Source organism: Streptomyces sp. NPDC043853 (assembly GCF_056436025.1).
Map to the genome: position 1 here is coordinate 171083 of NZ_JBWKDJ010000012.1, position 89173 is coordinate 260255.

The following is an 89173-nucleotide window of genomic DNA, read 5'->3' on the forward strand; positions in this document are numbered from 1 at the left end:
GGCGCCAGCCGGCGGTGGAGCGGCGGGGGGCCGGGACGGCGGTCGGGGTGGCGGCGGCGCGGGCCAGCAGGATCGCGGTGATCGCGGCCAGCTCCTCCGGCTCGGCGTGGCCCTTCTCGACGCGCAGCATGGTGTCGGTGCTCATCGTTGGCTTCGTCTCCTTCGCGTTACTGCGGCGGGTTGCCGTGCTTGCGGGACGGCAGGTCGGCGTGCTTGTTGCGGAGCATCGCGAGGGCGCTGATCAGCGTCTCGCGGGTCTCGGCGGGGTCGATGACGTCGTCGACGAGGCCGCGTTCGGCCGCGTAGTACGGGTGCATCAGCTCGGCCTTGTACTCCTTGACCATGCGGGCGCGCATGGCTTCGGGGTCCTCGGCATCGGCGATCTGCTTGCGGAAGATGACGTTGGCGGCGCCCTCCGCGCCCATCACCGCGATCTCGTTGGTGGGCCAGGCGTAGGTGAGGTCGGCGCCGATGGACTGGGAGTCCATGACGATGTACGCCCCGCCGTAGGCCTTGCGCAGGATCAGGGAGATCCGGGGCACGGTGGCGTTGCAGTACGCGTACAGCAGCTTCGCGCCGTGGCGGATGATGCCGCCGTGCTCCTGGGAGACGCCGGGCAGGAAGCCGGGGACGTCCAGGAAGGTCAGGATCGGGATGTTGAAGGCGTCGCACATCTGGACGAAGCGCGCGCCCTTTTCGGAGGCCTCGATGTCCAGGACGCCGGCGAGGTGGCCGGGCTGGTTGGCGACGATGCCGACGACCTGGCCGTCCATCCGCGCCAGCGCGCAGATCAGGTTGCGGGCCCAGCGCTCGTGGATCTCCAGCACCTCGCCGTCGTCGACGAGCTCCTCGATGACCTTGAGCATGTCGTACGGGCGGTTGCCGTCGGCGGGGACGAGGTCCAGCAGGACGTCGGAGCGGCGGTCGGCCGGGTCGTCGGTCTGGTGCGTCGGGGGGTTCTCGCGGTTGTTGGAGGGCAGCATCGAGATGAGGTACCGGACCTCGGCGATGCAGGTCTCCTCGTCGTCGTAGGCGAAGTGCGCCACGCCCGAGGTCTCGGCGTGCACGTCCGCGCCGCCCAGGCCGTTCTGGGTGATCTCCTCGCCGGTCACCGCGCGGACCACGTCCGGGCCGGTGATGAACATCTGCGAGGTGTCCCGGACCATGAACACGAAGTCCGTCAGGGCCGGGGAGTACGCGGCGCCGCCCGCGCACGGGCCCAGCATCACCGAGATCTGCGGGATGACACCCGAGGCACGGGTGTTGCGCTGGAAGATGCCGCCGTAGCCGGCCAGGGCGGAGACGCCCTCCTGGATGCGGGCGCCCGCGCCGTCGTTGAGGGAGACCAGCGGGGCACCGGCCGCGATGGCCATGTCCATGATCTTGTGGATCTTCGCCGCGTGGGCCTCGCCCAGCGCACCGCCGAAGATCCGGAAGTCGTGGGCGTAGACGAAGACCGTACGGCCCTCGACCGTGCCCCAGCCGGTGATGACACCGTCGGTGTAGGGCTTGCGGGCCTCCAGACCGAAACCGGTCGCCCGGTGCCGGCGCAGCTGCTCGACCTCCTTGAAGGAGCCCTCGTCGAGGAGGAGCGCGATGCGCTCGCGGGCGGTCAGCTTGCCCTTGGCGTGCTGGGCCTCGGTCGCGCGGTCACTGGGGCCACGCCGCGCCTGCTCACGCAGGTCGTGCAGCTCGGCCACGCGGCCGCGAGCGTCCGTCGGCTCGCCCGGAGTCTGGTCCACAACGGTCATGTATCGACCTTACGAACCGGGCATCCGGAAACCCTCCGTAGAGACTGCACAGTCTCGGGCCCGATCCGCTGTGAAGCCCACACAGAACCGGGTGAGCACGCAAGGACATCACCAGCAGGGGCGTTCGTCCTTTGTGGGCTTGCCACAAAACCGGCGCGTTAAGTTGAAAGTTGAACGGAATGCCTCTAGGGTTGTTTTCGTTGAACTTTCAACAACACCCCCACGACCGAGGAGCACATCATGGGCCTCTTCACCCGCCGCACCCGGGAAACCGCCACCGCGACCACCCCGGCCGCCGCCACCTCCGCCACCTCCGCCGTCGCCGTCCTCGACGCCGACCCGGCCCTGGCCGCCCTCACCGGCGACTACACGATCGACCCCGCCCACAGCAGCATCGGCTTCACCGTGCGCCACGCGATGGTGACCAACGTCCGCGGCGCCTTCACCGACCACGAGGGGACCCTCCACCTGGACGGGTCGGACCCGTCCCGGTCCACCGCCGTCGTCGAGATCAGGACCGCTTCCGTCGACACCGGCATCGCCGACCGCGACGCCCACCTGCGCGGCGGGGACTTCTTCGACGCCGAGGCCTTCCCGCTGATGACCTTCCGGTCCACGGCGGCCGCCCGGACCGGCGCCGACACCTACCGCCTCACCGGCGAGCTCACCATCAAGGACGTCACCCGCCCGCTCTCCCTCGACCTGGAGTTCAACGGCGCGGCCACCGACCCCTACGGCAACGAGCGCGTGGGCTTCGAGGGCAAGGCCGAGATCCTGCGCTCCGAGTGGGGTCTGACCTGGAACGCCGCACTGGAGGCCGGCGGCGTGATGGTCAGCGACAAGGTGAAGCTGACCTTCGACATCTCGGCGATCCGCCAGGCGGCCTGAGCCGGCCGGCCCCCGCCACCCCGCCCGCGGGGACCGTGGGTCAGAAGCCGCCGCCGTCGAAGCCGCCGCCACCGCCCCAGTCCCCGCCGCCGCCGAAGCCGCCCCCGCCGAAGTCGGAGGCGTCGAAGTCGGCACCGGAGTAGTCGCCGCCCTCGAACCCGCCGCCGTATCCGGCGCCGCCCCAGTCGGCGCCGTACGCCGGGCTGGACATCATCGAGCCGAGCATCGTGCCCACCAGGAGGCCGGGCAGCATCCCGCCGCCGAAGTAGCCGCCGGCCCACGGCCCGTACGCCGGTCCGGCCTCGTAGTAGGGCCGCGGACCGTAGTCGGTGTCCACCGTGCGGACCATCGGGTCCTGGCCCTCGCGCAGCCGGACCGCGTCCGCGGCGCACACCGGGACCGTGCGGAGCGCGCCGGACGGTGGCGGCGCCCAGGAGGCGTCCTCGGTGCTGGGCCCGTGCCGCGGGTCGAAGAAGCAGGGTGCGCGGCGTTCGGGCAACGGCCGCCCCTCCCGGCGGGCGGCGAGCGCGGTCAGCGCGAACCGGCCGTCCTCCAGGGCCTGGGTGACCCCCTTGACCTCCTCCGGGTGCTGCACGGAGCCCATGATCTGCTTGGCCCTGTCGTACGAGTCCAGCGCCCGCTCGTAGTCCTGGCGCATGGCGTCGTCGGCGCCCGGCTCGCCGGGGTGGAAGTCCAGCCGTTCGAGTTCCTCGCCGAAGGCGGTGATGTCCTCGTCGACCACCACCCGGAGCCTCTCCACGGCCTCCCGCTCGGCCGCCTCCTTGCGCGTGCGGTTCCGGCGGACCAGGGCGTACGCGCCCCCGCCTCCGAGGGCCACGACCACGCCGAGGCCGACCAGGGTGCTCGCGTCCACGCCTCCGCCGCCGGTTCCGCCGGCGTCCCAGGAGGCCGGGGCGCCGCCCCGCATCTGCGGCAGGGCCTGGTCGACGAAGTTGTTCAGCTGGGTGGCCGCGTCCACCGGGCCGCCGGCCTTGACCGCGTCGGAGAGGTTCTTGACGGCGTTGGGGCGCATGACGACCTTGTCCGCCTTGGCGCCGAAGTCGTCGCCGAGCCGGACCGCGTAGAGGCCGGTGACGCCGGTCATGGCCCGCACGCTCTCGAAGACGCTCTCCGGCGGGAACTCCGTGGAGTTCGGCAGCACGGCGACGAACAGCGGCTTGTCGGCGTCCTTGATCTTCCGGGCGAGGGCATCCGCCTGGTCCTTCGACAGCTGCGACTGCGCGCGCGGGTCGACGTAGACCGGGCTCTCCTTCAGGGCCTCGGCCACAGCGGCCGGGCCGGTCGCGGCGGACGCCTGCGGGGCGACCGCGAGGGCGGTCGCCGACAGGCCCAGCAGCAGGCCGGAGAGTACGGCGGGTATCAGCCTGGTCCTCATGTCTACGACGCTACCCGAACAGGGGTTTTCCTGTGTAAGTCGGACATAAGGCCCAGGCCTACGGCCCGGCGGCGGCTCGGACCCGGCAGCTCAGACCCGGGGCCGCACCGGACGGCCGGGGGCGCCCGGCGAGGTGTGGGCCGGGGGCTTGAGCATCATCCGGAACGCCGGTTCCGCGCCCGCGTGCAGCAGCCCGTAGGTGAAGGCGTCCTCCAGGGCCTGCCAGGAGGCGGCGATCACGTTCGGGGCCACGCCGACCGTGTTCCACTCCTTGTTGCCGTCGGTGGTGGTGATCAGCACCCGGGTGGTCGACTCGGTGCCGTGCGTGCCCTCCAGGGTGCGCACCTTGTAGTCCACCAGCTCGAACTTGGCCAGCTGCGGGTAGAACCCCTCCAGCGCCTCGCGCAGCGCCCGGTCCAGGGCGTGCACCGGGCCGTTGCCCTCGGCCGTGGCGATGATCCGCTCGCCCTTGATCCACAGCTTGACCGTGGCCTCGTTGGCGTGGGTGCCGTCGGGGCGGTCCTCGCTGATCGCGCGCCAGGACTCCACCTTGAAGAAGCGGAGGGCCCGGCCCTCCGCCTCGGCGCGCAGCAGCAGTTCGAAGGAGGCGTCGGCCGCCTCGTACGTGTAGCCCTGGAGCTCCCGCTCCTTGACCCGCTCCACGACCCGGCCGATCAGCTCGCGGTCGCCCTTCAGGTCGACGCCGAGTTCCTTGCCCTTGAGCTCGATGGAGGCGCGGCCGGCCATGTCGGAGACCAGCATGCGCATGGTGTTGCCGACCCGCTCGGGGTCGATGTGCTGGTACAGGTCGGGGTCGACCTTGATGGCGGAGGCGTGCAGGCCGGCCTTGTGCGCGAAGGCGGAGACACCGACGTACGGCTGGTGCGTGGAGGGGGTCAGGTTGACCACCTCGGCGATGGCATGGGAGATCCGGGTCATCTCGGCGAGCGCGCCCTCGGGGAGGACGGTGCGGCCGTACTTGATCTCCAGAGCGGCGACCACCGGGAACAGGTTGGCGTTGCCGACCCGCTCGCCGTATCCGTTGGCGGTGCACTGCACGTGGGTGGCGCCGGCGTCCACGGCGGCCAGGGTGTTGGCCACGGCGCAGCCGGTGTCGTCCTGGGCGTGGATGCCGAGGCGGGCGCCGGTGTCGGCGAGCACGGTGGAGACCACGGCGGTGATCTGGGCGGGGAGCATGCCGCCGTTGGTGTCGCAGAGGACGACCACGTCCGCGCCGGCCTCGTGGGCGGTACGGACCACGGACTTGGCGTACTCCGGGTTCGCACGGTAGCCGTCGAAGAAGTGCTCGCAGTCCACGAACACCCGGCGGCCCTGCTCGCGCAGGTAGGAGACGGTGTCGCGGACCATCTCCAGGTTCTCGTCCAGGGTGGTGCGCAGGGCCAGCTCGACGTGCCGGTCGTGGGACTTGGCCACCAGGGTGATCACCGGGGCGCCGGACTTCAGGAGGGCGCGGACCTGCGGGTCCTCGGCGGCGGAGCCACCGGCGCGGCGGGTGGCGCCGAAGGCGACCAGCCGGGCGTTCCGGAACTCGATCTCGGCCTGCGCGCGGGCGAAGAACTCCGTGTCACGGGGGTTGGCGCCCGGCCAGCCCCCCTCGATGAATCCGACGCCGAACTCGTCCAGGTGCCGGGCGATCGTCAGCTTGTCCGCGACCGTGAGGTTGATGCCCTCGCGCTGCGCGCCGTCGCGCAGGGTCGTGTCGAAGACGTGGAAGCTGTCGTCCAGGACGGCTTTCGCCTCTGTCGTCCCTGTTGGCGTCATGGTGATCTGGACTCCTGTCGGATGAGTGGCTCCGGAAACCGGGATCCACTGCCCCCATCATCGCGCGCGGGGCGCTCCCGGCATTTCGTGTGCCGGGAAACAAAAAACCTCTCGCTGGTGCGAGAGGTCTGCGCGCGGGTCTGAGGCACGGTGGCGCTGCCCGCGGAGGTCTTCCACGGTTCAGCGGTCACTGCGGACCGGCGCGCTGCTGCCGATAATCATGGGCTGAGCAAGCACGTTCGCAGTCTGCCATAGGCTTCCCGGCGGGTGGACGCCGATCTCACGATGCGGGACCGGCTGTCCCGCCACCGGCCGTGCCGGCCCCGGCCGTGGGTGCCCGCGGCCGGATGCCGCCGGCCATGCGGCCGGATGCCGCCGGCCATGCGGCCGGATGCCGCCGGCCATGCGGACAGCCGTGCCGGCCCCGGCCGTGGGGCAGGCCGCGTGGGCAGTCGTGCGGCCCCGGCCATGGGGGGCAGGCGGCCGGATTCCGCCGGCCGTGTGGGCAGTCGTGCCGCTGGGGCGGCACGGGTGGGCACACGGCACCCCGGTCCTGCGAGGGCTCGCGCAGCCTCCCCGCACCCCGGCCCCGCTGCGGTCCGGACCCCGTCCGGGCGGAGCTCCGCTCCCGGCGTGCCGGGCCCGGCGAAGCCACCGCCCTGGCCGGGCCGGGCGGCGCTGCGGCGAAGCGCGCCATGGCTTCGGTGGGGCGGGAGCGCTGCCCGCTGGGCGGCGTTCCGGTGTGCCCACCCGTTCCGCCCTGCGGAACGCCTGCCCACACCTCCGGCGAAGGTGCCCGCCCACACCTCGACGGAGCCGCCCCACCGGTACGGGAGGGCACAGCCCAGCGGAACGCCTGCCCACACCTCAGCAGAGCTGCCCGCCCACACCTCGGCGGAGCCGCCCCACCGGTACGGGAGGGCCGAGCCCAGCGGAACGCCTGCCCACACCTCAGCAGAGCTGCCCGCCCACACCTCGGCGGAGCCGCCCCACCGGTACGGGAGGGCACAGCCCAGCGGAACGCCTGTCCACACCTCAGCAGAGCTGCCCGCCCACACCTCGGCGGGGGCCGCCCACACCTTCGCGGGGCGCGTGCCCATGGCTTGGCGGACCGGGCTGCTAGCGCAGCGTCAAGGCTTCGGTGAGGAACTCGCGGACATGGGAGAGGATCTCCCCCCGGTCCACCGTGGGCAGGCCCACGGCCAGCTGGATGCTGAAGCCGTCCAGGAGGGCGCGGGCGCGGGCCGCCACGCGTTCGGCGTCGACCGGGCGGAACTCGCCGCGGGAGATGCCCTCGGCGATCAGGGCGACGAGGTCGCGGTGCCAGGCGCCCTCGATCGCGGCCTGGCGTTCCCGTTCCTCCGGTCCCGCGTTCTGGGAGCGGTTCCAGACCTCCAGCCAGAGCGTCCAGTGCGGGTCGCGGGCGTACTCGGGGACGTACAGGTCGACGTACGCGGCGAGCCGGTCGGCGACCGCGCCGCGCCGGGAGAGCAGGGCGCGGCGTTCGAGGCCGAGGGCGGCCTCGCTCCATTCCAGGGTCTGCAGCAGGAGCTCGTCCTTGCTGCGGAAGTAGTAGAGGAGGTGCCCGCTGCTCATGCCGACCTGGCGGCCCAGGCCGGCCATGGTGAGGCCGTCCAGGCCGCGCTCGGCGATGGTGGCCATGGCGGCGGCGAGGACGTCCTCGCGCGGTGGCGCGTTCTTCCGCGCGCGTACCCCACCCGCCACCATGGCCACTTCCTCTCGCGTACGGTCCCCGGGACTCGGGAGAGTCCTCAGACCTTGGGCTGCTGCTGGGTGATGCAGTGGATACCGCCACCCCCGGCGAAAATCGTACGTGCGTCAACCAGCGTCACGGTCCGCTCCGGGAACAGTCCGCGGAAGATCTCGGCCGCTTCCTCGTCCCGCGGGTCGTCGAAGGCGCACAGCACGACACCGTCGTTGCACAGGTAGTGGTTGATGTACGAGTAGTCGACCCACTCGCCGTCCTCCTCCAGCGCGGTCGGCGCCGGGATCTCGACGACCTCCAGCCGGCGCCCCTGGGCGTCGGTGGCGGAGCGCAGCAGGGCCGCGATGAGCTTGCAACGCTCGTGGTCCGGGTGCGCCGGGTCGGGCTGGGTGTGCACCATCACCACGCCGGGGCGGGCGAAGGCGGCGACGATGTCCACGTGGCCCTGGGTGCCGTAGGTGCCGTAGTCGCCGGCCAGGCCGTACGGCAGCCAGATGGCCTTGGTGGTGCCGAGGTGGGCGTGGATCTCCTGCTCGACCTGCTCGCGGGTCCAGCCGGGGTTGCGTCCCTCGCCGAGCTGCACGGTGTCGGTCAGCAGGACGGTGCCCTCGCCGTCGACGTGGATGGCGCCGCCCTCGTTGACCAGCGGGGTGCTGAACGTCCGCGTCCCCACGAGGTCGGAGATGTGCCGGGCGATCTTGGAGTCGTTGTCCCAGCGGGCCCACTCCTGGGCGCCCCAGCCGTTGAAGGTCCAGTCGACGGCGGCGAGCTCGCCCTGGGGGTTGGTGACGAAGGTGGGGCCGATGTCCCGCATCCAGGCGTCGTCGAGCTCGTGCTCCACCAGGTCGATGGGGTGCTTGTCGCCGGCGCCGACCACGGCGCGGGCACCGTCGGCGTCACCGGGCGAGACGACCAGGGTGACGGGCTCGTACGCGCTGACGGCGCGGGCGACCGCGCCCCAGGCCCGGCGGGCCTCGGCGAGCTCCTCGTCGTTGGTGAAGGTCGGGTTGGGGCTGGGCCAGGCCATCCAGGTGCGCTCGTGCGGGGCCCACTCGGGGGGCATGCGGTGGCCGGCGTCGACGGGCTTGTTCATGGGGGTGGTCCTTGCTCTTACAGGAAGTACAGGCGGTTGAGGGCGACCGAATCGGCGGCTTCGGAGCGCAGCGGTTCCCCGTCGAGGGAGACGAGTCCGCTGCGCGCGTCCACATCGACCGCGCCCACCCGGGAGTTGAGGAGCATGTCCTTGGGGCCGATGCCGCGCGTCCCGCGGACGGCGACCCGGCGGCGGCGGGTCGGCATGGCGTCGCCGCCGAGGGCCGCGGCCGCGGCCGAGACGAAGGCGACCGAGATGTCCGCGGCGGTGGCGCCGTAGGAGCCGAACTGCGGGCCGAGGACGAGGGGTTCGCAGGTGTCGGTGGCGGCGTTGGGGTCGCCGGTGACGCCGTAGGCGGGGAAGCCGGACTTGAGGACCAGCTGGGGCTTGGCGCCGAAGAACTGGGGGCGCCACAGGACGATGTCGGCGAGCTTGCCGACCTCGATGGAGCCGATCTCGTGGGCCAGGCCGTGGGCGATGGCCGGGTTGATGGTCAGCTTGGCCATGTAGCGCAGCACGCGGGCGTTGTCGTCGGCCTCGCCGTCGCCGGCCTCCCCGTCACGGGGACGAAGGGGCCCGAGCTCGGCCTTCATCTTGGCGGCCATGGCGAAGGTGCGGCGTACGGTCTCACCGGCGCGGCCCATGCCCTGGGCGTCGGATGAGGTGATGCCGATGGCGCCCAGGTCGTGCAGGACGTCCTCGGCTCCCATCGTCCCGGCGCGGATGCGGTCGCGGGCCATGGCGGCGTCGCCGGGCAGGTCCGGCTTGAGGTCGTGGACGGAGACGATCATGCCGTAGTGCTCGGCGACCGCGTCCCGGCCGAAGGGCAGGGTGGGGTTGGTGGAGGAGCCGATGACGTTCGGCACGCCCGCCATCTTCAGCACGTTCGGGACGTGCCCGCCGCCGCAGCCCTCGATGTGGAAGGCGTGGATCGTCCGGCCCTCCAGCACGCGCAGGGTGTCCTCGACGGAGAGGCACTCGTTCAGGCCGTCCGAGTGGAGGGCGACCTGGACGTCGTGCTCCTCGGCCACCCGCAGCGCGGTGTCCAGGGCGCGGGTGTGGGCACCCATGTCCTCGTGCACCTTGAAGCCGGAGGCGCCGCCCTCGGCCAGGGCCTCGACGAGCGGGGCGGCGTCCGAGGAGGAGCCGCGGGCCAGGAAGCCGATGTTGACCGGCCAGGCGTCGAAGGCGTTGAAGGCGTGCTTGAGCGCCCACGGGGAGTTGACGCCGACGCCCCAGACCGGGCCGAACTCCTGGCCGATGACGGTGGTGACACCAGCGGCCAGCGAGGCTTCCATGATCCGCGGGGAGAGCAGGTGGACGTGGGTGTCCACGGCTCCGGCGGTGGCGATCAGGCCCTCGCCGGAGACGATCGAGGTTCCGGTGCCGACGACCACGTCGACCCCGTCGAGGGTGTCGGGGTTGCCGGCCCGGCCGATGGCGTGGATCCGGCCCTCACGGATGCCGATGGACACCTTGCGGATGCCCAGCACCGCGTCGATCACCAGCACGTTGCTGATCACCACGTCGCAGGTGTCCCGGACCGCCGCGGCCTTCAGGTGCAGTCCGTCGCGGGCGGTCTTGCCGAAGCCGGCCAGGAACTCCTCCCCCGGCTTCTGGGCGTCGGACTCCACCCGCACGGTCAGGCCGGAGTCGCCCAGGCGGACCCGGTCGCCGGCCCGGGGGCCGAAGACGGAGGCGTACTCGTGCGGGTCGATGTGCCGGCTGCCGGGGGCGCAGTGGTCACTGTGCTTGGTGGGCCTGCTCATCGCGTTCCTTCCTCCACTCCCAGGTAGCCGCACGCGGCGGCACGGCGCAGGGCTTCTTCCCTGGCGCCGGGGGCGTCCAGCGGCCCGTCCACCAGGCCGGCGAAGCCGATGGCGATCCGGTCGCCGCCGATGGGCACCAGGCCCACCTCGAACTCGCCGCCGGCGTCGAAGCGGACCGAGGAGCCGGCCGGTACGCACAGGCGCATGCCGTAGGCGGCGGCCCGGTCGAAGTCCAGCCGCGGGTTGGCCTCGAAGAAGTGGAAGTGCGAGGTCACGCTGACCGGCACAGCCGCGGTGTTCCGGACGGTCAGCGTGACCTCCGGTTCCGGCGCCGGGCTCTGCGGGCCCGGGACGACGGCGCCCGGGGCGTCCTCGCCCAGCGGGACGGCGCCCTTGATCGGCGAGGACACCACGGCGAGGCGGGATCCGTCGTCGAAGACCGCCTCCACGTGCACCTCGGTGACCACGTCGGCGACGCCCGGCAGGACGTCCCCGGGGCCGAGCACGCTGCGGGCGGCCTCGATGGCCTCGGCGAGCCGCTTCCCGTCGCGGGCGGCCTCACAGACCGTGTCCGCGATCAGCGCGGTCGCCTCCGGGACATTCAGCTTCAGTCCGCGCGCACGCCGGGCGCGCGCCAGTTCCGCCGCGCTGAAGAGCAGCAGCCTGTCGCGCTCCGTTGGGGTCAGCCGCACGACGTCCACCTCCCAGGTCCAGAGTTTAGAACGCCACTCTAACTCTTCAAAAGCTTGCAAGGAACCATTGACCTGCGACATGGGCTTGAGTCACATTGAGTGTCGCTCTAAACAAATCCCCATCCCCACGCGTGTCCCATCAGTCCTCTGCTCGGGAGTCCCCCCATGCCCATCGAACAGCGCGGAGTCGACACCATCCCGGAGGCGGAGCGCACCAGCTCCCCCCGTGACCTCATGGCGATCCTGCTCGGCTCGAACCTCTGTCTCGGCGTGATCGTCTTCGGCTGGCTGCCGCCCTCCTTCGGCCTCGGTTGGTGGCCCTCCGTAACCGCCATCGTGGCCGGGACCGTCATCGGGATCGCGTTCACCGCGCCGCTCGCGCTGGTCTCCCTGCGCACCGGAACCAATCTGTCCACCTCCAGCGGCGCCCACTTCGGCGTACGCGGCCGCCTCGTCGGCTCGGTGGTGGGCCTGCTGCTCGCGCTCGGCTACACGGCGCTCACGCTGTGGATCGGCGGCGACGTGATGGTGGGCGTACTGTCCCGGCTCACCGGACTGCCGGACAGCGGGCCGTCCAAGGCGCTGATGTACGGCGTCCTGGCCGCCTGCACCGTCGTCGGGGCCGTCTTCGGCTACCGGCTGCTGCTGCGGATGAGCAAGCTGCTGTCCGTGCTGATGGTGGCCCTGCTGGCGGTCGGCGTGTTCGCGTACGCCGGCGACTTCACCACCGCCGCCCCGCCGGACACCCCGTACCTGCTGGGCTCCTTCTGGCCGACCTGGCTGCTCGCCGCCGTCGCCGCCGGGCTCAGCGGCCCGGTCGCCTTCATCACCCTGCTCGGCGACTACACCCGCTACATCTCCCCCGTGCGCCACGGCTCCCGCAAGGTGCTGGGGGCCACCGGACTGGGGCTGCTGGCGGGGCTGCTCGTACCCCAGCTGTTCGGTGTGTACACGGCGCTGGCCGCCCGGGCCGGCCTCGACTACGCCGGGCCGCTGGTGGCCGCCTCGCCGGTCTGGTACCTGGTCCCGCTCCTGGTGGCCGCCGCGGCCGGTTCGGTGGGCAACGCCGGGCTGATGCTCTACTCCATGGGCCTGGACCTCGACGCGATCGTGCCGCGGGCCACCCGGGGCAAGGCCACCCTGGTGGCCGCCGCCGTCGCCACCGTGTTCGTCTTCCTGGGCTCCTTCGCGTGGAACGCGCAGTCCGCGATGACCTCCTTCGTACTGCTGCTGACCGCCATCGGCACCCCGTGGGCGGTCATCACCCTGATCGGCTTCGTGCGCTGCCGCGGCGGGTACGACGCCGACGCCCTCCAGGTGTTCAACCGCCGGGCCCGCGGCGGCGTCTACTGGTACAGCGCCGGGTGGAACCTCCGCGCCACCGCCTCCTGGGCGGCGGGTGCGGCGGTGGGCCTGGCCGCCGTGTCCACACCGCTGTACGAGGCGCCGCTGCTGGCGCTGACCGGCGGGGTGGACTGCAGCTTCGTCCTGTCGGGGCTGGTCGGCGGCCTGGTGTACGCGGCGCTGACGTTCCGGGCCGAGCCGGTCGGGACCATGGCCGTGGCCGCTGCCGCCGCGGACTAGGACGAGCACGAAGGACGAGGGGAAGCGCCGTGGAAGAGCTCGTGGAAGTGGTGGGCAAGGTCGCCCGGGGAGTCGCGGGCCTGGCGTACGCCTTCGGGGACAGCGTCATGGCGCTGGGGGGCCCGCCGGAGGGCGGCTCCGCGGCCAAGGCGAAGGACGAGGAGACGAAGGACGGGGAGACGAAGGACGGTTCCGGGGACGGGGCCGGTTCCGGCGGCTGACCGCGCCGGAACGGCCGCACCCGCAGCACACGGGGACGACCCAAGGGGAGGGCCCCCGCCGGATCTTTCGGATCCGGCGGGGCCCTCCCCTTGGTACGCCGTTCGGTGCGTCGTGCGGGTGCCCGCGCGGGATCAGCCCAGCGGGTGCATCCAGCCGTGCGAGTCCTCGGCGTGGCCGGTCTGCAGGGCGAGCAGCGCCTTGCGCAGCCGCATGGTGACCTCGCCGGGAGTGCCGTCGCCCTGGGTCCAGTTGGCGTTGTGGGACTTCACCGAGCCGACCGGGGTGATGACGGCGGCGGTGCCGCAGGCGAACACCTCGGTGAGGGTGCCGTTCTCGGTGTCCCGCTTCCAGTCGTCGGTGGAGATCTTGCCCTCTTCGGCGGTGTAGCCGAGGTCGCGGGCGATGGTGAGGAGCGAGTCGCGGGTGATGCCCGGCAGCAGCGAGCCGGTGAGCTCGGGGGTGACGATGCGGGCGGTGCCGTCGGGGTTCCCGTACACGAAGTACAGGTTCATGCCGCCCATCTCCTCGACCCAGCGGTGCTCCTTGGCGTCCAGCCAGACCACCTGGTCGCAGCCGTGCCCGGCCGCCTCGGCCTGCGCGACCAGGGAGGCCGCGTAGTTCCCGCCGGTCTTGGCCGCGCCCGTGCCGCCCTTGACCGCGCGGACGTACTCCTCGGACAGCCAGACCGAGACCGGCTTGACGCCGCCGGCGAAGTAGGCGCCGGCCGGGGAGGCGATGACCATGAAGAGGAACTCGTTGGCCGGGCGCACCCCGAGGCCGACCTCGGTGGCGAACATGAACGGCCGGAGGTAGAGCGAGGCCTCACCGGAGTCCGGGACCCAGGCGCGGTCCTGCTGGATCAGGGCGTCGCAGGCGGCGATGAACAGCTCGGTGGGCAGCTCCGGCATGGCCATGCGGCGGGCGGAGGCCTGGAAGCGCTCGGCGTTGGCCTCGGGACGGAAGGTGGCGACGGTGCCGTCGGGCTGCTGGTACGCCTTCAGACCCTCGAAGATCGTCTGCGCGTAGTGCAGGGTCATGTTCGCCGGGTCGATGGAGAGCGGCGCGTAGGGGACCAGCTCCGCGTCGTGCCAGCCACGGCCCTCGGTCCACTTGATCGTCACCATGTGGTCGGTGAAGTGGCGGCCGAATCCGGGGCTGGCCAGGACCGCCTCGCGCTCCGCGTCGGACAGCGGGTTCGAGGAGGGCTTGAGCTCGATCGTGGGCGTCGTCATGAGTGCTTGTCCTTCACCGGTTGTGTATGGCGGACCGCGCTCACGGCGTACCAGGACGTCCGAGCTTCCCCGTATTCCGCGGCCTCGCGTTCGATTATCGCGCGGGGACGGTCTTCGGAGAAACGGGGTGATGCGGCCCAGAGGAGATGGTGGCACCCGGGGACGCACAGGGAAAGCCGCCGGGTGCGGGGATGCGCCCGGCGGCTTCTCGCTTGGGTGGAGCTTGAGCTGCTGCGCCGGGTCAGCCGGCTACGCGGGCGGCGAGGGCGTCGCCGATCCGGTCGGTGGACCGGAAGGTGCCGTCGCGCTCGGCGAGGTCGGCGGATACGGCGTCCTCGATGCGGACGGCCTGGGCCTCGTAGCCGAGGTGGCGCAGCAGGAGGGCGACGGACAGGATCGTCGCGGTCGGGTCGGCCTTGCCGGTGCCGGCGATGTCCGGGGCGGAGCCGTGGACCGGCTCGAACATGGACGGGAAGGCGCCGGTCGGGTTGATGTTCCCGGAGGCGGCCAGGCCGATCCCGCCGGTGACGGCGGCGGCCAGGTCGGTGAGGATGTCACCGAAGAGGTTGTCCGTGACGATCACGTCGAAGCGCTCGGGCTGGGTGACGAAGAAGATCGTCGCCGCGTCGACGTGCAGGTAGTCGGTGGTGACCTCGGGGTACTCCTGGCCCACCTTGTCGAAGATGTTCTTCCACATGTGGCCGGCGTACACGAGGACGTTGTTCTTGTGGACCAGCGTCAGCTTCTTGCGGGGGCGGGAGTTGGCCCGCTCGTAGGCGTCGCGGACGACGCGCTCGACACCGTACGCGGTGTTGATGCTGACCTCGGTGGCCACCTCGGCCGGCGTGCCGGTGCGCAGCGAGCCGCCGTTGCCGGTGTACGGGCCCTCGGTGCCCTCGCGGACCACGACGAAGTCGATGTCCGGACGGCCGGCGAGGGGGGTGGCGGTGTTCGGGAAGAGCTTCGACGGGCGCAGGTTGATGAAGTGGTCGAAGGCGAAGCGGAGCTTCAGCAGCAGACCGCGCTCCAGCACGCCGGACGGGACCGAGGGGTCGCCGATGGCGCCCAGCAGGATCGCGTCGTGGTGCTTGAGTGACTCCAGTTCGGCGTCCGGCAGGGTCTCGCCGGTGCGGTGCCAGCGCTGGGCGCCGAGGTCGTATTCCTTGGTCTCCAGCTTCACATCCTGAGGCAGGACCGCGGTAAGGACCTTGAGGCCCTGAGCCACGACTTCCTGGCCGATGCCATCACCGGGGATCACTGCGAGATTGATGCTGGTCGACATGTCGGCACCGTACTCCTCGTCCAGCCTTCAGACACGTTACGTCCACCATGTGGACGCAAACGCGTCGTCGGCGGTGGGGGCCGAGCGGAGGTCCCGGGCGCCCCGGCAAGGGGATCGGCGACGCCCGGGAAGGGGCTCAGTGGCCGGTGGCGCCGCCGTTGTCCCGGCGGTCCAGGGAGCGCTGCAGGGCGGCGGCGGCGTTGCGGCGGTCGGCGTCGGCGGAGCCGGGACGGCGGACGCGGCGGGCGGCGGAGCGGGTGGTGTTGGCGGTGGTGTGCATGGCGATCGACTCCTTGAGAGCGGGGTGTGGCGGGGCCACGGGTGAGGGGTTCTTTCAAGGCGCCGGAAAGGGGCGGGGAGCTGGGCGCCGCAGGGGTTGCCTGCGCGGGGCGCGCGCTCACGACCGCCATTCGCCCGGTCGGCGATGCGTTCGGCTTCTACAAAGCTAGGACAGCTCGCGCTGTATGTCTCGGCAGTTACTCGGACTTCCTAGTATCTGAGACAGGAATATTCGGGCGATATGCGGGGGGCGGCGGGGTGATGCGCCGCCGATACCCGGGAAATGCGGGACGGATAGCGGACGGAGGGGTTCCTGCCCGGGCGGGGCGGACGGGCTCCGGACGGCCCCGGACGGGTGCGGCAGGGCATCCGGCCGGGCGTGTCGGGGCATCCGACCGGGCGTGTCGGGGGGGCGGTTCGGCCGCCGCGTTCGGGGCTGCTCAGCCGCCGGCCGTGCGGCGGCCCGCGCGGAGCTCCCGGATCAGGGCCTGGACGGCCGGGGTGCCGGCCAGCTCCCGGGTGGTCACGTAGCCGACCGAGCGGGTGGGCCGCTCCGGACCGAGATCGGTGATCCGTACGGTGTCCGGTGCTCCCGTCAGGGACAGCGCGGGCATGATCGCCATGCCGAGGCCGCGCTCCACCATGGTCAGCACCATGCCGTCGTCCTCGGCCTTCACCGTGGCCCGCGGGATCCAGTCCTGGGCCCGCCACCACTCCCGGGTGTACGAGCCGCAGTTCTCGTCCCAGTCCAGCAGCGGCAGCGCCTTGGGGTCGGCGTGCCCGGCCGGATGCACCAGGGCGTACGGCTCCTCGGCCAGCAGCCCGGTCAGCAGCCCGGCCGGTACGCCGCCGGAGCCGCCCAGGGTGGCGATGCCGAGGTCGGCCCGGCCGGCCGCCACCTCCCCCGCCGTGCCCGCGCCCAGCTCCCGGACCACGCGCACCTCCGGCCGGATGCCGGGGTGGCGGGCGGTGAGCCGCTCCAGCGCGGGCGGCAGCAGGTGCAGGGCCGCGCTGCGGAACGCGGCGATCCTGAGGGTGCCCTCGACGGCGCCCGGCCCGGAGCCCCGCCCGGCGCCGCGCACCTCCGCGCCCAGCAGCTCGTACAGCCGGAGGATCCGGCGGCCCAGTCCCACCGCCCGCTCACCCGCCGGGGTGGGCCGGGCCCCGGAGCGGCCGCGCTCGAAGAGCACCGCTCCCAGTTTGGTCTCGGCGGCCCGCACCGCGTGCGACACGGCGGACTGGGTGATCCCCAGGGCGGCTCCGGCCGGCGAGAAGCCGCCGGCCTCGGCGACGGCCACCAGGATCCGAAGCTCCTGCGGGGTGAGCAGGTCCTGCACGGCGGGCGGTTGCCGCACGGCGGGCGGTTCCTGCGGTGCGGGCACGGCCACGGGCCTCCCACCTCGTTCCATCAACGGTCTTCATGGATGTGTGCGTTCCATGACCCCAACCACCTGCCCGGCCCGCGGATTCCTTCCTAGCGTCACTGCCATGAACGACACCGCACGCGCCGTCCACCAGACCGCCCGCCCGACCGGCTTCCCCTCCGCCTCCGACTTCACCCTCGTCGAGACCCCCGTCCCCGCACCCGCCCCCGGCACGGCGCTCGTCGAGAACCTGCTGCTCTCGGTGGACCCGTACCACCGGGGCCTAATGGACGGCGGCGAGGGAGGCTTCGAGCTGCACGCCCCGCTGGAGGGCCGCTCGGTCGGCCGGGTCCTCGCCTCCCGCGACCCGGGGCTGCGCGAGGGCGACCTGGTCTTCCACCGGGCGGGCTGGCGGACCCACGCGCTGGTCACCCCCGGCGTGGACGGCACGCGCAGGCTCCGCGCGTACGAGGGGGTCCCGCTGGAGGCGCACCTGTCGGTCCTCGGTGGCACCGGTCTCACCGCGTACGCGGCGCTGACCCGGACGGCGGCCCTGCGGGAGGGCGAGGACGTGTACATCTCCTCGGCCGCCGGCGGGGTCGGCACCGCCGCCGGTCACATCGCCCGCCTGCTGGGGGCCCGCCGGGTCGTCGGCAGCGCCGGCTCCCCGGAGAAGGTGCGGCACCTCACCGAGCGGCTCGGTTTCGACGCCGCCTTCGACTACCACGACGGGCCGGTCGGCGAACTCCTCGCGGAGGCCGCGCCGGACGGGATCGACGTGTACGTCGACAACGTGGGCGGCGACCACCTGGCGGGCGCGATCGACGTGCTGCGCGAGTACGGGCGGATCGCCTGGGTCGGCGCCATCTCCCTCTACAACGGCGACCGTTCACCGGCCGCGCCGCGCAACCTCTTCGAGATCGTCCACAAGTCACTTCGGCTGGAAGGAGTATTGGTTCGCAACCACACCAATCTCCAGGAGGAGCTGGAGGATCTGCTGGTGCCGCACCTGCGGAGCGGGCGGGTGGGCACCGACACCACCGTTGTCCAGGGCTTCGACCGTACGGTGGAGGCGTTCCTGGGCATGCTGCGCGGGGAGAACACGGGCAAGATGCTGGTCCGTACGGGGGTCTGATCCCGGCCACCACCTGTTCACCGATTCCTTACTGCACGGATGTAGACCTTTGATGCCGCCGCCGTCACTCTTGCGCTCGACGTGCCGACCGGGCACCGGAGTTGACGAGTCGAAGGCGAGTGACCAGTGACACCGATCAGCCGTAGAGGGTTCGTGGGGATCGGCGCCGGTCTCGTGGCGGGCGCGGCGGGGGCGGCCGTACCGGCCGCGGCCGCGGCGGCCGGACCGCTCTCGGCGGTCGCGGCCGCCGCGACCGGCACCCTCACCGACGTGAAGCACGTGGTGGTCCTGATGCAGGAGAACCGCAGCTTCGACCACTACTTCGGCAAGCTGAAGGGCGTCCGCGGGTTCGGCGACCGGGCGGCCGGCAACCTGCCCGGCGGATGGGGCATGTTCAACCAGCCCAACTGGGGCGGCCGCCAGTACCCGTGGAAGCTGTCCGCCACCCCGGCGGCCGGCGGCGCGGACGGCGAGACCCTCGCCCAGTGCACCGGCGACCTCCCGCACAGCTGGACCTCGCAGCACGCCGCCTGGAACAAGGGCCGGATGGACAACTGGGTCGCCGGCGTCGGCAAGACCCACACCCTCGGCCACCTGGACCGGGGCGACATCCCCTTCCACTACGCCCTCGCCGACGCCTACACCCTCTGCGACGCGTACTTCTGCTCGGCGCTCAGCGCCACCGGCCCCAACCGCACCTTCCTGTGGAGCGGGAAGATCGACGCCTCCAGCAAGGACGGCGGCGACGAGTCGGGGCTGACCTGGGAGACGTACGCGGAGGCGCTGGAGCGGGCCGGGATCTCCTGGCGGGTCTACCAGAACGCCCAGGACAACTACGGGGACAACGGCCTGGCGTACTTCAGGAAGTTCACGGACGCGGCGCCGGGCACCCCGTGGCACGACAAGGGCATGTCCTCCGTCCCCCGTGTCACCGGCTCCACCCCGGACGACATCGCGGCCGCCATCCGGGCCGACGTCGTCGCCGGCACCCTCCCCCAGGTCTCCTGGGTGGTCGCGAACGAGGCCTTCTCCGAGCACCCGTACGCCCCGCCGGGCGACGGCGCCCACTTCGTGGACCTGGTCTACCGGGCGCTGGCGGCGAACCCGGAGGTCTTCGACTCCACCGTGCTCTTCCTGAACTACGACGAGAACGACGGCTTCTTCGACCACGTGCCGCCGCCCGTCGCCCCGCCCGGCACCCCCGGCGAGTACCTCGACGGGCTGCCGATCGGCCTCGGCTTCCGCGTCCCGATGCTGGTGATGTCGCCGTGGACCCGGGGCGGCTGGGTCAGCTCGGAGGTCTTCGACCACACCTCCGTGCTCCGCTTCCTGGAGACCTGGACCACGGCGCTGGGCCGGCCCGCCCTCTGCCCGAACATCAGCGCCTGGCGGCGCAAGGTGACCGGCGACCTCACCGGCGTCTTCGACTTCGCCCGCCCGGTGTACGGGGTCCCGGCCGGGCTCCCGTCCACGGCGAAGGTCATCGGCCAGGCGACCTGCGCTCCGCTGCCCAACCCGGTCCCGCAGGACAACGCGCTGCCCGCGCAGGAGCCGGGCACCCGCCCCGCGCGGGCCCTCCCCTACCAGGTGAACGGCAATCTGGACCGGTTCGAATTCGGCGCCGCCGGCCAGATCACGGCCTGGTTCTCGATGTCCAACCAGGGCGCGCAGGCCACCCGCCCGGCGCACTTCTCGATCCACCCGCACCAGCACCGGGACACGGCGGCCTGGCAGTACACGGTGGACGCCGGCAGCACGGCCACGGACTACTTCCACATCGGTCTGGGCCACGGCTCCGGCAAGTACGACATCTCCATGCACGGCCCGAACCGCTTCCTGCGGCGCTTCATCGGCGACGCCACCAAGCCGGGCAAGGACCTGGAGGTCGCGGCCCGCTATGCCGTCGAGTCCGGCACCGGCAAGATGGCGGTCTGGTTCAAGATGACGAACGCCTCGGCCTCCCCGGTCACCTTCACGATCCGCTCCAACGCCTACCGCACGGACGGCCCGTGGACGTACACCGTCCCGGCGCGCTCCTCCCGCGAGGACTACTTCAACGCGGTGGCGTACAGCAAGGGCTGGTACGACTTCACGGTCCTGGCGAACTCCGACGGCACCTGGTCCCGCCGCTACACCGGCCACATCGAGACGGGCGCGCCGAGCGTCTCGGGCTCGTAGCGCACGGGGCACGTCAGCCGAAACAGACCCGGCCGCCCTCGGCCGGGCTGCCCGGCGTCAGGCAGAACCGGGCGCCGGCGGGGCCCCGCTCCGCCGGTGCCATGGGTGTCGCCACGTACCGGCCGACGTCCTGGCCGCTCGCCCGGAACACCTGCGGTTCCGGGCCGCCCGGCACGGACACCTCGATCCGGTCCCCGGCCTTCAGCCCCGCCGCCCGCACCCACACCGCCCGGCACAACTCACCGTGGCGCAGTTCGAGTTGCCGCCCGCCGGGGACGGTTCCGGTGCGGACGGTGGTCACCATGCCCGCGCCCCCGCAGCCCATCCGCAGCGGGTCCTTCCCCGCACAGCCCGCCGCCGCACAGCCCGGATTCCGGATCGGCTTCTCCGGCTCGCCCGCCGGGGGCGGCTCCGGACCGGACCCCCGGACCAGGAGCAGCGCCCCGGCCACGGCGAGCGCGGCACCGCAGAGTGCGACACCGCAGAGTGCGGCGACCGCGACGGCCGTCCGCCGGCCTGCCGGGACGGCGGCCGGTCCGGGGGCCGGTCCGGGGACCGGTCCGGGGGCCGGTCCGGGGACCGGTCCGAGGACCGGTTCGGGGGCCGGTCCGGGGACCGGCTCGGCAGCGGGCTCAGACCCTTCGGCCCGGGCCCGGGCGCTCCAGGCGGCGTCGGCGAACTCCCAGAGGGCGAGCAGGCGGCCCGGGGGCTCGTCCGCGACCCCGCACAGGGCCTCGACGGCCTGCCGGGGCGGCGGCTGCTTGCCGTTGAGGTAGCGCTCCCACGAGGACTTGCTGTACGGGGTACGCCGACCGAGGGCCGCGAGGCTCAGCCCCGTCCGCTCGCGCAGCCGGCTCAGTTCGGCGGCGAGCCGCGTGCACTCCGCCGGACGCGTCACCCGCGCAGCTCTCCCCAGGTCTTCGGCCCGACGATGCCGTCCGCGACCAGGCCGCGCGCCGCCTGGAACCGGGTGGCGGCGTCCTTCGTGCCCTGGCCGTAGAGCCCGTCGGTCGAGCCCGGGTCGAAGCCGTGCTCCCGCAGCAGGCACTGGACCTCGACGACGTCGAAACCGGTGCTGTTGATGTCGAGCAGGATCTCGCGGTTCGTGCTGTGGCCCGCACGCAGCTCTCCGTCCCGGCGGCGGACGTCGCAGTCGTACGCCACCCCGCGCCGGTAGCCGGACTTGCCGGTGTCGGCGGCGGCCGGCTCGTCGTCGCCCATGGCGCCGCCGGCCAGCAGTCCGGCGGTGAAGGCCAGGGCCACGGCGACTGCGACGCCGACGAGGAAGCCGCGCAGCGAGACGGTGCGCGGGACGGGCCCGCCCGGGACAGCGCCCGGGACGGTACCCGGGTCGGGGTCGGAGGCCGCCTCCGGGACCTGGCCCGGGACCGCCTCCGGGACCTGGCCCGGGACCGCCTCCGGGACCGCCTCCGGAACGTCCGCCGCCCGGCCGTGGGCGTCCCGCCGCGCCTGGACGGCGACCTCGTGGAGCACCACCAGGCGCGTCGGATCCTGGCCGCACACCTGCGCGAGCTCCACGACGGCCTCGCGGGGCACGGGCTGCTTTCCGTTGAGGTACCGCTCCCACGAAGAACGGCTGTAGCCGGTCTTCCCCGCGAGCGCGGCCAGGCTCAGGCCGCTGTGGTCCTTCAGCCGCCGCAGCTCCGCGATGAGCCGCCGCTCCCTGCCCTCCAGGACGGCGGGCAGATCCTTCCAACGTGCCACTGGTCGCTCCCCCTCGGTCGGGGTCCAGCATCGGGCCGCCGGGTCATGGCAGCCAGTCTCCCCGGGCGGCTTGGCGTGATCCCCTCGCGTCGGCCGCGTCCCACGAGAGCATCCCGGCCTGGGGCGTCCCAGCAGGTCAGGGCGTGGGACGTCCCACGTCGACCCTGCTTTCCCGGCTCGCTGGACCCCGGCCAGGTTGGCGCAGGAGAGTCGCTCCGAACGCCGGGCCGGATGCCCGGCCGACAACGGAGGGAGTGCTTCCCATGAACCTTCGCAAGCAGCTCACGGTGGCCGTCGCGACGGCCGTCCTCGGCAGCGGACTCGTCTTCGCCGGCTCCGCCCAAGCGGCCACCGCGCCCACTGCCACGACGGTGGCGCCCGGCGCGTCGCACAACTGCACCTACTACAACGGCACCGCGATCACCAGGACGGGCCAGACGGGCTCGGCCGCGGTGGCCCGGATCAAGCAGGTGCAGTGCCTGATCAACCAGAACACCAGCTACCTGCCGCTGCTCGCCGTGGACGGCAAGTTCGGCCAGGCCACCTACGACGCCGTGAAGTCCGTACAGAGGCACGCCGGCATCGCCGTCGACGGCGAGGTCGGCCCGAACACCTGGGCCAAGCTCCGGGCCGGAGTGTGGTGGTAGCCCACACCTGACCCGACCACGGGAAAGGACGGGGGAACGCGGAAAAGCACGGGGGAACGGGGGCAGGCACGGGGGAACGGGGGAAACGCAGGAAACGGGGGAACGCAGGGAAAGCCGGTGGCCCGGCCTCCACCCAGGGGGCCGGGCCACCGCCACACCCGACGGACCACCGTCCGTCACGGATCCCCGTCCAGCCACGCGGTGTACCAGGCGCGGAAGCCCGCGGCCACGGGCACGAAGCCGCCCCAGTCCGGGTCGAACCGCCAGACCTCCCCGGCCCTCGGGCCGTCCAGGACGAGCCGGTCGAAGATCCCGCAGCCGAGTTCGGAAAGCATCAGCGTGCCCCGGGTCCACGCGGCGGCTCCGGCTCCGGCCGGGCCCGGGCGGGGTCCGGTCAGCGGGAAGGGCCCGGCGAGCCGTCCGGGCAGGCGGTCGTCCGCCCACTCGTCGTCCGCGGCCCAGTCCTCGTCCGCCTGCGGCCGGGGCGTGGTCAGCGGCATCAGCCCGTGCGCGGGCCCGGCCGGACCGTCGCCGACGGCGGCGACGAAGGCCCGGTACTCGTCCGGCAGCCGGATGCCGTGGGCATCCTCGAAAGCGCGGATCTCCGCCTCCGCCGGCGGCGGGCGCAGCTCGTACCGGTGCGTGTCAGCGCCGAACCGCCTCCGCTCGGGGTCCCGCACCGCCAGCCGTCGCAGGCGCTCCCGCACCCCGCCCGCGTCCCAGATCTCCACCGGCCGACCGTATCAACGCCCCGCGAGGCGTCCTTCCAGCATCCGCAGCTCGTGCCTGTGCAGCCCGCCGTAGCGGAGGTAGCCGGAGGGGTCGAGCCATTCCGCCGCCCGGCGGGCGAGCGCGTGCGCGGTGGTGCCCAGCTGTGTCGGCGGCGACCTCGTCGGGGTTGCGGAGGTCGATCACCGTGCGGATGCCGTGGTCGAGGAGCGCCTCCCAGCCAACCGCCGTGAGTCCGCTCACCCGGTCCGAGCGGACGAGCGTGCCCGTCGCGGGGCCGTCCAGGCCGCCGAGATCGCGTGTGTTGAAGCAGCCTTCCCATTCCAGGAAGCGCGTCTCTCCGGTCCCCTCCGCCACAACTCCCCCTGCGCGTCCCGTACGAAAACAGTCATCACGTACAACGCCCCTATGGCCAAAGGAGGTTCCGCGGCTCAGACTCGGGCGGTATGTCGACTACCACCCCGCAGTGGACGCCCACCCACGGTGAGCCGTACCGTCCGATGGACTACCGGCCCGAGCGGATGCCCGCCGGGGAATCGCTGGCCCGCGCGGCCGAGTTGCGGGCCCGGATGGACCGGCGGCGGACCGTGCGGCACTTCTCCCCCGATCCGGTGCCCGAGCAGGTGGTCCGGGACGCGATCGCGTGTGCCGCGACCGCGCCGTCCGGGGCGCACCAGCAGCCGTGGACCTTCGTCCTGGTCAAGGACCCGGAGATCCGGCAGCGCATCCGGGCCGCCGCCGAACAGGAGGAGGAGATCTCCTACGACGGGCGGCTCGGCGACGAATGGCTGGCGGCCCTGCGCCCGCTGGGCACGGATGCCGTCAAGACCCACCTGACCGACGCGCCGGCCCTCATCGTGGTGTTCCAGCAGCGCTACTGGCTCGGCGAGGACGGCGCGAAGCGCAAGCACTACTACGTGGACGAGTCGGTGGGCATCGCCGTCGGCATGCTGCTGTCCGCCCTCCACCTGAGCGGCCTCGCCGCGCTGATCCACACGCCGAGCCCGATGCGTTTCCTGGCGCACGTGCTGGGGCGGCCGGAGAACGAGAAGGCGTTCGCCGTGATCCCGGTGGGATATCCCGCGGACGACTGCCAGGTGCCCGATCTGGTCCGGAAGTCCCTGGAGCAGGTGATGGTCGAGGTGTAGGGGCCGGAAGCCGGGTCCGGGAATTGAGTCCGCCCCCGCTCCGGACTTGGGGGTACCGGAGCGGGGGCGGGATTCGGGGCGGGCCCTGACGGGCCCGGGGCCGGGCGTCGGCCCGCGGGCGCCTGCCCGGGGGCATCGGCCCGGGGGCGTCAGCCCGGGGGCATCGGCCCGGGGGGCGTCAGCCCATGTGGGGGTAGCCGTACTCGGTCGGCGGGACCAGGGTCTCCTTGATGGAGCGGGTCGAGGTCCAGCGGAGCAGGTTCGACGCGGCGCCCGCCTTGTCGTTGGTGCCGGAGGCGCGGCCGCCGCCGAAGGGCTGCTGGCCGACCACGGCACCGGTGGACTTGTCGTTGATGTAGAAGTTGCCCGCGGCGAAGCGGAGCTTCTCCATCGTGTGCGCGGCCGCGTAGCGGTCGGCGGCGATGACCGAGCCGGTCAGGGCGTACGCCGAGACGGACTCCATCTGCTCCAGCATCTCGTCGTACTTCTCGTCCTCGTAGACGTGGACGGCGAGGATCGGGCCGAAGTACTCGGTCGTGAAGACCTCGTTCTCCGGGTCGGTGCACTCGATGACGGTGGGGCGGACGAAGTAGCCCTCGGAGTCGTCGTACGTGCCGCCGGCGACGATCGTGCAGGTCGGGTCGGCCTTGGCGCGGTCGATCGCGGCCTTGTTCTTGGCGAAGGAGCGGTCATCGATGACGGCGCCGATGAAGTTCGTCAGGTCGCGGACGTCACCCATGGTGATGCCGTCGACCTCGGCGGCGAACTGCTCCTTGAAGCCGTCGTTCCAGATCGACGCCGGGATGTAGGCGCGGGAGGAAGCCGAGCACTTCTGGCCCTGGAACTCGAAGGAGCCGCGGGTCAGGGCGGTCTTCAGAACGGCGCGGTCGGCCGACGGGTGGGCGACCACGAAGTCCTTGCCGCCGGTCTCGCCGACCAGGCGCGGGTAGGACTTGTACGTCTCGATGTTGGTGCCGACCGTCTTCCACAGGTACTGGAAGGTCTTGGTCGAGCCGGTGAAGTGGATGCCGGCCAGCTCGGGGTGGTTCAGGGCCACCTCGGAGACGGCGATGCCGTCACCGGTGACCAGGTTGATGACGCCCTTGGGGAGGCCGGCCTCCTCCAGGAGCTCCATCAGCAGGACGGCCGCGTGGGTCTGGGTGGGGGACGGCTTCCAGACCACCACGTTGCCCATCAGCGCGGGCGCGGTCGGCAGGTTGCCGGCGATCGCGGTGAAGTTGAACGGGGTGATCGCGTAGACGAAGCCCTCCAGCGGGCGGTGGTCGCTGCGGTTCCACACGCCGGCCGAGTTCGCGATCGGCTGCTCGGCCAGGATCTGGCGGGCGAAGTGCACGTTGAAGCGCCAGAAGTCGACGAGCTCGCACGGGGTGTCGATCTCGGCCTGCTGGGCGGTCTTGGACTGGCCGAGCATGGTGGAGGCGGCCAGCTTCTCGCGCCACGGGCCGGACAGCAGCTCGGCGGCGCGCAGGATGATCGCGGCGCGGTCGTCGAAGGACATGGCGCGCCACGCCGGGGCGGCGGCCAGGGCGGCCTCGACGGCGTCGCGGGCGTCGTCCTGGGTGGCGTTGGCGTAGGTGCCGAGCACCGACTTGTGGTCGTGCGGCTGCACCACGTCGAAGCGGTCACCGCCGCCCATCCGCTTCTCGCCGCCGATGGTCATCGGAAGGTCCACGGGGTTCTCGGAGAGCAGCTTGAGCTGGGTCTCCAGCCGGGCGCGCTCCGGGGTGCCGGGGGCGTAGGTGTGGACCGGCTCGTTGACCGGCGCGGGGACCTGGGTCACAGCGTCCATGGGTCGAAAACTCCTTGACCTAGTTCTTGGTGATCATCGAGCGGACGAAGAAGAGCAGGTTGGCCGGCTTCTCGGCCAGGCGGCGCATGAAGTAGCCGTACCAGTCGGTCCCGTACGCGGTGTAGACACGCATCCGGTGTCCTTCGGCGGCGAGCCGCAGGTGCTCCTCGCTGCGGATGCCGTACAGCATCTGGAACTCGTACTCGTCCAGTTTGCGCCCGGCCTTGCGGGCGAGCTCCTGGGTGATGGCGATGAGGCGCGGGTCGTGGGACCCGATCATCGGGTATCCCTGCCCCTCCATCAAGGTCCGCAGGATGCGGACGTACGCCTTGTCGATCTCCGCCTTGTCCTGGTACGCGACCTCGGCGGGCTCCTTGTAGGCGCCCTTGACGATCCGGACGCGGCTGCCGGAGGCGGCCAGGCGGCGGGCGTCGGCCTCGGTGCGGAAGAGGTAGGCCTGGATGACGCAGCCGGTCTGCGGGAAGTCCTTCCGCAGCTCCTCGTGGATGGCGAACATCGAGTCGAGGGTGGTGTGGTCCTCGGCGTCCAGGGTGACGGTGGTGCCGATGGCGGCGGCGGCCTCGACCACCGGGCGGACGTTGGCGAGGGCCAGCTCGTGGCCGCCCTCCAGCGCCTGGCCGAACATGGAGAGCTTGACCGACATCTCGGCCCGGGTGCCCAGGCCCAGGTCCTTCAGGCGGCCGATGAGCTCCAGGTAGGCGTCACGGGCGGCGTGGGACTGCTCCACCGTGGTGATGTCCTCGCCCACCACGTCGAGGGTGACCTCCAGCCCCTTCGCGGTCAGCTCGGTCACGATCGGGATGACCTGGTCGACCGTCTCGCCGGGGATGAAGCGATTGACCACGGGCTTGGTCACCGGGGCGGCAGAGACGATTCGGCGCATCTTCTCGCTGCGCGAGGCGGCCAGAATCACGGGACCCAGCACGGGGCACCTCCAACGGGTGGCAGAAAGCAAGTGAAACCACCGTGAAACCTATGGACCGGTTTGATCCTCGGCCATCGACAGCTGTCACGCATCCGTGGCCCGGATCTCATACATATGTCTGAAGCGGGCGCCGCCGGGTGGGAGAATGTGCCCGTGAAGGGCGATTACCAGGACCTGGTGGACGAGATCTCGGCGCTGCTGGGCGCCCCCGCGACCCTGGAGAACCGGGATTTCCGCCTGATCGCCTTCGGCGCCCACGACAGCGAGGACGACCTCGCCATGGACCCGGTCCGGACCCGGTCGATCCTGACCCGACAGTCCACCGCGGCCGTACGGTCCTGGTTCGAGGGCTTCGGCATCGCCCGCGCCACCGGCCCGGTCCGGATCCCGGCCGCGCCCGAGGCCGGGGTGTTCCGGGGCCGGATCTGCCTGCCGGTGCGCAACCGCGGGATCGTGCACGGGTACGTATGGCTGCTCGACCCGGAGCCGGGGCCCGGCCAGGGCCCCTGGCCGGACTCCGTGCAGCTGGCGGCCGCCATGGAGGTGGCCGAACGGATCGGGGTGCTGCTGGCCGAGGAGGCCCGGGCGGGCGCGGACCTGTCCCGGGAGTTCCGGGCGCTACTCACCGCCGACCGGGGCCGGCCGCGGGACCTGGCCGTGGAGGCGCTGCGCACCGCGCTGGGCCCGGGCGGGTCCGGCCCGCACGCCCTGGTGTGCGTGGCCCCGTGGGCCGGGGACACCCCGGGGTCGGTACCGGGCACGGCGGCGGTGTGCGCTGCCCCGCTGCGGGGGGCGTCCGGGGAGGGCCTGGCGGTCCTGGTCCGGCTGCGGGCGGCGGACTCGCTCACCCCGGCGCTGAACGCGGCCGGCCGCCTGCTGCCGCGGGAGGGCGGCGCACCCGCCCCGGCCGGTGCGGCGCGGGCCGCCGGCGTGGGCGAGCCGGTACGGGACCTGGCCGGGCTGCCGGAGGCCTGGGACCAGGCGACGGCCGCCGCCCGGGCGGCGCTGGCGCAGCCGCGGCTCGGCCCGGTGGCCAGCTGGTCGGCGATCGGCGCGTACCGGATGCTCGCGGCACTGTCCGCCGACCCGGCACAGGACCCGTCCGCCCGCGCCCTGTTGAGTCCGGCCCACCCGGAACTGGCGCGCACGGCCGAAGTGTTCCTGGACTGCGCCGGGCAGGCGGGCCGGGCGGCGGCGGCCCTGGGCATCCACCGGCAGACCCTCTACTACCGGCTGTCCCGGGTGGAGCAGCTGACCGGGCTGGACCTCGACGAGGGCGAGGACCGGCTGCTGCTGCACATGGCGCTCAAGGCGGCCCGGCTCAACCAAAGTTGACGGGGCCTACGACTCCGGACGTACGGGCCGGGCCCCGATCTCCGGGCCGGATCCGGGGTCCGTCCCCGATGCCCGCGCCCGGGCAGGGCCCCTACTGTCGCGCACACCGAGGGACACCCGCGCCAGGAGGCACCCATGAAGGCCATCGTCCAGGACCGTTACGGCCCGCCCGACGTGCTGGAGTACCGGGAGGTCGAGCGGCCGGTGCCCGGCGACCACGACGTACTCGTCAAGGTCCGCGCGGCCGCCGTCAACGCGGCCGACTGGCACCTGATGCGCGGCGACCCGTACGTGGCGCGCCTGGTGCTCGGGCTGCGCCGGCCCAAGGTGGCCGTCCGGGGCCGTGATTTCGCCGGCACGGTGGAGGCGGCGGGCCGGGCCGTGACCGGACTCCGCCCCGGCGACGAGGTGTTCGGCGAGGCCGACGGGGCGTTCGCGGAGTTCGTGTGCGCGCCCGCCACGGCGGTGGACCTCAAGCCCGCGGGCCTGACCTTCGAGGAGGCGGCCGCGATCCCGCTGGCCGGGAACACCGCGCTGATGGGCCTGCGCGACCTGGGGCGCCTGGTGCCGGGGCAGTCGGTCCTGATCAACGGCGCGTCCGGGGGCGTGGGCACGTTCGCGGTGCAGATCGCCAAGGCGTCGGGAGCCGAGGTGACGGGCGTGTGCAGCGCGCGGAACGCGGGACTGGTGCGCTCCCTGGGCGCGGACCACCTGGTCGACTACGCGCGGGAGGACTTCACCCGGAGCGGCCGCACCTACGACCTGGTGTTCGACCTGGTCGGGAACCGTTCGCTGGCGGACTGCCGGCGAGCGCTGGCCCCGGGCGGGACGCTGGTGCTGTCCGGCGGCGGCGTGTCCGGGGGCGGCAGCCTGATCGGACCGATGGCGCTGCTGGTCAAGGGGCAGGTGCTGTCCCGGTTCGTCGGGCACCGGCTGCTGGTGCTGACGGCGGAGCCCCGCCGGGAGAACCTGGCGGCGCTGCGCGAGCTGGTGGAGTCCGGGCGGGTCAGGCCGGTCGTGGACCGGACCCACCCGCTGGCCGAGGCGGCGGAGGCGATCCGCTACCTGGAGGTGGAGCACGCCCGCGCGAAGGTGGTCCTGACGGCCTGAGGGAGCGCGCGGGGGCGAGGCGCCCGCGGAAGAGGGCCGTCCTGGCAGCAGGACGGCCCCCGGTCTTCTTCCTCGGAACTACGCCTTCTCCTCGCCGAGCGCCGCCTCGGCCGCGCGCCGCATCCCCTCGGTGAGCTCCTCCGCGGTCGCGGCGCTCTCCGGGTCGAACAGCCACTGGATCATCAGGCCGTTGAGCAGGGCCTGGTAGAAGGCTCCGAGCGTGCGGACGTCCCGCTCGTCGAGCTCCTCCTCGGGACGGCCGGTCATCATCGCGATCAGGCCGCGACGCCCCTCGCCCTGCTGGGCGGCCAGCATCCTGCGGAGCTCCGGCACCCGGTCCCGGCTCAGGGCGATCTCCAGGCTGGCGGCCCAGACCGGTCCCGACGCCTCGTGCTGGGCGAGCACGCCCTCCCAGAGGGAGCGGAACCGCTCCAGCGAACCGCCCTCACCCCGCGTGGAGGCCGCGAAGGACTCGCCCCACTCCTCCATGAGCTGGACGAACGCCTGGGTGAGCAGGGCGTCCTTGGAGCCGTAGTGGTAGCCGATGGAGGCGAGGTTCGCCCCGGAGGCGCCCACGATGTCGCGTGCGGTGGTCCGCACGAACCCCTTCTCGACCAGGCACTTCTTCGCGCCTTCGAGCAGATCTTCCTTGTGTCCCATGCCCGGACTGTACCAAGACAACCGTCCCATACGTGCGTCCCATACCCACGTCCCATACGGCCGTGCTAGACAGACGTTTATGACGGCTGTACATTTCTGCTCATGACGAAGACCTCGCCCCGCGCCGGGCGCCGTGAGTGGACCGCGTTCGCCGTCCTGCTGCTCCCCCTGCTGCTCGTCTCCATGGACGTGTCCGTCCTCTACTTCGCGATCCCCGCCATCACCCGCGAGCTCGACCCCAGCGCCACCCAGCAGCTGTGGATCTTCGACAGCTACGCCTTCGCCCTCGCCGGCCTCCTGATCACCATGGGTTCGCTGGGCGACCGGATCGGCCGCCGCAGGCTGCTGCTGATCGGGGCCACGGCCTTCGGCATCGCCTCGGTCGCCGCGGCCTACGCGCAGAGCGCCGAGATGCTGATCGCCGCCCGCGTGCTCCTCGGCGTCGGCGGGGCCACCCTGATGCCCTCCACGCTGGCCCTCGTCCGCAACCTCTTCGAGGACGACAAGCAGCGCACCCAGGCCATCGGCATCTGGTCCGGGGCCATGGCCGGCGGCATCGCGCTCGGTTCGGTGATGAGCGGGCTGATCCTGAACCACTTCTGGTGGGGTTCGGTCTTCCTGATCAACGTGCCCGCGATGCTGCTCCTGCTGGCGCTGGTGCCCGTGCTGGTCCCCGAGTTCAAGGACCCGGCCCCCGGCCGCTTCGACCTGCTGAGCGTCCCGCTGTCCATCGGCGCGGTCCTGCCGGTGGTCTACGGCCTGAAGGAGATCGCCGCCCAGGGCGCCCGGCCCGCGTACCTGCTCTGCCTCGTCGCCGGTCTGGCCGTCGGGTACGTCTTCGTCCGCCGCCAGCGCTCCCGGGAGGACGCGATGATCAGCCCGGCCCTGTTCCGCGGCCCTGGCTTCGGAGCCGGCGTCACCCTCAACACCCTCGCCGCCTTCGCCATGATGGGCTCCGCCTACTTCACCACCCAGTACCTGCAGTCGGTGCTCGGCATGGGCACGCTGGAGGCCGCGCTGTGGAGCCTCGCGCCGTCGGTGGCCGTCGGCGCGGCCGCCCCGGCCGCCGGCACCCTCGGCCGGAAGTTCGGCCGGCGGCCGGTCATCGCCGGCGGGTTCGTCACCGGCGCCGCCGGGTTCGCGCTGCTCGCCCTGGTCGGCACCGACTCGCTGTGGCTGCTGCTGACCGGCTGCGCGGTGCTGGCCTGCGGAATCGTCACCGTGATGTCCCTGGTCTCGGACATGGCGCTGGCCTCGGCTCCCGCGGAGAAGGCCGGCTCGGCCGCCTCCCTGCTGGAGACCGGCCAGGAGTTCGGCGGGGCGCTGGGCATGGCCCTGCTGGGCAGCCTGGGCACGGCCGTCTACCGCGAGGACCTCTCCGGCGCCGAGCCGGCCGCCCGGGAGACCCTGGGCGGGGCCGCGGCCACCGCCGGGCAGCTGGGCGGCGAGGCGGGGGCGGACCTGCTGGCCACGGCCCGCGAGGCCTTCGTCCACGGCATGCAGTACGCCGGCTGGGGCGGGGCCGTCCTGCTGCTCGCCACCGCCGGGCTCGCCCTGGCCCTGCTGCGGACCGGCCAGGACCCGGCACCGGCCGGGGCCGAAGCAGGACCGGCCTCCGAAGTCGCCGAAGGGGCCGCCGCCGCGCACTGAGCGGCGCACCGAACGGCCCACGGCGCGGGCACGGGGAAACGGGAAGGGCCCGGGGGAAACCCCGGGCCCTTCCTCATGCGTGGGTACGCGGTCAGTCGACCAGGTTGACCGAGCGGGTCGACGTGGCGCCGATCTCCTCGGAGATGTCCGCCAGCACGTTGGCCGGGACGGTGTCGTCCACGGTCAGGACGGCGAGCGCCTCGCCGTGCTCCTCGGCCCGGGCGACCTGCATGCCCGCGATGTTCAGACCGGCCTCGCCGAGGATCCGGCCGACGGTGCCCACGACACCCGGACGGTCCTGGTAGCGGAGGACGACCATGTGGTCGGCGAGCGCCAGGTCCACGTCGTACTCGCCGATTCCGACGATCTTCTGGAGGTGCTTGGGGCCCGCCAGGGTGCCCGCCACCGAGACCTCCTGGCCGTCGGTCAGGGTGCCGCGGACGATGACCACGTTGCGGTGGTCCGGGGACTCCGAGCTGGTGGTCAGACGCACCTCGACGCCGCGCTCCTGCGCGAACAGCGGGGCGTTGACGTAGGAGACCGTCTCCTCGACGACGTCCTCGAAGACGCCCTTGAGGGCGGAGAGTTCCAGCACCTTGACGTCGTGCTGGGTGATCTCGCCGCAGACCTCGACGTCGAGCCGGACGGCGACCTCGCCCGCCAGGGCGGTGAAGATCCGGCCGAGCTTCTCGGCGAGCGGCAGGCCCGGGCGGACGTCCTCGGCGATGACACCGCCCTGGACGTTGACCGCGTCCGGCACCAGCTCGCCGGCGAGCGCCAGGCGCACCGACTTGGCGACGGCGATACCGGCCTTCTCCTGGGCCTCATCGGTGGAGGCGCCCAGGTGCGGGGTGCAGACGACCTGGTCCAGCTCGAAGAGCGGGGAGTCCGTGCAGGGCTCCTTCGCGTACACGTCCAGGCCGGCGCCGGCGACGCGGCCCTCCTTCAGGGCCGAGTACAGGGCGGCCTCGTCGACGATGCCGCCGCGCGCGGCGTTGACGATGCGGACGGACGGCTTGACCTTGTGCAGCGCCTCGTCACCGATGAGACCGAGGGTCTCCGGGGTCTTGGGCAGGTGCACGGTGATGAAGTCCGCGACCTCGAGCAGCTCGTCGAGGGAGAGCATCTTCACGCCCATCTGGGCGGCGCGCGCGGGCTGCACGTACGGGTCGTAGGCGACGACCTTCATGCCGAAGGCCGACATGCGCTGGGCGACCAGGACGCCGATGCGGCCGAGGCCGACGACACCGAGGGTCTTCTCGCTGAGCTCGACGCCCGTGTACTTGCTGCGCTTCCACTCGCCGTTCTTCAGGGCGGTGTTGGCCTGCGGGATGTTGCGGGCCGTGGCGACCAGCAGGCCGCAGGCGAGCTCGGCGGCGGTGACGATGTTGGAGGTCGGGGCGTTGACGACCATCACGCCGGCCTTGGTGGCGGCGGAGACGTCCACGTTGTCCAGACCGACGCCGGCACGGGCGACGACCTTGAGCTTCTTGGCGGTGGCGATGGCCTCCGCGTCGACCTTGGTGGCGGAGCGCACGAGGATGGCGTCGACGTCCGCGATCGCGGGCAGCAGCTCCGCGCGGTCGGCGCCGTTGCAGTGGCGGATCTCGAAGTCGGGGCCGAGAGCCTCAACGGTGGCGGGCGAAAGCTCTTCGGCGATCAGTACGACAGGTTTCGAGCTCACGTGGGTCCTCACATATCCAGTGCGGACGGCCGTCCCGACGGCCGCAGGCGGTGGAGGGGGTAGCCGCGTGGAAGACGCACGACACTGTGGGCCTGACGCGTTGTGTGAAGCAGTCTAGTAGTGGAATGGCGGTTGTTTTCCGCCTGTCCGGAAGGATCACCCGTCCGGGGTTGGCCAGGGTGGACAAGCCGATAGGGCCCGCATGGACAAACCGGACGGAGGCGGATGGACGAAGGGGCCGGGACGGAAGCGTCCCGGCCCCTTCGCACCGGATCAGCTCTCGTCGTCGGAGACCCAGCTCATCAGCTTGCGCAGCTTCTTGCCGGTGGTCTCCAGCAGGTGCTCGGAGTCGGCCTTCTTGTACTCGTTGTACTTGGGCAGACCGGCCTTGTACTCGGCCATCCAGGTGTTGGCGAACTCGCCGCTCTGGATCTCCGCCAGGACCTGTCGCATCTCGGCCTTGGTGGCGTCGGTGATGACGCGCGGGCCGGTGACGTAGTCGCCCCACTCGGCGGTCTCGGAGACCGACCAGCGCATCTTCTCCAGGCCGCCCTCGTACATCAGGTCGACGATCAGCTTGAGCTCGTGCAGGCACTCGAAGTAGGCGATCTCCGGCTGGTAGCCCGCCTCGGTGAGGACCTCGAAGCCGGCCTTGACGAGCGCGGAGGCGCCACCGCAGAGGACGGCCTGCTCGCCGAACAGGTCGGTCTCGGTCTCCTCGGTGAAGGTGGTCTTGATGACACCGGCGCGGGTGCCGCCGATGCCGGCCGCGTAGGAGAGGGCGAGCTGGAAGGCGTTGCCCGTGTAGTCCTGCTCGACGGCGGCGATGCACGGAACGCCGCGGCCCTCCTCGTACTGGCGGCGGACCAGGTGGCCCGGGCCCTTCGGGGCGACCAGGGCGACGTCCACGTTGGCCGGGGGCTTGATGAAGCCGTAGCGGACGTTGAAGCCGTGGCCGAAGAACAGCGCGTCGCCGTCCTTGAGGTTGTCCTTGATGGACTCCTCGTAGACGTCGGCCTGGATCGGGTCCGGCGTCAGGATCATGATGACGTCGGCCTCGGCGGCGGCCTCGGCGACGGAAACGACGCGCAGGCCCTGCTCCTCGGCCTTGGCCTTGGACTTCGAGCCCTCCTGCAGGCCGACGCGGACGTCGACGCCGGAGTCACGCAGCGACAGCGCGTGGGCGTGGCCCTGGCTGCCGTAGCCGATGACCGCGACCTTGCGGCCCTGGATGATGGACAGGTCGGCGTCGTTCTCGTAGAACAGCTCGGCCACTGGGATATCTCCTTGGTGCGCTGGTGTTGCTCCCACCGTACGGCGGGGAACGGAATGGAAGTTTGTCGGTCTCGCTATGCGAGCATCGGGCACGGCGCTATGCGAGCATCGGGCACGGCGCCATGCGAGCATCGGGCACGGCGCGCCGCGAACGATGCGTCAGGCGCTGCGGTCGAGCGCGCGCAGGCTGCGGTCCGTGATGGACCGTCCGCCGCGCCCTATGGCGATCGTGCCGGACTGGACGAGCTCCTTGATGCCGAACGGCTCCAGCATCTTGAGCATCGCGCCGAGCTTGTCGGCACCGCCGGTGGCCTCGATGGTCACGGCCTCCGGGGAGACGTCGACCGTCTTGGCGCGGAACAGCTGGACGATCTCGATGATCTGGGAGCGGGTCTCGTTGTCGGCGCGGACCTTGACCAGGACGAGTTCACGCTCGATCGCGGAGGAGGGCTCCAGCTCGACGATCTTGAGGACGTTGACCAGCTTGTTGAGCTGCTTGGTCACCTGCTCCAGCGGCAGGTCCTCGACGTTGACGACGATGGTGATGCGGGAGATGTCGGGGTGCTCGGTCACACCGACCGCCAGGGAGTCGATGTTGAAGCCGCGGCGGGAGAACAGCGCGGCGATCCGGGCGAGGATGCCGGGCGTGTTCTCGACCAGGACCGAGAGCGTGTGCTTGGACATGTGTGTCGTTCTCTCTCTCAGGCTCTCGGTGCTCAGTCGTCTTCGCCGTCGCCGAAGTCGGGGCGGACGCCCCGGGCGGCCATGACCTCGTCGTTGGAGGTGCCGGCGGCGACCATCGGCCACACCATGGCGTCCTCGTGGACGATGAAGTCGACCACGACCGGCCGGTCGTTGATCGCGTTGGCCTCGGCGATGACCTTGTCCAGGTCGGCCGGGTCCTCGCAGCGCAGCGCCACGCAGCCCATGGCCTCGGACAGCTTGACGAAGTCCGGGACGCGGGTGCCCATGCGGGGGGCGGCCGACTCGCCGAGCTGGGAGCCCACGGTGTCGTGGCCGGTCTCGCCCGCGTGCAGGACGGTGTTCGAGTACCGCTGGTTGTAGAACAGGGTCTGCCACTGGCGGACCATGCCCAGCGCACCGTTGTTGATGATCGCGATCTTGATCGGGATGTTGTTCAGGGCGCAGGTGGCCAGTTCCTGATTGGTCATCTGGAAGCAGCCGTCGCCGTCGATCGCCCAGACCGTGCGGTCCGGCATGCCGACCTTGGCGCCCATCGCGGCCGGGACCGCGTAGCCCATGGTTCCGGCGCCGCCGGAGTTCAGCCAGGTGCGGGGCTCCTCGTAGTTGACGAAGTGCGAGGCCCACATCTGGTGCTGGCCGACGCCGGCCGCGTAGATGGTGCCCTGCGGGGCGAGCTCGCCGATCCGCTGGATGACCTGCTGGGGCGAGAGGCTGCCGTCCTCGGGCAGGTCGTAGCCCAGCGGGTAGGTCTCCCGCCAGCGGTTGAGGTCCTTCCACCAGGCGGTGTAGTCGCCGGTGTTGCCGTCGTTGATCTCGGCCTGGACGGCCTGGATCAGGTCGGCGATGACCTCGCGGGCGTCGCCGACGATCGGGACGTCCACGGCGCGGTTCTTGCCGATCTCGGCCGGGTCGATGTCCGCGTGGATGACCTTGGCGAAGGGGGCGAAGCTGTCCAGCTTGCCGGTGACGCGGTCGTCGAAGCGGGTGCCGAGGGCGACCAGGAGGTCCGACTTCTGCAGGGCGGTGACGGCGGTGACGGCACCGTGCATGCCGGGCATGCCGACGTTCTGCGGGTGGCTGTCGGGGAAGGAGCCCAGGGCCATCAGGGTGGTGACGACCGGGACGTTGGTGAGCTCCGCGAGGACCTTCAGCTCGGCGGTGGCGCCGGCCTTCATCACTCCACCGCCGACGTAGAGCACCGGGCGCTTGGCCGCGGCGATCAGCTTGGCGGCCTCGCGGATCTGCTTGGCGTGCGGCTTGGTGACCGGCCGGTAACCGGGCAGGTCCTGGCTGGGCGGCCAGCTGAACGTGGTCTGCGCCTGCAGGGCGTCCTTGGCGATGTCCACCAGGACCGGGCCGGGACGGCCGGTGGAGGCGATGTGGAACGCCTCGGCGATGGTCTTGGCGATGTCATCGGCCTTGGTGACCAGGAAGTTGTGCTTGGTGATCGGCATGGTGATGCCGACGATGTCCGCCTCCTGGAAGGCGTCCGTGCCGATCGCCTTGGAGGAGACCTGGCCGGTGATCGCGACCAGCGGGACGGAGTCCATGTGGGCGTCGGCGATCGGGGTGACGAGGTTGGTGGCGCCCGGGCCGGAGGTGGCCATACAGACGCCGACCTTGCCGGTGGCCTGCGCGTAGCCGGTGGCGGCGTGGCCGGCCCCCTGCTCGTGGCGGACGAGGATGTGACGGACCTTCTTCGAGTCCATCATCGGGTCGTACGCGGGGAGGATGCAGCCGCCCGGGATTCCGAAGACCGTGTCGCACCCCACCTCTTCGAGAGCGCGAATGAGGGACTGCGCGCCCGTGACGTGCTCGATCGCAGCGGTCTGCTGTCCGCCGGTACGGGCCCGCGGCTGCGGATGGTGGGCCCCGGTGGCCTGCTCGGTCATCGGCAATCTCTTCTCGAAGCTGAGGGTTTTACGAGTGATTCGCGCATGCGCTGTGTGCCAGTGCAACAAAAAACCCCTCGTGCCGGCAGGCAAGCGAGGGGAGCGCGTCGGGTGCGTGGAGCGGGGACGTGTGGGTCCCGGTCTCAGCCGACGCGCTTTCCAAGTACGAGAATTCGGGTGCGCATGGCACAGACCCTCCCTCTGCCGGGAGGTCGGTGTCAAGTGGGTGGGACGGGCGTCTCATTATGTGAGCCTCTGTGGATGACCAGTGGACCCCCCAGCGAACCGCCGGCCAGGGCAGGCTGGGCCACCCCGCCCGGTACTGGAAACGTACTCCTCGCAAGGGCCCGGCGCAGCCGGTATTCGTCCAGGGGGCCGGAAAACGCCATTCCCTGGGCGTGGCTGCAGCCCATCGCGCGCAGGGCCAAGACCTGCTCCGGGAGGTCCACCCCGTCGGCCACCGATTGCATGCCCAGGTCATTTGCGATACGCAACAGACCGGCCGTGATCTTGTGCAGTCTGGCCGACTCCACCACGCCTTCGACCAGGCCCCGGTCCAGCTTGAGCACGTCCACCGGGAGCCGCCGCAGGGCGCTGATCGCGGCGTATCCGCTGCCGAAGCCGTCCAGGGCGATCCGTACGCCGAGCCGCCGCAGGGAGGCGAGGCGGCGCTCCAGGTCGTCGAAGGGGACCCGGGGGTCGGGCAGGGCCAGCTCCAGGACCAGCGCTCCCGGCGGCAGCCCGTGCCGGGTGAGCAGTGCCTCGACCGAGCCGGACGGGCCGGACCGCTCCAGCAGCCGCCGGCCGCTCATCCGGATCACCGCCGGGACGTCGTGCCCGGCCAGGTGCCGTTCGGCGGCCTGTTCCAGGGCGGTCTCCAGCAGCCGGCGGCCGAGCTCCGCGGCCCGGCCGGGCCCGCCGGGGATTCCGCCCCCGGCGGGCCCGGCCGTGCGGCCGGCGGGGGCCTCGGGTCCGGGCTCCTGGGATTCGGCCACCCGGAGCAGCTCGGCCGGGGTGAAGAGGATCCCCTGGGCCGAGCGCCAGCGGGGCTGGGCGGCGACCGCGGTGATCTCGCCGGTGGCCAGCGAGACCACGGGCTGGTGCAGCAGGGCGAACTCGCCCTCGTGCAGGGCGGTGCGGAACCGGCCGGCCGGTTCCGCCGCGCGGGTGTGCTCGGACTGCATCTGGGGGACGTACAGCTCGACCCGGTCCTTGCCGCCGGCCTTCGCCCGGTACATGGCCAGATCCGCGTTGCGCATCAGGTCCGAAGGGGTGATGCCGGGGTCGGCGAAGGCCACGCCGATGCTGGCGGCGACCCGGACCTCGTGGCCGGCGATCCGGTAGGGCCGGGAGAGGGTGGCGCGCAGCCTCTCGGCGATCTCGTGGACCTGGTACTCGCGGGCGTCCCGGTCGCGGCCGCCGTCGCCGAGGATGAGCGCGGCGAACTCGTCGCCGCCGAGCCGGGCGGCGGTGTCCCCGGCGCGCACCGAGTCCTGGAGCCGGCGGGCGGCCTCGACGAGCAGCTCGTCCCCGGCCTGGTGGCCGATGCTGTCGTTGACCGCCTTGAAGCCGTCCAGGTCGATGAAGAGCACGGCCGTGCTGTGGTCTCCGGCGCGGCGGCCGGTCAGGGCCTGGCGGACCCGGCGGGTGAACAGGGCCCGGTTGGGCAGGTCGGTCAGCGGGTCGTGCTCGGCGCTGTGCTGGAGCTGGGCCTGGAGCCGGACCCGTTCGGTGACGTCGCGGCTGTTGAGGATGAGTCCGCCCTGGTGGCGGTTGACGGTGGACTCCACGTTGAGCCATTCGCCGCTGCCGGACATGAAGCGGCATTCGATGCGGGTGGTGGGCTCCTCCGCGGGTGGGGCGGCCAGGAAGCGGCGGACCTCGTGGACCACGCGCCCGAGGTCGTCGGGGTGGATGAGATCGGAGAGCCGGGTGCCGACCAGCCTTTCCGCCTCGCGGCCGTAGACCCCGGCCGCAGCCGGGCTGACGTAGCACAGGGTGCCGGTGGGCGTGGCGATCATGATGACGTCGCTGGAGCCCTGGACCAGGGAGCGGAAGTGGTTCTCCTTCTGGGCCAGTTCCTGGGTGAGCGCGATGTTGTCGAGCAGCATGATGCCCTGGCGGACGACGAGCGCGAGGACCACGCTGCCGCCGGTGATCAGGGCCACCCGGTCGTCCCCCCGCGTCCCGTTGGCCACGTTGTAGTTGTAGAGGATGACCAGGGTGCAGACGGCGGCGGCGAGGTACGGCGTGAGGGCGGGGAGGGAGCCGGTGATGGGGCGCCGGCCGGCCCGGCGCGGGGCGTACGGGTACCCGCCGTGCGGGGGGCCGGGCGGGATGCGGCGGGCGCCCCAGGGCGCGTAGGCGAGGAGCAGCGATCCGGCGAACCAGCCGGCGTCGAGCAGGTGCCCGGACTCGTAGCCCACGCTGAACAGCGGGAAGGTGAACAGGGCGTCGCTGAGGACGGTCAGCGCGAGGGCCGCGAGGGCCATGTTCACCGCGGAGCGGCTGGCCGCGGACCGGCGGAAGTGCAGGACCAGGACCATCGAGACGAGCGCGATGTCCAGCATCGGGTAGGCGAGTTTGACCGCCACGGGCAGGACGCTGCCGGGAGAGACGGACTGGGCGTCCATCGCGGCCTTCTGGAGGGCGAGGCTCCAGGCGAGGGTGAAGAGGGAGCCTCCGATGAGCCAGGAGTCCAGGGCGAGGCAGACCCAGCCGGCCCGGGTCACCGGGCGCTTGGCGAGGACGAGCAGGCCGACGATGGCGGGCGGGGCGAAGCAGAGGAAGGCGAAGTCGGCCAGGGAGGGCTTCGGAACCTCCTGGCCGAGCACGACCTCGTACCAGCCCCAGACGGCGTTGCCGGAGGCGGCCATGAAGGACGAGAAGGCGAACAGCAGCCAGACGGGGCGGTCGCGGTTGCCCACCGCGCGGCCGTACTGGTAGCAGGACACGGCGGCGAGCAGGGCGGCGACGCTCAGCCCGAAGTCGCCCATGAAGGCGGCGAGTTGTTCCGACCCCCAGCCGAGGCCGGCACCGACGGTGTAGCCCGCGATGACCGCGGCGAGGAGGAGCTGGGCCGCGACCCCCCGGCCGCCGCTCCGGTCCGGCGGCGGGGCCAGGAGGGCCCCGGGGGCGCTCATCCGTCCCCCTCGGACGCCGCCCTCCGGGCCTGCCGCGTCCCCGCCGGGGCGGATGTCGCGGGCGGCCCGGGGGGACCGGTCCTGCCTGCCGGTCCGGCCGGTGCGGCCGGGCGGGGTGGTCGGTCCGGACCGGGCCGGGCGGCCGAGCGGCTCCGGCCCGCCGGGCCGCCCCTGGCCCCTGCGTGGGTCCGGCCTGCCGCATGGGTCCGGCCTGCCGCATGGGTCCGGTACGCCGAGTGGCTCCGGCCTGACTGCCTGGCTGAATTCGGCGCACACAAGCGTCGCCTCCGGCGGCTCTGCCGCGTCGGATCCTTCGTCCATTGGCCGTGCATCGCCCGTCGCCCCCCAAACTGTCCGATCACTCCCCAGCGCCATACGTTCACGGCGCAGCCCCTTGTTCCGGACGATACACCACTTTCGTCACTCAGGGACAGGGCGGTTGTACGCTCCGTCACCAACGGCAGCGTTGTGGACACCGAGCGCACGCGAACAGGTACGGAGAGTGCACGTTCGGGCTCATTCCGTGATCAGTACGGTGTTTTCGAGGGACTCCCCCTTGGCGAACAGGGTGAGCTGCCGGGCCAGCAGACGGCGGGCCCGGGGCAGGAACGCCGAGCTGCTGCCGCCGACATGAGGCGTGATCAGGACACCGGGGGCGTGCCAGAGCGGGTGTCCCTCGGGCAGGGGTTCGGGATCGGTGACGTCCAGGGCCGCGCGCAGCCGGCCCGACTCCAGTTCGGCGAGCAGGGCGGCGGTGTCGGCCACCGGCCCGCGGGCCACGTTCACCAGCAGCGCCCCGTCCTTCATGCGGGCGAGGAAGCCGGCGTCCGCGAGCCCCTCGGTCTCCTCGGTGAGCGGGGTGGCGAGGATGACCACGTCGGCCCCGGGCAGCAGGGCGGGCAGTTCGGTGAAGGCGTGCACGGGGCCGCGGTCGGTGGTGCGGGCGGAGCGGGCGACCCGGGTGATCCGGCCGCACTCGAAGGGCGCGAGCCGGTCCTCGATGGCCGCGCCGATGGCCCCGTACCCCACGAGCAGGACGGACTTGTCGGCGAGCGCCTCGTAGAAGCCGCCGCGCCACTCCTCGCGGTCCTGGCCGCGGACCATGCCGGGGATGCCGCGGAGCGAGGCGAGGACCAGGGTGAGGGCCAGTTCGGCGGTGCTGGCGTCGTGCACCCCGCGGGCGTTGCAGAGCCGTACGCCGGGGTGGAGGGCGTCGAGGCCGCCGAGGACGTGGTCGATGCCCGCGGTGAGGGTCTGGACGACCTGGAGCCGGGGCATCCGGGGGAACGGACGGACGCTGACCGCCGGGGACTTCATGTAGGGGGTGACGTAGAAGACGCAGTCCGCCGGGTCGGCCGGGAACGCGTCCCCGCCGTCCCACAGGCGGTAGCGGAAGGAGTCGGGCAGGCCGTCGATGTCCTCGGCCGGGTACGGCAGCCAGACCTCTGGGGTGGGTGAACTCATGATCGGGAGGCTATGCCAAGCCGTCGCGATCAAGCCGTTACTTTTGGGGGTGCGAGACGGAGGGGGGCGCACGGGTGGAGCGCAGGTCAATCGGGGCGGCGGCGCTGGCGGTGGGCGCGATCGGACTCGGCTGCATGCCGATGAGCTGGGCGTACGCCGCCTCGCAACGGGACGGGACGCGGTCCGTGGCGGCCGTGCACGCGGCGCTCGACCGGGGGTCGAGCCTGCTCGACACCGCCGACGTGTACGGGCCGTTCACCAACGAGCTGCTGGTGGGGCGGGTGCTGCGGGAGCGGCGGGCCGATGCCTTCGTGTCCACCAAGGCGGGGCTGCGGGCGGGCGACCAGCACGTGGTGGCCAACGGGCGGCCCAGTTACATACGGCGGGCCTGCGACGCCTCGCTGCGGCGGCTGCAGACGGACGTGATCGACCTGTACCAGCTGCACCGGGTGGACCCGGAGGTCCCGGTGGAGGAGACCTGGGGGGCGATGGCGGAGCTGGTGGGGGCCGGGAAGGTGCGGGCCCTGGGGTTCTGCGCGGTGGGCGCGGGTGCCGGGCCGGGTGCGGGCCGGCGCGGGGACCGGTCGTACGCGCTGACGATCCGGCACCTGGAGCGGGTGCAGCAGGTGTTCCCGGTGAGCGCGGTGCAGGCGGAGCTGTCGGTGTGGTCGCCGGAGGCGGCCTGGCACCTGCTGCCGTGGTGCGCGGCGCGCGGGGTGGGCTTCCTGGCGGCGATGCCGCTGGGCAGCGGCTTCCTGACCGGCACGCTGACGCCGGGGCAGGGCTTCGAGGCGGACGACGCGCGGGCCCGGCACCCGCGGTTCACCGCGTACGCGATGGCGGCGAACCAGGTGCTCGTGGCCGGGCTGCGGCGGGTGGCGGAGCGGCACGGCCCGCAGGTCACGGCGGCGCAGGTGGCGCTGGCCTGGGTGCTGGCCCAGGGCCCGCAGGTCGTTCCCGTGCCGGGCGCGGGGCGGGCGGAATGGGCGGCGGAGAACGCTGCGGCGGCGGAGGTCATGCTGACGGCGGCGGATCTGGCGGAAATCGCGGCGCTGCCTTTGGCCGTCGGAGCGTGGGACTAGGCGTCCGGCCTTGGCGGGGCGGTGTGCCGCGCGTCCGGCGCGCCGGTCCGTGCCGTCGTGCGGGCGGGCGCACCCTATCCCGCCGCCGCGGGAATGTCGGCCGTTGCCACGGCCGTGGGTCGGGCGCGCCGGCCCCGTCCGGCCGGCCGTGGGACGGGTGTGCCGGCCCCGTCCGGCCGGCCGGTGGGGCGGGCGTACCGGACCCGTCCGGCCAGCCGTGTGGGCAGGCGTGCCGCAGGGCGGCACGGGTGGGCACACGGCACCCCGGTCCCGCGAGGGCTCGCGCAGCCACCCTCCGCCCCGGTCCGGCTGCGGTTCGGACCCCGTCCGGACGGAGCTGCGCGCATGGCGGTGCCGGGTCCGGCGAAGCCACCGCCCTGGCCGGGCGGCGCTGGGGCCGGAGCCGGGCCATGGCTTCGGTGGGGCCGGAGCGCAGCCCGCTGGGCGGCGTTCCGGTGTGCCCACCCGTTCCGCCCTGCGGAACGCCTGCCCACACCTCCGGCGGAGGTGCCCACCGGGGCGGGAGGGCCGAGCCCTGCGGAACGCCTGCCCACACCTCGGCGGAGGGGCCCGCCCGCACCGCGGCGGAGGGGCGCCTGCCCACACCCTCGGCGGAGCCGCCCCACCCGCGCGGGAGGGCACAGCCCTGCGGAACGCCTGCCCACACCTCGGCGGAGGGGCCCGCCCGCACCTCGGCGGAGGGGCGCCTGCCCACACCCTCGGCGGAGCCGCCCCACCGGGACGGGAGGGCACAGCCCTGCGGAACGCCCGCCCACACCTCGGCGGAGGCCCGCCCACACCTCGGAGGAGACGCCCCACCGGGGCGGGAGGGCGCAGCGATGCGGAACGGATGCCCGGACTTCGGTGTGCTGAGGGACGATGGTCCACACCGGAACCGGCGGGTTCCGTGGAGCGGAAGGGAGCAGGGGGATGGGGAACGGTACGGCGCGGGGCGCGGTGGTGGCCGCGGCGCTCGCGGGGTGCGGGGTGCTGCTGGTGGCGGGGTGTTCGCCGGCGGGACCCGGTGGCGCCGCCCCGGCCACGGCCTCGGCCGGGGCTCCGGTGAAGGGGACGCCCCCGGCGAATCCCTCCGCGTCCGCTTCGCCCACGCCCTCCGGGCCGCCGGCGAAGGGTTCGGTCACGGTGACCGGGGAGGTGGCCAAGGGCCTGGAGTCCCCGTGGGGCGTGGCCCCGCTGCCGGACGGTGACCTGCTGGTCGCCTCGCGGGACAAGGGGACGATCAGCCGGGTGGACACCGCGACCGGCACGACCACGGTGGTCGGCGAGGTACCGGGGGTGGACCCCGGCGGCGAGGGCGGCCTGCTGGGCCTGGCGCTGTCCCCGTCGTTCGCGAGCGACCGCATGGTGTACGCGTACTTCACCACGGCCTCCGACAACCGGATCGCCCGGCTGCGCTACGACGAGCAGCGGTCGCCGGGTGAGCAACTGGGTGCTCCGGACACGGTGTTCCGGGGCATCCCGAAGGGCTCCGTGCACAACGGCGGCCGGATCGCGTTCGGCCCGGACAAGATGCTCTACGCGGGAACCGGCGAGACCGGCGACACCGGGCTCGCCCAGGACAAGAAGTCGCTGGGCGGCAAGATCCTGCGGATGACCCCGGACGGCGAGCCGGTGCACGGCAATCCGGAGGCGGACTCCGTCGTGTACTCCTACGGGCACCGGAACGTGCAGGGGCTGGCCTGGGACAAGGACCGGCGGCTGTGGGCGGCCGAGTTCGGGCAGCACACCTGGGACGAGGTGAACCTGATCGAGCCCGGCGGGAACTACGGCTGGCCGGACGCCGAGGGGAAGGCCGGCAAGCCCGGGTACAAGGACCCGGTGGCGCAGTGGCGCACGGACGAGGCCTCCCCGAGCGGGCTCGCCTGGGCGGAGGGCTCCCTGTGGATGGCCGGCCTGAAGGGCGAGCGGCTGTGGCGGCTCCCCCTTTCCGGGACGGCGCCGGTGGCGGAGCCGGAGGCGTTCCTCACCGGGAAGTACGGCCGGCTGCGGACGGTGGTCCCGCTGGGCGGCGACAAGCTCCTGCTCGTGACGAGCGAGACGGACGGGCGGGGTTCCCCGGAGCCGGGCGACGACCGCATTCTGACCTTGACGGTGCGGTGACCGGCACGGCCCCGGGCCGGGGCGGGACGGAGGACGGGCACGGTGTTCGACACGCTCAACGAACTGTTCAACCCGGGGCGCAGGCACTCTGACGAGGAACGCAAGCGGCTGGAGCTCACCCGGGTCGACCTGAACGACGGCGACCCGGGGCGGGGTCCCATAGACCTGGACTCCGGGAAGGTGCGTATCCGCCTCGTCAGACCGGGGTGAAGAGGCGGAGGCGGTGGGCCAGGGCGGCGGCCTCGCCACGGCCGGAGACGCCCAGCTTGGCGAGGATGTTGGAGACGTGGACGCTGGCCGTCTTCGGTGAGATGAAGAGTTCCTCCGCGATCTGGCGGTTGCTGTGGCCGGCCGCGACCAGGCGCAGGACGTCCCGTTCGCGGCTGGTCAGGCCCAGTGCCTCGGCCGGGTCGGTCTCCGTGGCAGGACGGCCGGTGTCCGGAGCCGGCTCGGTGAGCGGGATACGGGCGCGCTGGGCGAGCAGGGCCAGGTCCTCGCGGAGGAGGCGCGCGCCGAGCCGGTCGGCTTCGGCGTGGGCCTCGCGCAGGAGCACGGCCGCCCGGTCCCGCCCGCCGCCGGAGGCGAGGAGTGCCTCGCCGAGCCGGTGTCGGGCCCGGGCCAGCAGGTACGGACGGTCCAGCGGGCGGATGGCCGCCTCGACCGCCGTCCAGTCCGCCGTCGTGTCCCCGCCCTCGGCGCGGAGGAGTTCCGCGCGTACGTACTCCGCGTGGGCCTGCCAGAGCGGGAACGGGGTGGCCAGGCGCCGCGCGGCGGACCGGATGAGGTCGATCGCGCCGGCGCGGCCGGAGTCCGCGGCGGGCAGGCCGCGGGCGTCCGCCTCCGCCGTCGCCGCGGCGAGCAGCAACGGCCAGGCGTAGCGGTGGTGGGCCAGCGGGAAGCCGTGGCCGACCGCGTCGGCGAGCTCCGCGCGGACTTCGGCCAGCCGTCCCTCCCCGGCCGCCACGCCCACCGCGAGGCGGTGCAGCGGGATGCGGTACTGGGGCTGCAGATCGTGGTCGCCGAAGCTCCGGTGGGCGGCGGCGAGCTGGTTCGCGGCCTCGGTGAGTTCGCCGCGGGCCAGCGCCAGGTAGGACAGGCGGGCGAAGGCCATGCCTCGCGGGGCCGCGCTCTGGCCGACCCGGAGGGTACGCCGGGCGGCCTCGGCGGCCTCCTCCCATCGGCCGAGGCTGTACAGGGTCTCGGCCATGTTGCCGCGGACCCACGCCTCGGTGTCCAGCAGACGGGACCGGGCGACCAGTTCCACACCGGCGACGGCCACGTCCAGGGCTTCACGGGACCGGCCGTGGCTCTCCAGCTGGGAGGTGAGGTTGATGTAGGCGCGTCCGGCCAGGCTGGTCAGGCCCAGGGCGGTGGCCTGCTCCTTGACGGCGTGCAGTTCGGCGAACCCGGCCCCGGGGTCGCCCGCGTCGGTGAGCAGGGAGCCCACGGTGATCCGGGCGTTGAGCTCGGTCTCCTCCGCTCCGACCATGCGGGCGTACTCGGCGGCGCGTTCGGCTGCCGCGAGGTTGTCGGGGCCGGGGTTGTGGAGCATGCCCCACCCGGCCGCGCGGACCAGGACCTCGGCGTGCACCTGGGACGGGGGCAGGCCCTTGACCAGGTCCTGGGCGGTGCCGAGTTCCTTCCAGCCGTCGCCGCGGGCGAGGCTGGCGACCAGCCGGGACCGTTCGGTCCAGAACCAGGCGGCGCGCAGCAGGTCCAGGTCGGCGGTGGCCCCTTCCAGGGAGCGCAGCGCGGTCTTGGTGTGCTTCATGGCGCGTTCGCGTTCGCCGCCGAAGCGGGCGGCGACGGTGGCCTCGGCCAGCAGGTCGAGGCGCTGCAGCGGGGTGGCGGGGTCACAGCCGCAGGGAGGGTACGCCTCGGTGTAGGCCGCCGGGCGCAGGGCGTCGCGGACCTCGTCGGGGGTGCTGTCCCACAGGTCGAGGGCGCGTTCGAGCAGGCTGAGCTGTTCGGTGTACGCGTGCCTGCGGCGGGCGGCGACGGAGGCGTCGAGGGCGGCGGGCAGGGCCTTGGCCGGGTCGTTCGCGCTGTACCAGTAGCTGGCGAGGCGGATGGTCCGCTCCTCGGCGCGGACGAGGGTGTCGTCGGCCTCCAGGGCCTCGGCGTAGCGGCGGTTGACCCGGGCGCGTTCGCCGGGCAGCAGGTCGTCGCTGACGGCCTCGCGGACCAGGGAGTGGCGGAACCGGTAGCCGTCGCCGTCGGGGGTGGCGAGCAGGATGTTGGCTCCGACGGCGGCCCGGAGCGCGTCGATCAGTTCGTCCTCGGTGAGCCGGGAGACGGCGAGCAGCAGCGGGTACTCGACGGTGGAGCCGCCCTCGGCGACGATCCGGACGACCTTCTGGGCGGCGTCCGGGAGCACCTCCACGCGGACCAGAAGCAGGTCGCGGAGGGATTCGGTCAGGCCGGTGCGGCAGCCGTTCTCCATGGAGGCGACGAGTTCCTCGACGAAGAAGGCGTTGCCGTCGGAGCGGTCGAAGACGGTGTCGACGAAGGACTCGTCGGGTTCGGAGGAGAGGATGCCGACGACCTGGCGGCGGACCTCGGCGCGGTTGAAGCGGGGCAGCTCGACGCGCTGCACGGTGCGCAGCCGGTCGAGTTCGGCGAGCAGCGGGCGCAGCGGGTGGCGGCGGTGGATGTCGTCGGCGCGGTAGGTGGCGACGATGACCAGGCGGCCGCCGGCGATGCTGCGGAAGAGGTAGGCCAGCAGGTGCCGGGTGGAGGTGTCGGCCCAGTGGAGGTCCTCCAGCACGAGGACGACGGTGCGGTCGGCGGCCAGGCGTTCCAGCAGGCGGGCGGTCAGCTCGAAGAGCCGGTGGGTGCTCTCCTCGTCGTGCGGGCCGCGGGGGGTCTCGCCGAGTTCGGGGAGGATCCGGGCCAGCTCGTCCTCCTGGCCGGCGGCCGCGGCGGCGAGTTCCCCGGGCAGTCGGCGGCGCAGTGCGCGCAGTGCGGTGGAAAAGGGGGCGAAGGGAAGTCCCTCCGCCCCTATCTCGACGCATCCGCCGACGGCGACGACGGCGTCCCGCCGGGTCGCCTCGGCCACGAACTCCTCGATGAGCCGGGTCTTCCCGACTCCGGCCTCACCGGCTATGAGCAGGGCCTGCGGCTCCGGGCCGGCGGCCCGGCCCAGTGCCTCGGTGAGAACGGCCAGTTCGTCGGCGCGGCCGACGAACACCGGGCTGACGGATCTGGTCTCCACGCCGCCGAGCATCGCACATGCGTGCCGCTCGGACGTATGGGGTTTCGCTTCGCTCGTCATGGCGTGTCAGGTCGCGCGCTGCGGGCGCGGTCACGCGACCCGGACGAAGCGGCTGCGCCGCTCCCTCACCTGCCCTTCGGGTTCCTGGCCGTGCGAGGAGCGGTCGGCCTCGGCCGCCTGCCGGGCCTGACGGGCCTGACGGGCCTGGCGGTAGTCGGCGGCCTGGCGGAGGAGCTCGGCGTGGCGGGCGGCGGCGATCTCGCTGGTGAACATCTCGTTCTCCCTGGTGGGTTCCGGTCTTCTCGGGCACCTCGTTCGGTGTGATCCAAGAATCCCGTCCCAGGGGGTGCCGGCACATCGGGTGCATGCCGCATCTCCAGGCGCCGGGGGACCTTAGGCGCGGGCCCGCGGTCCCCGGCACCGCCTAAGGCGTCGCCCGGCACGGCTTAGGGGGACCCGCAGGCCTTAGGCCGAGCCTGCCCTCAGGGGGCACCGGTCCTCAGGAGGCACCGCTCCCCAGGGGGCACCGGCCCTCAGGAGGCACGCCACTCGCGGGCCAGCAGCGACCAGACCTCGGTGTCCTGGCGGACCCCGCGGTGCAGGTGGTTCTCGCGCATGACGCCCTCGCGGGTGAAGCCCAGGCGTTCGGCGACGGCGATGCTCTTCTTGTTGGCGGAGGCGACGTGCCACTCCACCCGGTGCATGCCGCGGACGTTGACCGCCCAGTCGATCAGGACCCGGCAGGCCTTGGTGACCAGGCCCCGGCCGGCCCCGGCGGGCTCCAGCCAGCAGCCGACCTCGCAGTTGCCGGCCGCGGCGTCGAAGGCGGGGAAGAGGACCCCGCCGACGAGGGTGCCCTCCAGCCGGATGCCGTAGAGGCGGACGCCGTCGTCGGCGGCCTTCGCGGCGTTGGCGCCGAGCATCTTGCGGGTGGATTCCAGGTCGGTGGCCCGGTCCGGGAAGGGTACGTACTGGCCGATGAACTCGCGCCCGCGGTCCATGTGGGCGAGGAACTCCTCGGCGTGCCACACCTCCAGCGGGAACAGCTGGGCGTCGTCGGCCAGGTCTATCGAGAACACGCGGGCTCCTTACGGCTGGTCACCGGTCAGCGGGAAACGGCCGCCGGACGGTTGTCCTCGTTCGGCCGCTGCGCGGGCAGTGTCGCATGCGGCGGCTCCTCGGGCGGCTCAATGCTGATCTTGGGCAGGATCCGGTCGAGCCAGCCGGGCAGCCACCAGTTGGCCCGGCCGAGCAGGTGCATCAGCGCCGGGACGAGCAGGGTGCGCAGCACGAAGGCGTCCAGGGCCACGGCGGCGGCCAGCGCGATGCCGAACATCGCGATCAGCCGGTCGCCGCTGAGCACGAAGGCGAGGAAGACGGAGATCATGATGACGGCGGCGGAGTTGATCACCCGGCTGGTCTCGGCCAGGCCGACCCGGACGGCGCGCCGGTTGTCCCCGGTCTCCAGCCATTCCTCGTACATCCGGCTGACCAGGAAGACCTGGTAGTCCATGGACAGGCCGAAGAGCACCGACACCATGATCACGGGCAGGAAGGGCTCGATCGGTCCGGCGCTGCCCAGGCCCATCGGCTCGCTGCCCCAGCCCCACTGGAAGACGGCGACGACCACGCCGAAGGAGGAGACCACGGCGGCGACGTTCATGGCGGCGGCCTTGAGGGGGATCCCGACGGACCGGAAGGCGAGCAGCAGCAGGACGCAGCCGAGCGTGATCACCACGCCGACGAAGAGCGGCAGCTTGCCGACGATGACCTCGGCGAAGTCGTCGTAACCGGCGGTCACCCCGCCGACGTACAGCTCGGTGCCGCCCTCTTCGAGCGGGGGGACGACCTCGTGGCGCAGCCGGTCGACCAGGTCGCTGGTGTCCTTGGACTGCGGGGAGGAGTCAGGTACGACGGTCAGGACGGCGGTGTCCCCGGCGGGGCTGACCAGGGGGCGGGTGACCGCGGCGACGCCGTCGGTGCCGCGCAGGGTCTCGGCGAGGCGGTCGAGGGCGGCCCGGTCGAGGCGGGCCGGGCCGTCGCCGCCGTCACCGTGACCGCCCTCGCGGTGGGCGACCAGCGCGAGCGGGCCGTTCATGCCGGGGCCGAACCCCTGCGCGAGAAGGTCGTAGGCCTGCCGGGTGGTGGAGCCGGCCGGGTTGTTGCCCTGGTCGGAGGTGCCGAGGTGGAGGGAGAGGGTGGGCAGGGCGAGCACCGCCATGACCACGGCGGCGACGGCGCCGAGCAGCTTGGGACGGCGTTCCACGAAGGCCGACCAGCGGGCGGCGAAGCCGGTGGGGAGTTCGGGCCGCGGGCCCTCCTCGGCGAGCACGCGGCGTTCCCGGCGGGACAGGGCGCGCAGGCCGATGTACGAGAGGAGGGCGGGCAGCAGGGTGACCGAGGCGGCGACGGTGAGGACCACGGTCAGGGAGGCGGCGATGGCCACGCCGTTGAGGAAGTTCAGCCGGAGGACCAGCATGCCGAGCAGGGCGATGCACACGGTGGCGCCGGCGAAGACCACGGCACGGCCGGTGGTCGCGACCGCGCCCGCGGCCGCTTCCGCCACGGGGAGTCCGCGTTTGAGGCCCTTGCGGTGCCGGGTGACGATGAACAGCGCGTAGTCGATGCCGACGCCGAGGCCGATGAGGGTGCCCAGCATGGGGGCGAAGTCGGCGACGGACATGGCGTGCCCGAGCAGGGTGATGCCGGCGTAGGCGGTGCCGACGCCGACCAGGGCGGTGGCGATGGGCAGCAGGCTGGCGGCGAGCGATCCGAAGGCGAGGAAGAGGACGACGGCCGCGACGGCCACGCCTATGGCCTCGGCGAGGTGCGAGGTGGGGGCCTCGGTGAGGCCGACGGCGCGGCCGCCGAGTTCCACCTGGAGCCCGTCCGCCTCGGTGACCGGGTTCTTGGCGGCGTCGACGACGGCCTGGGCCTGGTTCCTGGGGACCGCGTCGGCCTGCCGGTCGAAGGTGACCACGGCGTAGGCGGTGCGCCCGTCGGGGCTGATCTGGCCGGTGCCGTCGGGCCGGTAGGGGCTGGTGACGGCGCCCACGCCGGGGAGCGCGGCGATGGTGTCGAGGGCGCGGCCCATCCGCTGTTCGACGGCGGGGGTGCGGGCGGTCTGGCCGGGCGGGGTGTGCCAGACGACGGTGTCGGTGTCGCCGCCCTGGCCGGGGAAACCGGCCCGGAGCAGGTCGCCGGCCTTGCCGGACTCGGTGCCGGGGACCTGGTAGTCGTTGGAGAAGGCCGCTCCGGCGCCGGCGGCGGCCGCGGCGGTGCCGCCCAGCGCGAGCAGCCAGATCAGGACGGCGACGAGACGGTGCCGCATGCACCACCGAGCGAATGCTGCCAACGGAACGTGCTCTCCCTGGTGGTTCGGATCTTCACCGGGGGACAGCCCGACGCAGAACGCATGAACGCATGTGCCTCCGGAGGGTCGCCCCGGATGGTCTCCACCGACACGATCGCAGCGATTCGTGATCGTTGGCCCGTTTCGTGGGCATCGTCACAGGGTCCGGCCGGTATCGGGGATCTTGTCCGTGGAGTCCTCGTCCGCGGAGTCCTCGTCCGCGGGGCGCCTGTCCGCGGGGCGCCTGTCCGCGGGGTCCCTGTCCGCGGGGACCTTGTATCCGGGGAGGGAGGGCCAGCGGACGGTGAGGACGACGGTGTCCTCCTCCGCGTACCAGGAGTGGTCGACCCCGCGGCCCCAGACGACGTAGTCGCCCTGTTCGCCGAGGACGACCGTACGGCCCGGGAACTCCAGCCGGAAGCGTCCGCTGATCAGCACCTGGAGCGCGGTCCGCGCCTCGCCCCTGACCCACTGCGCCCGTTCGTCGCCCTTGGCGTGCACTCCCCACTTGATCTCAACGTCGGTGCTGTGCCGCGGGTCACCGGGCTCCTTGAAGTGGCCGAGCAGCCAGCCGTGGTCCAGGGCCGCGTCGGGGGCGGCGCGGCCCGTGTAAATGGTGTCGCCGTCGTTCATGCCGTGAGGCTAGTGGTGAGGGCGGTCGCGCGGGTGGGGCGGACCACCCGGGCGGCGATCACGAAGGTCACGGAGATCAGCAGCGCCCAGGCGCCGAACTTGGCGAGCGGGACGGGCTGCCAGCCGTCGAGCTGGTCCGGGTAGCTCCACGCCCCGGCGTAGGTCGCCGCGTTCTCCGCGACCCAGAGGAAGAAGCCGATCAGTACGAAGGCCAGGGCGAGGGGCATCCGGTAGCGGACGGCGCCGACCGTGTAGCCGACCCCGGTCCCCCACAGGACGGCCAGCAGCAGGGCCGCCAGCACCCAGCGGGCGTCGGGCAGCCAGTGGTGGGTGAAGAAGTTGAGGTAGACGGCGGCGGCCAGGACGGCCATCAGCCGGGGCCGGTAGCCGGTCAGCGCGAGGTCCAGCAGCCGCCAGGCCCGGCACACGTAGCTGCCGACGGCGGCGTAGAGGAAGCCGCCGTAGAGCGGAACACCAGCGATCTTGGTGACGGCGTCCTCCGGGTAGCTCCAGGAGCCCAGCTGCACCTTGACCAGCTCGAAGACCAGCCCGATCAGGTGGCAGAGGGTGATCACGGCGGTGTCGCGGGCACTGTCCCAGCCCACCTTGCGGGCGAACGCCGTCAGGCCGATCCCGTAGAGCAGGATCAGGTCGTAGCGGGCCACCGGGAGTTCGGGGAGCAGTGCCGAGACACCGATCCCCGCCACCAGGGCGACGGCGAACGCGCAGCAGCGGGCCTGGAGCAGCCCGAACCGCCAGAGCTGCCCGGCGGCGGGGCCGATCGAGGACCCGAACGAGGACCCGAACGAGGACCCGATCGACGACCTGAACGATGAACCGATCGATTTGAGCGCGTTCAAAGATCGCATCATGTCCGGTCAGACGACCGGGAAGGGGTGCGCGGTTGCGCTCGGCCCGGGAGGGCGGTCCGCGCCCGTCAGGCCTCCGTGTCGCGCCAGTACCCCATGCTGTCGATCCGCTGCTTGGGCAGGGCCAGGTCCTTGCGCAGCCATGTGGTCAGGGTGCGGGTGGTGGCGGTGTCGCAGGCCAGCCAGACGTACGCCGAGGCCGGGTCCGGAGCCAGCTCCGGCAGTTCGGCCTTGACCCGCTCGACCAGCGCCGTGCCGCCGCCCTGCCGGGCGATCCGCCGGATCTCGTGCCGGGCCGGGTCCAGCCGCACCGGGAGGTCCGCGTCCGAGGCGTGCTGGGTCTCGAACCAGATGGTGGCCGGGGTCTCCGGGAAGGCGCCCAGGAGGGAGTTGATGGCCGGCAGCGAAGCCGGGTCACCGATGAGCAGCAGCCGCTCGGGGGCCGGCGCGGGCGCGCTGAAGCCGGTGCCCTGCACGGTGGCCTCGATCGTGGCGCCGGGCTGCGCGGTGCGCGCCCAGCGGCTCGCCACCCCGTCGTGCAGGGCGAACTCCAGCGAGAAGGTGCCGGCGGTGCGGTCCGGGTCGACCAGGGTGTAGGCGCGCTGGTGCGGCTTGCCCTCGTTCTCGAACCACAGGCGCACCCACATGGTCGGGTGCAGCGACTCCCCCGCCGCCTCCAGCAGGCCGCCGTCGGTGAAGTGCACCCGGCGGAAGTCCGCCGTGACGTCCTCCGCCCCGGTCACCGTGAAGGTGAAGTCCTTGCCCCGCAGCAGTTTGAGGACGACCCCCTCCCACCCCTTGCCGACGCCCATGCCCGTCCTCCCCTTCGTCGAGACCCCGCACGCGGGGCCATATAGTTAGGCCAGCCTAACCTAATGCACTCGGGGAGCAGTGAGCGGTGTGAGCAGTGAGAACAACGTGACCGACAGGGACTTCGAGGTGTTCCGGGACGCCCACGGCATCCCGCACCTGCGGGCCTCGGACGAGCTCAGCCTCCTCCATGCCCAGGGCCGCACCACCGCCCTGGACCGGGCCTGGCAGCTGGAGGTCGAGCGGCACCGTTCGCAGGGCTCCACCGCCGCCTTCCTCGGCCCGGAGGCCGTGGACTGGGACGTGTTCGCCCGCCGGGTCCGTCTCGACGACACCGCCCGCCGCTGCTGGGAGGCCCTGGACGAGGACACCGCCGCCTGGGTGCGCGCGTACGTCGACGGCGTCAACGAGGGCCTTCCGCTCGGCGCCGCCCGCGACCCGCGGTTCGCGGACACCGGCCTCGTCCCCACCCCGTGGGAGCCCTGGGTGCCGCTCGGCATCTGGCTGTCCGCGCACATCCTGTTCGCCGGCTTCCCCACCAAGCTGTGGCGCGAGCGGGTCGCCCGCGTCCTCGGCGAGGAGGCGGTGGACCTGTTCGCCACCGACGGCCCCGGCACCTCGGGCAGCAACGGCTGGCTGGTGCCCGGCGACCGTACGGCCACGGGCGCTGCGATCATCGCGGGCGACCCGCACCGGTTCATCGAGGACCCGGGCATCTACCAGCAGATCCGCCTCTCCTGCCCCGACTACGACGTGGTCGGCATCGCGGTCCCCGGCATCCCCGGCCTTGCCCACTTCGGCCACACCGGCTCCGCCGCCTGGGCCATCACCAACGCCATGGCCGACTACCACGACCTCTACACCGAGGAGCTGCACCGGGAGGGCGAGGGGGACGGCTGCACCGTCACCGCGCGCGGCGCCGACGGCACCTGGGAGCCGGTCGCCCGCCACACCGAGACCATCGCCGTCAGAGGCGCCGAGGACGTCATGGTCGAGGTGCTGGAGACGGCCCGCGGCCCGGTCGTCGTCCGGGCCGGCGAGGACGGCGCCGACGCCGACCTGAGCCTGCGCTACCCGCCGCGGGTCCGCGCCGACCTGGGCTTCGCCGTCCTGCCCGCCCTGCTGCGCGCCCGTACGGTCGCCGACCTCGACCGCGCCCTGGACGGCTGGGCCGAGCCGGTCAACGTGGTGCACGCCGCCGACACCGAGGGCGGCCTGCTGCACCGCGTCGCGGGGGCGGTCCCGCTGCGCGACCGCGCGAACCGGCTGCGCCCGGTGCCCGGCTGGGACCCGCAGTACGCCTGGCAGGGCTGGGCGGAGACCACCGAGGAACCCGTGCAGGGCTTCGCGGTGATGGCCAACGCCCGTGGCATCGCCTCCCCGTTCGGCGTGGAGTTCGCACCCCCGCACCGGGCGAACCGGATCCGCGAGGTGCTCAGCGGCTCCGCCGACTGGACGGCACCGGCCATGGCCGACGTCCACCGGGACACCCACCTGGCCTCCGCCGCGCCGCTGCTGGCCCTGCTGCCGGAACTCGACGGCCTCTCCCCCGAGGCTGCCGCCCTGCGCGACCGGCTGCTCGGCTGGGACCGGCACATGGCCGCCGACAGCACCGAGGCGACCCTCTTCGCCGCCTTCCGTACGGCGGCGACCCGCGCCATCGCCGCCGACCCGGTCTTCGCCGGCCTGGCGAGCCCGCCGACCGGCCCCTCCGTGCTCCACGCCTGGCAGTTCCTCGTCCCCAAGACCGGCTACGCGCTGGAGGGCCTGCTCACCACGGGCCTGCTGCCGGAGCTCGACCGGGCGGCACACGTACGGACGGCCCTGGAGGAGACGGCGAAGGCGACGGCCGGCACCCCGGACACCCCCTGGTCGGAGGTCCACCGGCTGGCCCCCTGGCAGGCGGTCCCGGACCCGGAGGCCACCTGGCCCGGCCTCGGGGGCGACCACGACTGCGTCAACGCCACCTCGTCCGTCCCGGGCGTCACGGACCTCACCGCCCGCGCCTCGGCGGCCCGTTACGTGTGGGACCTGGCCCGGCGCGAGGACAGCCTGTGGGTGGTCCCGCTGGGCGCCGACGGCGTCCCCGGCACCCCCCACCACCGCGACCAGCTCCCGCACTGGGCGCGGGGCGCACTCGTACCGGTCGTCACCGACTGGAACAAGCTCACGAAGGAATACGCATGAGAACCGACTCCCCCGCCGCTCCCCGCGCCGACGTGCACGTGGAGACCATCGAGGACTTCGGCACCCTCCGCTTCACCCCCGTCGACCCGGCTGCCGACTCCGCCGTGCTCCACTCCTGGGTGAGCGAGGAGCGCGCGAAGTTCTGGGGCATGAACGGCGTCAGCCGCGAGCTGGTCCAGGAGATCTACGAGGACGTCGACCGCCGCACCACCCACCACGCCTTCATGGTCCGGCTGGACGGCGTGCCCGTGGCACTGTTCCAGACCTACCAGCCGGAGGAGGACCGGGTGAGCGAGTGCTACGAGGTCCGGGAGGGCGACATCGGCATCCACCTGATGCTGGCGCCGGTCGACGGCCGGCCGCGCCCGGGCTTCAGCCGCACCCTGGTCGGGGCACTGATCCGCTTCACCTTCCGCGACCCGGCGATCCGGCGCGCGGTGGCGGAGCCCGACGCCGCCAACGCCAAGGCGCTGGCCCTGCTGGGCCGGATCGGCTTCGTCCCGCAGGGCGAGATCACCCTCCCGGAGATCGACCTCCCCGAGGTCTACCTCCCGGAGAAGCGCGCCGTGCTGGCCTTCCTGGACCGGCCGGCCGAGCTCAGCGCGTAGGCGCTCGGCGCTTCCGCTCGGCGCCCGGGAGGTACCCGGTGGGAGCAGTTCCGCGTGCCGGGCACCGGGGGCCGTGTCGGCCGGCTCGCGCTGGAGCGCTACCGACACGAGCCGGTCCCCGGCCGTCACGATGACGAGCGCCGGTACGCCGATCCGCTCCGCGTGGGAACGGGCATGCCGATGGGCCGGGCCACGGTCGCTCCGGCCCATCGTTGCCGCAGGCGTCAGCCGAGGCGGCCGACGTGGATGACCACGATGGTGACCGCGGCCTCGGTGATCTCGTACATGACCCGATAGCGCCCGACGTGCATTCGCCGCAGGTCCGGAGAGCCATAGGGGGTGCTGACTTCCGGCCGGGGCTGGTCGGCGAGCAGGTCGACCGCGTCCATCAGCTGGCGTAGCCCGTCGGGGTCGTCCTTGAGGAACCGGGCGGCCGCGTCGATGGCGGCCTCGTCCCAGGTGATCGCGTACGTCACCCACGCTCCAGTCCGAGCCTGGCACGGACGTCATCGTGCGGCGCGGCCACGGCGGTGCCTGCGGCCTGGCGCTCGCGGTACTGGGCCAGAGCCAGGGCGTCCTCAAGGTCGGCGAGCTCCTGAGGGTTTATGAGGACGGCCGCCGGCTGGCCGTGGTCGGTGATGGTGATGCGTTCACGGGCATGGGACGCACGGCGCACCAGCGACCCAAACTTCGCCCTCGCCTCGGTGATCGGCAGTGTCTCACTCATGTACAGAACTGTACAGTTCCCGCGCTGTCCTCGCCATCGGCGGGAGCAGGCGATCCGCTATTTTCCTAGCGTGCGCTACAGAACTATTCTTGTACGGGTGATGTACGGGTCGACGGAGCGTCAGTACGTGACGGCGGGGGCATGGGTCACGCATGCGTCACACGAACAGGCCCCAGCGGAACGCGTCTTGGATGGTCATCGGCGCGTTGCACGGGCAGCTCCGCAAGAAGGCTGGCTACACGCAGGGACGGCTGGCCGAGCTGCTCCACGTCGACATGGAGACGGTGGCCTCCATCGAGCAGGGACGCCGGCTCCTCCAGCCGAGGCTCGCCGCGCAGCTGGACGAGCTGCTGGAGACCGGCGGACTGCTCTCGGCATCCCTGGCGAAGGTGCCGGTGCGGGAGCGATATCCGGCATTCGCACGGGAGTTCATCGAGCACGAGCGGGAGGCGCTGAGCCTGCTCTGGTACGAGAATCATGTTGTTCCTGGACTGCTCCAGACCCAGGAGTACGCCGCAGCCGTGTTCAGTTGCGTCTATCCGCCATTGGCAGCCGAAGAGACCGCCCAGAGGATCGCGGCTCGACTGGACCGCCAGGCCATTCTGCAACGCGAGCCCTCGCCTCCGATCGTGCACGCGATCATCGAGGAAGTGGTCCTGCGCCGCCCGATCGGAGGTCCGGCGGTGTTGCGCGGACAAGTCGAGTACCTGCGAGAGATCGCCGAACTCCCGCATCTAGGGCTGCAGATCATGCCTACAGGCGTCGAGACTCACGCCGCCCTGGATGGCCCGATGATCCTGCTCCAGACCCCTGACCACGAGCCACTCGCCTATCTGGAAGGGCAGCGATCGAGCTACCTGCAGGACGATCCCGACGAGGTCCATGTACTCCACCTCAAGTATGGGATGCTGCGTTCTCAGGCCCTGTCCGTCGAGGACAGCAAGGGCCTGCTGGACGACCTGCTAGGAGAGTCATGATGCGCGCGCTGGCCTGGTTCAAGTCGAGCTACAGCAGTGGCGAAGGCGGCGCCTGCATCGAAGTCGCCTATGACTGGCGGAAGTCGAGCTATAGCGGTAGCGAAGGCGGCGCCTGCGTCGAGGTAGCCGCCCACCCGTCCGCCGTGCACGTCAGGGACTCCAAGGCCGGTGACGCGGGCCCCGTCCTCACGGTCTCTCCCGCATGTTGGACGGCCTTCGTGCACGCGAACACCTGACGCGGATTGACCTCCCCCCGCCCCACCCGCCAAGCTGATCGCCCATCACATCAGTGGCGCTGGGGGGACATTGGCCGGCCAGGACTTGCACATCGGACCGGACTCCGCACCGGACCGCTACCGGTTACTCCGGTCGATCGGGCGCGGCGGCGAGGCCGTGCTCTACCTCGCGGAGATCGAGCTGGCCGGCGGGGCGGAACCGGTCGTCGTGAAGGTGCTCGACTCGAAGACGACGATCACGCCCGACGTCTTCGGGCGGGCCAGCCAGAAGTGGAACGAGCAGGCCGAACTGCTGCGGTTCGTGCACCGGCCCGGGGTGGTCGGGGTCCGCGAGCACTTCGAGGGGCCGCCGATCCACCGGAAGGGCGAGGGGGACACGCTCAGCGGGCGGGCCCTGGTGCTCGTCATGAACCACGTCGACGGGCTGGACCTGCGGGACTGGCGGGCCGAACGGAGCCTGGCGACTCCCGCCGAGCGTCGTGAGGTCATGCGGACGCTGGAGCAGCTGGCGGACGTCCTGGACTGGCTGCACTCGGGGCGGGCCACGCCGTCCGGGCGGACCGTGATCCACGGTGACCTCTCCCCCGGCAACGTGATGGTGGACGAGCACGGCCAGGCCACGCTGGTGGACTTCGGGCTGTCCAAGCTGACCGCCGACCACCAGACGGCCGAGGTGTGGTTCACGCCGGGGTACGCGGCGCCCGAGGTGTTCGAGGGGAAGCGGACGCCCGGCACGGACCGGTACGCGTTCGGCGCCATCGCCTACTTCCTGCTGAGCGGGGAGTCCCCGCCGCCCGCGCCGGGGCAGCTTGCGGCGGCGTTCACCGGGCTGCCGCAGATCGCCGTCCTGGACGAGGAGCGGCGCGCACGGATCGTGGAGATCTGCGCCTCCGACCCGGGGGAGCGCACGCCGAGCCTGGCGTCCTGGATGAAGGACCTCCGGCACGCGGTCGTCTCCACGACCACGTCGAGCACCACCTCACGTCCCGTGGCGGACGCGGTGCCGCCCGGCTTCGTCCCGCCGCCTCCGGCTTCCGCGCCCCGCGTGCCGCCGATGCCCGCGGGGCTGCCGGTCGAGACCCCGAAGCCGCCCGCGTCCGCCCCGGCTGCGGCACCGACAGCGCCTCCCGTCGCCCCGCCGACCGTGAACCCGCCGGTCGTCCCGCCGACCACGCCGCCGCCGGTGGCCCCCGTGCAGCCGCAGGCCGCCCCGGCCCAGGCGGCACCCGCCGCGCCCGCGGCGGAGGCGTCCGGGCCCACCGTCTCGCGGGAGCAGGCACCTCCGGCCGCCGCGCAGGCGCAGGCACCCGCACCCGCGCCCGCGCCGTCGGCTCCCGCTGCACCCGCGCCGGCACCCTCGGCCCCGGCCGGGTTCGGGCCGCCGGTGAGCGGATCGCCGTACGGGCCCGCGTCCTCCTCGCCGTACCCGCCCACCTACGGCTCCGGCCCGGGCGGGCCGTCGGGTCCCACCGCCGCGCCCGCCTCCGCGAACACGCCGACCACCCCGGTCGCACAGGTCGCCGCGACGGAGCCGAAGCCGAAGAAGAAGCGCGGCAAGCTGATCCTGGCCTCGGCCCTCGCGGTGCTGCTGGTCGCGGCGGGCGCGGTGGCCGCAGCCGCGGTGCTGTCGGACCGGGACAAGGACAAGGAAGCGGCCGACACCGGGAACAAGGGGGCGGCACCGGCCACGAGCTCGGCCCCGCAGACCCCGGGCTCCGCCACCCCCTCGCCGACTCCCGAACCCTCGGACACCGCCTCGGAGGGGCCCGCCACGGGCTCGCCCGCACCCAGCGGGTCGGGCAGCGGCTCCCCGGCCCCGATCGCGCCCGGTACCAAGGTGGCCGATCTGACGGTGATGACCACCATCGCGGGGCTCGACGAGTTCGAGATCGCGCCCGCCAAGCTCAACACCACCCGGTACAGCGCCGCGTTCATCGCCAAGCCGGACTGCTACGACGGCGCGTACACGGAGTTCGACCTGAACAAGGAGTGGAAGAGCCTGGAGTTCATCGCGGGGATCGACGACGGGTCCAACCACGAGCAGGGGCGGATCAGCATCTCGCTGGACGACAGGCCCGCCGACTTCGCCGAACTCGTCGAACTCGGCAAGCCGATCACCAAGACCATCGACGTGACGGGCGCCCTGCGGCTGCGCGTGAAGGTGGAGAAGGGCTGCAACAACGGCGTCGTCGTGATCGCCAACCCCCAGCTCAAGCGCTGAGCGGCGGAGCGCCGTCGGCCGTGGCCGGAGCACGGGCCTCTTCCACCGTCTGGTGGAATGTCCGTGCCCACTACCGTTCAGGCGGACGCACGGGCAGCCTCGGGACGGCTCGAACGGGAGTGGGGACGCCGTGACGTACGAACACGGGACATCCTCGGCGGCCCCCAGTGACCGGCCGTTGCCGACACGCGCGCTGGTCCGGGAGTCCGGGCGCGCCCGGCAGCTCCTGACCGCCGGGGAGTGGCGTCCTGCCGCCCGCGACGCCGCGGCCGCGGCCAGGGTCCTGGCTCGCCTTTCCGCCCCGCTTCCGGCCCGGCGGGCCCCTTCGCGGATGTCGGCCACGGACCGGGACCGGCGGCTGCAGCGCGTTCTGCGCGCGGCCATCCACCACCTCGACGCGGGCACCGTGAGCCCGCCGGCGGCCGCCCTGCTGGCCGCGCTCGCCCGTGCCTTCCTGCCGTGGCACGGGTTTCCGTCCCCGCCGGCCGCAGCGGCGGCCCCGCGCTACGGGTCCGCGCCTACGGCGGCGGACGGTGGCGCGGGGGTGCCGCCGACCGAGGCGGGCGAGGCTCTCCTCCCCGGTCTGATCTCTCTGTTCACGCTGCTGGCCGCGGAGGCTCCGCCCGGAGCCGTCCCGGTCACGCCGCCGGCCGAGCCCTGGCAGGTCCGGTACGCGGGCCGTTTCCGCCACTACGACAGGCCCGCTCCTGACGTGTGGTCGGCCAGGACCGTGCTCTGCCCGCGGTGCGGGGAGGCGGACGGCCCGTGGACGGTGACCTGCGACTGGCGTGTCATCGCGCTGGGCTGCCCGTGCGGGGTGGTCAGCCGGGACCACGGCCTCGCCTTCTCCGAGGTCTGGCTCCTCCTGGCGGACGGGTGACCCGCCGAGGGTGCCGGGCCGTCCGGTGACCGCGGCCTTCGACCTGACGACTGCTACGCACTCTCACCGGCCGCCCCGTGCCCCCGGTCACCCCCCTCCAGCAGTCCGAGCAGCACCCCGCGGAGCCGGGTCTCGGTGGGGGCGGTGGGGTGGCCCGCGATGCCGGAGCGGAACAGGGCCGCGCCCTCCATCAGCATCAGGAAGACCTCGGCGCGGGTGCGCGCCTCCTCCGGGGCGGTGTCCGGGGCGTGGTGGCCGATGAAGGCCGCCACCTGCTCGGCGTAGGCGGCGTAGAAGGCGGTGACGGCGGCCGCGGCGTCGGGGTCGTGCGCGGCCATCGCCCAGACCTCGGTGAACAGCCGGACCAGGGCCGGGTCGTCGTGGTCCGCAAGGACGCTCTCCAGCGCGGCCCCGAGTGCCGCCCCGTCCGCCTCGACTGCCGCCAGGCCGGCGATCCGTGCCAGGGAGTCGGCCAGGATGCGTTCGAGCAGGGCGGCCAGCAGCTCCGTGCGGGACGGGAAGTAGTACTGGAGGTGGCCGAGGCGGACCCCGGCCGCGTCCGCCACCGCCCGCATGGTGAGTTCGGCTCCGCCCGAAGTGGCCAGGATGTGCCGGGCCGCGTCCAGCAGGGCCGTACGCCGCTGCTCGCCCTTGGGGGTCCCGGCGGTCACGCGGCGGCTCGGGCCGAGGTCCGGTCGATCTCCACGCGGACCCCGTGCTCCGCCAGGGCGTCGAGCGCGCGGGCCGGGTCCGGGTGCTGCTCGGGGAAGGCCACGCCGCCGTCCGGGGCGGGCGACCCGTCGAGGCCCAGCACCCGCTGCAGCCCGAGGAGCGCGCCGAGCGCGGTGAGCCGGCTCTGGCCGTGCGGGTCCGTGACGGTGGCGGTGCGGGTGGTGCCGCGGTACGTCACGTCCACGCGGAAGCCGGCGGTGCCGCCCTCGCCCGGGGAGTGCAGCAGGGCGCGGCGTACGGAGGTCCAGCGTTCGCCGCCGGCCCAGCGGAAGAACCCGGTGCCGCCGAGGGCGAGCAGGGCGCGGGTGGCGCCGCCCGAGCTGAAGCCGATCCGGGTGGCGGCGGTGGCCGCGCCGAGGGTCAGCGGCAGGGTGAACTGCTCGGGGGTGTCGATCCGGGCCACCTTGACCGCCTCGTCGCCGATGCGGACGGTACGGACGTCGCTGAGCGGGGCGGCGAGGCGGCGGCGGCCGCCTTCGACCACCTCGAACCGCACGCCGAGCCGGTCCATGAACTCCACCGAGTCCGCGCCGGCGCGGTCGGCCGTGTCCCAGCGCGCGGAGGTCTCGACCCGGTCGGCACCGCCGAGTTCGGCGGCCAGGGCGGCCGCGGCGAGGCTGCTGACGCCGCCCATCCAGGCGGAGGAGAGCAGCACCGGGGCGGTGGGCCGGAGCAGCGCGGCCACGGTGACGGCCCGCTGCAGCCGGGCCGTCCACCGGGTGATGTCCACGTACGGCACGCCGGCGGTGACGGCGGCGCGGAGCACCCGGTCGTCGGGGTCGTTGACCGAGCCGATGACGGCGCGGACCGCCGCGGAGAAGGGCGCGGGGTCGGCGAGGTCCCAGGCGCGCACCTCGCCGCCGAGCATGGCGGCGAGCGCCTTGCCGCGCTCCGGCGAGCGGCCGGTGAGGAGTACGGGGGCCGCGGGGGCGACGAGCCGGGCGATCTCGGTGCCCACGGTGCCGTAGCCGCCGGTGATCAGCACGGGGCCCTCGGGGTGGTGCCGGAGCCGGTCGGTGATCTGGTGATCAGTCATGAAGCATGACTTTAGGTCTTCCGACCTAAAAATGAGGTGAGGCCGGGCGTCAGCCGGTCCTTCAGCCGGCCCCCGCTCCGAACCGGCGCCGGTAGGCCGACGGAGTGATGCCGGTCTGGCGGCGCATCAGCGTGCGCAGGTTGGCGGCGGTGCCCAGCCCACTCCGCCGGGCGACCACTTCCAGGCGGGACTCGCCCCGCTCGATCAGCCGGCACGCCAGGGCGAGCCGTTCCCCCGTGAGCCACGCCAGCGGGGTCGTTCCCAGTTGTGCCCGGAAGCGGCGGTGCAGGGTCGCCGGACTGACCGCCGCCCGCGCCGCGAGGTCCGGGACCGTGAGGACGGAGTCCAGCCGCTCCTGGGCCCAGGCGAGGAGGGGTGCCAGGGACTCGTCCGGCTGGTCGGGGACGGGGCGCTCCACGAACTGCCGCTGTCCGCCGTCCCGGTGCGCCGCGAAGACCAGGCGCCGACTCACCGAGTTGGCGACCTCGGCGCCGTGGTCGCGGCGGACCACGTGCAGCCCGAGGTCCAGCGCGGCCGCGCTCCCCGCGGCGGTGAGGATGTCGCCGTCGTCCACGAAGAGCACGTCCGCTTCGAGGCGGACCGAAGGGAAGCGGGCCCGGAAGGAATCCGCCCATTGCCAGTGCGCGGTGGCCCGGCGCCCGTCCAGGACTCCGGCCTCGGCCAGGGTGAAGGCGCCGCTGCAGAAGCCGATCAGGCGCGCGCCGCGGGCGTGGGCCCGCCGGACGGCGTCGAGCACGGCGGGGCGGCGGGGCACGTCGGTGTCGGGGCGGTTGGGGACGATCAGGGTGTCCGCCGTATCGGCCGCCTCCAGGCCGAGGACTCCGGTGAGCGTGAAGAATCCGTCCCTCATCCGGGTGCCGGGCTCGGGCGAGCAGAGCGCGAAGTCGTAGAGCTCGCGGCCGATCTCCGGCCTGCGCAGACCGAACACCTCGGTCGCGCAGCCCAGTTCGAAGGGGTTCGAGTTCTCGTCCACGATCACGACCACCCGGTGCGTGCCGGACGTGCGCCGCGGGTCCGGGGATTCGTCCGGGTTCAGGAATTCGTGCGGGTTCGGGGGTTCGTGCGGGTGCGGGGGTTCGTGCGGGTGCGGGGGTTCGTGCGGGTGCGGGGGTTCGTGCGGGTGCGAGGATTCTTTCGGCATGTGCGATTCCTAGCACTCACGCGGGCCGTCCGGAACGGCTCAGGATGGGCCCATGACCAACCAGCCCGTCTCCCTTCCCGAGGCCCTGGCCTCCTTCGACGCCCTGTGGAGCCCCCGCATCGTCGAGCGCGTCAACGACTACGACGTCCGCATCGCCAAGGTCGGGGGTGAGCACGTCTGGCACGCGCACGACGACACCGACGAGTTCTTCCTCGTGCTCGACGGGGAGCTGCACATCGCGCTCCGCGAGCCGGGCGGCGAACGCACCGTACGGCTCCCCCGGGGCACGGCCTTCACCGTCCCCCGGGGCACGGAGCACAAGCCGTCCGCCCCGTCCGGCGCGTCGATCCTGCTGTTCGAGCCGACCGGGACGCTGACCGTCGGCGACCGCCACGACGAGGTCCCCGGCCATGTGGACGTGACCACCGGGCACGCCCTCACCGGCTGAGCCCGCGAAAAAGCCGGCGCGGCCGGTCGTGGGAAACGACCGGCCGCGCCGGCTCGGCAGCACCGGAAGGGGATCAGCCCTCGGTGACGCCCAGGCGCTCCAGGATGAGCTCCTTCACGCGGGCGGCGTCCGCCTGGCCGCGGGTGGCCTTCATGACCGCGCCGACCAGCGCGCCCACCGCCGCGACCTTGCCGCCGCGGATCTTGTCCGCGATGGCCGCGTTGCCGGCGATGGCCTCGTCCACGGCCGTGCCCAGCGCGCCCTCGTCCGAGACGACCTTCAGGCCGCGCTTCTCGACGACCTCGTCCGGGGTGCCCTCGCCGGCGAGGACGCCCTCCAGGACCTGGCGGGCCAGCTTGTCGTTGAGCGAGCCGTCGGCGACCAGCGCCGCCACCCGGGCCACCTCGGCCGGGGTGATCGGCAGCTCGTCGACGCCGACGCCCTGCTCGTTGGCGTTGCGGGCCAGCTCGCCCATCCACCACTTGCGCGCGGCGACCGAGTCGGCGCCCGCCTCGATGGTGGCGACGATGGAGTCCACGGCGCCCGCGTTGAGCATCGACTGCATGTCGAACTCGCTGACGCCCCAGTCCTCGCGGAGCCGGTTGCGGCGCACCCGCGGCATCTCGGGCAGGCCGGCCCGCAGCTCCTCGACCCAGGCAGGGGCCGGGGCGACGGGGACCAGGTCGGGCTCCGGGAAGTACCGGTAGTCCTCGGCGTTGTCCTTGATGCGGCCGGAGGTGGTGGAGCCGTCGTCCTCGTGGAAGTGACGGGTCTCCTGCACGATCGTGCCGCCGGACTGGAGCACGGCCGCGTGGCGCTGGATCTCGAAGCGCGCCGCGCGCTCGACCGACCGGAGCGAGTTGACGTTCTTGGTCTCGCTGCGGGTGCCGAAGGTCTTGGTGCCGTGCGGGCGCAGCGACAGGTTCACGTCGCAGCGCATCTGGCCCTTGTCCATACGGGCCTCGGAGACGCCGAGGGCCTTGATGACCTCGCGCAGCTCGGCCACGTACGCCTTGGCGACCTCGGGGGCCCGGTCGCCCGCGCCCTCGATGGGCTTGGTGACGATCTCGATCAGCGGGATGCCGGCCCGGTTGTAGTCGAGCAGGGAGTGGGACGCGCCGTGGATACGGCCGGTGGCGCCGCCGACGTGGGTCGACTTGCCGGTGTCCTCCTCCATGTGGGCGCGCTCGATCTCCACGCGGAAGACCTCGCCGTCCTCCAGCTGGACGTCCAGGTAGCCGTTGAAGGCGATCGGCTCGTCGTACTGGGAGGTCTGGAAGTTCTTCGGCATGTCCGGATAGAAGTAGTTCTTCCGGGCGAAGCGGCACCACTGCGCGATCTCGCAGTTCAGCGCGAGGCCGATCTTGATGGCGGACTCGACGCCGATCGCGTTGACGACCGGGAGCGCGCCGGGCAGGCCCAGGCAGACCGGGCAGGTCTGCGAGTTGGGCTCGGCGCCCAGCTCGGTCGAGCAACCGCAGAACATCTTGGTCTTCGTGCCGAGCTCGACATGGACCTCCAGGCCCATGACGGGGTCGTACGACGCGAGCGCCGCCTCGTACGACAGCAGTTCAGTGACAGTCACGTTGGAACTTTCCCTCTCAGCCCAGCAGGACGTCGTCGTCGCCGAGGCGCTTCAGCTCGCGGTACAGGATCGCGAGGCCGGTGACGATGGCGGCGGCGGACACAACGGCGTCGACCAGCTGCAGCGTGTCGTGCTCGGTGCGGGCCCTGCGGGCCTGCTTGATCACGCTGATGGCGCCGAACGCGGTGGTGCCGATCGACAGGTAGGTGCCGGACTTCGACTTCTTGAAGCCCTTGGCCTTGGACAGTGCACTCACAGGGACGGAGCCTCCTCCAGCAGCGGGTGGCCCCAGCGCTCGGTGAAGGCGGCCTCGACGGCGGCACCGACCTTGTACAGGCGGTCGTCCTTCATCGCCGGGGCGATGATCTGCAGCCCGACCGGGAGACCGTCCTCCGGCGCCAGGCCGCAGGGAAGCGACATGGCGGCGTTGCCGGCCAGGTTGGTCGGGATGGTGCACAGGTCCGCGAGGTACATCGCCATCGGGTCGTCGGCGCGCTCGCCGATCGGGAAGGCGGTGGTCGGGGTCGTCGGGGAGACGATCACGTCGACCTTCTCGAAGGACTTCTCGAAGTCCTGGGAGATGAGGGTGCGGACCTTCTGGGCGGAGCCGTAGTACGCGTCGTAGTAGCCGGAGCTCAGCGCGTACGTGCCCAGGATGATGCGGCGCTTGACCTCGGGGCCGAAGCCGGCCTCGCGGGTCAGGGCGGTGACGTCCTCGGCGGAGCGGGTGCCGTCGTCGCCGGTGCGCAGGCCGTAGCGCAGGCCGTCGAAGCGCGCCAGGTTGGAGGAGCACTCGGACGGGGCGATCAGGTAGTACGCGGCCAGCGCCAGGTCGAAGGACGGGCAGTCCAGCTCGACGATCTCGGCGCCCAGCTCCCTGAGGAGCTCCACGGACTCGTCGAACCGCTGCAGCACACCGGCCTGGTAGCCCTCGCCGCGGAACTGCTTGACCACGCCGACGCGCATGCCGGCGACCGAGCCGTTGCGGGCGGCCTCGACGACCGGCGGGACCGGGGCGTCGATGGAGGTGGAGTCCATCGGGTCGTGGCCGGCGATGACCTCGTGCAGCAGGGCCGCGTCCAGGACCGTGCGGGCACAGGGGCCGCCCTGGTCGAGGGAGGAGGAGAAGGCCACCATGCCGTAGCGGGAGACCGAGCCGTAGGTGGGCTTCACGCCGACGGTGGCGGTGACGGCGGCGGGCTGGCGGATGGAACCGCCGGTGTCCGTGCCGATCGCGAGGGGCGCCTGGAAGGCGGCCAGCGCGGCCGCGGAGCCGCCGCCGGAGCCGCCGGGGATGCGGGTCAGGTCCCACGGGTTGCCGGTGGGGCCGTAGGCGCTGTTCTCGGTGGAGGACCCCATGGCGAACTCGTCCATGTTGGTCTTGCCGAGGATGACGACGTCGGCGTCCTTGAGGCGCTTGGTCAGCGTGGCGTCGTACGGCGGGAGCCAGCCTTCGAGCATCTTCGAACCGACGGTGGTGGGTACGCCGACCGTGGTGAAGATGTCCTTGAGCGCGAGCGGTACGCCGGCCAGCGGGCCGAGCTCCTCGCCGGCGGCGCGCTTGGCGTCGACGGCGCGGGCCTGGGCGAGGGCGCCCTCGCGGTCGACGTGGAGGAAGGCGTTGACCTTCTCGTCGACGGCGTCGATCCGGGCCAGGTGGGCCTCGGTGACCTCGACGGCCGTCAGCTCGCCGGAGGCGATCTTGGCGGCGGTCTCGGCGGCGGTGAGCTTGATGATGCTCGTGTGGCTGTTGTCGCTCATGTTGATTAGTCCTCCCCCAGGATCTGCGGCACCTTGAAACGCTGCTGCTCCTGGGCGGGGGCTCCGGAGAGCGCCTGCTCGGGGGTGAGCGACGGTCGGACCTCGTCCGTGCGCATGACGTTGGTCAGCGGCAGCGGGTGGGAGGTCGGCGGGACGTCTTGGTCGGCCACCTCGGCGACGCGGGCGACCGCGCCGATGATGGTGTCGAGCTGTCCGGCGAAGTGGTCGAGCTCGCCTTCGGCCAGTTCCAGACGTGCCAGCCGAGCGAGGTGGGCGACCTCCTCGCGCGTGATGCCAGGCATGCAGCGATCCTCTGGGGTGAGTGTGTAGTTTCGGCCCCAATCCTATGGGGCCGGGGCCCCTGGCCACGAAACGGTTAGCCCTTGGCGGGCCGGGCCCGCCGCTGCGCGGGGCCATTCCCCACCCCGCCCCTTTCCCGAAACCGGGGCCTGCGGCCCCGGACCCCGCCCGTGGGGCTGCGCCCCACACCCCCTCGGGGCTCCGCCCCGGACCCCGGCGGCGGCTCCGGCCGCGGCCCGTCAGGGGCGCGGGGAACTGCGCGACCAGCCCCCACCGGCCCGCAGGCCGGGGTCCGGGGCGGCGGCCCCGGTTTCGGGAAAGGGCGGGGAGGGGCAACGGCTCCGCGCAGCGGACACGGGTCCGGGCGGAGCTCGGGGCACGGGCCGGGGCAGGGGCCGGGCCCCGCCGGGGCCGGGCAGGGGCCGGGGCCCTCCGGGGGCCGGGGCCCTCCGGGGGCCGGGGCCCGTTAGGGAGCCGGGGTGTCGGTGAGCTCCGCGGTGATGTCGGCCGGGCGGCGCCAGCCGCGTTCGCCTCGGGCGAGGAGCCAGGCGGTGGCCTCCTGCGGGGGCATCGCGGCGGCGACCAGCCAGCCCTGGACCGCGTCGCAGCCCAGGTCGCGCAGGCGCTCCCAGGTCTCGTCGTCCTCCACGCCTTCGGCGACCACGAGCAGGCCCAGGGAGTGGGCCAGGTCGACCGTGCAGCGGACGATCTCCGCGTCCTGGGCGTCGACCGCCAGCCGGGCGACGAAGGAGCGGTCGATCTTCAGTTCGCTGACCGGGAGGCGGCGCAGGTGGACGAGCGAGGAGTAGCCGGTGCCGAAGTCGTCCAGGGACATCTTCACGCCGTGGCCGGTGAGGCCGGCCATGGTGTCGGCGGCCCGCTGCGGGTCCTCCAGCAGGACGTGTTCCGTTATTTCGAGCTGGAGGGCGCCCGCGGGGACGCCGTGGCGGGCGAGGCGGGCGGCGACGGCTCCGGCGAAGCCGGGGGTGTGGACGTCGCGCGGGGAGACGTTCACCGCGACGGGGACCTTCAGGCCCTGGGCGCGCCAGCGTGCGACCTGGGCCAGCGCGGTCTCCAGGACGTACTCGGTGAGGTGCGGCATGAGGCCGGAGGTCTCGGCGATCGAGATGAACTCGTCCGGGGGGACCCTGCCGCGCTCCGGGTGGACCCAGCGGACCAGCGCCTCCAGACCGGCCACGTGGCCGTCGAATCGCACCTTGGGCTGGTAGTGGAGTTCCACCTCGCCGGTGTCCAGGGCGCGGCGGAGGTCGCCGAGCAGGCCGAGGCGGTCGGGGGTGTTGCTGTCCCGCTTCGATTCGTAGACCTCGACGCCGGTACGGTCCCGCTTCGCCTGGTACATGGCCACGTCGGCGCGCCGCAGCAGCCCCTCCGCGTCGAGCGCGTGGTCGGGGAAGACGGCGAGGCCGGCGCTGGCCTCCAGGACCAGGGTGAGACCGTCGAGGTCGAGGGGGGAGCTGAGCTCGGCCACCAGGTGGCGGGCGACCCGCTGGGCGCTGGTGGTGGAGTCGGTGGCGGGGAGGAGCACGGCGAACTCGTCGCCGCCGAGGCGGGCCGCCTCCGCCTCCCGGGGGAGGGCCTGCCGGAGCCGTTCGGAGATCTGGAGGAGGAGGCGGTCCCCCGCCAGATGGCCCAGCGTGTCGTTGACCGCGCGGAACCGGTCCAGGTCGATCAGCACAAGAGCTGACCGCGTGCCCAAACGTTCAGCCTCATCCAGCGCGGACCAGGTGCGCTCCAGCAGCCACTGCCGGTTGGGCAGTCCGGTCAGCGGGTCCCGCAGCTGTTCCTCGGCCCGCGCCCGGGCGATCCACAGGGTGGAGTCGAGGGCGATCAGCGGGATGGAGAACAGCGGCAGCAGCACCGGCTGGGTCACCGCGACCACGCAGATCAGCGGGGCGATGCCGAGCAGGGCGACGGCCACGAGGGCCTGCCGGAGCAGGGCCGTCCGGGCGATCGTGGGCAGTCCGCCACCGCGCGGGGCCACCGCGAACCACAGCAGCAGCCGGGTCACCAGCAGGTAGGCGATGGCAGCCAGGGCCACCTCGGGAACGGCCTGCAGCCCCCAGTCCTCGGGCCCCCAGGGGGATTCCACGCTCGGGGTCTCGCCGAAGACGGCGAGGACGAGCGCCCCCGCCCCGATGCCGAGGACGTCGACGGACGCGTGCAGCAGCCCTTGGCGCCAGCGCTGCCGACGGGCCGCGCCGACCAGGCCGGCCACGGCGAGGGAGACCAGTCCGGCGGGGACCCAGCCGTAGAGGATGAGCACGCCCAGGGTGAGGGCCGCGCCGGAGCCGGTGCCGCCCCACCACCGGTCGCGTCCCATGGCCACCAGGTGGCCGACGAGGATGCCGGCGAGCACGGCGAGCGCCCAGCCCGCGCTGCCCCCGGGGAACAGGGACTGACGGTCGGTCAGGATCCCCGCGATGCCGGTGACGAGCAGCGCGGCGGCCAGGCCGACGACGGCGAGCGGCAGCGCGGCGCGGCGCCCGGGCAGTGCGGTGACCGCGCCGGTGTCCAGCGGGTGGGCGTCCGGTGTCCTGGACACCGGAACGCCGAGGCGGCCCGCCCGCGCGGACGGGAGCTCCCCGCCGCCGAAATCAGGTGACGGGTCGGCGCTTTCGGTGGATTTCATGCCCGTCCCTCTCACAGCCGGCGATGCCGATGCCACGCGATGGCCCCGTTGTCATGCCATCACGGCTGGATTCGCACCACGCAGCCGTGCACGACAGACGCACCCCTCAACAGTAGGACGCAGGAGGCTCCCAGGGGCAGCGGTCGGCGGCGGTTGCCCTTATGCGACCCAGCCATCCTCATCAGTACGGTATCCGCCGAACGGGTGAGATTGGACCAGGACCCCCTTGTCACCCGTCCGATGATCCGACAGCTCACCGGCCTGTGACCAGCCCTCAACCAGCCGTTTGCGACCCGGATGTGCGCCCGGCGTGCACCCGCCCGTACGGCCGCACGCCACGCATCCGTTCGCCGTCGCCGCTCCCCGGTTCTTCCCTCTTACTCCGCCGCGGGCGAGTCGTCCACGGGAAGGGCCGCCGCCCGGGCCGCCTCCGGGCCGTCCGTCAGCAGCACCTCGAAGCCGGCGTCGTCGAGCACCGGCAGCTTCAGCTGCACGGCCTTGTCGTACTTCGAGCCCGGGTTCTCGCCGACCACGACGAAGGAGGTCTTCTTCGAGACCGAGCCGGTCACCTTCGCGCCGCGGCTCTGCAGGGCCTCCTTGGCGCCGTCCCGGGTGTGGTTCTGCAGCGTGCCGGTGACGACCACGGTGAGGCCCTCCAGCGGGCGCGGGCCCTCCTCCTCGCCGGTGGCCTCCTCCTCCATCCGCACGCCGGCGGCCCGCCACTTGCGCAGGATCTCCTGGTGCCAGTCGACGGCGAACCATTCCTTGAGGGAGGCGGCGATGATCGCGCCGACCCCCTCGGTCGCCGTCAGTTCCTCCTCGGTGGCCTGTTCGATGCGCTCGATCGACCGGAATTCGCGGGCGAGGGCCTCCGAGGCGACCGGGCCGACGTGCCGGATGGACAGGCCGTTGATGATGCGGGCGAGCGGGCTCTCCTTGGCGGCGGCGATGTTCTCCAGCATGGCCAGGGCGTTCTTCTTCGGCTCGCCCTTCTGGTTGGCGAAGACCGTGACGATCTTCTCCGCGCCCGTCTTCGGGTCCCGCTTGGGCAGACCGCTGTCCTGGTCGAGGACGTACGCCTTGATGGGCAGCAGCTGCTCGATGGTGAGGTCGAAGAGGTCGCCCTCGTCGAGCAGCGGCGGCTGCGCCGGCTCCAGCGGCCCGGTGAGCGCGGCGGCCGCGACCATGCCGAAGTTCTCGATGTCCAGGCACTGGCGGCCGGCCAGGTAGGAGAGACGCTCGCGCAACTGGGCCGGGCAGGTCTGCCCGTTGGGGCACCGGACGTCGATGTCCCCCTCCTTCATCGGCCGCAGCTCCGTACCGCACTCGGGGCAGACCGCCGGCATCACGAATTCCCGCTCGGTGCCGTCCCGCAGGTCCACCACCGGGCCGAGGATCTCGGGGATGACGTCACCGGCCTTGCGCAGCACCACCGTGTCCCCGATGAGCACGCCCTTGGCCTTCACCACGTCCTGGTTGTGCAGGGTGGCGAACTCCACCTCGGAGCCGGCCACCGTCACCGGCTCCACCTGCGCGTAGGGGGTGACCCGGCCGGTGCGGCCGACGCCCACCTTGATGTCGATCAGCTTGGTGTTGACCTCCTCCGGCGCGTACTTCCAGGCGATCGCCCAGCGCGGGGCGCGCGCCGTGGAGCCCAGCCGGCCCTGCAGCGGGATCTCGTCCAGCTTGACGACCACGCCGTCGATCTCGTGCTCGACCGAGTGCCGGTTCTCACCGAAGTGCTCGATGAACGCGCGGACTTCCGCGAGGCTGCCCACGACCCTGTTGTGCCGGGCGGTGGGCAGACCCCATTCGTGCAGCAGTGCGTACGCCTCGGAGAGCCGGCCGATGTCGAAACCCTCGCGGGCGCCGAGGCCGTGCACCACCATGTGCAGCGGTCGGGTGGCGGTGACCTTGGGGTCCTTCTGGCGCAGGGAACCGGCGGCGGCGTTGCGCGGGTTGGCGAAGGGCTTGTCCCCGGCCTCGACCAGCCGGGCGTTGAGCTCCTCGAACTTCTCCATCGGGAAGAAGACCTCGCCGCGGATCTCGACCAGCGCCGGGATCCGGTCACCCCTGAGCCGGTCCGGGATGTCCGCGATCGTGCGCACGTTCGGGGTGATGTCCTCGCCGGTGCGGCCGTCGCCGCGGGTGGCGGCCCGGGTGAGCCTGCCGTTCTCGTAGGTGAGGTTGACGGCGAGGCCGTCCACCTTGAGCTCGCACAGGTAGTGGAACGCCGAGGCGCCCACGTCCCGGACGACCCGGTCGGCCCAGGCCGAGAGCTCCTCCTCGTCGAAGGCGTTGTCGAGGGACATCATGCGCTCGCGGTGCTCGACGGAGGCGAAGTCCGTCTCGTACGACCCGGCCACCTTCTGGGTGGGCGAATCGGGCGTGCGCAGCTCCGGGTACTGCTCCTCCAGTGCCTCCAGGGAACGCAGCAGCTTGTCGAACTCGGCGTCGCTGACGACCGGCTGGTCCTTCACGTAGTACCGGAAGCGGTGCTCCTCGACCTGCTCGGCCAGCAGCTGGTGCTGCTCGCGCACCTCCGCCGGTACCGTCTCCTGCTGTTCGGCTGCCATGCCGTGTCCTCCCGTGGGTCCGTCACTCAGGGTTGTCGGCGAGCGACCTCGCCGCCCTGACGCAGTGGGCCAGAGCCGCACGGGCGTAGGCGGGCGAGGCGCCCGCCAGGCCGCACGAGGGGGTGACCACCACGGACTCGGCGAGAGTCCCCGGGGACAGCCCCAGCCTGCGCCAAAGCTTCCTGACACCCATGACGCTACCGGCAGGGTCCGACAACGCGGCGTCGGTACCCGGCACCACTCCGGTGAAGAGTTTCAGGCCGGCCTCGACCGACTCGCCGATGGCGTCGTCCTCGCGCTCGGTGAGCAGCGAGAAATCGAACGACACCCCCGTCGCACCGGCCCGCCGCAGCAGTGCGAAGGGCACCTCGGGCGCGCAGGAGTGGACGGTCACGTCCCCGTCGTGGACGGCGAACAGGTCGCGCAGCGCGCCCTCGACCACCTGCCGGTCCACGGCCCGGTAGGTGCGGTAGCCGCTCGCCGTCCGCACCCGTCCCTGCAGCACGGCGGTGAGCGAGGGCTCGTCGAACTGCAGCACGACCTCGGCGCCGGGCACCCGCTTGCGCACCTCGGCGAGGTGGTTGCGGAGTCCTTCGGCCAGGGATCCGGCGAGGTCCCGGCAGGCGCCCGCGTCCTGCAGCAGTGCCTCGCCGCCGCGCAGCTCCAGGGCGGCGGCCAGCGTCCACGGACCGACGGCCTGCACCTTCAGCCGTCCCTCGTAGCCCTGGGTGAACTCCTCGATGGCGTCGAGGTCCTCGCCGAGCCAGGACCGGGCCCGCCGGGTGTCCCGGCCGGGCCGGTCGCTGATCCGCCAGCCGCTGGGCTCGACGTGCGCGTAGAAGTCGACGAGCAGGCCGAGGGAGCGGCCGATCATGTCGGCGCCGGGACCCCGGGCGGGCAGCTCCGGCAGGTACACGAAGTCCTCGAAGGTCCCGGTGACCGTCTTGGCGGCCTCCCGGGCGTCCCCGCCGGGCATCGAGCCGACACCGGTGGCGTTCACCGCGCGCATCCGGCTCATCGCCCCGGCCGTACGGAGAGGTCGTTGACCTCGGCGTCGCGCGGCAGGTCGACGGCCATGACGATGGTGGTGGCCACGGACTCGGGGTCGATCCACGCCTCCGGGTCGTACTCCTTGCCCTCCTGGGAGTGCACCTTGGCCTGCATCGGGGTGGCGGTACGGCCCGGGTAGACGGAGGTGACGCGCACCCCGTTCCTCTTCTCCTCGCCGCGCAGCGAGTCGGCGAGGGCCTTCAGCCCGTGCTTGGAGGCGGCGTACGCGCTCCAGTCGGGGTGGGCGGCGAGGCCGGCCCCGGAGTTCACGAAGACGACCTGGCCCTGGCCGGCGCGCAGCGAGGGCAGCAGCAGGCGGGTGATCTCGGCGGGGGCGATCAGGTTCACGTTGAGCTGCTGGTGCCAGGTCTTGGGGCGCAGCTCGCCGACCGGCCCGAGGTCCACGATGCCGGCGATGTGCAGCAGGGAGTCGAGCCGGTCGGGGAGCGCCTGGTGGGAGAAGGCCCAGGAGATCCGGTCGGGGTCGGCGAGGTCGGCGACCAGCGCCCGCGATCCCGGGTAGCGGGCCGTGAGCTCCTTGCCGCGGGCGGCGTCGCGGGCCAGCAGGATGAGCTCGTCGCCGCGGGCGTGCAGGCGGGCGGCGACGGCGGCGCCGATGCCGGAGCCGGCGCCGGTGATCAGGTGAGTAGCCATGGGCCCATGCTCGCACTCCGCCGCCCCCGCCCGGTGCGCCGCGGTCCGGACGCCGTCCGGCCGCTCCCTACAGGCCCGCGGACTCGCGGAGCGCGGCGGCGGTCTTCGTGGCGTCGTAGCCCGGCGGGACGCCGTCGAGCAGGAGGATCTCGCCCTCTATGTGGCGGGTGCGGAGCGGGATGATGGCCTGGTAGGCGTCGGAGGCGTACCAGGCGCGGGCCGTGTCGATGTCGGGGAAGGCGATGACGACGACCTGGGAGGTGAAGGTGCCCTCCAGGACTTCGGCCTGGGTGCCGTGTACGAGGAACCGGCCGCCGAAGGGGTCCATGGTGGTCTGGATCTCCTCGATGTAGCGGAGGACGTCCTCGTTCATGGTCTCGGGGCGGATGAGGCCCATCGCGTATGCGGTCATGGGTCGATCATGCCCGGGCACGACCCCGGAGGCGATTACCTCCGGGGTCATGCCGGGACGACTGCGCTTCGGTGGTTCTCCGGTGGTCCGTTCCTCGCGTCAGCCGGTGAAGTACGCCCGGATGACGGTGACTTCGGACTTGTTGCCGCCGGTGTCGACGACGGTGCCGCGCAGTGAGACGTGGCTGCCCTTCGCCGGGTTCTTCACCTGCACCGCGCCGCCCTGCACGGGCAGGGTCTGCCAGGTGTACCCGTCGTCGTAGGAGACGGACACCGTCAGGGACTTGAGCGCCTTTCCGGCCGCCGCGCCCTGCACGGTGACGGGGACGCGGACCGTGCGGCCCGCCGGTGAGGTGCCGGTCAGGGACAGGTCGGGGGTGAACCCGACCACCGAGGCCGGGACCGCGGCCGGCTTGTCCGCCGGGGTGCTCGCGGAGCGGAACCACCAGGTGGCGGTCACCTTGGACGAGAGACGGGAGACCGAGGCGGGCCGGGTGGTCTCGGTGACCAGCTTGTACGAGGCGTCACCGGCGGGCACCCGGAAGGGGTCCGTGGCGCGCAGTTCCGTGTCGCTGCGCCCGGCCTGGACTCCGTTGCGGTAGAGCACGGTCTTCCCCTTGGCGAGGAGGTCGGCGCCGTTGTGGCCCGAGCCGTCCGCGAGCAGGGGCAGGGTGCCCCACAGCTCGTCGCCCTTGCGGAAGAGGCCGAGGCCGGCCGCGGTGTCCACGCGCGGGCCGAACACGCCGGTGTTGTAGCGCTCGCGGTACTTCTTCCCGGCCTGGAACGCCTTCGGCGGGTCGGTGACGTAGATCGTCTCGTCGAGCGGGAAGCCGTTCTCGTCGACGCCGGAGGACTGTACGGCGGCCAGGTCCCACTTCACCCCGTCAGCCGTCGACAGGTGGAGCTTCACCGTGCCGGGGGCGGGCCGCGGGCGGGAGACGCCGGTGGCGCTGGTCTGCCCGGGCAGCATTCCGTAGGCGGTCACGCTGCTCTGCTTGCCGGGGACGGAGGCGCCCGACTCCACCGAGACCTCGGCCAGCTCGGACGCCTTCAGGTGCCGGGTGTATCCGTTGGCGAAACGCTTCACCTTGGTGCCCAGGGCAACGTGGTACTCCTCGGCCTCGCCGTCCGCCCAGTGCGCGTCCCACTGCTGGAAGAACTCGGTGTCCGGAGCCGCCTCGGGCCCCTGGTGCCCGGTGCGCAGGCCGGCGTACGACTCCAGCCACCAGCCGAAGCCGTACTCCTGGCCGCCGGCGCGCGCGTAGATGCTCGGCGCCGCGAAGGTGGAGACGGCGGTGCGCGAGGGCACCCGGATGTCGACCGGCTTGGCACCGCGCGCGTCGACGGTCACGGTGGTGTCCTTGGTGACGTCCAGGCGGGGCTGGGCGATCCAGTCGACGCCCTTGGAGACGTCGTCCGGGTCGGTGAAGACGGCCGCGTTGATCAGGTAGCCGCCCCTGGGCACGCGGACGGTTTCGGATCCGGACTCGGGAAAGCGGGAGAACCGCTTGCCGGCCGCCACGCCCGTCAGGCCCTGCACGGCCGTGCTGAAGGACGCGGCGGGCTTGCCGTCCCGCCCGAGGTGCTTGACCGTCAGGTTGTAGGACTCGACCTCGCGTTCGGCGGCGACGGCCGTGCGGACCGCCTGCCCGCCGGGCCCGGTCGCCACGGCGTACGCCGTGTAGGTGCCGTCGGCGGAGCCGAGCCGGGTGTTCAGGGTGAGCCCCGCGGAGGCGGTGCCGCCCGCGGGGACGGTCAGCCTGGCCTTGTCGAAGGCCAGGAACCCGGCCGGGGCGGGCTTGCCGTCGGGGCCGGTGGCGGTGACGGCGAGGTCCAGGGTGACCGGGGCGGTGCCCAGGTTGCGGTAGGTGACCTGCTTCCGCTCGGGGGTGTCGTCGTTGTGCGGCCACGGCTGCCCGGCGAAGGCGAGCGAGACCGGCTCGGCGACCACGGACTGGCCGAGCGCCCGGTCCACGGCGATCCGGCCGCTGCCCTGCTGGAAGACCCCGTACGGGCCCGGCTTGGTGGAAGCCGTCAGGACGCCCTTGAGCGCGGCGCCGTTCCATGCGGGGTGCTGTTGTTTGAGGAGGGCGGCGGCACCGGCCGCGTGCGGGGCGGCCATCGAGGTGCCGGAGATGCTGAGGTAGCCCTCCGGGTTCTGGCCGACCTCGCGCTCGATGAGGCTGCCGGGTGCGGCGGCCGCGGTGGTGTCCACGCCGGGGGCGGTGACGTCCGGTTTGATCGCGCCGTCGCCGGTGCGCGGTCCGAGGCTGGAGAAGTCGGCGAGGGCGTCCTTGTCGTCGACGGCACCGACCGTGAGGGCGGCGTCCGCGCTGCCCGGGGAGCCGATGCTGCCGGGGCCGGCCCAGCCCTCGTTGCCGGCCGAGATGGCGAAGAGGACGCCCTTGTCGGCGGAGAGCTTGTTGACGGCCGCTTCGAGCGGGTCGATCTCGGGGCCGTCGTACCCGCCGAGGCTGAGGTTGACGACCTGGGCGCCCTGGGCGACGGCCCACTCCATGCCGGCGAGGATGCCGGAGTCGCCGCCGGAGCCGTTGTCGTCGAGGACCTTGCCGCTGAGCAGCTTGGCCCCGGGGGCCACGCCCTTGAGCTTCCCGCCCGACTTGGCGCCCGTACCGGCCGCGATGGAGGCGACGTGGGTGCCGTGGCCGACGCGGTCCTTGGCGTCGGCGGAGTCCGAGAAGTTCTGCTCGGCGACGACCTTGCCGCCGGCCAGGTCGGGGTGGGTGGAGTCGACGCCGGTGTCGAGGACGGCGATGGTGACGCCCTTGCCGTCGTAGCCGGCGGCCCAGGCCTTGTCGGCGCCGATCTGCCGGGTGCTCTTGTCCAGGTTCGCCGTGCGGATGCCGTCCAGCCAGACGGTGGCGATGCCCGGGGCGGCCGTGCGCGCGGCGCCGGCGGGCCGGTCGGTGAGGGCCTCCCAGAGGGCGGCGGCCCGGTCGGGCGCGGCACTGACCGCCTCGGCGCCCAGGAAGGCGTACGTACGGTCCACCTTGAGGCCGGCCGCGGAACGCAGGGCCGATTTGGCCGCGGGGGCGGAACCGCCCTCGTAGCGGACGATCACCTGGAGCCGGTCGCCGCGGGCCTTGCGGTACTCGGCGCGGCTGAGCTCGGTGATGTCGAAGAGGCGGGGGTCGAGACGGCCCGCGTCGATCAGTCGCCGGGCGTCCACCGGGACCACGCTGGTACGGCCGCGGACCCGCTGGACCGAGACGGGTATCTTCTCCCGGCCCTTGGCGGGCCGGAAGCCGGCGAGCCGGCCTTGGGCGTCGACGGTGACGCGGTCCCCGGTGATCAGGGTCAGGTGCGTGAGGCCCGGCCGGGCGGACTGCTGCTGTTCGGCACCGAACGGCCCGGGTGAGGGTGCGGCCGTGGCGGGTGTGGTCATGCCCGCCCCGAGGGCTATGGCGGCGGTGACCGCTAACGCGGCCGCCCCTTTCCGCCGATTGCGAGGTGTGCGCACGTCAATTCCCCCTGGGATTGAGGTGGTCGCCCGCCGAGCGGATCTCGCTCCGCGGAGCCCACAGTGTTACCCGGGAATTGACGCGTGATCAACCATGCGTCGCAATAAGGTCATTGGGGCTGAAGGTGCGGCGGTAGGCCGCCGGGGAGACCCCGAATGCCGTCCGCATGTGCGCACGCAGGGAGTTCGCGGAACCGAAGCCGGCCCGGTGCGCGACCAGATCGATGGGCAGGTCCGTGGTCTCCAGCAACTGCTTGGCGAGTTCGAGGCGTTGGGCGGTGAGCCACTGCACCGGGGTCATGCCGACCTCGTCACGGAACCGCCGGGTGAAGGAGCGCAGGCTCATCCGGGCGTGCTCGGCGAGCTGCGTGAGGGACAGCGGCTCGCCCAGGTGCTCCAGGGCCCAGGCCCGGGTGGCGGTGGTGGTGGCGATGGTGGGTTCGGGGACCGGGCGGTCGATGTACTGCGCCTGCCCGCCGTCCCGCCACGGCGGTACGACGCACATCCGGGCGGCCCGGTTGGCGACGGCCGCGCCGTGGTCGCGGCGGATCATGTGGAGGCACAGGTCGACGCCGGCGGCCACGCCCGCGGAGGTCAGGACGTCCCCGTCGTCGACGAAGAGGACGTCCTCGTCGACCTTGACCTCGGGGTAGGCGCGGCGGAACTCCGGGGCCAGGTTCCAGTGGGTGGTGGCCGGCCGGCCGTCGAGCAGTCCGGCCGCGGCGAGCACGTAGGACCCGGTGCAGATGGAGACCAGCCGGGTGCCGGGGCGGATGCCGGCGATGGCCGCGGTGACCTCGGGGGGCAGCGGGCCGCCCCGGCCCAGCTCGGGCATGGCGTGGGTGGGCGGGAGGATCACGGTGTCGGCGGCGGCCAGGGCCTCGGGGCCGGCCGCGGGCTGCACGGTGAAACCGGCGTCGCTGAGCACCGGGGCGCCGTCGGCGGTGCAGACGGTGACCTCGTACAGCGGGCGGCCCTCGGCGTCCACGGCGCTGCCGAAGACCCGGGAGGGGATGCCGAGCTCGAAGGGGGGCACCCCGGGCAGGGCGAGCACCGCGATCCGGTGCGGCCGGTCCGGCGTCTCCTGCGACATTTCACCCATGGCCAGATCCTGTCACACACTGGCCAAACGGCCAACACCATGGCGGGGCGGCCTGCCGGATCGTTGACTGCGTCGCCGGGAAACACCCGGTGCGGAACCGAAAACGGAACGGAACGAGGCGGTCAACATGCGTGCAGTGGTCGTGGAGCAGTGGGGCGGACCCGAGACCCTCGTCGAGCGCGAGGTCGAGCGCCCGGAGCCCGGCCTGAACGAGGTCCTGGTGCGGGTGCACGCGGCCGGTGTGAACCCGGTGGACTGGAAGGTCCGCGCGAGCGGCGCCCTCATCGCGTGGGGCGAGGTGCCGGCGGTCGGCTGGGACGTCTCCGGCACGGTGGAGACCGTTGGACCGGGTGTGAGCGCCTTCCGGCCGGGTGACGAGGTCTACGGGATGCCGCTGTTCCCGCGCCAGGCGGGCGGCTACGCCGAGTACGTGGTGGCCCCGGCCCGGCACCTCGCCCCGAAGCCGGCCGGCCTGACCCACGTGGAGGCGGCGGCGCTGCCGCTGGCCGCGCTCACCGCCTGGCAGGCCCTGGTGGACGCGGCGGACGTACGGCCCGGCGAGCGGGTGCTGGTGCACGCGGCGGCCGGCGGCGTCGGCCACTTCGCGGTCCAGATCGCCAAGGCCCGCGGCGCGTACGTGATCGGCACGGCCAGCGCCGCCAAGCACGACGTGGTCCGGGAGCTGGGCGCCGACGAGGTGGTCGACTACCGCGAGGTGCGCTTCGAGGAGGTCGTCTCCGACGTGGACGTGGTGCTGGACGGCCTCGGCGGGGAGACCGCCGAGCGCTCCCTGAAGGTGCTCCGGCCCGGCGGCCGGCTGATCACCCTGCCCGGCCCGGACGACGTCCCCGCCGCGACGCCGGAGGGCGTGCGGGCGCAGTGGGTCCTGGTCGAGCCGGACCACCTGGGTCTGCGCGAGATCGCCGCCCTGGTGGAGCGCGGCGCGCTGAAGCCGGTCGTCGACACCGTCCTGCCCCTGGCCGAGGCCGCCAAGGCCCACGAGATCGGCGAGCGCGGCCGCACCACCGGCAAGATCGTCCTGTCCGTCGTCTGACGGGCCTGCCCGGCCGGCCTCCCGGACCGTGCGCCGCCCCCGCCCCCGCCCGACGCGGGACGGCGGGGGCAGCCGGTCAGGCCGGCGTGGCGGCGGTGGCGCGGGCGGTCGTGGCGATGGTGGCGGAGCCGACCACGCGGGTGCCGTCGTAGAGGACGATCGCCTGGCCGGGGGCGACGCCGCGGACCGGCTCGGTGAAGGTGACCCGCAGTTCGCCGTCCACCAGCTCCGCGGAGACCTCCGTCTCGCCGCCGTGGGCGCGCAGCTGCGCCGTGTAGCGCGCCGGGCCGTCCGCCGGGGCGGTGCCGCACCAGCGCGGCCTGATCGCGGTCAGGGCGCCCACGTCCAGGGATTCGGCGGGGCCCACCGTGACGGTGTTGTTCACCGGGGAGATGTCCAGGACGTAGCGCGGCTTGCCGTCGGCTGCCGGGTGCCCGATGCGCAGGCCCTTGCGCTGGCCGATGGTGAAGCCGTAAGCGCCGTCGTGCGAGCCGAGCTTGTTGCCGGACTCGTCGACGATGTCGCCCTCGGCCTTGCCGAGGCGCTTGGCCAGGAAGCCCTGGGTGTCGCCGTCGGCGATGAAGCAGATGTCGTGGCTGTCGGGCTTCTTCGCCACGGCCAGGCCGCGGGCTTCCGCCTCCGCACGGATCTCCTCCTTGGTGGTGATCGTGTCGCCGAGCGGGAAGAGCGCGTGGGCGAGCTGCTTCTCGTCGAGCACGCCGAGCACGTACGACTGGTCCTTGGCCATGTCGGAGGCGCGGTGCAGTTCGCGCGAACCGTCCTCGTTGACCACGACCGTCGCGTAGTGGCCGGTGCAGACCGCGTCGAAGCCCAGGGCGAGGGCCTTGTCCAGCAGCGCCGCGAACTTGATCTTCTCGTTGCAGCGCAGGCACGGGTTCGGGGTGCGGCCGGCCTCGTACTCGGCGATGAAGTCCTCGACCACGTCCTCGCGGAACCGCTCGGCGAGGTCCCAGCAGTAGAAGGGGATGCCGATGACGTCGGCGGCACGGCGGGCGTCGCGGGAGTCCTCGATCGTGCAGCAGCCGCGGGCGCCGGTCCGGAAGGACTGCGGGTTCGCGGAGAGCGCCAGGTGGACGCCGGTCACGTCGTGCCCGGCTTCGACCGCGCGGGCGGCGGCGACGGCGGAGTCCACGCCGCCGGACATGGCGGCCAGGACGCGGAGGGGGCGGGCGGTGCGCGGCAGGGTCTCAGTCATAGCGCTTCCCAGGGTACGGGGAACCGCGCGCGGCCACGGAGCGTTATCGGCGAGAGGGGGTGAGGACCATGAGGACCAGGCGGGTCGTGCTGCTGGGCGGTCTCGGCGTGCTCGCGGCGGCCGCGGTGGCCGGCCGGGAGGAGATCGAGCGCGGGTACTGGCTGCTCCCGGGGGTGTCCAAGCCGCGCAAGGAGGGCGAGCTGGACCACCCGGGGGCGAACTGGACGGGCGCCTCCCCGGCGAACTGGCGGCTCGCGGACCGCCCGGACGACTACCGGGTGGACCGGATCGTGGTGCACGTCACGCAGGGCGGCTTCAAGTCCTCGGTGGACGCGTTCAAGAACCCCTTCCACAAGGCGTCGGCGCACTACATCGTGCGGCAGGACGGGCACATCGAGCAGATGGTGCGCGAGCTGGACGTGGCGTACCACGCGGGGAACCGCTCGATGAACGAGCGGAGCATCGGCATCGAGCACGTCGGTTTCGTGGACCGGCCGCGCGACTTCACGGCGGCGATGTACGAGTCCTCGGCGCGGCTGGCCGCGCGGATATGCAAGCAGTACCGGATCCGCCCGGACCGGAAGCACATCCTGGGCCACAGCGAGGTCCCGGGCGCCGACCACACCGACCCGGGCCCGCACTGGGACTGGGACCGCTACATACGCCTGGTACGGGCCGAGGTCGACCGGAACGGCTCCGCCTGAGCCGGCGGGCTGTGCTGCGACTGCGCGAGGCGCTGCCCCGACCTAGGCTGAACGTGTGACCGCTCGCTCCCCGTCGGAGGTGAGGCGATGTCCGGGTTCGCGGGAGTGGCACTGGGTGTGGGCGCGCTGCTGGTGGGCTTCGCAGCGCCGCAGGGGAACGCGTTCGCAGCCCCGTACGGCAACGGGATCGAGGACGACCCCCCTGCGGTGATCATCGAGAAGGGCCGGCAGACGCTCGCCGAGGCCACGTCGGTGCGGATGGTCGCGCAGGTGGTGGAAGCCTCCGGGACCACCACGCTGGACCTCCACTTCGACGTGGACGGCAACTGCACGGGCAGCGTCACCCCGCCCGGGAACGCCGGCCGCGCGGAGATCGTCAAGCGGGGTCAGGACGTGTGGCTGAAGCCGGACGCGAAGTTCCTGCAGGCCCAGATGCCGGGCCCGGCCGGGCAGGACGCCGCCGAGGTGATCAACGGCCGCTGGATCCACGGCAGCGCCGGCAACGCGATGCTGAGTGATTTCACGGAGGTCTGCGACCTGTCCGCCTTCCAGGGCGAGTACGCGAAGAAGCCGCCCGTGAAGAACGCGAAGAAGGGCGGCACCACCGAGGTCGACGGCAAGCCGGCGGTCACGGCGACCAGCACCGACAAGGGCGAGACGATCACGTACTACGTGGCCACGGAGGGCACGCCGTACCTGCTCCGGGTGGACGGGAGCAAGGCGGGCCAGCGTGGCAAGGCCACCTTCTCCCAGTACGACAAGCCGGTGCCGGCGAAGACCCCGTCGAAGGCCGAGTCGGTCGAGCTGTCCAACCTCCAGTGAGGCCGGGGTGAGGCGATGTCCGGGTTCGCGGGAGCGGCCGCGGCTGCGGCGCTCGGTGCCTGCGTCCTGCTGGTGGGGTTCACGGCCCCGTACGGCAACGGGATCGAGGACGAGCCCGCAGCGGTGATCGCCGAGAAGGGGCGGCAGACCCTGCTCGACGCCCGGTCCCTGCGCTGGGAGGGGAAGACGAAGGACCCGTCGGGGACCTACACCATGGACCTCCGCCTCGACGTGGACGGCAACTGCGCCGGCAGTGTCGACGCCTCCCAACCGGGCGGCAAGGGGGGCCACATGGACATCGTCAAACGCGGCCGGGACGTGTGGATGAAGCCGGACGCGGCGTTCTTCTCGACGCAGATGCCGGGGCAGGCCGGCAAGGAGGCGTTCGCGCTGCTGGGCGGCCGGTGGATGCACGGCGACGCCTCCGACGCCTCGGTGCGCGAGCTCGCCGCGGTGTGCGACGTGTCCGCACTCCAGCGCACGTTCGGGTCCGAGCCCTTCCCCGAGAAGGGTGCGAAGAAGGGCGCGAAAGCCGTCGTCAAGGGCACGCCCGCGATCACCGTCACCGCGCGTTCCGGCGCCGGGGAGGCCACCTGGTACGTGGCCACCGAGGGGAAGCCCTACCTGCTGCGGATCGACGCGCGGGTGGCGGACACCCGGGGCGAGGCCGTCTTCTCCGACTACGACGAGCCCGTACCGTCGAAGACCCCCGCGCCGGCCGACACCCTGGACATCGCCGACGTGAAGGCGAAGACCGGCTAGCTAGGCCACGTCGGGGTGCGGGGGGACGTCCGGCTGCTGCGCGGTCACCCGCCGGATCACCGCGATCGCCAGGATCGAGGACAGCACGGCGATGCTGCGCTCCACGGGGTTGTCCATGGTGGAGATGTCGGCCGGCGCCGACACGGCGATCACGGCCTGGGCGACGACGGCCGCGCCGGTGGCCTTGCGGTAGGCGTGGTGCGAGCCGTGCGCCGCTGACGCGCCGACAGGCGCATCGGACTGATGCATGGGAACTGCCCCCGGAGTGCGTGCTGCCACCGTGGCAATCCACGTCATGGCAGTGATCGTCGGCATCCTATGCACGCCGTCGAGCGCTTGCGGGGGGTCTCGGCGTCCGGGATCGCAGTGCCGGGTCGTCCCAGCGCGGACCGGTCGGACGGCGGACGCCGCTAGACCAGGCCCGCCGTACGGGCGCGTTCGACCGCCGGGCCGATGGCGGCGGCCAGCGCCGCCACGTCCTCCTTGGTGGAGGTGTGCCCGAGGGAGAAGCGGAGGGTGCCGCGCGCCAGGTCGGGGTCGGTGCCGGTGGCGAGCAGGACGTGGCTGGGCTGGGCGATGCCGGCGGTGCAGGCGGAGCCGGTGGAGCAGGCGATGCCCTGGGCGTCGAGGAGCAGCAGCAGCGAGTCGCCCTCGCAGCCGGGGAAGCTGAAGTGGGCGTTGGCCGGGAGCCGGTCGTCCGGGTCGCCGCCGAGGACGGCGTCGGGGACGGCGGCGCGGACGGCGGCGATCAGTTCGTCGCGCAGGGCGCCGATCTCGGTGGCGAACCGCTCGCGCCGCTCGACGGCGAGCTGCGCGGCGACCGCGAAGGCGGCGATGGCGGGGACGTCGAGGGTGCCGGAGCGGACGTGCCGTTCCTGGCCGCCGCCGTGCAGGACGGGTACGGGGGTCTGGTCGCGCCCGAGCAGCAGGGCGCCGATGCCGTACGGGCCGCCGATCTTGTGGCCGCTGACGGTCATCGCGGCGAGGCCGGAGTCCCCGAAGCGGACGTCGAGCTGGCCGACGGCCTGGACCGCGTCGGAGTGCAGGGGGATGCCGAACTCGGCGCAGACGGCGGCGAGTCCGGCGACCGGCATGACGGTGCCGATCTCGTTGTTGGCCCACATCACGGTGGCCAGCGCGACGTCGTCGGGGTCGCGCTCGATCGCGGCGCGCAGGGTGTCGGGGTGCACACGGCCGTGGTGGTCGACGGGCAGGTACTCGACGTTCGCGCCCTCGTGCTCGGCGAGCCAGTGCACGGCGTCGAGGACGGCGTGGTGCTCGACCGGGCTGGCCAGGACCCGGTTCCGGGCGGGGTCGGCGTCCCGGCGGGACCAGTAGAGCCCCTTGACGGCGAGGTTGTCGGCCTCGGTGCCGCCGGCGGTGAACACCACCTCGCTGGGGCGGGCGCCGAGCGCCTCGGCGAGGGCCTCGCGGCCCTCCTCGACGGTCCGCCGCGCCAGGCGTCCGGCGGCGTGGAGTGCGGAGGCGTTTCCGGTGATGCCGAACTGGGCGGTCATCGCGGCTGCCGCCTCCGGCAGCATCGGCGTGGTCGCGGCGTGATCGAGGTAAGCCATGATTCCCCGATTCTACGGTTGGGGTCCGGGGGCACCGCTGCCGCGGGGCCTTTCCCCGCCCGTCCCCCAACCGAAACCGGCGCGGGGTCAGGGAGTGCGCGGGGCCCGGGCCAGTTGGCGGGACTGGGCCACCAGGTGGTCCGCGGAGTCCCAGATCTGCGCGTCCTCCTCCAGGAAGCCGCCGGACAGGTTGCGGGTGGTGATGGAGACCCGAAGGGGGCCGGGGGCCGGGCGGCGGCGGATGTGGGTGGTGAGTTCGACCGTCGGGGCCCAGCCGACCAGGCCGAGGTCGAAGGCGGTCGGCGGCAGGGCGTCGACGACGAGGAGGAGGGACAGCGGGTCGGCGTCGCGGCCGTCGGCGAGTTCGAACCAGGCGCGCATGTCGCCCTTGCCGGAGGGGGCGCCGACGGCCCAGCCCGCGGTCGCCGGGTCCAGGCGGAGGCGGAGCCGGTCCACGATGGCCGTGCTTCCGGGGATGGGCGCCGGGCCGGCCTCGGCGCCGAGGCAGTGCTCGTACGCGGGCATGACCGGCGGCACCGCGGTGGTGCGGACGTCCTCGGGCAGGGCGTCCAGGTCGCCGTAGGAGGCGAGGACCCGGATGCGCTCGATCTCCGCGCCCGTCTCCGGGTCGTACTGGAGGAGGCTGGCCTGGCCGGTGGACAGGGTGTTGCCGGCCCGGACGACCTCCGTGCGGATCACCGCGGGGCCGGGCACGGACGCGCTCAGGTAGTGCGCGGAGACGGTGAACGGGTCGGGGTGCGGCAGGGCGGCGGAGAGCGCACGGCCGACGAGGGCGAGCAGATAGCCGCCGTTCACGGCGCTGATGATCGTCCAGCCGGCGGAGAGTTCGGCGTCGTACACCCCGGGCAGGTCCGCCCGCGGGGTGACCGCGGTGTCGCGGTCGAACTCGCTGTCACCGATGGTTGCGGTTGCCGGGGTGCTGGTTTCGGCCGCTGCGTGCGTCATGGGGCGACCGTACACCGTCCTGTTACTAAGCGGTAGCTTTTTCCATGTCGGCTCCCCCACTCCCCTGGTCAGGGGGTCACGGGGTCTCTTCCTTGACCGACGAGCGGCGGTTCCAGGCCAGTGGCGCCTTCCAGTGCAGGCTCATCGCGCCCAGCCGCAGGAAGAAGGTGGTGAGCACGGCGATGGCCGTGGTCATGGTGTTGAGCGTGTCGAAGGCGATGAACAGCGCGACCATCGTGGCGCCGACCAGGGCCGGTACGGCGTACATCTCGCGGTCGCGGAGCAGCGAGGGCACCTCGTTGGCGAGCACGTCGCGGAGCACACCGCCGCCGACGGCGGTGGCCACGCCGAGGGCCGCCGAGGCGGTCAGCCCGAGTCCGTACTCGTAGGCCTTGGTCGTGCCGGTCACGCAGAACAGCCCGAGCCCGGCCGCGTCGAAGACGTTGATGGCCCGGTTGATCCGCTGGACCTCGGGGTGCAGGAAGAAGACGATCGCCGCGGCGATCAGCGGGGTGACGAAGAAGCTGAGCTCGCCGAAGGCGGCCGGCGGTACGGCACCGATGACGAGGTCGCGGAAGAGGCCGCCGCCGAGCGCGGTCACCAGCGCGAGGACCGCGATGCCGAAGACGTCGAAGTTCTTGCGCACGGCGAGCAGGGCGCCGGCCGTGGCGAAGACGAAGATGCCCGCGAGGTCCAGGGCGTGCTGGATGCTTGGCGGGAAGAGATCGTGGAGCACCGGCCCATTGTGTCCCGGCCCGGGCCCGGCCCTGGAACGCGGGCCTCCGAAAAACGCCCGCGCGGCGGGGGGGGGGGGGGGGGGGGGGGGGGGGGGGGGGGGGGGGGGGGGGGGGGGGGGGGGGGGGGGGGGGGTGGGGGGGGGGGGGGGTTTTTTTGGTGGGGGGGGGGGGTACGAT

Annotated in this window: 76 protein-coding genes and 1 pseudogene (1 of these 77 only partly in view); 24 read left to right on the forward strand and 53 right to left on the reverse strand. The window is 72.8% G+C overall.

Going from position 1 to position 89173, the window contains the following annotated elements:
• Both AC067U_RS28010 and AC067U_RS28015 read right to left on the reverse strand, forming a co-directional pair.
• Positions 1-145, reverse strand: the 5' portion of a protein-coding gene (locus AC067U_RS28010; protein ID WP_478832553.1) for an acyl-CoA carboxylase subunit epsilon. It extends 50 nt beyond the left edge of the window; only the first 145 of its 195 coding nucleotides appear in the window; it begins with the start codon at positions 143-145; the stop codon falls past the left edge of the window.
• 22 nt (positions 146-167) lie between these two features.
• Entirely contained in the window at positions 168-1751 is a 1584-nt protein-coding gene (locus AC067U_RS28015; RefSeq protein ID WP_478832554.1) for an acyl-CoA carboxylase subunit beta, read from the reverse strand.
• A gap of 240 nt (positions 1752-1991) precedes the next feature.
• Here AC067U_RS28015 and AC067U_RS28020 point away from each other — a divergent pair, with 240 nt between their 5' ends.
• A complete protein-coding gene (locus tag AC067U_RS28020; RefSeq protein ID WP_478832555.1) occupies positions 1992-2639 on the forward strand; it encodes a YceI family protein in 648 nt (215 codons plus the stop codon).
• Between the two features lie 40 nt (positions 2640-2679).
• Here the strand turns inward: AC067U_RS28020 and AC067U_RS28025 are convergent, their stop codons facing one another.
• The 6 genes and pseudogenes from AC067U_RS28025 to ureA form a co-directional block, all read right to left on the reverse strand.
• On the reverse strand, positions 2680-4035 hold the full coding sequence (locus tag AC067U_RS28025; RefSeq protein WP_478832556.1) for a hypothetical protein: 1356 nt from the start codon (positions 4033-4035) through the stop codon (positions 2680-2682).
• 168 nt (positions 4036-4203) lie between these two features.
• Positions 4204-5817: pseudogene (cimA, locus tag AC067U_RS28030) on the reverse strand (citramalate synthase); the annotation flags it as partial.
• 1119 nt (positions 5818-6936) lie between these two features.
• Entirely contained in the window at positions 6937-7542 is a 606-nt protein-coding gene (locus tag AC067U_RS28035; RefSeq protein WP_478832643.1) for a TetR/AcrR family transcriptional regulator, read from the reverse strand.
• A gap of 47 nt (positions 7543-7589) precedes the next feature.
• Positions 7590-8636, reverse strand: coding sequence for an agmatine deiminase family protein (locus tag AC067U_RS28040; RefSeq protein ID WP_478832557.1), 1047 nt, complete (start codon positions 8634-8636; stop codon positions 7590-7592).
• 17 nt (positions 8637-8653) lie between these two features.
• Positions 8654-10405 (reverse strand): urease subunit alpha, encoded by a 1752-nt coding sequence (locus AC067U_RS28045; protein ID WP_478832558.1) that lies wholly within the window; start codon positions 10403-10405, stop codon positions 8654-8656.
• Positions 10402-11097, reverse strand: a complete 696-nt coding sequence (ureA, locus tag AC067U_RS28050) for an urease subunit gamma (RefSeq protein ID WP_478832559.1) — start codon at positions 11095-11097, stop codon at positions 10402-10404. Before ureA ends, AC067U_RS28045 begins: the two co-directional genes overlap by 4 nt.
• 165 nt (positions 11098-11262) lie before the next feature.
• Between ureA and AC067U_RS28055 the strand changes: the two genes are divergently transcribed.
• Together AC067U_RS28055 and AC067U_RS28060 are read left to right on the forward strand one after the other, a co-directional pair.
• Positions 11263-12681, forward strand: coding sequence for a cytosine permease (locus AC067U_RS28055; RefSeq protein WP_478832560.1), 1419 nt, complete (start codon positions 11263-11265; stop codon positions 12679-12681).
• A gap of 29 nt (positions 12682-12710) precedes the next feature.
• Positions 12711-12902 carry a hypothetical protein gene (locus AC067U_RS28060; RefSeq protein WP_478832561.1) on the forward strand — a complete coding sequence of 64 codons (192 nt, stop codon included), beginning with the start codon at positions 12711-12713 and terminating at the stop codon, positions 12900-12902.
• Between the two features lie 132 nt (positions 12903-13034).
• Here the strand turns inward: AC067U_RS28060 and AC067U_RS28065 are convergent, their stop codons facing one another.
• The 4 genes from AC067U_RS28065 to AC067U_RS28080 all read right to left on the reverse strand — a co-directional run bounded on the left by AC067U_RS28065 (position 13035) and on the right by AC067U_RS28080 (position 17078).
• On the reverse strand, positions 13035-14135 hold the full coding sequence (locus AC067U_RS28065) for a branched-chain amino acid aminotransferase (protein ID WP_478832562.1): 1101 nt from the start codon (positions 14133-14135) through the stop codon (positions 13035-13037).
• Between the two features lie 241 nt (positions 14136-14376).
• Positions 14377-15417 carry a 3-isopropylmalate dehydrogenase gene (locus tag AC067U_RS28070; RefSeq protein ID WP_478832563.1) on the reverse strand — a complete coding sequence of 347 codons (1041 nt, stop codon included), beginning with the start codon at positions 15415-15417 and terminating at the stop codon, positions 14377-14379.
• A 136-nt stretch (positions 15418-15553) separates the two neighbouring features.
• Positions 15554-15697, reverse strand: a complete 144-nt coding sequence (locus AC067U_RS28075) for a hypothetical protein (protein WP_478832564.1) — start codon at positions 15695-15697, stop codon at positions 15554-15556.
• Positions 15698-16136: 439 nt separating this feature from the next.
• A complete protein-coding gene (locus tag AC067U_RS28080; protein ID WP_478832644.1) occupies positions 16137-17078 on the reverse strand; it encodes a LysR family transcriptional regulator in 942 nt (313 codons plus the stop codon).
• Between the two features lie 106 nt (positions 17079-17184).
• On the opposite strand from AC067U_RS28080, the gene AC067U_RS28085 reads away from it, so the two are divergent.
• Both AC067U_RS28085 and AC067U_RS28090 read left to right on the forward strand, forming a co-directional pair.
• Positions 17185-18195, forward strand: coding sequence for an NADP-dependent oxidoreductase (locus tag AC067U_RS28085; RefSeq protein ID WP_478832565.1), 1011 nt, complete (start codon positions 17185-17187; stop codon positions 18193-18195).
• A 126-nt stretch (positions 18196-18321) separates the two neighbouring features.
• A complete protein-coding gene (locus AC067U_RS28090) occupies positions 18322-20373 on the forward strand; it encodes a phosphocholine-specific phospholipase C (protein WP_478832566.1) in 2052 nt (683 codons plus the stop codon).
• Positions 20374-20386: 13 nt separating this feature from the next.
• On the opposite strand, the gene AC067U_RS28095 is transcribed toward AC067U_RS28090, so the two are convergent.
• The gene (locus tag AC067U_RS28095; protein WP_478832567.1) at positions 20387-21271 is read right to left on the reverse strand and encodes a helix-turn-helix domain-containing protein; all 885 of its coding nucleotides are present in this window, start codon (positions 21269-21271) and stop codon (positions 20387-20389) included.
• A complete protein-coding gene (locus AC067U_RS28100) occupies positions 21268-22098 on the reverse strand; it encodes a helix-turn-helix domain-containing protein (protein WP_478832568.1) in 831 nt (276 codons plus the stop codon). Before AC067U_RS28100 ends, AC067U_RS28095 begins: the two co-directional genes overlap by 4 nt.
• A gap of 263 nt (positions 22099-22361) precedes the next feature.
• Here AC067U_RS28100 and AC067U_RS28105 point away from each other — a divergent pair, with 263 nt between their 5' ends.
• Complete coding sequence (locus AC067U_RS28105; protein ID WP_478832569.1) at positions 22362-22745, forward strand: peptidoglycan-binding domain-containing protein; 384 nt, start codon at positions 22362-22364, stop codon at positions 22743-22745.
• A 176-nt stretch (positions 22746-22921) separates the two neighbouring features.
• Here the strand turns inward: AC067U_RS28105 and AC067U_RS28110 are convergent, their stop codons facing one another.
• Positions 22922-23476, reverse strand: a complete 555-nt coding sequence (locus tag AC067U_RS28110; RefSeq protein ID WP_478832570.1) for an SMI1/KNR4 family protein — start codon at positions 23474-23476, stop codon at positions 22922-22924.
• On the reverse strand, positions 23391-23831 hold the full coding sequence (locus tag AC067U_RS28115) for a tyrosine-protein phosphatase (RefSeq protein ID WP_478832571.1): 441 nt from the start codon (positions 23829-23831) through the stop codon (positions 23391-23393). Before AC067U_RS28115 ends, AC067U_RS28110 begins: the two co-directional genes overlap by 86 nt.
• 89 nt (positions 23832-23920) lie before the next feature.
• On the opposite strand from AC067U_RS28115, the gene AC067U_RS28120 reads away from it, so the two are divergent.
• The gene (locus AC067U_RS28120; protein ID WP_478832572.1) at positions 23921-24622 is read left to right on the forward strand and encodes a nitroreductase family protein; all 702 of its coding nucleotides are present in this window, start codon (positions 23921-23923) and stop codon (positions 24620-24622) included.
• A 178-nt stretch (positions 24623-24800) separates the two neighbouring features.
• Here AC067U_RS28120 and pruA read toward each other — a convergent pair whose 3' ends face one another.
• Together pruA and AC067U_RS28130 are read right to left on the reverse strand one after the other, a co-directional pair.
• Positions 24801-26432 (reverse strand): L-glutamate gamma-semialdehyde dehydrogenase, encoded by a 1632-nt coding sequence (gene pruA, locus AC067U_RS28125; RefSeq protein ID WP_478832573.1) that lies wholly within the window; start codon positions 26430-26432, stop codon positions 24801-24803.
• Positions 26433-26451: 19 nt separating this feature from the next.
• Positions 26452-27378 carry a proline dehydrogenase family protein gene (locus AC067U_RS28130; RefSeq protein WP_478832574.1) on the reverse strand — a complete coding sequence of 309 codons (927 nt, stop codon included), beginning with the start codon at positions 27376-27378 and terminating at the stop codon, positions 26452-26454.
• A gap of 114 nt (positions 27379-27492) precedes the next feature.
• Here AC067U_RS28130 and AC067U_RS28135 point away from each other — a divergent pair, with 114 nt between their 5' ends.
• Together AC067U_RS28135 and AC067U_RS28140 are read left to right on the forward strand one after the other, a co-directional pair.
• Positions 27493-28713, forward strand: a complete 1221-nt coding sequence (locus AC067U_RS28135; protein ID WP_478832575.1) for a PucR family transcriptional regulator — start codon at positions 27493-27495, stop codon at positions 28711-28713.
• Positions 28714-28848: 135 nt separating this feature from the next.
• A complete protein-coding gene (locus tag AC067U_RS28140) occupies positions 28849-29823 on the forward strand; it encodes an NAD(P)-dependent alcohol dehydrogenase (protein ID WP_478832576.1) in 975 nt (324 codons plus the stop codon).
• Between the two features lie 78 nt (positions 29824-29901).
• Here the strand turns inward: AC067U_RS28140 and AC067U_RS28145 are convergent, their stop codons facing one another.
• Entirely contained in the window at positions 29902-30483 is a 582-nt protein-coding gene (locus tag AC067U_RS28145) for a TetR/AcrR family transcriptional regulator (RefSeq protein WP_478832577.1), read from the reverse strand.
• A 102-nt stretch (positions 30484-30585) separates the two neighbouring features.
• Between AC067U_RS28145 and AC067U_RS28150 the strand changes: the two genes are divergently transcribed.
• Positions 30586-32133: an MFS transporter gene (locus tag AC067U_RS28150; protein WP_478832578.1), complete on the forward strand. Its 1548-nt coding sequence runs from the start codon at positions 30586-30588 to the stop codon at positions 32131-32133.
• 91 nt (positions 32134-32224) lie between these two features.
• Here the strand turns inward: AC067U_RS28150 and serA are convergent, their stop codons facing one another.
• The 6 genes from serA to AC067U_RS28180 all read right to left on the reverse strand — a co-directional run bounded on the left by serA (position 32225) and on the right by AC067U_RS28180 (position 42296).
• Complete coding sequence (gene serA / locus AC067U_RS28155) at positions 32225-33817, reverse strand: phosphoglycerate dehydrogenase (RefSeq protein WP_478832579.1); 1593 nt, start codon at positions 33815-33817, stop codon at positions 32225-32227.
• A gap of 273 nt (positions 33818-34090) precedes the next feature.
• Positions 34091-35092: a ketol-acid reductoisomerase gene (ilvC, locus tag AC067U_RS28160; RefSeq protein ID WP_478832580.1), complete on the reverse strand. Its 1002-nt coding sequence runs from the start codon at positions 35090-35092 to the stop codon at positions 34091-34093.
• Positions 35093-35251: 159 nt separating this feature from the next.
• Positions 35252-35776, reverse strand: a complete 525-nt coding sequence (ilvN, locus tag AC067U_RS28165) for an acetolactate synthase small subunit (protein ID WP_393577813.1) — start codon at positions 35774-35776, stop codon at positions 35252-35254.
• Positions 35777-35808: 32 nt separating this feature from the next.
• The gene (locus AC067U_RS28170; RefSeq protein WP_478832581.1) at positions 35809-37689 is read right to left on the reverse strand and encodes an acetolactate synthase large subunit; all 1881 of its coding nucleotides are present in this window, start codon (positions 37687-37689) and stop codon (positions 35809-35811) included.
• A 218-nt stretch (positions 37690-37907) separates the two neighbouring features.
• Positions 37908-40832, reverse strand: coding sequence for a putative bifunctional diguanylate cyclase/phosphodiesterase (locus AC067U_RS28175; protein WP_478832582.1), 2925 nt, complete (start codon positions 40830-40832; stop codon positions 37908-37910).
• Positions 40833-41348: 516 nt separating this feature from the next.
• A complete protein-coding gene (locus AC067U_RS28180) occupies positions 41349-42296 on the reverse strand; it encodes a 2-hydroxyacid dehydrogenase (RefSeq protein WP_478832583.1) in 948 nt (315 codons plus the stop codon).
• A 74-nt stretch (positions 42297-42370) separates the two neighbouring features.
• Between AC067U_RS28180 and AC067U_RS28185 the strand changes: the two genes are divergently transcribed.
• From AC067U_RS28185 to AC067U_RS28195, 3 genes are all read left to right on the forward strand, one after another.
• Complete coding sequence (locus AC067U_RS28185) at positions 42371-43378, forward strand: aldo/keto reductase (protein WP_478832584.1); 1008 nt, start codon at positions 42371-42373, stop codon at positions 43376-43378.
• Between the two features lie 930 nt (positions 43379-44308).
• Positions 44309-45499, forward strand: a complete 1191-nt coding sequence (locus tag AC067U_RS28190) for a PQQ-dependent sugar dehydrogenase (RefSeq protein ID WP_478832585.1) — start codon at positions 44309-44311, stop codon at positions 45497-45499.
• Between the two features lie 42 nt (positions 45500-45541).
• Positions 45542-45709 (forward strand): DUF6191 domain-containing protein, encoded by a 168-nt coding sequence (locus tag AC067U_RS28195; protein ID WP_478832586.1) that lies wholly within the window; start codon positions 45542-45544, stop codon positions 45707-45709.
• Here the strand turns inward: AC067U_RS28195 and AC067U_RS28200 are convergent.
• The 7 genes from AC067U_RS28200 to AC067U_RS28230 all read right to left on the reverse strand — a co-directional run bounded on the left by AC067U_RS28200 (position 45696) and on the right by AC067U_RS28230 (position 54379).
• A complete protein-coding gene (locus tag AC067U_RS28200; RefSeq protein ID WP_478832645.1) occupies positions 45696-48725 on the reverse strand; it encodes a helix-turn-helix transcriptional regulator in 3030 nt (1009 codons plus the stop codon). The genes AC067U_RS28195 and AC067U_RS28200 overlap by 14 nt on opposite strands.
• A gap of 78 nt (positions 48726-48803) precedes the next feature.
• Complete coding sequence (locus AC067U_RS28205; protein ID WP_478832587.1) at positions 48804-48986, reverse strand: hypothetical protein; 183 nt, start codon at positions 48984-48986, stop codon at positions 48804-48806.
• A gap of 260 nt (positions 48987-49246) precedes the next feature.
• The gene (locus AC067U_RS28210; protein ID WP_478832588.1) at positions 49247-49792 is read right to left on the reverse strand and encodes a GNAT family N-acetyltransferase; all 546 of its coding nucleotides are present in this window, start codon (positions 49790-49792) and stop codon (positions 49247-49249) included.
• A gap of 26 nt (positions 49793-49818) precedes the next feature.
• Positions 49819-52068 carry an MMPL family transporter gene (locus AC067U_RS28215; RefSeq protein ID WP_478832589.1) on the reverse strand — a complete coding sequence of 750 codons (2250 nt, stop codon included), beginning with the start codon at positions 52066-52068 and terminating at the stop codon, positions 49819-49821.
• Positions 52069-52221: 153 nt separating this feature from the next.
• On the reverse strand, positions 52222-52698 hold the full coding sequence (locus AC067U_RS28220; RefSeq protein ID WP_478832590.1) for a cupin domain-containing protein: 477 nt from the start codon (positions 52696-52698) through the stop codon (positions 52222-52224).
• Complete coding sequence (locus AC067U_RS28225) at positions 52695-53480, reverse strand: DUF817 domain-containing protein (RefSeq protein WP_478832646.1); 786 nt, start codon at positions 53478-53480, stop codon at positions 52695-52697. Before AC067U_RS28225 ends, AC067U_RS28220 begins: the two co-directional genes overlap by 4 nt.
• A gap of 155 nt (positions 53481-53635) precedes the next feature.
• Complete coding sequence (locus AC067U_RS28230; RefSeq protein ID WP_478832591.1) at positions 53636-54379, reverse strand: siderophore-interacting protein; 744 nt, start codon at positions 54377-54379, stop codon at positions 53636-53638.
• A 79-nt stretch (positions 54380-54458) separates the two neighbouring features.
• On the opposite strand from AC067U_RS28230, the gene AC067U_RS28235 reads away from it, so the two are divergent.
• Complete coding sequence (locus AC067U_RS28235; protein ID WP_478832592.1) at positions 54459-56564, forward strand: penicillin acylase family protein; 2106 nt, start codon at positions 54459-54461, stop codon at positions 56562-56564.
• Positions 56561-57172, forward strand: coding sequence for a GNAT family N-acetyltransferase (locus AC067U_RS28240; RefSeq protein ID WP_478832593.1), 612 nt, complete (start codon positions 56561-56563; stop codon positions 57170-57172). The genes AC067U_RS28235 and AC067U_RS28240 overlap by 4 nt, the downstream gene beginning before the upstream one ends.
• Before the next feature lie 224 nt (positions 57173-57396).
• On the opposite strand, the gene AC067U_RS28245 is transcribed toward AC067U_RS28240, so the two are convergent.
• Both AC067U_RS28245 and AC067U_RS28250 read right to left on the reverse strand, forming a co-directional pair.
• Positions 57397-57648, reverse strand: coding sequence for a type II toxin-antitoxin system RelE family toxin (locus AC067U_RS28245; RefSeq protein WP_478832594.1), 252 nt, complete (start codon positions 57646-57648; stop codon positions 57397-57399).
• Positions 57645-57899 carry a type II toxin-antitoxin system Phd/YefM family antitoxin gene (locus AC067U_RS28250; RefSeq protein WP_478832595.1) on the reverse strand — a complete coding sequence of 85 codons (255 nt, stop codon included), beginning with the start codon at positions 57897-57899 and terminating at the stop codon, positions 57645-57647. Before AC067U_RS28250 ends, AC067U_RS28245 begins: the two co-directional genes overlap by 4 nt.
• Positions 57900-58090: 191 nt before the next feature.
• Between AC067U_RS28250 and AC067U_RS28255 the strand changes: the two genes are divergently transcribed.
• From AC067U_RS28255 to AC067U_RS28270, 4 genes are all read left to right on the forward strand, one after another.
• A complete protein-coding gene (locus AC067U_RS28255; RefSeq protein ID WP_478832596.1) occupies positions 58091-58876 on the forward strand; it encodes a helix-turn-helix domain-containing protein in 786 nt (261 codons plus the stop codon).
• Positions 58873-59112, forward strand: a complete 240-nt coding sequence (locus tag AC067U_RS28260) for a DUF397 domain-containing protein (protein ID WP_478832597.1) — start codon at positions 58873-58875, stop codon at positions 59110-59112. Before AC067U_RS28255 ends, AC067U_RS28260 begins: the two co-directional genes overlap by 4 nt.
• An 85-nt stretch (positions 59113-59197) precedes the next feature.
• On the forward strand, positions 59198-61333 hold the full coding sequence (locus AC067U_RS28265) for a serine/threonine protein kinase (RefSeq protein WP_478832598.1): 2136 nt from the start codon (positions 59198-59200) through the stop codon (positions 61331-61333).
• 331 nt (positions 61334-61664) lie between these two features.
• Positions 61665-62213: a hypothetical protein gene (locus tag AC067U_RS28270; protein ID WP_478832599.1), complete on the forward strand. Its 549-nt coding sequence runs from the start codon at positions 61665-61667 to the stop codon at positions 62211-62213.
• 53 nt (positions 62214-62266) lie between these two features.
• Here AC067U_RS28270 and AC067U_RS28275 read toward each other — a convergent pair whose 3' ends face one another.
• From AC067U_RS28275 to AC067U_RS28285, 3 genes are all read right to left on the reverse strand, one after another.
• On the reverse strand, positions 62267-62884 hold the full coding sequence (locus AC067U_RS28275) for a TetR/AcrR family transcriptional regulator (protein WP_478832600.1): 618 nt from the start codon (positions 62882-62884) through the stop codon (positions 62267-62269).
• A complete protein-coding gene (locus AC067U_RS28280; protein WP_478832601.1) occupies positions 62881-63981 on the reverse strand; it encodes a saccharopine dehydrogenase family protein in 1101 nt (366 codons plus the stop codon). The genes AC067U_RS28275 and AC067U_RS28280 overlap by 4 nt, the downstream gene beginning before the upstream one ends.
• A gap of 61 nt (positions 63982-64042) precedes the next feature.
• Entirely contained in the window at positions 64043-64981 is a 939-nt protein-coding gene (locus tag AC067U_RS28285) for a helix-turn-helix domain-containing protein (protein WP_478832647.1), read from the reverse strand.
• Between the two features lie 214 nt (positions 64982-65195).
• Between AC067U_RS28285 and AC067U_RS28290 the strand changes: the two genes are divergently transcribed.
• Positions 65196-65591: a cupin domain-containing protein gene (locus tag AC067U_RS28290; protein WP_478832602.1), complete on the forward strand. Its 396-nt coding sequence runs from the start codon at positions 65196-65198 to the stop codon at positions 65589-65591.
• Between the two features lie 73 nt (positions 65592-65664).
• Here AC067U_RS28290 and gatB read toward each other — a convergent pair whose 3' ends face one another.
• The 11 genes from gatB to AC067U_RS28345 form a co-directional block, all read right to left on the reverse strand.
• On the reverse strand, positions 65665-67176 hold the full coding sequence (gene gatB, locus AC067U_RS28295) for an Asp-tRNA(Asn)/Glu-tRNA(Gln) amidotransferase subunit GatB (RefSeq protein ID WP_478832603.1): 1512 nt from the start codon (positions 67174-67176) through the stop codon (positions 65665-65667).
• 16 nt (positions 67177-67192) lie between these two features.
• On the reverse strand, positions 67193-67432 hold the full coding sequence (locus AC067U_RS28300; protein WP_478832604.1) for a hypothetical protein: 240 nt from the start codon (positions 67430-67432) through the stop codon (positions 67193-67195).
• Positions 67429-68937, reverse strand: coding sequence for an Asp-tRNA(Asn)/Glu-tRNA(Gln) amidotransferase subunit GatA (gatA, locus tag AC067U_RS28305; RefSeq protein WP_478832605.1), 1509 nt, complete (start codon positions 68935-68937; stop codon positions 67429-67431). Before gatA ends, AC067U_RS28300 begins: the two co-directional genes overlap by 4 nt.
• A 5-nt stretch (positions 68938-68942) precedes the next feature.
• On the reverse strand, positions 68943-69239 hold the full coding sequence (gatC, locus tag AC067U_RS28310; protein WP_365117419.1) for an Asp-tRNA(Asn)/Glu-tRNA(Gln) amidotransferase subunit GatC: 297 nt from the start codon (positions 69237-69239) through the stop codon (positions 68943-68945).
• A 464-nt stretch (positions 69240-69703) separates the two neighbouring features.
• The gene (locus AC067U_RS28315; RefSeq protein ID WP_478832606.1) at positions 69704-71887 is read right to left on the reverse strand and encodes a putative bifunctional diguanylate cyclase/phosphodiesterase; all 2184 of its coding nucleotides are present in this window, start codon (positions 71885-71887) and stop codon (positions 69704-69706) included.
• A gap of 377 nt (positions 71888-72264) precedes the next feature.
• Complete coding sequence (gene ligA / locus AC067U_RS28320; protein WP_478832607.1) at positions 72265-74463, reverse strand: NAD-dependent DNA ligase LigA; 2199 nt, start codon at positions 74461-74463, stop codon at positions 72265-72267.
• Positions 74464-74485: 22 nt separating this feature from the next.
• Positions 74486-75481: a methionine synthase gene (locus AC067U_RS28325; RefSeq protein WP_478832608.1), complete on the reverse strand. Its 996-nt coding sequence runs from the start codon at positions 75479-75481 to the stop codon at positions 74486-74488.
• Positions 75478-76167, reverse strand: coding sequence for an SDR family oxidoreductase (locus AC067U_RS28330; protein WP_478832609.1), 690 nt, complete (start codon positions 76165-76167; stop codon positions 75478-75480). The genes AC067U_RS28325 and AC067U_RS28330 overlap by 4 nt, the downstream gene beginning before the upstream one ends.
• Before the next feature lie 67 nt (positions 76168-76234).
• Positions 76235-76579 (reverse strand): DUF1330 domain-containing protein, encoded by a 345-nt coding sequence (locus tag AC067U_RS28335; RefSeq protein WP_478832610.1) that lies wholly within the window; start codon positions 76577-76579, stop codon positions 76235-76237.
• 99 nt (positions 76580-76678) lie between these two features.
• A complete protein-coding gene (locus AC067U_RS28340) occupies positions 76679-79984 on the reverse strand; it encodes a S8 family peptidase (RefSeq protein ID WP_478832611.1) in 3306 nt (1101 codons plus the stop codon).
• A 163-nt stretch (positions 79985-80147) separates the two neighbouring features.
• Positions 80148-81161, reverse strand: a complete 1014-nt coding sequence (locus AC067U_RS28345) for a GlxA family transcriptional regulator (protein ID WP_478832612.1) — start codon at positions 81159-81161, stop codon at positions 80148-80150.
• A 127-nt stretch (positions 81162-81288) separates the two neighbouring features.
• On the opposite strand from AC067U_RS28345, the gene AC067U_RS28350 reads away from it, so the two are divergent.
• Positions 81289-82215 (forward strand): NADP-dependent oxidoreductase, encoded by a 927-nt coding sequence (locus AC067U_RS28350; RefSeq protein WP_478832613.1) that lies wholly within the window; start codon positions 81289-81291, stop codon positions 82213-82215.
• Positions 82216-82291: 76 nt separating this feature from the next.
• Here AC067U_RS28350 and mnmA read toward each other — a convergent pair whose 3' ends face one another.
• On the reverse strand, positions 82292-83431 hold the full coding sequence (gene mnmA / locus AC067U_RS28355) for a tRNA 2-thiouridine(34) synthase MnmA (protein ID WP_478832614.1): 1140 nt from the start codon (positions 83429-83431) through the stop codon (positions 82292-82294).
• Between the two features lie 68 nt (positions 83432-83499).
• Between mnmA and AC067U_RS28360 the strand changes: the two genes are divergently transcribed.
• The 3 genes from AC067U_RS28360 (at position 83500) to AC067U_RS28370 (ending at position 85719) form a co-directional block, all read left to right on the forward strand.
• A complete protein-coding gene (locus AC067U_RS28360; protein ID WP_478832615.1) occupies positions 83500-84135 on the forward strand; it encodes an N-acetylmuramoyl-L-alanine amidase in 636 nt (211 codons plus the stop codon).
• 87 nt (positions 84136-84222) lie between these two features.
• On the forward strand, positions 84223-84957 hold the full coding sequence (locus tag AC067U_RS28365; RefSeq protein WP_478832616.1) for a hypothetical protein: 735 nt from the start codon (positions 84223-84225) through the stop codon (positions 84955-84957).
• 15 nt (positions 84958-84972) lie between these two features.
• Positions 84973-85719, forward strand: a complete 747-nt coding sequence (locus AC067U_RS28370; protein ID WP_478832617.1) for a hypothetical protein — start codon at positions 84973-84975, stop codon at positions 85717-85719.
• On the opposite strand, the gene AC067U_RS28375 is transcribed toward AC067U_RS28370, so the two are convergent.
• The 4 genes from AC067U_RS28375 to AC067U_RS28390 all read right to left on the reverse strand — a co-directional run bounded on the left by AC067U_RS28375 (position 85720) and on the right by AC067U_RS28390 (position 88995).
• Complete coding sequence (locus AC067U_RS28375) at positions 85720-85968, reverse strand: hypothetical protein (RefSeq protein WP_478832618.1); 249 nt, start codon at positions 85966-85968, stop codon at positions 85720-85722.
• A gap of 161 nt (positions 85969-86129) precedes the next feature.
• Positions 86130-87293, reverse strand: a complete 1164-nt coding sequence (locus AC067U_RS28380) for a cysteine desulfurase family protein (RefSeq protein WP_478832619.1) — start codon at positions 87291-87293, stop codon at positions 86130-86132.
• Between the two features lie 87 nt (positions 87294-87380).
• A complete protein-coding gene (locus tag AC067U_RS28385; protein WP_478832620.1) occupies positions 87381-88259 on the reverse strand; it encodes a thioesterase family protein in 879 nt (292 codons plus the stop codon).
• A 76-nt stretch (positions 88260-88335) separates the two neighbouring features.
• The gene (locus AC067U_RS28390) at positions 88336-88995 is read right to left on the reverse strand and encodes a trimeric intracellular cation channel family protein (RefSeq protein WP_478832621.1); all 660 of its coding nucleotides are present in this window, start codon (positions 88993-88995) and stop codon (positions 88336-88338) included.
• Positions 88996-89173 lie beyond the last annotated feature (178 nt).

Excerpts from the sequence above, each read along its gene's own strand:
- AC067U_RS28070 (WP_478832563.1), bottom strand. The coding sequence starts at position 15,417 with ATGTCGACCAGCATCAATCTCGCAGTGATCCCCGGTGATGGCATCGGC.
- AC067U_RS28345 (WP_478832612.1), bottom strand. The coding sequence starts at position 81,161 with ATGGGTGAAATGTCGCAGGAGACGCCGGACCGGCCGCACCGGATCGCG.
- AC067U_RS28120 (WP_478832572.1), top strand. The coding sequence starts at position 23,921 with ATGTCGACTACCACCCCGCAGTGGACGCCCACCCACGGTGAGCCGTAC.
- AC067U_RS28145 (WP_478832577.1), bottom strand. The coding sequence starts at position 30,483 with ATGGGACACAAGGAAGATCTGCTCGAAGGCGCGAAGAAGTGCCTGGTC.
- AC067U_RS28015 (WP_478832554.1), bottom strand. The coding sequence starts at position 1,751 with ATGACCGTTGTGGACCAGACTCCGGGCGAGCCGACGGACGCTCGCGGC.
- AC067U_RS28360 (WP_478832615.1), top strand. The coding sequence starts at position 83,500 with ATGAGGACCAGGCGGGTCGTGCTGCTGGGCGGTCTCGGCGTGCTCGCG.
- AC067U_RS28025 (WP_478832556.1), bottom strand. The coding sequence starts at position 4,035 with ATGAGGACCAGGCTGATACCCGCCGTACTCTCCGGCCTGCTGCTGGGC.
- AC067U_RS28325 (WP_478832608.1), bottom strand. The coding sequence starts at position 75,481 with ATGAGCCGGATGCGCGCGGTGAACGCCACCGGTGTCGGCTCGATGCCC.
- AC067U_RS28230 (WP_478832591.1), bottom strand. The coding sequence starts at position 54,379 with ATGGGCGTCGGCAAGGGGTGGGAGGGGGTCGTCCTCAAACTGCTGCGG.
- AC067U_RS28240 (WP_478832593.1), top strand. The coding sequence starts at position 56,561 with ATGAGAACCGACTCCCCCGCCGCTCCCCGCGCCGACGTGCACGTGGAG.
- AC067U_RS28045 (WP_478832558.1), bottom strand. The coding sequence starts at position 10,405 with ATGAGCAGGCCCACCAAGCACAGTGACCACTGCGCCCCCGGCAGCCGG.
- AC067U_RS28085 (WP_478832565.1), top strand. The coding sequence starts at position 17,185 with ATGAACGACACCGCACGCGCCGTCCACCAGACCGCCCGCCCGACCGGC.
- AC067U_RS28200 (WP_478832645.1), bottom strand. The coding sequence starts at position 48,725 with ATGCTCGGCGGCGTGGAGACCAGATCCGTCAGCCCGGTGTTCGTCGGC.
- AC067U_RS28370 (WP_478832617.1), top strand. The coding sequence starts at position 84,973 with ATGTCCGGGTTCGCGGGAGCGGCCGCGGCTGCGGCGCTCGGTGCCTGC.
- AC067U_RS28280 (WP_478832601.1), bottom strand. The coding sequence starts at position 63,981 with ATGACTGATCACCAGATCACCGACCGGCTCCGGCACCACCCCGAGGGC.
- AC067U_RS28105 (WP_478832569.1), top strand. The coding sequence starts at position 22,362 with ATGAACCTTCGCAAGCAGCTCACGGTGGCCGTCGCGACGGCCGTCCTC.
- AC067U_RS28190 (WP_478832585.1), top strand. The coding sequence starts at position 44,309 with ATGGGGAACGGTACGGCGCGGGGCGCGGTGGTGGCCGCGGCGCTCGCG.
- AC067U_RS28170 (WP_478832581.1), bottom strand. The coding sequence starts at position 37,689 with ATGACCGAGCAGGCCACCGGGGCCCACCATCCGCAGCCGCGGGCCCGT.
- AC067U_RS28020 (WP_478832555.1), top strand. The coding sequence starts at position 1,992 with ATGGGCCTCTTCACCCGCCGCACCCGGGAAACCGCCACCGCGACCACC.
- AC067U_RS28315 (WP_478832606.1), bottom strand. The coding sequence starts at position 71,887 with ATGAAATCCACCGAAAGCGCCGACCCGTCACCTGATTTCGGCGGCGGG.
- AC067U_RS28150 (WP_478832578.1), top strand. The coding sequence starts at position 30,586 with ATGACGAAGACCTCGCCCCGCGCCGGGCGCCGTGAGTGGACCGCGTTC.
- AC067U_RS28140 (WP_478832576.1), top strand. The coding sequence starts at position 28,849 with ATGAAGGCCATCGTCCAGGACCGTTACGGCCCGCCCGACGTGCTGGAG.
- AC067U_RS28065 (WP_478832562.1), bottom strand. The coding sequence starts at position 14,135 with ATGACGACGCCCACGATCGAGCTCAAGCCCTCCTCGAACCCGCTGTCC.
- AC067U_RS28250 (WP_478832595.1), bottom strand. The coding sequence starts at position 57,899 with ATGAGTGAGACACTGCCGATCACCGAGGCGAGGGCGAAGTTTGGGTCG.
- AC067U_RS28055 (WP_478832560.1), top strand. The coding sequence starts at position 11,263 with ATGCCCATCGAACAGCGCGGAGTCGACACCATCCCGGAGGCGGAGCGC.
- AC067U_RS28270 (WP_478832599.1), top strand. The coding sequence starts at position 61,665 with ATGTCGGCCACGGACCGGGACCGGCGGCTGCAGCGCGTTCTGCGCGCG.
- AC067U_RS28385 (WP_478832620.1), bottom strand. The coding sequence starts at position 88,259 with ATGACGCACGCAGCGGCCGAAACCAGCACCCCGGCAACCGCAACCATC.
- AC067U_RS28175 (WP_478832582.1), bottom strand. The coding sequence starts at position 40,832 with ATGAGCGCCCCCGGGGCCCTCCTGGCCCCGCCGCCGGACCGGAGCGGC.
- AC067U_RS28335 (WP_478832610.1), bottom strand. The coding sequence starts at position 76,579 with ATGACCGCATACGCGATGGGCCTCATCCGCCCCGAGACCATGAACGAG.
- AC067U_RS28180 (WP_478832583.1), bottom strand. The coding sequence starts at position 42,296 with ATGAGTTCACCCACCCCAGAGGTCTGGCTGCCGTACCCGGCCGAGGAC.
- AC067U_RS28075 (WP_478832564.1), bottom strand. The coding sequence starts at position 15,697 with ATGCACACCACCGCCAACACCACCCGCTCCGCCGCCCGCCGCGTCCGC.
- AC067U_RS28350 (WP_478832613.1), top strand. The coding sequence starts at position 81,289 with ATGCGTGCAGTGGTCGTGGAGCAGTGGGGCGGACCCGAGACCCTCGTC.
- mnmA (WP_478832614.1), bottom strand. The coding sequence starts at position 83,431 with ATGACTGAGACCCTGCCGCGCACCGCCCGCCCCCTCCGCGTCCTGGCC.
- AC067U_RS28220 (WP_478832590.1), bottom strand. The coding sequence starts at position 52,698 with ATGAACGACGGCGACACCATTTACACGGGCCGCGCCGCCCCCGACGCG.
- ligA (WP_478832607.1), bottom strand. The coding sequence starts at position 74,463 with ATGGCAGCCGAACAGCAGGAGACGGTACCGGCGGAGGTGCGCGAGCAG.
- AC067U_RS28340 (WP_478832611.1), bottom strand. The coding sequence starts at position 79,984 with ATGACCACACCCGCCACGGCCGCACCCTCACCCGGGCCGTTCGGTGCC.
- AC067U_RS28135 (WP_478832575.1), top strand. The coding sequence starts at position 27,493 with ATGTCTGAAGCGGGCGCCGCCGGGTGGGAGAATGTGCCCGTGAAGGGC.
- AC067U_RS28255 (WP_478832596.1), top strand. The coding sequence starts at position 58,091 with ATGGTCATCGGCGCGTTGCACGGGCAGCTCCGCAAGAAGGCTGGCTAC.
- AC067U_RS28365 (WP_478832616.1), top strand. The coding sequence starts at position 84,223 with ATGTCCGGGTTCGCGGGAGTGGCACTGGGTGTGGGCGCGCTGCTGGTG.
- AC067U_RS28205 (WP_478832587.1), bottom strand. The coding sequence starts at position 48,986 with ATGTTCACCAGCGAGATCGCCGCCGCCCGCCACGCCGAGCTCCTCCGC.
- pruA (WP_478832573.1), bottom strand. The coding sequence starts at position 26,432 with ATGGACGCTGTGACCCAGGTCCCCGCGCCGGTCAACGAGCCGGTCCAC.
- gatC (WP_365117419.1), bottom strand. The coding sequence starts at position 69,239 with ATGCCTGGCATCACGCGCGAGGAGGTCGCCCACCTCGCTCGGCTGGCA.
- AC067U_RS28380 (WP_478832619.1), bottom strand. The coding sequence starts at position 87,293 with ATGGCTTACCTCGATCACGCCGCGACCACGCCGATGCTGCCGGAGGCG.
- ilvN (WP_393577813.1), bottom strand. The coding sequence starts at position 35,776 with ATGTCCAAGCACACGCTCTCGGTCCTGGTCGAGAACACGCCCGGCATC.
- AC067U_RS28260 (WP_478832597.1), top strand. The coding sequence starts at position 58,873 with ATGATGCGCGCGCTGGCCTGGTTCAAGTCGAGCTACAGCAGTGGCGAA.
- gatA (WP_478832605.1), bottom strand. The coding sequence starts at position 68,937 with ATGAGCGACAACAGCCACACGAGCATCATCAAGCTCACCGCCGCCGAG.
- AC067U_RS28040 (WP_478832557.1), bottom strand. The coding sequence starts at position 8,636 with ATGAACAAGCCCGTCGACGCCGGCCACCGCATGCCCCCCGAGTGGGCC.
- AC067U_RS28330 (WP_478832609.1), bottom strand. The coding sequence starts at position 76,167 with ATGGCTACTCACCTGATCACCGGCGCCGGCTCCGGCATCGGCGCCGCC.
- AC067U_RS28290 (WP_478832602.1), top strand. The coding sequence starts at position 65,196 with ATGACCAACCAGCCCGTCTCCCTTCCCGAGGCCCTGGCCTCCTTCGAC.
- AC067U_RS28375 (WP_478832618.1), bottom strand. The coding sequence starts at position 85,968 with ATGCATCAGTCCGATGCGCCTGTCGGCGCGTCAGCGGCGCACGGCTCG.